At 66.2% G+C, this 113,859-nt stretch carries 101 protein-coding genes, 2 tRNA genes and 1 pseudogene (2 of these 104 running past the window's edge); 61 read left to right on the top strand and 43 right to left on the bottom strand.

Going from position 1 to position 113,859, the window contains the following annotated elements; translation table 11 throughout:
- The 6 genes from ruvX to topA form a co-directional block, all read left to right on the top strand.
- On the top strand, positions 1–340 hold the 3' portion of the coding sequence (gene ruvX / locus IFE19_RS07970) for a Holliday junction resolvase RuvX (RefSeq protein ID WP_207827069.1). It extends 125 nt beyond the left edge of the window; 340 of the gene's 465 nt are visible here — the last part of the coding sequence; its start codon lies beyond the left edge, outside the window; the stop codon is at positions 338–340.
- 40 nt (positions 341–380) lie between these two features.
- Positions 381–1,364 carry an aspartate carbamoyltransferase catalytic subunit gene (locus IFE19_RS07965; RefSeq protein ID WP_207827067.1) on the top strand — a complete coding sequence of 328 codons (984 nt, stop codon included), beginning with the start codon at positions 381–383 and terminating at the stop codon, positions 1,362–1,364.
- Positions 1,361–2,659 (top strand): dihydroorotase, encoded by a 1,299-nt coding sequence (gene pyrC, locus IFE19_RS07960; protein WP_207827064.1) that lies wholly within the window; start codon positions 1,361–1,363, stop codon positions 2,657–2,659. Before IFE19_RS07965 ends, pyrC begins: the two co-directional genes overlap by 4 nt.
- Before the next feature lie 16 nt (positions 2,660–2,675).
- Positions 2,676–3,311, top strand: coding sequence for a glycerol-3-phosphate 1-O-acyltransferase PlsY (plsY, locus tag IFE19_RS07955; RefSeq protein ID WP_207827063.1), 636 nt, complete (start codon positions 2,676–2,678; stop codon positions 3,309–3,311).
- Positions 3,308–4,393: a DNA-processing protein DprA gene (gene dprA / locus IFE19_RS07950; protein ID WP_207827061.1), complete on the top strand. Its 1,086-nt coding sequence runs from the start codon at positions 3,308–3,310 to the stop codon at positions 4,391–4,393. The genes plsY and dprA overlap by 4 nt, the downstream gene beginning before the upstream one ends.
- Positions 4,394–4,758: 365 nt before the next feature.
- Entirely contained in the window at positions 4,759–7,419 is a 2,661-nt protein-coding gene (gene topA / locus IFE19_RS07945; protein WP_207827060.1) for a type I DNA topoisomerase, read from the top strand.
- Positions 7,420–7,463: 44 nt separating this feature from the next.
- Here the strand turns inward: topA and IFE19_RS07940 are convergent, their stop codons facing one another.
- Positions 7,464–7,814 (bottom strand): hypothetical protein, encoded by a 351-nt coding sequence (locus IFE19_RS07940; RefSeq protein ID WP_225910452.1) that lies wholly within the window; start codon positions 7,812–7,814, stop codon positions 7,464–7,466.
- Between the two features lie 221 nt (positions 7,815–8,035).
- Between IFE19_RS07940 and IFE19_RS07935 the strand changes: the two genes are divergently transcribed.
- The 4 genes from IFE19_RS07935 to IFE19_RS07920 all read left to right on the top strand — a co-directional run bounded on the left by IFE19_RS07935 (position 8,036) and on the right by IFE19_RS07920 (position 12,712).
- Positions 8,036–9,592, top strand: coding sequence for a DEAD/DEAH box helicase (locus IFE19_RS07935; RefSeq protein ID WP_207827058.1), 1,557 nt, complete (start codon positions 8,036–8,038; stop codon positions 9,590–9,592).
- 92 nt (positions 9,593–9,684) lie between these two features.
- Positions 9,685–10,743, top strand: a complete 1,059-nt coding sequence (locus IFE19_RS07930; protein WP_207827057.1) for a GGDEF domain-containing protein — start codon at positions 9,685–9,687, stop codon at positions 10,741–10,743.
- A gap of 41 nt (positions 10,744–10,784) precedes the next feature.
- Positions 10,785–11,564, top strand: a complete 780-nt coding sequence (locus tag IFE19_RS07925) for a lysophospholipid acyltransferase family protein (RefSeq protein ID WP_207827056.1) — start codon at positions 10,785–10,787, stop codon at positions 11,562–11,564.
- 80 nt (positions 11,565–11,644) lie between these two features.
- Positions 11,645–12,712 carry a PA0069 family radical SAM protein gene (locus tag IFE19_RS07920; protein WP_207827055.1) on the top strand — a complete coding sequence of 356 codons (1,068 nt, stop codon included), beginning with the start codon at positions 11,645–11,647 and terminating at the stop codon, positions 12,710–12,712.
- Here the strand turns inward: IFE19_RS07920 and IFE19_RS07915 are convergent.
- Both IFE19_RS07915 and IFE19_RS07910 read right to left on the bottom strand, forming a co-directional pair.
- The gene (locus IFE19_RS07915; RefSeq protein WP_207827053.1) at positions 12,709–13,872 is read right to left on the bottom strand and encodes a M24 family metallopeptidase; all 1,164 of its coding nucleotides are present in this window, start codon (positions 13,870–13,872) and stop codon (positions 12,709–12,711) included. The two genes, IFE19_RS07920 and IFE19_RS07915, sit on opposite strands and share 4 nt — an antisense overlap.
- Before the next feature lie 14 nt (positions 13,873–13,886).
- Positions 13,887–15,131, bottom strand: a complete 1,245-nt coding sequence (locus tag IFE19_RS07910) for a class I SAM-dependent RNA methyltransferase (protein WP_207827051.1) — start codon at positions 15,129–15,131, stop codon at positions 13,887–13,889.
- Between the two features lie 156 nt (positions 15,132–15,287).
- On the opposite strand from IFE19_RS07910, the gene IFE19_RS07905 reads away from it, so the two are divergent.
- The gene (locus IFE19_RS07905) at positions 15,288–15,959 is read left to right on the top strand and encodes a glycine zipper 2TM domain-containing protein (protein ID WP_207827049.1); all 672 of its coding nucleotides are present in this window, start codon (positions 15,288–15,290) and stop codon (positions 15,957–15,959) included.
- A gap of 72 nt (positions 15,960–16,031) precedes the next feature.
- Here IFE19_RS07905 and IFE19_RS07900 read toward each other — a convergent pair whose 3' ends face one another.
- From IFE19_RS07900 to IFE19_RS07880, 5 genes are all read right to left on the bottom strand, one after another.
- Positions 16,032–16,766 (bottom strand): TlyA family RNA methyltransferase, encoded by a 735-nt coding sequence (locus tag IFE19_RS07900; protein WP_207827047.1) that lies wholly within the window; start codon positions 16,764–16,766, stop codon positions 16,032–16,034.
- On the bottom strand, positions 16,763–19,510 hold the full coding sequence (locus tag IFE19_RS07895; RefSeq protein WP_207827046.1) for a valine--tRNA ligase: 2,748 nt from the start codon (positions 19,508–19,510) through the stop codon (positions 16,763–16,765). The genes IFE19_RS07900 and IFE19_RS07895 overlap by 4 nt, the downstream gene beginning before the upstream one ends.
- 130 nt (positions 19,511–19,640) lie before the next feature.
- Complete coding sequence (locus IFE19_RS07890; RefSeq protein ID WP_207827043.1) at positions 19,641–20,204, bottom strand: DUF2497 domain-containing protein; 564 nt, start codon at positions 20,202–20,204, stop codon at positions 19,641–19,643.
- A gap of 163 nt (positions 20,205–20,367) precedes the next feature.
- Positions 20,368–21,849: a TolC family outer membrane protein gene (locus IFE19_RS07885; protein ID WP_207827042.1), complete on the bottom strand. Its 1,482-nt coding sequence runs from the start codon at positions 21,847–21,849 to the stop codon at positions 20,368–20,370.
- 136 nt (positions 21,850–21,985) lie between these two features.
- Positions 21,986–22,615 (bottom strand): protein-L-isoaspartate O-methyltransferase family protein, encoded by a 630-nt coding sequence (locus IFE19_RS07880; protein ID WP_207827040.1) that lies wholly within the window; start codon positions 22,613–22,615, stop codon positions 21,986–21,988.
- 134 nt (positions 22,616–22,749) lie between these two features.
- Here IFE19_RS07880 and IFE19_RS07875 point away from each other — a divergent pair.
- Positions 22,750–22,823, top strand: a tRNA-Cys gene (locus IFE19_RS07875).
- A 48-nt stretch (positions 22,824–22,871) separates the two neighbouring features.
- On the opposite strand, the gene IFE19_RS07870 is transcribed toward IFE19_RS07875, so the two are convergent.
- Positions 22,872–23,693, bottom strand: coding sequence for a TrmH family RNA methyltransferase (locus IFE19_RS07870; protein WP_207827038.1), 822 nt, complete (start codon positions 23,691–23,693; stop codon positions 22,872–22,874).
- 110 nt (positions 23,694–23,803) lie between these two features.
- Here IFE19_RS07870 and IFE19_RS07865 point away from each other — a divergent pair.
- The 3 genes from IFE19_RS07865 (at position 23,804) to IFE19_RS07855 (ending at position 25,662) form a co-directional block, all read left to right on the top strand.
- Positions 23,804–23,878, top strand: a tRNA-Asn gene (locus IFE19_RS07865).
- A 233-nt stretch (positions 23,879–24,111) separates the two neighbouring features.
- Positions 24,112–24,372, top strand: a complete 261-nt coding sequence (locus IFE19_RS07860) for a helix-turn-helix transcriptional regulator (protein WP_207827037.1) — start codon at positions 24,112–24,114, stop codon at positions 24,370–24,372.
- Between the two features lie 93 nt (positions 24,373–24,465).
- Positions 24,466–25,662, top strand: a complete 1,197-nt coding sequence (locus IFE19_RS07855; protein WP_207827034.1) for a DUF6880 family protein — start codon at positions 24,466–24,468, stop codon at positions 25,660–25,662.
- 9 nt (positions 25,663–25,671) lie between these two features.
- On the opposite strand, the gene IFE19_RS07850 is transcribed toward IFE19_RS07855, so the two are convergent.
- From IFE19_RS07850 to IFE19_RS07840, 3 genes are all read right to left on the bottom strand, one after another.
- Positions 25,672–26,241 (bottom strand): alpha-ketoglutarate-dependent dioxygenase AlkB, encoded by a 570-nt coding sequence (locus IFE19_RS07850; RefSeq protein ID WP_207827032.1) that lies wholly within the window; start codon positions 26,239–26,241, stop codon positions 25,672–25,674.
- Positions 26,242–26,246: 5 nt separating this feature from the next.
- Complete coding sequence (gene dinB, locus IFE19_RS07845; RefSeq protein ID WP_207827030.1) at positions 26,247–27,323, bottom strand: DNA polymerase IV; 1,077 nt, start codon at positions 27,321–27,323, stop codon at positions 26,247–26,249.
- Between the two features lie 86 nt (positions 27,324–27,409).
- Complete coding sequence (locus IFE19_RS07840; RefSeq protein ID WP_207827028.1) at positions 27,410–29,305, bottom strand: hypothetical protein; 1,896 nt, start codon at positions 29,303–29,305, stop codon at positions 27,410–27,412.
- 305 nt (positions 29,306–29,610) lie between these two features.
- On the opposite strand from IFE19_RS07840, the gene IFE19_RS07835 reads away from it, so the two are divergent.
- From IFE19_RS07835 to IFE19_RS07825, 3 genes are read left to right on the top strand one after another with little or no spacing between them, the layout of a single operon-like run.
- Positions 29,611–30,258 carry an ImuA family protein gene (locus tag IFE19_RS07835; protein ID WP_207827026.1) on the top strand — a complete coding sequence of 216 codons (648 nt, stop codon included), beginning with the start codon at positions 29,611–29,613 and terminating at the stop codon, positions 30,256–30,258.
- Positions 30,149–31,708, top strand: coding sequence for a Y-family DNA polymerase (locus IFE19_RS07830; protein WP_225910451.1), 1,560 nt, complete (start codon positions 30,149–30,151; stop codon positions 31,706–31,708). The genes IFE19_RS07835 and IFE19_RS07830 overlap by 110 nt, the downstream gene beginning before the upstream one ends.
- Entirely contained in the window at positions 31,705–35,094 is a 3,390-nt protein-coding gene (locus IFE19_RS07825) for an error-prone DNA polymerase (RefSeq protein WP_207827024.1), read from the top strand. Before IFE19_RS07830 ends, IFE19_RS07825 begins: the two co-directional genes overlap by 4 nt.
- Before the next feature lie 232 nt (positions 35,095–35,326).
- On the opposite strand, the gene IFE19_RS07820 is transcribed toward IFE19_RS07825, so the two are convergent.
- Together IFE19_RS07820 and IFE19_RS07815 are read right to left on the bottom strand one after the other, a co-directional pair.
- Entirely contained in the window at positions 35,327–35,995 is a 669-nt protein-coding gene (locus tag IFE19_RS07820) for an RES family NAD+ phosphorylase (RefSeq protein ID WP_207827022.1), read from the bottom strand.
- Entirely contained in the window at positions 35,995–36,519 is a 525-nt protein-coding gene (locus IFE19_RS07815) for an antitoxin Xre-like helix-turn-helix domain-containing protein (RefSeq protein WP_207827019.1), read from the bottom strand. Before IFE19_RS07815 ends, IFE19_RS07820 begins: the two co-directional genes overlap by 1 nt.
- Before the next feature lie 517 nt (positions 36,520–37,036).
- Between IFE19_RS07815 and IFE19_RS07810 the strand changes: the two genes are divergently transcribed.
- Both IFE19_RS07810 and IFE19_RS07805 read left to right on the top strand, forming a co-directional pair.
- The gene (locus tag IFE19_RS07810) at positions 37,037–37,609 is read left to right on the top strand and encodes an SOS response-associated peptidase family protein (RefSeq protein WP_207827017.1); all 573 of its coding nucleotides are present in this window, start codon (positions 37,037–37,039) and stop codon (positions 37,607–37,609) included.
- Entirely contained in the window at positions 37,606–37,770 is a 165-nt protein-coding gene (locus IFE19_RS07805; RefSeq protein ID WP_207827016.1) for a hypothetical protein, read from the top strand. Before IFE19_RS07810 ends, IFE19_RS07805 begins: the two co-directional genes overlap by 4 nt.
- Before the next feature lie 276 nt (positions 37,771–38,046).
- On the opposite strand, the pseudogene IFE19_RS17600 reads toward IFE19_RS07805, so the two are convergent.
- Positions 38,047–38,157, bottom strand: a pseudogene (locus IFE19_RS17600) (hypothetical protein); the annotation flags it as partial.
- A gap of 647 nt (positions 38,158–38,804) precedes the next feature.
- Between IFE19_RS17600 and IFE19_RS07800 the strand changes: the two are divergent.
- Together IFE19_RS07800 and IFE19_RS07795 are read left to right on the top strand one after the other, a co-directional pair.
- Positions 38,805–41,792 (top strand): ATP-binding protein, encoded by a 2,988-nt coding sequence (locus IFE19_RS07800; RefSeq protein ID WP_207827014.1) that lies wholly within the window; start codon positions 38,805–38,807, stop codon positions 41,790–41,792.
- Positions 41,779–43,698, top strand: coding sequence for a response regulator receiver domain (locus IFE19_RS07795; RefSeq protein ID WP_207827013.1), 1,920 nt, complete (start codon positions 41,779–41,781; stop codon positions 43,696–43,698). Before IFE19_RS07800 ends, IFE19_RS07795 begins: the two co-directional genes overlap by 14 nt.
- Before the next feature lie 99 nt (positions 43,699–43,797).
- Here IFE19_RS07795 and IFE19_RS07790 read toward each other — a convergent pair whose 3' ends face one another.
- A complete protein-coding gene (locus tag IFE19_RS07790) occupies positions 43,798–44,034 on the bottom strand; it encodes a helix-turn-helix transcriptional regulator (protein WP_207827011.1) in 237 nt (78 codons plus the stop codon).
- A gap of 487 nt (positions 44,035–44,521) precedes the next feature.
- On the opposite strand from IFE19_RS07790, the gene IFE19_RS07785 reads away from it, so the two are divergent.
- From IFE19_RS07785 to IFE19_RS07770, 4 genes are all read left to right on the top strand, one after another.
- Positions 44,522–45,013, top strand: coding sequence for an RNA polymerase sigma factor (locus tag IFE19_RS07785; protein ID WP_207827008.1), 492 nt, complete (start codon positions 44,522–44,524; stop codon positions 45,011–45,013).
- Between the two features lie 10 nt (positions 45,014–45,023).
- On the top strand, positions 45,024–45,998 hold the full coding sequence (locus tag IFE19_RS07780; protein WP_207827006.1) for a FecR family protein: 975 nt from the start codon (positions 45,024–45,026) through the stop codon (positions 45,996–45,998).
- Positions 45,999–46,131: 133 nt separating this feature from the next.
- Positions 46,132–49,035, top strand: coding sequence for a TonB-dependent receptor (locus IFE19_RS07775; protein ID WP_207827005.1), 2,904 nt, complete (start codon positions 46,132–46,134; stop codon positions 49,033–49,035).
- Positions 49,036–49,041: 6 nt separating this feature from the next.
- Positions 49,042–51,417 carry a S9 family peptidase gene (locus IFE19_RS07770; protein WP_207827003.1) on the top strand — a complete coding sequence of 792 codons (2,376 nt, stop codon included), beginning with the start codon at positions 49,042–49,044 and terminating at the stop codon, positions 51,415–51,417.
- Here the strand turns inward: IFE19_RS07770 and IFE19_RS07765 are convergent.
- From IFE19_RS07765 to IFE19_RS07755, 5 genes are all read right to left on the bottom strand, one after another.
- Positions 51,362–53,074, bottom strand: a complete 1,713-nt coding sequence (locus IFE19_RS07765) for an asparagine synthase-related protein (protein WP_207827001.1) — start codon at positions 53,072–53,074, stop codon at positions 51,362–51,364. The two genes, IFE19_RS07770 and IFE19_RS07765, sit on opposite strands and share 56 nt — an antisense overlap.
- A gap of 2 nt (positions 53,075–53,076) precedes the next feature.
- Positions 53,077–53,739 carry a lasso peptide biosynthesis B2 protein gene (locus IFE19_RS07760; RefSeq protein ID WP_207826999.1) on the bottom strand — a complete coding sequence of 221 codons (663 nt, stop codon included), beginning with the start codon at positions 53,737–53,739 and terminating at the stop codon, positions 53,077–53,079.
- Between the two features lie 84 nt (positions 53,740–53,823).
- Positions 53,824–53,949, bottom strand: a complete 126-nt coding sequence (locus IFE19_RS17850; RefSeq protein ID WP_263972822.1) for a hypothetical protein — start codon at positions 53,947–53,949, stop codon at positions 53,824–53,826.
- 98 nt (positions 53,950–54,047) lie between these two features.
- The gene (locus tag IFE19_RS17845; RefSeq protein WP_263972821.1) at positions 54,048–54,176 is read right to left on the bottom strand and encodes a hypothetical protein; all 129 of its coding nucleotides are present in this window, start codon (positions 54,174–54,176) and stop codon (positions 54,048–54,050) included.
- Positions 54,177–54,246: 70 nt separating this feature from the next.
- The gene (locus IFE19_RS07755) at positions 54,247–54,813 is read right to left on the bottom strand and encodes a GntR family transcriptional regulator (RefSeq protein ID WP_207826997.1); all 567 of its coding nucleotides are present in this window, start codon (positions 54,811–54,813) and stop codon (positions 54,247–54,249) included.
- A 379-nt stretch (positions 54,814–55,192) separates the two neighbouring features.
- Here IFE19_RS07755 and IFE19_RS07750 point away from each other — a divergent pair, with 379 nt between their 5' ends.
- The 18 genes from IFE19_RS07750 to IFE19_RS07665 all read left to right on the top strand — a co-directional run bounded on the left by IFE19_RS07750 (position 55,193) and on the right by IFE19_RS07665 (position 71,355).
- A complete protein-coding gene (locus tag IFE19_RS07750; RefSeq protein WP_207826994.1) occupies positions 55,193–55,585 on the top strand; it encodes an XRE family transcriptional regulator in 393 nt (130 codons plus the stop codon).
- Positions 55,586–55,685: 100 nt separating this feature from the next.
- A complete protein-coding gene (locus IFE19_RS07745) occupies positions 55,686–55,952 on the top strand; it encodes a helix-turn-helix domain-containing protein (RefSeq protein WP_207826992.1) in 267 nt (88 codons plus the stop codon).
- A 79-nt stretch (positions 55,953–56,031) separates the two neighbouring features.
- Positions 56,032–56,652: a lytic transglycosylase domain-containing protein gene (locus IFE19_RS07740; RefSeq protein ID WP_207826990.1), complete on the top strand. Its 621-nt coding sequence runs from the start codon at positions 56,032–56,034 to the stop codon at positions 56,650–56,652.
- Entirely contained in the window at positions 56,649–56,951 is a 303-nt protein-coding gene (locus tag IFE19_RS07735; RefSeq protein WP_207826989.1) for a TrbC/VirB2 family protein, read from the top strand. The genes IFE19_RS07740 and IFE19_RS07735 overlap by 4 nt, the downstream gene beginning before the upstream one ends.
- Positions 56,951–57,121, top strand: coding sequence for a hypothetical protein (locus IFE19_RS07730; protein ID WP_207826987.1), 171 nt, complete (start codon positions 56,951–56,953; stop codon positions 57,119–57,121). Before IFE19_RS07735 ends, IFE19_RS07730 begins: the two co-directional genes overlap by 1 nt.
- The gene (locus tag IFE19_RS07725) at positions 57,114–57,449 is read left to right on the top strand and encodes a type IV secretion system protein VirB3 (protein ID WP_207826986.1); all 336 of its coding nucleotides are present in this window, start codon (positions 57,114–57,116) and stop codon (positions 57,447–57,449) included. The genes IFE19_RS07730 and IFE19_RS07725 overlap by 8 nt, the downstream gene beginning before the upstream one ends.
- The gene (locus IFE19_RS07720) at positions 57,442–59,817 is read left to right on the top strand and encodes a VirB4 family type IV secretion/conjugal transfer ATPase (protein ID WP_207826984.1); all 2,376 of its coding nucleotides are present in this window, start codon (positions 57,442–57,444) and stop codon (positions 59,815–59,817) included. The genes IFE19_RS07725 and IFE19_RS07720 overlap by 8 nt, the downstream gene beginning before the upstream one ends.
- On the top strand, positions 59,814–60,542 hold the full coding sequence (locus IFE19_RS07715) for a type IV secretion system protein (protein ID WP_207826982.1): 729 nt from the start codon (positions 59,814–59,816) through the stop codon (positions 60,540–60,542). The genes IFE19_RS07720 and IFE19_RS07715 overlap by 4 nt, the downstream gene beginning before the upstream one ends.
- 149 nt (positions 60,543–60,691) lie before the next feature.
- The gene (locus IFE19_RS07710) at positions 60,692–61,612 is read left to right on the top strand and encodes a type IV secretion system protein (protein ID WP_207826980.1); all 921 of its coding nucleotides are present in this window, start codon (positions 60,692–60,694) and stop codon (positions 61,610–61,612) included.
- Positions 61,613–61,615: 3 nt separating this feature from the next.
- A complete protein-coding gene (locus tag IFE19_RS07705) occupies positions 61,616–61,825 on the top strand; it encodes a hypothetical protein (RefSeq protein WP_207826978.1) in 210 nt (69 codons plus the stop codon).
- Positions 61,822–62,505, top strand: coding sequence for a virB8 family protein (locus tag IFE19_RS07700; protein WP_207826976.1), 684 nt, complete (start codon positions 61,822–61,824; stop codon positions 62,503–62,505). Before IFE19_RS07705 ends, IFE19_RS07700 begins: the two co-directional genes overlap by 4 nt.
- Positions 62,502–63,308, top strand: coding sequence for a TrbG/VirB9 family P-type conjugative transfer protein (locus tag IFE19_RS07695; protein WP_207826975.1), 807 nt, complete (start codon positions 62,502–62,504; stop codon positions 63,306–63,308). Before IFE19_RS07700 ends, IFE19_RS07695 begins: the two co-directional genes overlap by 4 nt.
- Entirely contained in the window at positions 63,305–64,444 is a 1,140-nt protein-coding gene (gene virB10, locus IFE19_RS07690; protein WP_207826973.1) for a type IV secretion system protein VirB10, read from the top strand. The genes IFE19_RS07695 and virB10 overlap by 4 nt, the downstream gene beginning before the upstream one ends.
- Positions 64,444–65,451: a P-type DNA transfer ATPase VirB11 gene (virB11, locus tag IFE19_RS07685; protein ID WP_207826971.1), complete on the top strand. Its 1,008-nt coding sequence runs from the start codon at positions 64,444–64,446 to the stop codon at positions 65,449–65,451. Before virB10 ends, virB11 begins: the two co-directional genes overlap by 1 nt.
- On the top strand, positions 65,417–67,267 hold the full coding sequence (locus IFE19_RS07680) for a type IV secretory system conjugative DNA transfer family protein (protein ID WP_207826969.1): 1,851 nt from the start codon (positions 65,417–65,419) through the stop codon (positions 67,265–67,267). Before virB11 ends, IFE19_RS07680 begins: the two co-directional genes overlap by 35 nt.
- Positions 67,264–67,857: an LPD7 domain-containing protein gene (locus IFE19_RS07675; RefSeq protein WP_207826967.1), complete on the top strand. Its 594-nt coding sequence runs from the start codon at positions 67,264–67,266 to the stop codon at positions 67,855–67,857. The genes IFE19_RS07680 and IFE19_RS07675 overlap by 4 nt, the downstream gene beginning before the upstream one ends.
- A 541-nt stretch (positions 67,858–68,398) precedes the next feature.
- On the top strand, positions 68,399–70,285 hold the full coding sequence (locus IFE19_RS07670; RefSeq protein WP_207826965.1) for an AAA family ATPase: 1,887 nt from the start codon (positions 68,399–68,401) through the stop codon (positions 70,283–70,285).
- A complete protein-coding gene (locus IFE19_RS07665) occupies positions 70,282–71,355 on the top strand; it encodes a 5-methylcytosine restriction system specificity protein McrC (protein ID WP_207826963.1) in 1,074 nt (357 codons plus the stop codon). The genes IFE19_RS07670 and IFE19_RS07665 overlap by 4 nt, the downstream gene beginning before the upstream one ends.
- Before the next feature lie 1,050 nt (positions 71,356–72,405).
- Here IFE19_RS07665 and IFE19_RS07660 read toward each other — a convergent pair.
- A complete protein-coding gene (locus tag IFE19_RS07660; protein WP_207826961.1) occupies positions 72,406–73,425 on the bottom strand; it encodes an IS110 family RNA-guided transposase in 1,020 nt (339 codons plus the stop codon).
- A gap of 264 nt (positions 73,426–73,689) precedes the next feature.
- Between IFE19_RS07660 and IFE19_RS07655 the strand changes: the two genes are divergently transcribed.
- The 5 genes from IFE19_RS07655 to IFE19_RS07635 are packed head-to-tail and all read left to right on the top strand — an operon-like array spanning position 73,690 to position 80,014.
- A complete protein-coding gene (locus IFE19_RS07655) occupies positions 73,690–75,000 on the top strand; it encodes a metallophosphoesterase (RefSeq protein ID WP_207826959.1) in 1,311 nt (436 codons plus the stop codon).
- 2 nt (positions 75,001–75,002) lie between these two features.
- Entirely contained in the window at positions 75,003–76,094 is a 1,092-nt protein-coding gene (locus IFE19_RS07650; protein ID WP_207826958.1) for a GTPase-associated system all-helical protein GASH, read from the top strand.
- A 4-nt stretch (positions 76,095–76,098) separates the two neighbouring features.
- The gene (locus IFE19_RS07645; protein WP_207826956.1) at positions 76,099–77,130 is read left to right on the top strand and encodes a TRAFAC clade GTPase domain-containing protein; all 1,032 of its coding nucleotides are present in this window, start codon (positions 76,099–76,101) and stop codon (positions 77,128–77,130) included.
- Entirely contained in the window at positions 77,127–77,999 is an 873-nt protein-coding gene (locus IFE19_RS07640) for a TRAFAC clade GTPase domain-containing protein (RefSeq protein ID WP_207826954.1), read from the top strand. The genes IFE19_RS07645 and IFE19_RS07640 overlap by 4 nt, the downstream gene beginning before the upstream one ends.
- Entirely contained in the window at positions 77,996–80,014 is a 2,019-nt protein-coding gene (locus IFE19_RS07635) for a GAP1-N1 domain-containing protein (protein WP_207826952.1), read from the top strand. The genes IFE19_RS07640 and IFE19_RS07635 overlap by 4 nt, the downstream gene beginning before the upstream one ends.
- Positions 80,015–80,313: 299 nt before the next feature.
- Here IFE19_RS07635 and IFE19_RS07630 read toward each other — a convergent pair whose 3' ends face one another.
- The 4 genes from IFE19_RS07630 to IFE19_RS07615 all read right to left on the bottom strand — a co-directional run bounded on the left by IFE19_RS07630 (position 80,314) and on the right by IFE19_RS07615 (position 83,313).
- Complete coding sequence (locus IFE19_RS07630; protein WP_207826950.1) at positions 80,314–81,297, bottom strand: relaxase/mobilization nuclease domain-containing protein; 984 nt, start codon at positions 81,295–81,297, stop codon at positions 80,314–80,316.
- Complete coding sequence (gene mobC, locus IFE19_RS07625) at positions 81,294–81,815, bottom strand: plasmid mobilization relaxosome protein MobC (RefSeq protein ID WP_207826948.1); 522 nt, start codon at positions 81,813–81,815, stop codon at positions 81,294–81,296. The genes IFE19_RS07630 and mobC overlap by 4 nt, the downstream gene beginning before the upstream one ends.
- Positions 81,816–82,074: 259 nt before the next feature.
- On the bottom strand, positions 82,075–82,950 hold the full coding sequence (locus IFE19_RS07620; RefSeq protein ID WP_207826947.1) for an ArdC family protein: 876 nt from the start codon (positions 82,948–82,950) through the stop codon (positions 82,075–82,077).
- 69 nt (positions 82,951–83,019) lie between these two features.
- On the bottom strand, positions 83,020–83,313 hold the full coding sequence (locus tag IFE19_RS07615) for a DUF736 domain-containing protein (RefSeq protein WP_207826945.1): 294 nt from the start codon (positions 83,311–83,313) through the stop codon (positions 83,020–83,022).
- Positions 83,314–83,899: 586 nt separating this feature from the next.
- Here IFE19_RS07615 and IFE19_RS07610 point away from each other — a divergent pair.
- Entirely contained in the window at positions 83,900–84,817 is a 918-nt protein-coding gene (locus IFE19_RS07610) for a HEPN domain-containing protein (protein ID WP_207826942.1), read from the top strand.
- Positions 84,818–88,195, top strand: a complete 3,378-nt coding sequence (locus tag IFE19_RS07605; protein WP_207826940.1) for a DEAD/DEAH box helicase — start codon at positions 84,818–84,820, stop codon at positions 88,193–88,195. It begins immediately after the preceding gene.
- On the opposite strand, the gene IFE19_RS07600 is transcribed toward IFE19_RS07605, so the two are convergent.
- Genes IFE19_RS07600 through IFE19_RS07590 form a run of 3 tightly spaced genes read right to left on the bottom strand, consistent with a single transcriptional unit; the run spans position 88,192 to position 91,632 of the window.
- Positions 88,192–89,187: a plasmid partitioning protein RepB C-terminal domain-containing protein gene (locus IFE19_RS07600; RefSeq protein ID WP_207826938.1), complete on the bottom strand. Its 996-nt coding sequence runs from the start codon at positions 89,185–89,187 to the stop codon at positions 88,192–88,194. The two genes, IFE19_RS07605 and IFE19_RS07600, sit on opposite strands and share 4 nt — an antisense overlap.
- Before the next feature lies 1 nt (position 89,188).
- The gene (locus IFE19_RS07595) at positions 89,189–90,067 is read right to left on the bottom strand and encodes a plasmid partitioning protein RepB C-terminal domain-containing protein (RefSeq protein WP_207826936.1); all 879 of its coding nucleotides are present in this window, start codon (positions 90,065–90,067) and stop codon (positions 89,189–89,191) included.
- Entirely contained in the window at positions 90,064–91,632 is a 1,569-nt protein-coding gene (locus IFE19_RS07590; protein WP_207826934.1) for a recombinase family protein, read from the bottom strand. The genes IFE19_RS07595 and IFE19_RS07590 overlap by 4 nt, the downstream gene beginning before the upstream one ends.
- A gap of 78 nt (positions 91,633–91,710) precedes the next feature.
- Between IFE19_RS07590 and IFE19_RS07585 the strand changes: the two genes are divergently transcribed.
- A complete protein-coding gene (locus IFE19_RS07585) occupies positions 91,711–92,091 on the top strand; it encodes a hypothetical protein (RefSeq protein WP_207826932.1) in 381 nt (126 codons plus the stop codon).
- A gap of 83 nt (positions 92,092–92,174) precedes the next feature.
- On the opposite strand, the gene IFE19_RS07580 is transcribed toward IFE19_RS07585, so the two are convergent.
- The 5 genes from IFE19_RS07580 to IFE19_RS07560 all read right to left on the bottom strand — a co-directional run bounded on the left by IFE19_RS07580 (position 92,175) and on the right by IFE19_RS07560 (position 96,613).
- On the bottom strand, positions 92,175–92,450 hold the full coding sequence (locus tag IFE19_RS07580) for a hypothetical protein (protein ID WP_207826930.1): 276 nt from the start codon (positions 92,448–92,450) through the stop codon (positions 92,175–92,177).
- Positions 92,447–92,902 carry a very short patch repair endonuclease gene (locus tag IFE19_RS07575; protein WP_207826928.1) on the bottom strand — a complete coding sequence of 152 codons (456 nt, stop codon included), beginning with the start codon at positions 92,900–92,902 and terminating at the stop codon, positions 92,447–92,449. The genes IFE19_RS07580 and IFE19_RS07575 overlap by 4 nt, the downstream gene beginning before the upstream one ends.
- A gap of 2 nt (positions 92,903–92,904) precedes the next feature.
- Positions 92,905–93,891, bottom strand: a complete 987-nt coding sequence (locus IFE19_RS07570) for an HNH endonuclease (RefSeq protein ID WP_207826927.1) — start codon at positions 93,889–93,891, stop codon at positions 92,905–92,907.
- Positions 93,892–93,895: 4 nt separating this feature from the next.
- Positions 93,896–94,945, bottom strand: coding sequence for a DNA cytosine methyltransferase (locus IFE19_RS07565; RefSeq protein WP_207826925.1), 1,050 nt, complete (start codon positions 94,943–94,945; stop codon positions 93,896–93,898).
- 234 nt (positions 94,946–95,179) lie between these two features.
- Positions 95,180–96,613: an integrase arm-type DNA-binding domain-containing protein gene (locus tag IFE19_RS07560; protein ID WP_207826923.1), complete on the bottom strand. Its 1,434-nt coding sequence runs from the start codon at positions 96,611–96,613 to the stop codon at positions 95,180–95,182.
- A gap of 446 nt (positions 96,614–97,059) precedes the next feature.
- Between IFE19_RS07560 and IFE19_RS07555 the strand changes: the two genes are divergently transcribed.
- The 3 genes from IFE19_RS07555 to IFE19_RS07545 all read left to right on the top strand — a co-directional run bounded on the left by IFE19_RS07555 (position 97,060) and on the right by IFE19_RS07545 (position 98,339).
- Positions 97,060–97,338 carry a hypothetical protein gene (locus IFE19_RS07555; RefSeq protein ID WP_207826920.1) on the top strand — a complete coding sequence of 93 codons (279 nt, stop codon included), beginning with the start codon at positions 97,060–97,062 and terminating at the stop codon, positions 97,336–97,338.
- Positions 97,335–97,775, top strand: coding sequence for a Spy/CpxP family protein refolding chaperone (locus IFE19_RS07550; protein WP_207826918.1), 441 nt, complete (start codon positions 97,335–97,337; stop codon positions 97,773–97,775). Before IFE19_RS07555 ends, IFE19_RS07550 begins: the two co-directional genes overlap by 4 nt.
- Positions 97,776–97,847: 72 nt before the next feature.
- Positions 97,848–98,339 carry an RNA polymerase sigma factor gene (locus IFE19_RS07545; RefSeq protein WP_207826916.1) on the top strand — a complete coding sequence of 164 codons (492 nt, stop codon included), beginning with the start codon at positions 97,848–97,850 and terminating at the stop codon, positions 98,337–98,339.
- A 34-nt stretch (positions 98,340–98,373) separates the two neighbouring features.
- Here the strand turns inward: IFE19_RS07545 and IFE19_RS07540 are convergent, their stop codons facing one another.
- The 4 genes from IFE19_RS07540 to IFE19_RS07525 form a co-directional block, all read right to left on the bottom strand.
- Complete coding sequence (locus IFE19_RS07540) at positions 98,374–101,595, bottom strand: efflux RND transporter permease subunit (protein ID WP_207826914.1); 3,222 nt, start codon at positions 101,593–101,595, stop codon at positions 98,374–98,376.
- Positions 101,596–101,607: 12 nt separating this feature from the next.
- The gene (locus IFE19_RS07535; protein ID WP_207826912.1) at positions 101,608–102,768 is read right to left on the bottom strand and encodes an efflux RND transporter periplasmic adaptor subunit; all 1,161 of its coding nucleotides are present in this window, start codon (positions 102,766–102,768) and stop codon (positions 101,608–101,610) included.
- Positions 102,768–104,021 carry a TolC family protein gene (locus IFE19_RS07530; RefSeq protein ID WP_207826910.1) on the bottom strand — a complete coding sequence of 418 codons (1,254 nt, stop codon included), beginning with the start codon at positions 104,019–104,021 and terminating at the stop codon, positions 102,768–102,770. Before IFE19_RS07530 ends, IFE19_RS07535 begins: the two co-directional genes overlap by 1 nt.
- Before the next feature lie 638 nt (positions 104,022–104,659).
- Positions 104,660–105,502, bottom strand: a complete 843-nt coding sequence (locus IFE19_RS07525) for a hypothetical protein (RefSeq protein WP_225910449.1) — start codon at positions 105,500–105,502, stop codon at positions 104,660–104,662.
- Between IFE19_RS07525 and IFE19_RS07520 the strand changes: the two genes are divergently transcribed.
- A complete protein-coding gene (locus IFE19_RS07520) occupies positions 105,480–106,085 on the top strand; it encodes an LOG family protein (protein ID WP_207826908.1) in 606 nt (201 codons plus the stop codon). The genes IFE19_RS07525 and IFE19_RS07520 overlap by 23 nt on opposite strands.
- Before the next feature lie 117 nt (positions 106,086–106,202).
- A complete protein-coding gene (locus IFE19_RS07515) occupies positions 106,203–106,496 on the top strand; it encodes a CC_3452 family protein (protein ID WP_207826906.1) in 294 nt (97 codons plus the stop codon).
- A gap of 78 nt (positions 106,497–106,574) precedes the next feature.
- Here the strand turns inward: IFE19_RS07515 and gltX are convergent, their stop codons facing one another.
- The 4 genes from gltX to IFE19_RS07495 all read right to left on the bottom strand — a co-directional run bounded on the left by gltX (position 106,575) and on the right by IFE19_RS07495 (position 109,643).
- Positions 106,575–107,909, bottom strand: coding sequence for a glutamate--tRNA ligase (gene gltX, locus IFE19_RS07510; RefSeq protein WP_207826905.1), 1,335 nt, complete (start codon positions 107,907–107,909; stop codon positions 106,575–106,577).
- Positions 107,910–108,100: 191 nt separating this feature from the next.
- Positions 108,101–108,469: a DUF4377 domain-containing protein gene (locus IFE19_RS07505; RefSeq protein WP_207826902.1), complete on the bottom strand. Its 369-nt coding sequence runs from the start codon at positions 108,467–108,469 to the stop codon at positions 108,101–108,103.
- A gap of 126 nt (positions 108,470–108,595) precedes the next feature.
- Positions 108,596–108,991 (bottom strand): RNA polymerase-binding protein DksA, encoded by a 396-nt coding sequence (dksA, locus tag IFE19_RS07500; protein WP_207826901.1) that lies wholly within the window; start codon positions 108,989–108,991, stop codon positions 108,596–108,598.
- A 226-nt stretch (positions 108,992–109,217) separates the two neighbouring features.
- Positions 109,218–109,643 (bottom strand): flagellar assembly protein FliX, encoded by a 426-nt coding sequence (locus IFE19_RS07495; RefSeq protein WP_207826900.1) that lies wholly within the window; start codon positions 109,641–109,643, stop codon positions 109,218–109,220.
- A 181-nt stretch (positions 109,644–109,824) separates the two neighbouring features.
- Between IFE19_RS07495 and IFE19_RS07490 the strand changes: the two genes are divergently transcribed.
- Genes IFE19_RS07490 through IFE19_RS07475 form a run of 4 tightly spaced genes read left to right on the top strand, consistent with a single transcriptional unit; the run spans position 109,825 to position 113,321 of the window.
- On the top strand, positions 109,825–110,943 hold the full coding sequence (locus tag IFE19_RS07490) for a flagellar basal body P-ring protein FlgI (protein ID WP_207826899.1): 1,119 nt from the start codon (positions 109,825–109,827) through the stop codon (positions 110,941–110,943).
- Positions 110,943–111,242 (top strand): rod-binding protein, encoded by a 300-nt coding sequence (locus IFE19_RS07485; protein ID WP_207826898.1) that lies wholly within the window; start codon positions 110,943–110,945, stop codon positions 111,240–111,242. The genes IFE19_RS07490 and IFE19_RS07485 overlap by 1 nt, the downstream gene beginning before the upstream one ends.
- Positions 111,239–111,679 carry a flagellar basal-body protein FlbY gene (locus IFE19_RS07480; RefSeq protein ID WP_207826897.1) on the top strand — a complete coding sequence of 147 codons (441 nt, stop codon included), beginning with the start codon at positions 111,239–111,241 and terminating at the stop codon, positions 111,677–111,679. Before IFE19_RS07485 ends, IFE19_RS07480 begins: the two co-directional genes overlap by 4 nt.
- Positions 111,680–111,734: 55 nt before the next feature.
- The gene (locus IFE19_RS07475; protein ID WP_207826896.1) at positions 111,735–113,321 is read left to right on the top strand and encodes a sensor domain-containing phosphodiesterase; all 1,587 of its coding nucleotides are present in this window, start codon (positions 111,735–111,737) and stop codon (positions 113,319–113,321) included.
- Between the two features lie 118 nt (positions 113,322–113,439).
- Here the strand turns inward: IFE19_RS07475 and IFE19_RS07470 are convergent, their stop codons facing one another.
- Positions 113,440–113,859, bottom strand: the end of a protein-coding gene (locus IFE19_RS07470; protein WP_225910448.1) for an ABC-F family ATP-binding cassette domain-containing protein. It continues 1,164 nt past the right edge of the window; only the last 420 of its 1,584 coding nucleotides appear in the window; the start codon falls outside the window, past its right edge; it ends in the stop codon at positions 113,440–113,442.

Below are 113,859 nucleotides of genomic sequence, written 5' to 3'. Positions count from 1 at the left end.
TCCGCTGCAGCTGATCCGCAAGGTGAAGTTCAGTCAGGATGCCGCGCAACTGATCAAGCTGATGAACGGCCGCAACGTCTCGGCCCTGGTCATCGGCCTGCCGCTGAACATGGACGGGACCGAAGGCCCGCGCGCCCAGTCCTGCCGCGCCTTCGCCCGCAATCTGGAGCGCCTGCGTCCCGTCAACGTCGCCTTCCAGGACGAACGCCTGTCCACCACGGCGGTCGAGCGCTTCCTGATCGAAGAACTGGACCTAAGCCGCAAACGCCGCGCCGACGTGGTGGACCGCACCGCCGCCGCCTGGATCTTGCAGGGCGCGCTGGACCGTCTGCGCGACTGACCTTCCCCTCGCGGAGAGTCGGGCTTATAGCGGCGTCTCGATGACCCATGCCGCTTCCGTCACCGAAACCATCGAGGAACGGCTGCTGCCGTTCCCCCGCGATCACTTCCTCGCCGCTGGCGATCTGAACCCGCCCGCCGCCCTGGCGCTGCTGGATCTCGCCGACGCCTTCGTCGACTTCAACCGACAGTCGGCCAAGGGCATCGACCTGATGCGCGGTCAGACGGTCGTGAACCTCTTCTTCGAGAATTCGACCCGCACCAGCTCCTCGTTCGAGATCGCCGCCAAGCGCCTGGGCGCCGATGTCGTGACCATGCCGGTCTCGGCCTCCTCGGTCGCCAAGGGCGAGACCCTGATCGACACGGCGGTGACGCTGAACGCCATGAAGCCCGAGATTCTGGTGGTGCGCCATTCGTCGTCGGGCGCCGTGGACCTGCTCTCGCAGAAGGTCGGCTGCGCGGTCGTCAATGCCGGCGACGGCCGCCACGAACACCCCACGCAAGCCCTGTTGGACCTGCTGAGCCTGCGCCGCGCCTTCGGCGACGTCGGCGGACTGACGGTGGCCATCTGCGGCGACATCGCCCACAGCCGGGTGGCCCGCTCCAACGTCGCCCTGCTGTCGATGATGGGGGCGCGCGTCCGTCTGGTCGGTCCGCCGACCCTGGTGCCGGGCGACGCCGACCGCTGGGGCTGCGAGGTCTTCCACGACATGAAGGAAGGTCTGGCCGGCTGCGACGTCGTCATGATGCTGCGCCTGCAACTGGAGCGCATGACCGGCGCCCTGATCCCCTCGACCCGCGAGTATTTCCGCTTCTGGGGTCTGGACCGCGAAAAACTGGCCTGGGCCGCGCCCAACGCCAAGGTCATGCACCCCGGCCCGATGAACCGGGGCGTGGAAATCGACTCCGACGTGGCCGACGACCTGAGCGTCTCCCTGATCCAGGATCAGGTAGAGATGGGCGTCGCCGCTCGCATGGCCGTTCTGGCCGCCCTCGCCCACCGCCGCGCGGGAGCCGCCGCATGACCGTTGCTCCCAATACGCTCGCTATTGTCAACGCCCGTCTGCTGGACCCGGCCACCGACTATGACGGCCCCGGCGCTGTCCTGATCCAGGACGGCCGCATCGTCGAGGTCGTCCACGGCCAAGCCACCCAGCGCCCCGAAGGCGTCACCGTCATCGACGCCCAGGGCCGCTGCCTCGCGCCCGGCCTGATCGACATCCGTGTCAAGACCGGCGAGCCGGGCAATGAACCCAAGGAAACGCTAAAGTCCGCCAGCCTGTCGGCGGCGGCGGGCGGCGTCACCACCATCGTGGTCCAGCCCGACACCGACCCGGCCATCGACGACCCCGCCCTGATCGACCACATCCAGCGGCGCGGAGCGGCGCTCGACCTGGTCAACGTCCGCGCTGCGGGCGCCGCCACTCAAGGCCGCGACGGCCAGCGCATGGCCGAGATCGGTCTGATGCACGAAGCGGGCGCCCTCTATTTCACCGACGGCGACCGGGTCATCGTCAACACCCGCACCCTGCAACGGGTGATGAGCTACGCCGCCGCCTTCAACGCCCTGATCGCCTGCCGCCCGGCCGAGCCCTGGCTGTCGGAGGGCGCGGTCGCCACCTCAGGCGAACTGGCGACGCGCCTCGGCCTGTCCGGCGCCCCCGCCATCGCCGAGCGCATCCAGCTGGAACGCGACCTGGCCCTGGTCGAACAGACCGGCGCCCGCTTCCTGGTCGACCAGATCTCGACCGAAGGCGCGCTGCAGACCCTGGCCCGCGCCCGCGCGCGCGGCCTTGAGGTCTCGGCCTCGGTGTCGATCAACCACCTCTGCTTCAACGAGATCGACATTGGCGACTACCGGACCTTCTACCGGCTGGACCCGCCCTTGCGCGCCGAGAGCGACCGTCAGGCCCTGGTCGAGGCCGTTCGCGACGGCCTGATCGACGCCATCACCTCGGCCCACTGCCCTGAACCCGCCGAGAACAAGCGTCGCCCCTTCGCCGAGGCCGCGCCCGGCGCCGTAGGTCTGGAGACCCTGCTGCCCGCCGCCCTGATGCTGCACCACGAGCACGGACTGGACCTGTTGGACGTGCTGCGCCCGCTGACCCAGGGGCCTGCCGGTCTGCTGGGTCTGGACGCCGGGGTCCTGGCCCAGGGCGCGCCGGCCGACCTATTCCTGTTCGACGCAGGCGCTCCGGTTGTGGTCGATGCGGCCACGCTTCGCTCCAAATCGAAGAATTCGCCCTTCGACGGGCGTCGTCTGCAAGGCAAGGTCTTGCTCACCGTCGTCGGTGGACGCATCGTCCACGACGCACGCTAAACGGGAGCGAATCACTTTGCAGGATCTGGCGGGGCCGGCGCTCCTTACGCTCGGGCTTGTGGCTATTGGCGGATACCTGCTCGGTTCAATTCCGTTCGGGGTCATCCTGACCCGCGCCGCGGGCGCCGGGGACGTGCGAAACATTGGCTCCGGCAATATCGGCGCGACCAACGTCCTGCGCACAGGCCGCAAGGATTTGGCCATCGCCACCCTGATCCTCGATGCGGGCAAGGGCGCAGTCGCCCTGCTGATCGCGCGGCACCTGTTCGGCGAAGCCGCAGGCGCCATTGCTGGCGGCGCGGCCTTCATGGGTCATCTGTTTCCCGTCTGGCTGGGCTTCAAGGGCGGCAAGGGGGTCGCGACCTTCTTCGGCCTGATCCTGGCCGCCTGCTGGCCTCTGGGCCTGATGGCGGCGGCGACCTGGCTGATCGTGGCCTTCGCCCTGCGCTATTCCTCGCTGGCGGCCCTGGTCGCGGCGGCGCTGACGCCGCTCTACGCCCTGCTGCCTCTGCCCACACTGGGCCTTCCCGCCCCCGCAGCCATCCTGATCCTGGCCGTCTTCACCGCCGTGCTGATCTATATCCGCCACCATGAGAACATCGCCCGGCTGCTGAAGGGCGCCGAGCCCAAGATCGGGGCCAAGAAGGCTTGACCCCCTTGTCCGAAGCCGAGCGTTTCGCCCGGCTTCGGCTGGCCCGCACCGACCGCGTCGGTCCCGTGGCCTTTTCCCAACTGTTGCAACGCTTCGGCTCGGCCGTCCGCGCGGTCGAGGCCCTGCCTGACCTGATCCAGCGTAGCGGCCGCGAAGGCTACGCCCTGCCCTCGATTGATCGCGTCGAGGCCGAGCTGGCGGCGGGCGAGCGCGTCAGCGCGCGGCTGATCCTGCTGGGCGACGCCGACTATCCGCCCCTGCTGGCCGCCGTCGATCCGCCCCCGCCCCTGCTGTGGACGCGCGGCGATATCGCCCTGCTTTCTCAGCCCTGCATCGGCGTCGTCGGCGCCCGCATCGCCTCTGCAGGGGGCCAGCGCATCGCGCGCGGCCTGTCGCAGCAACTGGGCGAGGCCGGCCACGTCGTCGTCTCCGGTCTGGCGCGCGGCATCGACGCCGCCGCTCACCTGGGCGCGCTTCCAACCGGCACGGTGGCGGTTCTCGGCGGCGGCGTGAACGACATCTATCCGTCCGAAAACGCCGACCTCTATCGCCAGATCGTCGAACAGGGCTGCATCGTCTCGGAAAGCCCTGTCGGCGCCCGCGCCCAGGCCCGTGACTTTCCGCGCCGCAACCGCATCATCTCCGGCCTGTCGCGCGGCGTCATCGTGGTCGAGGCCGAGATTCGCTCTGGCTCCCTCATCACCGCCCGCCTGGCCAACGAACAGGGCCGCGACGTCTTCGCCGTGCCGGGCTCGCCGCTGGACCCGCGCTCAAAAGGCCCCAACGAACTACTGCGTCAGGGCGCTATCCTGTGCGAGGGGTTGGAGGACATCGAGCGCGCCTTCACTACCCTGCGAACCCTCAGCGAGCCGCCAAGCGATTCGCCCTTCCAGGATGCGCCAGATGATCTGGACGACGCGCTGGTCGAACAGGTCGCCGCACTTCTGTCGCCCGTGGCGACCCCGCGCGACGAACTGGCGCGGGCGCTGGATCTGCCGATCGGCATTGTCGCCGCCGCCCTTTTGGAACTCAGTCTGAGCGGTCGAGCGACGCTTCTGCCCGGCGGGCTTGCTTCCGCCTGATCCAGCTACTTCACGCCCCCGGACGCCATCGCCGAGGCGGCTTCGAGCGCTCCTGCCAAGGCTTCGTCGCCATCCCATCGCGCCATCCGGGCCAACTCCAGCGCCATGGCCGTGACATACTCACGTACAGGATAATCGGTGAGATCCGGCGCAGGACGCCCGGTCCTCGAAACATCTTGCTGCAGCGGCACCCCAACGCCCTGGCTCGACATCGTCTCGCTCCTGATTGCAGTTGTGATTAATGCACAACTTTTAGTAGCGTATCAAGCCGCATAACGCCCTCAGGTAGTTCGCGGAAATCCATGAGATTGACTTCCCGCGCGACGCCAACCACGTTCGCGCCCCGATTTCCCGAACAGAGCGCCATGAATCTCGTCATCGTCGAGAGCCCCGCCAAGGCCAAGACCATCAATAAATACCTGGGCTCCGGCTACGAGGTGCTGGCTTCCTACGGCCATATCCGCGACCTGCCGTCGAAGGATGGCTCGGTCCTGCCCGACGAAGATTTCGCCATGCAGTGGGAAGTCGACGCCAAGGCCTCCAAGCGCCTGTCCGAGATCGCCGAGGCGGCCAAGCGCGCCGACCGCGTCATCCTCGCGACCGACCCCGACCGCGAGGGAGAGGCGATCAGCTGGCACGTTCTGGAAGTCCTGAACAAGAAGAAGGCGCTGAAGGACACCGAGGTCCAACGCGTCACCTTCAACGCCATCACCAAGGCCGCCGTCTTGGAGGCCATGGCCAATCCGCGTCAGTTGGATATGGAGCTGGTCGAGGCTTATCTGGCCCGTCGCGCGCTGGATTATCTGGTGGGCTTCAACCTCTCGCCCGTCCTGTGGCGCAAGCTGCCCGGCGCCCGTTCGGCGGGCCGGGTGCAGTCGGTCGCCCTGCGCATCGTCGTCGATCGCGAGATGGAGATCGAGAAGTTCAAGGCTCAGGAATACTGGTCGGTCGAGGCTGATCTGGTGGCCGACAGCCCGCCCTTCACCACCCGTCTGGTCAAGCACGCCGGCAAGCGCATCCAGCGCCTGGACATCCCTACCCAGGACATGGCCTTCGCCGCCCGCGACGCCATCAAGGCCGGCGACTTCACCATCAAGTCGGTCGAGAAGAAGCCGGCCAAGCGCTCGCCCGCTCCGCCCTTCACCACCTCGACCCTGCAGCAGGAAGCCTCGCGCAAGCTGGGCTTCACCGCCCAGCGCACCATGCAGGCGGCGCAGAAGCTGTATGAGGGTGTCGACGACACCGGCGGCCTGATCACCTACATGCGTACCGACGGCCTGTTCGTCAGCCCCGAAGGCATCGCCCAGGCGCGCGAGGTCATCGCCGACCGCTTCGGCCCCGCCTACGTCCCGGCCGAGCCGCGCTACTACAAGACCAAGGCCAAGAACGCTCAGGAAGCGCACGAAGCCATCCGCCCGACCAACATCGCGCGCCACCCCGACAGCTTGCGCCTCGAAGGCGACCTGCAACGCCTCTACGAACTGATCTGGAAGCGCATGGTCGCCTCGCAGATGGAGAGCGCGCGTCTGGACCGCACCACGGTCGAGATCGAGACCCCCGACGGCCAGACCGGCCTTCGCGCCACGGGTCAGGTCGTCGCCTTCGACGGCTTCATCGCCGCCTATGAAGAAGGCCGCGACGAGAAGCAGAAGGGGGCCGAGGATGACGAGGACGAAGGCGGCCGCCTGCCCGCGCTGAAGGAAGGCGCCAAGGCCAAGGTCGAGGCCGTGCGCACCGACCAGCACTTCACCGAGCCGCCGCCGCGCTTCTCGGAAGCTACCCTGGTCAAGAAGCTGGAAGAGCTGGGCATCGGCCGCCCCTCAACCTACGCCTCGATCCTGACGACCCTGCGCGACCGCGAATACGTCCGCATGGACAAGAACCGCTTCTATCCGGAAGACAAGGGACGGCTGGTCACGGCCTTCCTGGAGCAGTTCTTCACCCGCTGGGTCGAATACGACTTCACCGCCGCGCTGGAGACCCAGCTGGACGAGGTTTCGGCTGGCGAGCTGGACTGGAAGGCGCTGCTGCGCAGCTTCTGGACCGATTTTCATGCCGCGACCCAAGCTGCGGGCGAGCTTCGCACCACGGCCATCCTGGATCACCTGAACGACGCCCTCGGCGCGCACATCTTCCCGGACAAGGGCGATGGTTCGGACCCGCGCGAATGTCCCCTGTGCCATCAAGGCCAGCTCAGCCTGAAGACCAGCCGCTTCGGCGCCTTCATCGGCTGCTCGCGCTATCCCGACTGCAAATACACCCGCCCCGTGGCCTCGCCTGACGGCGCCGAAGGGGGCGCGGACGGCGGCGATCGGGAGCTGGGCGTCGATCCGGCGACCGGTCAGCCGGTGCAGCTGAAGATCGGTCGTTTCGGCCCCTATGTCGAAACCACCCCGCCGGGCGAGGAAAAGCCCAAGCGCTCGTCCCTGCCCAAGGGTTGGAGCCCCGCGTCCCTGACGCTGGAACAGGCCCTGCGCCTGCTGGCTCTGCCGCGCGAAGTCGGTCCTCACCCCGAGGACGGCAAGATGATCACGGCGGGTCTGGGTCGTTACGGCCCGTTCGTCCTGCACGCCGGCACCTACGCCAACGTCTCGGACATCGACGAGGTCTTCGAAGTCGGCATCAACCGCGCCGTCGCCCTGCTGGCTGAAAAGCGCGCCGGCCGTCCCGGTCGCGGTTCGGCCACGGCCCCGCTCAAGGAACTGGGCGCCCACCCGGACGACGAGGCCCCGATTCAGGTCATGGCCGGTCGCTTCGGCCCCTATGTCAAATGGGGCAAGGTCAACGCCACCCTGCCCAAGGGGGTGACGCCCGAGGATCTGACGCTGGAAGCCGCCCTGCCCCTGCTGGCCGCCAAGGCCGGCGCGGCGCCGAAGAAGAAGGCGGCTGCGGCCAAGAAGCCCGCGGCGAAGAAGGCTCCGGCCAAGACCGCCGCCGAGAAGAAGCCCGCGGCGGCGAAAAAGCCCGCTGCCAAGAAGCCGACGACAAAGAAGACCGCCCCCAAGAAGGCGGCTGAAGCCGACTAGATCCAGACGACGCTTCCCGGTTCGCCCAGCGAACCGGGAAGTCTCTAGCGTCCGGCCACCAGTTCGTTGCGCACCCGGCGCCCTAACGGATCGCGTCCCGGCCAGGTCTGACCGACGTTAGCCTCGACCAGCGCCGTGCAGAACCGCGACAACAGCATGCGGGGCCTAATACCGTTCAGACAGACCCGCTCGCCCTCGATCACCCAACGCGCCGTCAGGCGACGTCCGTCCGAGAAGGCGGCGCGATAGCTGCCATCACGGTCAAACCAGTGCTTAACCCACGCGCCATCGGGATAGTGGGAGATGACGGTGTTGCCGAAAGCGTTTTCCATCTCCGCCCGCGCCGGTAGCGCAGCCGCGCAGCAGGCGGCCAAGGCGAAAGCCAGCGTCTTCAAGCGCATGCACAACCCTTCCCTTCCCCATGGCGACATTACAGACCTGTAAGCCTTTGCCAACCGCCCGGTTCCCGAACGGAAATACTTGACTGAGGCGTAGGGGTTTCCATATACCGCCGCAGGCTCGGGATAGGACTGGCGATGCGCGCCGCCCACTCGCCCACGAGGGGCGGTTCCGTAAGCCGAAGACGTTACGACGTTTCCTCCGTCCTCAAGGTTCCATGACAGAATTCACCAAGCTGGGCCTCTCGGCCACGACCCTGCAAGCGGTCGCCGATACGGGCTACACCGAAGCCACCCCCATTCAGGCCTCCGCCATCCCGGTGGCCCTGGCCGGCCGCGACGTCCTGGGCATCGCCCAGACCGGCACCGGCAAGACCGCCGCCTTCACCCTGCCGATGATCGACCGCCTCGGCTCGGGCCGCGCCCGCGCCCGCATGCCGCGCGCCTTGGTCTTGGCCCCGACGCGCGAACTGGCCGACCAGGTCGCCGAAAACTTCGCCAAATACGCCAAGGGCACCAGGCTGAGCTGGGCCCTGCTGATCGGCGGCGTGTCGATGGGCGACCAGGTGGCCCTGCTGAACAAGGGCGTAGACGTCCTGATCGCCACGCCGGGCCGTCTGCTGGACCTGTTCGAACGCGGCAAGATCCTGCTGACCGGCGTCGAGATGATGGTCATCGACGAAGCCGACCGCATGCTCGACATGGGCTTCATCCCCGACATCGAGCGCATCTTCAAGCTGACGCCGCCGCGTCGCCAGACCCTGTTCTTCTCGGCCACCATGCCGCCCGAGATCACGCGCCTGACCACGCAATTCCTCAAGGATCCGACCCGGATCGAGGCCTCGCGTCCAGCCATGACCGCCGACACCATCACCCAGTATCTGGTCCGCATCCCGACCAGCGACCCCAAGGCCAAGCGCACCGCCCTGCGCGCCCTGATCGAACGGTCCGAAGTCAAGAACGGCATCGTCTTCTGCAACCGCAAGTCTGAAGTCGACATCGTCGCCAAGTCGCTGAAGACGCACGGCTTCGACGCCGCGCCGATCCACGGCGACCTGGATCAGTCCCTGCGGATGAAGACCCTGGCGGACTTCCGTTCCGGCGACCTGAAGATTCTGGTGGCTTCGGACGTCGCCGCGCGCGGCCTGGACATCCCCGACGTCAGCCACGTCTTCAACTACGACGTCTCGCACCACGCCGACGACTACGTCCACCGCATCGGCCGCACCGGTCGCGCGGGCCGTAAGGGCGAAGCCTTCATGATCGTCACCCCTTCCGACGACAAGTCGCTGGATAAGGTGCTGAAGCTGATCAAGATGGCGCCGGAAGAGCTGACGCTGGACGGCATCGACTTCGCCGCCATCAAGGACCGACCGCGCAGCGATGACTCCAGGGGGCGTGGCCGCAACCGCAGCGACCGCCCGCGTCCGATCCCCAAGAGCGACAACGTCGCCTCGATGGAGCCCATCGCCCGCGCCGCGCCCAAGGCTGACGCCCCCGCGGACGAGGCTCCGCGTCGTTCACGCAGCCGTCGCTCGACCAAGCCGGAAACCGCCGTCGAAACCGTCGTCGCCGAAACGCCTGAAACCGTCGTTGAAATCGAGACCGCTCCGGTCAAGCCCGCCGCTCAGCGTCGCGACCGCAATCGCGATCAGGCGCCGCGCGACACCCGCACGTCCGAGTCGCAGAAGGATCAGCCCCTGCGCGCAGCCAGCGGTGGCTTCGGCGACGACATTCCGGCCTTCCTGCGTCGTCCTGTCGTCTTCCAAGACTAAGAGACAAGGCTTCCCGACCGTCAATTTAACCGGTCATTACGGATCGCTGTTCTAGTGTTCGCTCACTAAGAACTAGGGGCGCGAGAATCAGAATGACGGCGCAGGTCGAAACCGCCCTTCGGGGTCCGGAGGCATATGCGCTTGCGCGCCGCGTGGTTGACGCCATGCAGGAAGCCTCCGTCTGGCCGACTCCTCTGAATTTCGAGCTCTGGCTGCACTACGTCAGCGATCCCGAAGGCCCCCTCGGGCGCGAGCTTCATCGCCTGTTGACCGGCGACGCCCCCTTCACCGACGCCACCGCTGAGATGCTGGCGGCCGAATTCCTGCCACGCGGCCGCCTGTCCGAGGAAATCCGCGACGTCGGCGCCGTGCTGAATCGCGAACTCGCCGCCGTCGCCGAAGCCATCGACAACGCCCGCAAGACCCAGTCGGCCTATGGCGAAACCCTGAGCTCCGCCTCGGCCAGGATGCAGGACGCCGAACGCCCGACAGACCTGACGGAAATCGTCAGCACCCTGTCCACGGCCACACGCAAGGTGCAGCGCCACACCTCGGCTCTGGAAAAGCGCCTGGAATCCTCGAACCGCGAAGTCGTCCGCCTGCGCGAACACCTGGAACAGGTGCGCCGCGACGCCATGACCGACGCCCTGACTAATCTGGCCAACCGCAAGACCTTCGACGAACAGTTGGCCCGACTCTGCGAAGAAGCCGAAACCGAGGGCAAGGGCCTGACCCTGGCCGTCGTTGATATCGACCACTTCAAGCGCTTCAACGACACTTGGGGCCATCAGACCGGCGATCAGGTGCTGCGCTACGTCGCCAGCGTCCTGGGCCGCATCTCGCGCGCGCCGCGCGTCGCCGCCCGTTACGGCGGCGAGGAGTTCGCGGTCATCTTCCCTGGCGAAACGCCGGGCACGGTCGAAGCCGCCCTGAACGCCATTCGTGAAGAGATCGGCTCACGCTCGCTGCGTCGTCGTTCCACCAACGACGACCTTGGAGCCGTCACCATTTCGGTCGGCTTCGCAGAGCGCCGCCCTGGCGAAACCGCTCTCGGCGTCCTGGAGCGCGCTGACGAAGCCCTCTACGCCTCCAAGCGCAGCGGTCGCAATCGGGTCACCAACGCCGAAGCCCTGGCCCAGGCCGCAGCCTAGACCATTGCCCAACCGCCCCCTCTCCGTGCCATAACCACGGCATGAGAAGCTTGGCGTTCAACATCGTCTACTGGATTCTGTCGATCGGCTACGGGCTGACGGCCGCCTTCGCGGCTCTAGCCCCCGGCCGCCGCGCGACGACATGGGTCATTCGCCGCTATGTGCGCCGCATGGTGCAGGCCATGGCCCTCTTCGCCGGTATTCGACTGCAGGTGCGCGGCAAGAATCATCTGCCCTCCGGCGCCTTCATCGTCGCTTCCAAGCATCAGAGCTGGGGCGACGGTTTCGCCACCTACGACCAGTTCGACGACCTGGCCTTCGTCACCGGCGACCATCTTGAGAAGTTCCCGTTGCTTGGCACGGTCCTGCGCAAACTCGGCGCCATTGTCGTGAACAGCTGCGGCGGCCATACGGCTCGCGCCGCGCTCAAGGAACGCGCCGCCGACGCCCATCGCGAAGGCCGCAAGATCCTGATCTATCCTGAAGGGCATCTGGCCAAGATCGGTGAGAAGTACCGCTATCGCTCGGGCGTCTGGCACATGTACCGCGACTTCGACATGCCGGTCGTGCCCCTGGCCACCAATCTCGGTCTGTTCTGGCCCCAGGAAGAATCACGCAAGACGCCGGGCGTCGCCACGCTGGAGTTCCTGGCCCCCATCCCGACCGGCCTGCCCAAGGACGAGTTCCTCGCTCGTCTGGAAGCCGCCATCGAAGGCAGGACCGCAGAGCTGATCGCCGAGGCTACAGGGCGTCCCGTTACGGCGGCCGTCCAGGTCCCCACACCCAGCGAAGTCGCTCTCGCCGCTGCAACACCAGCCTGAACCGGCTCGCTCCAGCTGCGATCGGTTTCGGCCGCCTATTTTGTTCTTGATTTGTTCCAGCTTGCTGTCATCCTCCCCTTATGAAGACGGCGATGAAAGGACGCGGCGCACGCTCCAACGACTCGGGCCGGTATGAAGCCGACCGGCGCGAGGAATTCGACGACGGCTGGACGGATCAGGACGAAGCGGCCGCGCCGCTGCGCACCACCCTCTCGCCGGAACACGCGCGCACCATCATCGCCAGGAATACGAGTCCCGACGTCGGCTTCGATCGCTCCATCAACCCTTACAAGGGCTGCGAACATGGCTGCATCTACTGCTACGCCCGTCCGTCCCATGCCTGGATGGGCCTATCCCCGGGTCTGGATTTCGAGAGCCGGATCTTCTTCAAACCCGAAGCGGCGCGTCTGCTGGAACAGGAACTCGCCAAGCCCCGATACGTCTGCAAACGTATCCACATAGGCGGCAATACCGACCCCTATCAGCCGGTCGAGCGCGAGACCCGGTCCACGCGCTCGATTCTGCAGGTCATGCAGCGGTTCCGTCAGCCGTTCAGCATCATCACCAAGTCGGTGCTGATCGCCCGCGACGCCGACATTCTGGGTCCCATGGGGCGCGACGGGCTGGCCTCGGCCTTCGTCTCCATCACGACGCTCGACCGTGGTCTGGCCCGGGCGATGGAGCCGCGCGCCTCGACGCCCGCCAAGCGGCTGGAGGCCATCAGTCGCCTGGCCGACACCGGCGTGCCCGTCGGCGTCGGCTTCGCCCCCGTCATCCCCGGCCTCAACGACCACGAGATGGAAGCCATCCTCGAAGCGGCCCAGAAGGCGGGCGCCACCTCGGCCATGTATGTGACCCTGCGCCTGCCGCTAGAAATCAAGGACCTGTTCCGTGAATGGCTGGCCGACGCCCGGCCGGAACGCGCCGCCCGTGTCATGTCCCTGATCCGCCAGACGCGTGGCGGCAAGGACTATGACCCCGACTGGGCCCAGCGCATGAAGGGCACCGGGCCCGTCGCCGAACTGATCGCTGCGCGTTTCAAGGCGGCGATCAAACGCTATGGGCTGGATGCGCCGCGCGTGCCGCTGGATGTCACCCAGTTCCGTGTTCCCGCCGACATGCGGCCGCAGCTGGAGTTGTTCGGTTAGACGCCGAACGGATCATCCAGGCTGTGCGACGGCCGTGTGAACCAGACCGGCCCCTCCTCCGTCGTGTAGAAATGATCCTCCAGCCGGACGCCGAACTTGCCCGGGATCACCAGCATGGGCTCGTTCGAGAAGCACATCCCGGCCTGCAGGACCGTGCGGTCGCCGCGCACCAGATTGGGCGCTTCATGGATATCCAGACCAATGCCATGACCAGTGCGATGCGGCAGCCCGGGCAGGCGATAGTCAGGTCCATAGCCCTGCGCCGTCAGATAGTCCCGCGCGGCGGCGTCCACGCTCTCGCAGGTCGCGCCCAGTTGCGCGGTCTCGAAGGCCAGGGCCTGCGCCTGCTTTTCGTGATCCCAGACGCGACGGAACTCGGCTGTCGGTTCACCAAACACATAGGTCCGCGTGATGTCCGAGTGATAGCCGTCGACTAGGGTTCCGGTATCGATCAGCACTACGTCGTCGGCCTTCAGCGCTCGATCGCCTTCACCGCCATGCGGCAGGCAGGTGTCGTCCCCGAAGGACACCAGACAGAACCAGGAGCCGCCTTCGCCGCCGAGCTTGCGATGTTCGGCGTCGATGAACCGCTTGACCTCGGAGGTCAGGACACCAGGCTGAAGCCAGTCGCGCGTCCGGCGCTGAACTTCCAGGGTGATGGCCTTGGCGCGCCGCAGCAGGGCGATCTCCGCAGGCGACTTGATGCTGCGCAGACCGACGGTCAGCGGTCCGCCGTCCACCAGGCGATCCTGCCCCAGCGTTCGCGCCAGACCCAACCAGGTGAAGGTCGCGACCAATTCATCCACCGCCAGCCTTCCGCCGTGCGGCAGTCGATCCGCCGCCAAGGCGTAGGGGCTCTCTTCCTCCTCCCAGGTCAGGATGTCGCCGGACACGGCGCCGGCCATCGAAGTCAGCCCTCCGACCTTGTCCAGCTCGAACCGCGGACAGACATAGTCCACGCGTCCGTCTGCGTGGATCAGGGCGCCGGTCAGACGCTCGGACGCATGCCAGTCCAGCCCTGTGAAGTAGCGCAACGACGTCGTGGAGCCGAGCAGAAGCGCCGCCACGCCCTGGGTCTGCAGTCGTCCCGCCAGGTTTTCAATTCGCTGCCGACGCTCGGCGGCGTCGATCGGGCTGGCCTGAGGCGCGATGAAGGACATGGAGGCTCCGAATTCTAACGGCGGAAGACGCCGACCAGTTCGACGTGGGTGGACCACAGGAACTGGTCGATGGGCGTGACCTTCTCCAGCCGGAAACCGGCGTCGATCAGGACGCGGGCGTCACGCGCGAAAGTCTGGGGATTGCACGACACGCCAACCACCACGGACGCCTTGGTCCCCGGAAGCTGCGGCGTTTGCTCCAGAGCTCCCGCACGGGGGGGATCCAGCACAATGGCCTCACAGCCCTTCAGATCATAGGGCGACAGGGGGCGCCGGAACAGGTCCCGCGCCTGGGCCTCGATGGTCTTCAAGCCTTGCACCTTGGCCGCGCCGGCCTTCAGCGCCGCGATCGCGGCCGCCGACGAATCCGCCGCCACGACGCTGGCTACCTCGGCCAGGGGGAAGGTGAAGGTTCCTGCGCCGCAGAACAGGTCCGCGACCTTCTTGGCCCCCCTCACCGCTTCCACCGCCCGACTGACCATGGCCGCCTCGGCCGCCGGCGCGGCCTGCAGGAAGGAGGCCGGCGGCAAGGGCACGCTGGCCCGGCCAAAGGTGATGCGCGGCTGGCGCGCCATCACCAGGGTGTCGCCGTCCAGACTAAGCCGCGCCAGGTCCGCCTCGGCCGCCGCCGCGATGGCGCGCGCCGTCACGTCCGCCGTCAGGCCGCCCGACTTCTTCTCGACCCCGGTCACGTCGACGTCCAGCCCGGTGTCGGTCAGGGTGACATGCAGGGTCGGCGCCGACTTCGGATGCCCCAGCAAGGGCGCCGCCACCTTGGCCAGCAGCGGCAGGGCCGCCGTCAGCGCTGGATCGGACACCGGGCAGTCAGTCAGCTCGACCAGCCGCCACGACCGCCGCGCCTTGAACCCCAACAGGACGCGACCGTCGGGCCCGCTGCGTGCATGCAGCGCCAGACGACGGCGGCTGGCCTGCGGCACGGCGACCGTCGCCTCGACCTCGGTCTCGATGCCTTCGCGCGCCAGGGTCTGGATCACCACCTCGCGCTTCCACGCCAGATAGGGTTCGTCCGCCCAGTGCTGCAGCGGTGCGACACCGCATTCGGCATAGGTCTCGGAATGGATCGGACGACGATCCGGGCTGGCTTCGATCAGGTCGAACGCCTCGACTCGCCCGTCCTTCACCTCGCCGGAGATCACCTCGCCTGGCAGAGCGCCCGGCACGAAGACGAAGCCCTTGGGCGTTTCGGCGATCCCGTCGCCCTGGTGGCCCATGCGGGCGATGGTCAGCGTTTGCGTCATGGCGCGGCTTCTACCCGGTCCCGAGCGAAATCTGAAACCTGAACGAAGATGAACGGGTCGATCAAAAGCCGTTCAGCTTCGCCCCCCTATTTCTGGATGCAACAGACAGCGCAGCGAAGCCGTTCAGCTTCGGGATCTGTCACAGGAACACGAACGATGATCGCTCATCTGTCCAAGAAGGCCTCCGCCGCCGCTGTCGCCGCCCTCGCCGTGGCCGGTTCGCTCATGGTTCCGGGCGTCGTCAGCGCCCAGACCTATGGCTACGGCTATCCGCCCGCCTACAACAACTACGGTTCGCAGGGTCGCTACAACGACCCCTGCGTCGGCGACCAGCGGAGCCGGGCCACGACCGGCGGCGTGCTCGGCGCCACCATCGGCGCCGTGGCCGGATCGCAGTTGGCGGCGCGCGGCCGCCGCACCGAAGGCAGCGTCCTGGGCGGGGTGCTCGGCGCGGCCATCGGCGCCGGCGTGGGCAACAGCTCCGCCAACTGCGACAGCCGTTACCGCTCGAACTCCAGCTATGGCTACAACCAGTCCTATGGCGGAACCTATGTCCCGCCAGCCTATGGTTACGATAACTCCGGTTACGATCGTCGCTACGACGACGGCTATGGCCGCGACTATCGCGAGTACAACGACGGTTATGATCGTGGCTACGCCCAGCCCGTCGACCCCGGCTTCAGCCCCCAGTCGCAAGGCTATGGCTACCGCAGTCAGGACGACTGCCGTCTGGCCGAAAGCCGTATCCGTCTTCCCGATGGTCGCAGCGAGACGCGTTACGTGCGCACCTGCCCCGACCAGAACGGCCGCTATCGCGTCGTGGATTAAGTTTCAGCCCCCCTGTCGATCCACGACGTGAAGAGGGCCGCCGGTTATCCGGCGGCCCTCTATATTTTGGCGCTAGGCCCGACGAGCCCACATCAGGAACTCGACGTTGCCGTCCCCGCCGGCGATCGGGCTTTCCGCCGTTTCTTGCACGGACCAGCCGACGCTTTCCAGCCAGACCCGGACGCCCTCGACCGCCGCCGCATGGGCTTCGGGATCCTTGACCACGCCCTTCTTGCCGGCGTCCTTGGGGCCAGCCCCCTCGAACTGCGGCTTGACCAGGGTGATCAGATCCGCGTCCGGCGCCGCCAGTTCAAGCGCGGCGGGCAGCACTTTCGACAGACCGATGAAGCTGGCGTCGCAAACGACCAGCGACGGCGCCTCGGGGATGATCTCGGGCGTCAGCTCGCGCGCATCCGTCCGCTCCAGATTGACCACGCGCGGTTCGGCCGCGACCTTGGGGTGCATCTGGCCGAAGCCGACATCCACGGCGAAGACCCGCGCCGCGCCGCGATCCAGACAGACCTCGGTGAAGCCGCCCGTGGATGCCCCCACGTCCAGCACCGTTCGCCCATCGACCGTCACCGGCCACAGGTCCAGCGCCCGTTCCAGCTTCAGCGCGCCCCGCCCGACCCAGCGGTGGGCGGCGGCGTAGCCGATCTCGGCGTCCTCATTGACCGTCTGCGACGCGGCCTTGGCGGGCGCGCCGTCCACGGTGACGCCGCCCGCCTCGACAGCGGCCTTGGCCTTGGCCCGGCTTTCGGCCAGGCCGCGCGTGACCAGCAGTTGGTCCAGACGGACCGTCCTCACGCCCCGGCCATCGCGTCCAGACGGGCCAGGGCGGCCTGCAGCTTGACCTTGCCCTCTTCGGCCTCGGCCAGCTTGGCGCGCTGCTCGTCCACCACTTCAGGCGCGGCGCGCGACACGAAGTTGGGGTTGCCCAGCTTCTTGTTCACGTGGCCGATGTCGCTCTCGAAGACCGCGATCTCCTTCTCCAGACGCGCGCGCTCGGCGGTCAGGTCGATAATTCCAGCCAACGACAGAGCCGCCGTGGTCCCGCCCGAGACGAAGGTCACGGCCCCGGCGGGCGCGGCCTCGGCCACTGCGATCTCTGACACACGACCCAGGGTCAACAGCAGATCGCGATGACGCGCGATGCGCTCGGCGGTCACGGCGTCGGGCGCCACGAAGGCCAGCGGCGGCTTGGCCGACGGCGGGACGTTCATCTCGGCTCGCAGGGCCCGGATTTCACCGACCAGATCGACCAGCCAGCCGATCTCGGCCTCGGCCGAGGCGTCGATGAAGGCGTCCGGCAGGACCGGCCATTCGGCGCCGATCAGCAGGCTTTCACGTGCCGGGCCTTCCTTGCCCAGCTCGGCCCACAGCTCTTCGGTGATGTAGGGCATGACCGGGTGCAGCAGCTTCAGCGTCTGGTCGATGGTCCAGGCCGTCATGGCCCGCGTCTCGGCCTTGGCGGCCTCATCGGCGCCGTTGAACACCGGCTTGGCCAGTTCCAGATACCAGTCGCAGAAGACGTTCCAGACGAAGCGGTACAGGGCCCCCGCCGCGTCATCGAAGCGACCGCCCTCGATGGCGTCCGAGACCTGGCGCTCGGCCTTGGTCAGCTCGCCGCGGATCCAGCGGTTGATGGTCTGCTGCACGCCTGCAGGATCAAAGCCCTCGACGCGCTTGGCCTCGTTCATCTGGCTGAAGCGCGCGGCGTTCCACAGCTTGGTGCCAAAATTGCGATAGCCTTCAATGCGCTGCTTCGACAACTTGATGTCGCGCGTGCCCGACAGAATGGCCATGGTGAAGCGCAGCGGATCGGCGCCCAGCTCGTCGATGATGCCCAGGGGGTCGATGACGTTGCCCTTGGACTTCGACATCTTCTGGCCCTTCTCGTCGCGGACCAGACCATTGATGATGACGCGCCTGAACGGGACCTCGCCCATGAAGTGCTGGCCCATCATCATCATCCGGGCGACCCAGAAGAAGATGATGTCCGCCGCCGTCACCAGATCGCTGGTCGGATAGAAGCGCTGCAGATCCTCGGTCTTCTCGGGCCAGCCCATGGTCGAGAAGGGCCACAGGGCCGAGCTGAACCAGGTGTCCAGAACGTCCTCGTCCTGCGTCAGCACGACCTCGGAATCATAGTCGGCCAGCGCCTGTTCACGGGCGTCTTCTTCCGTCTCGGCGACATAGATCTCGCCGTTCGGGCCGTACCAGGCCGGAATGCGATGGCCCCACCAGAGCTGGCGGCTGATGCACCAGGGCTCGATGTTGCGCAGCCATTCGAAGTAGATCTTCTCGTACGACTTAGGCTCGAAGACAGTCGCACCGTCCTCGACCGCCTTCAGCGCCGGTTGTGCCAGGGTGTGGGCGTCAACGTACCACTGGTCCGTCAGCCACGGCTCGATGACCACGCCCGAGCGGTCGCCATGCGGGACGACGTGCTTGGTCTTCTCGATCTCACGCAGCCAGTTCTCTTCCTCGGCGCGGGCGACGATGGCCTTGCGCGCGGCGAAGCGGTCCAGACCGACCAGTTCGGCGGGGATTTCCGGCACGTCCTCATTGGTAATGCGCGCAAAGGCGTCCATCACGTTCAGCGCGGCCAGACCGGCGCGCTTGCCCACGCCGAAGTCATTGAAGTCATGCGCCGGGGTGATCTTCACCGCGCCCGAACCCTTGGTCGGATCGGCGTAGTCGTCGGCAACGATGGGGATGCGACGCCCGGTGATGGGCAGGATCACTTCCTTGCCGACTAGGCCCTTGTAACGCTCATCCTCGGGGTGCACCGCCACGCCGGTATCGCCCAGCATGGTTTCAGGGCGCGTCGTGGCCACGACGATGAAGCCGCGCGTCTCGAACTCGGTCGCCTTGCCGTCCTCGTCGAAGGCGACCGGATGCTCATAGGTGACGCCGTCGGCCAGCGGATAGGCGAAGTGCCAGTAGTGGCCGTCCTGCTCGCGCTGTTCGACTTCCAGATCGGAAATGGCGGTTTGGAAATGCGGGTCCCAGTTCACCAGACGCTTGTCGCGATAGATCAGGCCGTCCTGATGCAGCTTGACGAAGACCTTGCGAACGGCGGCGTTCAGCCCCTCGTCCAGAGTGAAGCGTTCGCGCGACCAGTCGCAGGACGAACCCAGGCGGCGCAGCTGGCGAACGATGGTGCCGCCCGATTCCGCCTTCCATTCCCAGACCTTCTCGATGAAGGCGTCGCGGCCCATGTCGCGGCGGCCGATGTTGCCGGCGGCGGCCAGCTGGCGCTCGACCACCATCTGGGTGGCGATGCCGGCGTGGTCGGTGCCGGGCAACCACAGCACGGCCTTGCCCTTCATCCGGTGATAGCGGGCCAGAATGTCCTGCAGCGTATTGTTCAGCGCGTGGCCGATATGCAGCGAGCCCGTCACGTTCGGCGGCGGAATGACGATCGAATAGGCGTCCGCTGCCCCATCGGTGGGCTTGGCAGCGCGCGGCGCGAACAGGCCGCTCTCTTCCCACTGGGCGTAGAGGCGCGGTTCGGCGGCCTGGGGTTCGAAAGTCTTCTCGAGCATTTTATTCTCTTTAGGTCCCGACCGCTCCGCACGCGGTGCGTCGCTGCACGAGGGGTGGGTTTCTGAAAAAGCGAAAGGGCGACCCCGCCGGAGCCGCCCTCAGTGACTTAGTGTCTGGTGAAGCGAAGGGCTAGCCGGCGTTGCGGGCGATGCGTTCTACTTCCTTGCGTACCTGGGCCTCGACGATGCCTGGCAGGTTGGCGTCCAGCCAGTCCTTCAGCATCGGACGCAGCATGGCCTGGACCATGGCCTCGACCGTATTGCCGCTGACAAAGGGCATATCCTGAGGCGCGGCGATCGGCGTTTCCGGCTTCTGGAAGGTGGCGGCCAGACCGGCGAAGGCCGAGGCGGCGCTGGCTGCCGCGCTTTCGCCGACCAGGGAATCATAGACCGCCGCAGCGACCGGCTCCGGCGCGGGCTCGGCCGCGGGGAAAGGCGCCACGTCGGCGACGTCCAAATCGCCGATCGACTCAGCGGCCGGCGCTTCATAGGGCTCGGTCAGTTCCAGAACCTCATCCTCGACCGGCGCGGGTTCCGCAGCTTCGAATACAGGCTCGGGCTCCGGCGCGGCTTCGACAACCGGCTCCGGCGCAGCGGCGGCGGTTTCGGCCGGCGCGTCATCTTCAGAGATGATCCGGCGAATCGACGCCAGAATCTCTTCCATCGTCGGTTCCTGGGCGGTCTGGTCGGTCATGGCAGAACCTTGAGGGCTGAACCTGTAGGGACCGCCGACAGGCGCCGGGCGGCGCGCGACGATCAGGGCCGGACAAACAGACTCGCCCTCCCCTTGTCTCTGTCGTCGCACCAACGCCCGTCGGAATCAACGGACGTTTTTCGCCTGTCAGGCTAATCCCGGCTCAATTGCCCGGCGCAGTGCGGACGATTTCGTTCTTCAGCTGGGTGTCGATGGGCGCGTCCTCAACGTCGGCCGCCGGAACAATGCTCGGCGAAGCGACGCGATCCAGGGCCTCGACGGCGCCGTCCCACGGCAGACCGCCGCGGCTACGCACCGCATTATAGTTGGCCTCAGCGTCATAGGCGTCGATCGACGGATCCAGATTCGGTCCGCCCAGACGACCCATGGCCGCCAGAAGCTGGGCCTGGGCCACGTATTGATTGCGATGGGCGCTGGCCAGGGTGACCTGGGCCGAGCGCAGTTCCAGTTCCTGGTTCAGCACGTCCAGGGTGGTGCGCAGGCCGACCTGGGCCTCCTGACGCACGCCCTCCGCGGCGACCGAGGCCGCGCGCACAGCTTCCTGACCAGCCTGCAGGGTCGACTTCGCGGCGACGGTCTGGGCATAGGCCGAGCTGACGCTCTGAAGCACCGTGCGACGCTCGCCCTCGACACCGATCTGGGCGGCGTTGGCGCGCTCCAGCGCCTGGGCGACACGCGAACGATTCAGGCCGCCGGTGAACAGCGGCACGGAAACGGTGGCGCCGGCGGTGAAGGCCGTGCGGTCCGTCAGATCAAAGCCTGACAGGTCGTTCGCCGTACCGCCGTATGAGGCAGACAGCCGCGCCGACGGCCGATACTCGGCGCGCGCCGCCGCCACATTGGCTTCGGCGGCCTGCAGAGCATAGATCGCGGCCTGAACCCCCGGATTCTCGACCAGAGCGACATCAAGAGCGGCGTCAAAATCAGTCGGCAGGCCCGGCAGCACCGGCAAGGCCGCCATATCGGCAGGCGCCTGGCCGACGACGGCGGCATAGGCGGCGCGCGACACCGACAACTGGGCCTGGGCATTGGCCAGATCAGCGTCCGACTGGGCCAGACGAGCTTCCGACTGGGCTACGTCGGTGCGGGTGATCTCGCCCACTTCGAAGCGGGCGTTGGATTCGTCCAGCTGGCGACGCAGGACGGTGATGTTCTCCTGACGGATGCGCAGGATCTCCATGTCCCGCACCACGTCAGCATAGGCCTGGATGACCGAAGTCATCACCTGCTGCTCGACTTCACGCAGATTTTCGCGACCGGCGCGGACATTGGCCTCGGCGGCGTCGATGCCGCGCGCGGTGCGGCCGGCCGTCCAGATGTTCTGCGACAGGCTGATGCTGGCGGTGGCGCCATCGCTCTCGACCACACCCAGAGCGTCGGTGTCCACGCGGCTGTAATCCACGCCGGCCGATGCGCTCACAGTCGGACGCAAGCCCGAACGCGCCTGGACGATCGTCTCGTCCAGAGCGCGCTGGTTGGCGCGTTGGGCCAGAAGGGTCGGATTGGTCCGATAGGCGAGCCCGATGGCTTCCTGCAGGGTCTCTGCACCGGCAGGAGCGGCCCCCGCCCCCATAGCCAGAGCAATCAGAGCGACCGAAGCGAGCGCGCGCGAGCGTTTCAACATGAACCTGTTCCTGCCTGACGCCCCCGATGGCGCGCCTGAAGTGCCTTCAACGGCGTAGTTGGAGGCAAGCCTCACCTTACGCCAGTTAAGTTTTTTTCACGCTAACGACAATCGGGTCCGTCGCTTGCCCAAGGCCTCAAAGGGCGAAGGCAGGCTCGGGAATCAGCTCAGCCAGAACCGGAGGCGCGCAATCAAACAGTTCGCGACGCGAGACGCCGTCACGACCACGAACATAGAGAACCGCCTTGCCCACCGGACCGGCGCGCTCGACCACGGCCAGACGACCGCCGGGGCGCAGGGCGGCGATCCACGATTCGGGACGCACCGGCACGGCCGCCTCGCTGACGATCAGATCATAGCCCTCGCCCTGCGGCTGGCTCAGCGGCGCCACCACGGTTGAAACGCCTTCGTCGGCCAGGGCTGCGCCCGTGATGTCGAACACTGCGGCGTCCGAATCCTGCGCCGTCACCGTCAGGCCCATGCGCGCCAGAACGGCTGCGGCGTAGGGACCGGCCAGGACCAGGGCCTTTTCACCGGCGCGGGCATCCAGCGCCTGCATCAGCTTGCCCAGATCGCGCGGCAACATCAGGCGACGCTCGCCCGCGACTTCCGGTTCGATGTCGGCGTAGGCGGAGAAGGCGCGGTCTGCCGCGCAGAAGCGCTCGCGTTCCACAGCGCCGAAAGCCGCCTGCAGGTCGCGATCCGTGACGTCGTTCACCCGGACTTGCGAGTCCAGCATGACCTTGCGTGCAGCGGCGAAATCCATGGTTCCGAAGTCCTTCAGGTCGGCGTAAGCGAATAAATCTGCGGCGCTTATAGGTCCGTGCGTTGCAGCCGACAATCCGATCTGATAGCTGACGCCCCTCGCGATGGTTCGGGGCTCGGTTTCGAGACCCAGATGGCCTGATGGCGGAGTGGTGACGCAGAGGACTGCAAATCCTTGCACCCGGGTTCGATTCCCGGTCAGGCCTCCATCGCGAGCTAACCCTACAATCTCCGTACTTCCCGCTCCGGGGGCGCTTCTAGGCCCCCCAAGGCGTCTCTGCGGCCCTTGTCAGATGGTGCAGCGCCACTGCGCTGGTTGTCGCCACATTCAGGGAATCAAACCCGCCCGACATGCGAATCGCCAGAGGTCTACAGCGCGCGATGACCTCGGCCGGCAGCCCCGGCCCCTCGGATCCCAGCAGAATCGCCGTGCGCGGCGCCGGTTTGAGCTGCGCCAGGGTCTCGGCCGCCGACGGTGTCAGGGCCAGAACCTCGAAATCGCGCGCCTGCAGCGCCTCGACCATGGCCGCCGCCGTCACGCCCTCGACAAAGGGGGTCCGCAGCGCCGCCCCCACCGAGACCCGGATCGCCTTGCGATAGAAGGGATCACAGCAGGTCGTGTCGAGCAGCAGCCCCGCCGCCCCGAACGCCGCCGCATTGCGGAACAGGCCGCCCATATTGTCATGATTGCCGATGCCGCAGGCGCCGACCAGCACGGCCCGATCAGGCATCCCCTCCAGGAAGTCCTCCAGAGCCGGCGCCCCAGGCTTGCGGCCCAGCGCCAGAATACCCCGGTGCAGATGGAAACCCGCGATCCCGTCCAGAACGTCCTGCGGTGCAGTATAGACCGGCACATCCTCCGGCAGACATTCCAGGATGTCGCGCAGCGCCTCCAGCCGTTTCTCCGCGATCAACACCGCGACCGGTTCACAACGCGACGCCGCCGAGACCAGCACCCGCAACACCACCTCGCCCTCGGCTACAAACAGACCCTGACGACCAGTCAGGTCGCGCTCCTTCACGTCGCGAAAGGCGCAAATGCGAGGATCGACGGCATCGAGAACACGGATCAGATTCATGCCGAACCTCTTAGCCCAGACCGTTGAATAAATTTCGGCGTTTTCTGCACTTTATCCGTTGCATGAATCAAAAAGGCGCTGCTATACGGCGGCCTCCCCCGAGGGGATGTTCCGCGGTAGCTCAGTGGTAGAGCAGCCGACTGTTAATCGGCTGGTCGTAGGTTCGAATCCTACCCGCGGAGCCACTCGGGGGATTGAAATCCCTAAACAATCTGACGACGAGACCGGAGCGCTCCGTTCTAGCTTGGCCGTTTAGAACGGCGTTTAGAACGGTACTTTTGGACGAAATCGTTCCAGGTTCCCGTTCGCTTCACATTGTCTTGAGCGCGAAGCCCAACCGCGTCGCTACGGTGATGAAGTAGCGGGGCTGATCTCCGGCGCTTCCAAGGCATGATCGATCTCTTTTCAGGGAGGCATCATGGGACAGTTTCCGGTGAAGCGGTTTCTGCGCACGCCTGAGGCGGGGCGTTATCTCGGACTATCCGGCCGCACGCTCGAAAAGCATCGCACCTACGGCACAGGCCCCGTCTATCGGAAGCTTGGCGGCAGGGTCGTCTATGATATGGAAGACCTTGCCGCGTGGGCTGATCGCGGCCTCCATCGATCGACCAGCGAATCCCACCTGGGTCCTCACCCCGCAGCTCCGCGTGGAGAAGGCGCGCCTCCCGCCCGACACTGAGAGACTCCTGGATAGCAAGGGGGACGACGAATCGTCCTTGGCGCCCGTGCTATAGCTGCCCCTTGGACGACCCCGCTCCTCCCAAAGGACGTCATGGCGCGACAACCCAGGATCTCGACCAGGCTTTCCGCAGCCAACCTCGTCCATCTCGGGGCGCCCCGCCTGGCGGACCTGCTGATCGAGGCCGGCGCCGGGAACGCCAATCTCAAGCGCCGTCTTCGTCTAGAACTGGCGGCCGAGGCCGGTCCCGACCTCCTCGCCCTTGAGATCGACAAGCGCATCACCGCCGTCTTCGTCGCCCGCACACGTGTATCCTGGCGCAAGCGCGGCGAACTGATCGACGACCTGAACACGCACCGCGACATGATCGTGGAGCGCCTGGCGCCCGAGGCTCCCGGCGAGGCGCTCGCCGTTCTCATTCGCTGGTTCGACCTCTATCCTGGCCTGGCCGCCCGCGTGAAGGACACCAAGGGGGAACTGCCCGCCGCCTTCGAGGCCGCCGCGCCGGACCTCTTCGCTCTCGCCGAGACCGTCGACGATCAGGCGTTGCGCGACCTGATCGATGCTCTGCGCCGCCGTCCGCAGGATTACGCGCGCTGGGTCTTCGCCGCCGGCGAGGCCCTCGGCCCGCTCACGGCGCGACGGCTGCTGGACAACCTGGACCCTTCAGCCAGGAAGACCCCGGCGGGCCGCAACCTCCTGCGTCGCCTGGCGGACCGGGCCGGGGATCTCGACCTCTGGCTTTCCCTCGTCACGCCCGAGCAGGCCGGCTCGCCAGACATCGCCGCCGATATCGCCCGCCGTCTCCTCGCCGCGGGACGCGTTGCGGAAGCCCGCGCCGCCCTTGAAGGCGCCCTAAACCTTTCGCCGCTCAATCGTCGCTGGACCTTCGGCCACAACCCGACGGACGGCGCCCCGCGCCTGACCCCTGCCTGGGAAGCCGCCTGCATCGACGTGCTCGACGCCGAAGGACACCGCCAAGAGGCCCAGGATCTGCGCTGGAGCCTGTTCGAGCGCGACCTGTCGGCGCCCGTTCTTCGGGATTACCTCTCACGACTGCCCGACTTCGATGATGTCGAGGCCCTGGACCTGGCGTTCGCACACGCCTCGACCCATCCGGACTTCGAGGCGGCCATGCGGTTGCTGATGGACTGGCCCGCCCACAGGGAGGCGGCCGCGCTCGTCCTGGCGCGTCCCCGTGAAGCCCGGCAGCCCCGGCCACAGTCGGGTGACTGGAAGTCACGCCTGGCCCAGCGCTATCCCGAAGCCGCCGAAATCCTCACAAATTAGGTTCGCTTTTCAGGATAGCGTTCTGAAAGTAATGGAGTAGCGCAGGGCTGTCATCGGCGAGATCGAATGCTGCCAATCCCGCCGCGCCTCGCCGGAAAGCCGATAGACCGAGCCCGGATCCAGCGTCGCGCCGGCGCGACGCCACTGGGCCGTCCCCTTGCGGCGAAAGCGCATGACGCAGGGCGCGATAAAGGAGACGCCGATGATCTCCCCATAGACCGGCCGGTCGCGATGCCAGCCGATCCCCGCACCAGGCGCATATTCGTTGACGAGGGCTTGGACGAAAGGCCCGTCATCAAGACCCAGCCGTCCGGCCAGACGTCGTAACAGATGCTGCAGGAAGTCCGGCCAGGGCTCGGTCGTCTCCAGCTCGCGCCGCTCCGGATTATAGCGGCGCCCGAAGGCGGCGATCCGCCGGAAGCCCTGGTAGCCCATGTGCTCATAGGGCCTGAAGTTCAGCCGCTGCAGTTGCTCTACCACCGCCGCCTGCTCAGGTGCCGACAGGGTATCCGGCCAGTAGTCGAAGCCGAACGGAACGACGGGCCCGGGGGCTTGACCGAACAGGTCGGCCTGGAACATCGCCGTCACAACGCCAGCTCGCCCGGAGCCGCCTTAGGCGAGGCCTTCTCCAGATTGGACAAGGTCACGCCGACAAGCCGCACGCCTCTTGTCGGCGGATAGAGGGATCGCACCAGAAGGCGCGCGATCTCACGCAACCGCGCTTTCGAGGTGACCGGCTCCTTGAAGGACCGGCTCCGGGTCGATTGCTGGAAGTCCGCCCATTTGACCTTCACCGTGACGGTCCGGCCGAGCGACCCGGCCTTTTCGCACCAGGCCCAGACATCGTCCGCCATCTCGTCCAGCCCGGCCTCGATCGCCGCGGGATCGACCAGGTCGCCGGCGAAGGTTGTTTCCGACCCGCTGGACTTGCGTTCGCGGTTCGGATTGACGGGACGATGATCCTCTCCCCGCGCTACGCCATAATACCAGGCGCCCGACTTGCCGAAATGATGCTGAAGGAAGGCCAGGGACTGACGCTTGAGGTCCGCGCCGGTCTCTATGCCTAGCCTGTTCATTTTTGCCGCCGTAACCGGCCCGACGCCATGAAAGCGTTTGACCGGCAGAGCCTCCACGAAGGCTTCTCCCCGCCCCGGCGCAACCACGAACTGGCCGTTGGGTTTGCGCTGGTCCGAAGCCAGCTTGGCCAGAAACTTGTTGTAGGACACGCCGGCAGACGCCGTCAGGCCGGTCTCCCGGAGAATTCTTGACCGGATCTCCTCGGCCGTCGCGGACGCTGTCGGCAGTCCCCGGATGTTGGCCGTGACGTCGAGATAGGCTTCATCCAGGGAGAGCGGTTCCATCAGGTGCGTATAGTCGGCGAAGATGACGTGGATCTGCGCGGAAACGGCCCGATAAACCTCGAAGCGCGGCGGCGTGAAGATCAGCTCGGGGCATTTGCGCAAGGCCGTGCTCGAAGGCATGGCCGAGCGTACCCCGAAACGACGTGCCTCATAGCTGGCGGCGGCGACCACGCCGCGCGAGGCGGCATGGCCGACGGCGACGGGCCGACCACGCAGCGCGGGGTCGTCCCTCTGCTCCACCGAGGCGAAAAAGGCGTCCATGTCCACATGGATGATCTTGCGGGGCGCAGCTACGTCCATGGACCACGCCTAGCAGTTTGAGAACAAAATAGGAACATTTCTGTCTGTTCATATGAACGCATTCCGCCGGAAACGCCCTTACGGCGTCATGCGGCCTCGTCCCAGACGCGGTTCAAGACCTGGGCCGCCAACGCCGCCTTATCCTGCGGGAGAAAGCGCCCGTAGTGGGCAGCGACCGTGGCCGGCGTATCCTGAATGGCGTAGCTGGCCTGTTCGTAGGAGCCGGTCTGCTTCAGCACATGTGTGGCCAAGACGTCCCTCACATTGTGCGGTCCATGAGGAAGCAAGCCTCGAATGGCGCCCTTCTGCGTGTACGGGTTGTAGATCCCGTAGCGCTGAATCACCTGTCGCCAGGCATCGTAGAAGGTGTTCTGATTATAGGCGGCGTTGCGGCTGGAGACCTTGACGGTCTTCACGAAGAAGGTGCCGGGATCGCGGGACCCATTCAGCAGGGCCGATCGATGGCGGCCCACATAGGCGTCGATCCAACGGTACAGTCCTCCCAGGTCCGGAAGGAGAAGCCGGAACGGACGTTTGGAAAAATAGGCCGAACCTGAGTTCTTAAAGGCGACGCATGGGATAAAGACCTCCCAGCCCCCTTCCCTATCGCTCCAGCGCAGCTCGCCGCATCGCCTGCTCTCCAGCTCCCTTTCCGGCGTCGCCGGGCTTCCGCGGGGACGCAGCAGGAGTTGCCGGAGATTCTTCTGCCTGACGCCGAGGTGCAACCCCAGTCGCAGCATGAGGAATGAGCGGACGGCTTCGGCCGCCGCCCGAGGGTAGCGTCTCTCATCAGGCATCCGGCGTAGAACTTCTTCAGTGATCTTGCGGTACTCGCCAACGGGACTCGTCGCCTCCAGAATGGGCAGGATCGGTTCAAAGGGGTCCCGATGCACCCGAGCGACGCGTTCGATCTCCTTGGCTCTGGCCAGGGCGTGGCGATGCACCCGCTCGCAGGCTTCATCCCAATGTCCGCTGATACGGTCGATTTCCTCCTGCGTAATGATGCCGGGAACCGGGCGCAGCCGCCCCGCCAACCACGGGTTCTGCCTGATCCACCCCGTCTCACTACGCGAGAAGGCGGCGCCGAGCAGAAGCATCTCGCTTTCCCAACCGGTGAAGAAGCCGCGGCGGCGCTCGCGCCATTGGACATACCAGTCCCAGACGGACGGCACGACGAGAAGCCCGAAGGTCAGGTCCTCCTTGGCCACGCCCAGGCCACTGACTTCATCGTCAGGCAGAGCGGCCAGGGCGCCGAACAGAAGCGCCAGATGCTCCTCGCGTTGCGCTGCCGTTTCCGGCCCCCACACGCCCGAGCGCTGATAACCGATATCGGTGAGGGTCGCAGACTTGAACCGCAGCAGGGCGTCCATCTCTTCCCTCAAATGCGTCGGCGCAGCCAAGTCTTCCGGGCCGCTTCCGTTAAAACGGAGCGCGAACCGATGTTTCGACACGGTCGAGTGATAGCGATGATAGGCCGTGCCGCCCGACAGAATGGTCGCGCGTACCCAGTCCAGGATTTCCTCCTGTTCCCGGGCTGACCTCTCATCGAAATCATCCGGCAGATGCCAGGCGAGACGCCGCGATTCCGAATAGGGCGTCTCGGGCGGAACAAGCCCCCTCAGGGCGCGTCGGCGCTGAAGCCGCGACCGCAGATATCCGGTCTCCAGCCGATAGCGATGCTCGATGATGTCGAGAACCTTTAGGCTCGCGGGCGTCTGTGGGACCTTCAGGCCGCGCCGCCAGGCGGCGAGCGTGGTCCGATCCGTCAGCCCGCCGGCGGCCACGATAGCCCGATGCAGTCGATGGGAGTTCTCGCCGTGCCGACGGATCTGGAGATCCAGGGCGGCATGGAAGTCCCTGGGGTCTTCATGGACTTCCCACAAGCTGACGGGATGGGTGACGATGGGCAGCGGCGGCCTGCCCCTTTTTCTCTGAACGGACGCATCAACTGACGAACCGTCTACAAACTTTGGATCGAGCACAAAAACTCCACTGGAAACATCGTCTTCGGACGACGGTTGAGAGACGTTTCAGAAGAGGCTTCACCCTAAACGTCGATGCGATCATGCGTCCGGACGTGGCGACGGCGGACCTTGGCGACAGCCCCGCTTGACTCCCCCCGGGATGCCGGGCGCATATAGAACAAATGAAGAACATATGTTCGCGATCTGACGCGCTGACCACGCTGAAGACCCGTCTTGAGGCCTTGGAGAGATCCGGCGGACGTTGGGTCAGCGCGGCTGCGCGTAATGCGGGCCACGATGCCTTCGCACCCTTAGCCACAGGCGTGATCCACGACCTCTACGCTGCCGCCCCTGCCGACGCCGTAACGGTCAACGCCTTCGGTCTGGGAATGGCGCTGCGGGCAGCGGCTGGGCGGCCCATCGTCTGGGGACTGCATGAGATGATGGCCCAGGAGGCGGGACGGCCGCATGGGCCGGGCCTGCATGAGATGGGCTTGTCGCCGCGCGACCTGTTGCTAGTGCGGACGCGCGACGTGCAGACCCTGTTGGCCGTCGGCGAAGAAGCCCTGCGCAGTCCCGCTGTGGGCGCCGTGCTGTTGAGCGCCTGGGGCGAGGCCAAGGCCTTCAGCCTGACGGCCAGCCGACGACTGGCTCTGGCGGCCGAGAGCGGCGGCGGGACGCTGTTTCTGGTCCGTGCTGCGGCCGAACCCTGCCCCAGCGCAGCCGAGACCCGCTGGTCGGTGACGTCCTGCGCTTCGGAACCTCTGGAAGGCGGAGCGCCGGGGCGGCCGTCTTTTTCCGCGACCCTGCTGCGGCGGCGCGGCGGCGGGGCGACCGGAACCTGGATCATGGAGTGGGATCGTGAACAGCGAACCTTCCGCCCGCCCGCGCCGCTATCTGGCGGTCTGGTTCCCCTGGCTGCCCAGCGACCGGCTGCGGCGTCAGGAACAGCGAGCCGACGCGCCGCCTGAGGATACGCCGCCCGTCGTCCTGGCCGAGAAGGTCAAGGGCGCGCTGCGGCTGGCGGCCGTCGATCCGGCGGCGGCGCGGGCGGGACTGACTCCCGGCCTGGCCCTGGCCGATGCACGGGCGCGAACCCCCGCCCTGCGCGTCGTCGCCCATCGACCGGACCTCGACGACGCCCTGCTGGGGCGGGTGCTGGAGGATTTCGGCCGCTTCACCCCGATGATCGCGCTGGACCCGCCGCATGGCCTGATGCTGGACGTGACCGGCTGCGCCCACCTGCTCGGTGGCGAAGCGGACCTGATGCGGACGGTCCAAGCGCGGGCGGAACGCGCCGGACTCAAAATCCGGTGCGCCCTGGCCGGCACGCCCCAGGTCGCGCGCGCCCTAGCCCGCTTCGGCCCCGGCGGCCGGTTCGAACCCGGCCAGGACCGCGCCGCCGCGCGCCGCCTGCCGGTCGCCGCCCTGGAGCTTTCGGACAAGGAAGACGAGGCCCTGCGCCGTCTGGGCCTGAAGCGGCTGGGCGATCTGGACGACCGGCCTCGCGCGCCCCTGGCAGCCCGCTTCGGCGCCGACTTCCCGACCCGGCTGGCGCGGGTTCTGGGCGACGAGGACGTGCGCATCACCCCGCATCGTCCGGCCGCCCCCGTGATCATCGACCGCGTCTTCTTCGAGCCGATCTCGGCGCCCGAGGACGTGGAGCGGGTTCTGTCCGACCTGCTGATCGAGACCATGGACCGGCTGGATCAGACGGGCCGGGGCGGTCGCGCCTTCGAGGCCAGCTTCTATCGGGTGGACGGCGAGATGCGCCGCATCGTCGTTCGCACCGGCCGCCCGACCCGCGACGCCCCCGCGACCCTGCGGTTGTTCCGCGAGCGGATGGCGGCCCTGGCCGCCCCGCTGGACCCCGGCTTCGGCTTCGACCAGATGCGGATGTCCGTACCCTGGACCCAGGCTTTGGCGCCGACCCAGCAGGGACTGGAACGCGAGATGCCCGGCGAGGAGGCCTTCAGCCGTCTGGTCGATCGGCTGACCGCGCGTCTGGGGCCGGAGGCCGTGCTGCGCTTCGAGCCCTTCGCCTCGCACATTCCTGAACGTGCGGCGCGACTGGTCCCGGCCGCCGCCCTTCATGGCGACGAGACCTGGCCCGACCTCGATCCCGACGATCCGCCCCTGCGCCCCCTGCAGATGTTCGACCCGCCCCAGCCGGTCGAAACCCTGGCCGAGGTCCCCGACGGCTATCCGCTGAAGTTCCGCTGGCGCCGCGTCCTGCACGAGGTGACGCGCGCCGAAGGGCCCGAGCGGATCAGCGGCGAATGGTGGCGCGCCCCGAACCAGCGCACCCGCGACTATTACCGGGTCGAGGACCGGGACGGCCGTCGCTTCTGGCTGTTCCGCCAAGGCCTCTATGGCGAGACGCTCGAGCCGCGCTGGTTCATCCACGGCCTGTTCGCATGAGGAGGCTCGACCCGTGCGGCGCCTACGCCGAGCTGGCGACGGCCAGCAACTTCTCCTTCCTGCGCGGCGCCTCGCACCCCAAGGACCTGGTGCTGACGGCGATCCTGCGCGGCCACGCCGGGCTGGGGCTGGCCGACCGCAACACCGTGGCGGGCGTGGTGCGCGCCTGGAGCGCGCTGAAGGAGATTCGCATCGAGGGTCTGGCCCCGCCGGACAGGGTGCGCGACGGCGGCAGTCCCGGCGAGATCGCCTTCATCGAGAACCCGCTGAACGACCCGGTCCTCTCCGAAGAGGTGAAGCGTCGTGCGGCGGGCTTCCGCCTGCTGACCGGGGCGCAGCTGGTCTTCAACGAAGGAACGCCCGACGTCATCGCCTATCCGGAGACGCGGGCGGGTTGGGGCCGACTGACGCGCTTGCTGACCCTAGGCAACCGCCGGGCGAAGAAGGGCGAGTGCGAGATCGGCCTGCGCGACCTGCTGGCCGATCCCGAAGGCCTGCTGCTGATACTTGTCCCGCCGGACCGGCTGACCGGGCTGGAAGCGATTCTGGCCCGCATGAAAGAAGCGGCGCCGGGCGCAGTCTGGCTGGGCGCCGCCCTGCACAGGCGCGGCGACGACCGGCGCCGGCTGGCGCGGCTCAAGGCCATGGCCGAGCGGGTGGAGGTTCCCCTGCTGGCGCTCAACGATGTCCTCTACGCCGCCCCCGATGACCGCGACCTGCAGGACGTCCTGACCTGTATCCGCGAGGGCGTGACCATCGAAACCGCCGGCCGCCGGCTGGAGGCCAACGCCGAACGCTGGCTGAAGCCCGTGGACGAAATGGCCCGTTTGTTCCGGGATGCGCCCGAAGCCATAGGCGAGACGACCGCCTTCCTGTCGCGCGCGACCTTCGACCTGTCCGAACTCAGCTATCAATACCCGGAAGAGCCCGTCCCGCCCGATTGGACGCCGCAGGCCTGGCTGGAAGAACTTACAGGGCGTCACGCCGCCATGCGTTACCCCGACGGCGTTCCCGACAAGGTGCAGGCCTTGCTGGACAAGGAACTGGCCTTTATCGCCCGCAAGGATATCGCCCCCTATTTCCTCACTATCTTCGACATCGTCCGCGTGGCGCGCAACAAGCGCATCCTGTGTCAGGGGCGCGGCTCGGCCGCGAACTCGGCGGTCTGCTATGTCCTGGGCATCACCTCGGTGGACCCGATGGAGTCCGACCTGCTGTTCGAACGCTTCCTGTCCGAGGATCGAAACGAGCCGCCCGACATCGACGTGGATTTCGAGCACGAGCGGCGCGAAGAGATCATCCAGCATATCTACGAACGCTATGGCCGCCATCGCGCCGGCATCGCCGCCACCGTCATCCACTTCCGCCCCCGCAGCGCCATCCGCGAGGTGGGGAAGGTTCTGGGTCTGACCGAAGACGTCACCGCTCGTCTGGCCTCCAGCCACTGGGGCAGTTGGGGGACCGAGATCGGCGATCGCCACGTCGTTCAGGCGGGACTGGACGCCGCCAACCCGATGATCGCCCGCGCGGTCGAGATGGCGTCCCGCCTGCTGAACTTCCCCCGCCACCTCAGCCAGCATGTCGGGGGCTTCGTCCTGACCCAGGACCGGCTGGACGAGATGGTCCCCATCGGCAACGCCGCCATGGCGGACCGCACCTTCATCGAATGGGACAAGGACGACATCGACGCCCTGCGCCTGATGAAGGTCGATGTGCTGGCGCTCGGCATGCTGACCTGCATCCGCAAGGCGTTCGACCTGATCCGCGCGCATGAGAAGGAGGATTGGGAACTGCACACCCTCCCGCGCGAGGACCCGGCCGTTTACGACATGCTGTGCCGGGGCCAGTCCATCGGAGTCTTCCAAGTCGAGAGCCGGGCCCAGATTAACATGCTGCCTCGGCTGAGGCCCCGTTGCCTCTACGACCTCGTCATCCAGGTCGCCATCGTCCGCCCCGGCCCGATCCAGGGCGACATGGTTCACCCCTATCTGCGTCGCCGCAACGGTGTGGAGGAGGTCGTCTATTCCTCGCCCTCCCCAGATCACGGCCCGCCCGACGAACTGGAACAGGTGCTGCACAAGACCCTCGGCGTGCCCCTGTTCCAGGAACAGGCGATGAAGCTGGCTATCGTCGCCGCCGAGTTCAGCGACGGCGAGGCCAACGGCCTGCGCAAGGCCATGGGTACTTTTCGGGGCGACGGCAGCCTGCACACCTATGAAACCCGGATGGTCGGGCGGATGGTCGGGCGCGGCTATGACCCGGCCTTCGCCCAGCGCTGCTTCGAGCAGATCAAGGGTTTCGGCTCCTACGGCTTTCCCGAAAGTCACGCCGCCAGCTTCGCCCGGCTGGTCTATGTCTCTTCCTGGATCAAGCATCGCCACCCGGCGGCCTTCGCCTGCGCCCTGTTGAACAGCCAGCCCATGGGCTTCTACGCCCCCGCCCAGATCGTGCGCGAGGCGCAGGAGGTCGGCGGAGTCGAGGTGCGCCCTATCGACGTCTCGCACAGCGACTGGGACAACAGCCTGGAGGGGCCGGCGAACGCGCCCGCCCTGCGTCTGGGCCTGCGCCAGATCGACGGCTTCAGGGAGGATTGGGCCACGGCCCTGTCGGCGGCGCGGGCCGCGGCGCCCTTCGCCGATATCGAAACCCTGGCTCGGCGCGCCGAACTGCCCGCCGCCGCCATGCGCAAACTGGCCGACGCCGACGCCTTCCGTTCCCTGGGACAGGATCGGCGCGAGGCCCTGTGGGCGGTGCGCCGCCTGCCCGACGACGACCCCCTGCCCCTGTTCGCCGCCGCCGAGGCGCGCGAACGCGGCGCCCGCGAACTGGGCGCGGAGCCCGACGCCCATCTGCCTCTGATGCCGCTGGGCGAGCACGTCGCCGCCGACTATCAGACCGCCCGCCTGTCGTTGAAGGCCCACCCCATGGCCATCCTGCGCCCCGTCTTCGCCGCTGACCGCGTGCTGACCTGCGCCCAGACCGAGGCGAAGCGCGGCGGCTCCCTGGTGCGGGTCGCGGGCGTGGTCCTGGTGCGTCAACGACCGGGCAAGGGCAACGCTGTCTTCGTCACCCTGGAGGACGAGACCGGCATCACCAACGTGGTCCTCTGGGCGCGGATGCTCGACCAGTACCGGCGCGAGGTCATGAGCGCCCGCCTGATGCAGGTCGAAGGCCTGGTCGAGAAGAGCCCCGAAGGCGTCATCCATGTCGTCGCCCGCCGCGTCATCGACCGCAGCGCCGAACTGTCCCGCCTGTCAGAAGACCATGAGACCGACATCCAGCTCGCCCGCGCCGATGTCATCGCCAACCCGCAACCGCCGCGACACCCGCCGCACCGGCATCCGCGTGACGTCCGCATCCTGCCGGGGTCGCGGGACTTCCATTGAGTGATATAGCACGTAGAGGCGGGTACAGACTTTGGACTGGGCACAAAAACTCCACTGGAAACATCGCCCTGCAGGCGACCGGTGGAGAGACGTATGTGCGAGCCTCAAGCCCTAAATGGTCAGGCTGAGTTCTGACGGAACAGCAGCCCCTCAGTCGCCGTCGCCGTGCATTCGCGGCGCGACGCCATGCGCGAAGCGCGTGCGGCTCCGACCAACGGCGGCCTTGCCGTTATTATGCGCTCAGCTTGTGAACCTCGATCCGGTGAGACGCCGCCTCGACGCTGATCTCGAAATGCTCCGCCTGCACGACTTCGGTGACGCCGACAGGCCGATAGGCGACGATGTTGCATCCGCCGCGATGGCGCAGGCTGTCGTAAAGAAGCCCAGACGCCTGGGACGCCCGCACGCCTTCGCCGAACGCCTGCGCGGCCCCATAGCTGTTTGAGGCGTAGGCGTCGGGCAAGGCGGCCTGTCGGCCACGAATGTCGTGATAGTCGCCGATCAAGACGGCGGTATAGTTGCGATAGGTCCGCCGCATTCCTTTCACCGATCGCGCCACGGATTCGCGGCGCAGATGATGGCCGACCTCGGCGGCTGCAGTGACGATCGACGCCGCCGCATACCAGGCGCCGAGGTCCGGACCATTGAATCGCATGCCGCCCGGCGCGACGTGGAGGAAAGACGCCATTACGACGCTGGCGTTGGCTCGGCCATACACCCACTGATCGCGCGGCAGGCGGTCGATCCGTTCAGCGACCAAGCGGTCATTGGTCCAGCCCGACAGCTCCATCACCGCCGCGGCGTCGGCTGCTGTCGCCACGGTGTCGAACAGGCCGATCGGCGGAAAGCGCGATGGCACCAGCCGGTGGGCCGGACGGGGCGCAGCGACGAGCTTCTCCATCAGCTGAAGACGATCTCGCTGTCGTCATAGGCGTCAAACGCCGCATCAAGGGCGTTGGGGGCCATGTAGGCTCCGCCCCGCGCGGCGTCGAGGAAGCGACGCACCGTCATCAAGCCATCCTGGGTCCCGTTGGTCACGAAGTTGATGGGCGGATGCCCGCCGAACACCGCCGCATCGTGCGTTCGGAGCAGCCAATGGACGCCGTCATGCTCATCGGCGAACAGGACGCCCAGGGCCTGATGGATGCCCAGCAGCGCCGAAATGCGCGTCAGCACATCGACGTCGAGCGTGATGTCGCCATGTTCGCGGGCCTGTTTGCACCAGCTCTGATAGGTCGAGCGCGACGGATAACCGAGGATCAGGCGGCGCTGTTCCTCGTTCAGGCCCCAGAGATCGGCAATGGCGGTGAATGTGCGAAGCGCGGGCGCGCTCAGACGGCGCCGGTTCGCCGGAGCGAAGCGCGCCACATCGATGCGCGGCAGTTCCACTTGCGGATCGCGACCGGAAACGATGCCTATCGCCATGACCATCTCCTAACAAATCTGGACATAGTCCATATCCGGTCGATTATCAACCGCTGAGCCTCGGGTCACGCGCCGTTCACGACGACGAGCCGCCAAGGCCGGTACGCTCATCACGCAGGATGACAGCGACGCTCTTGCGTCCCGCGCCCAGCTCTGGCGGAAAGCTTGGCCGCGGCCGACATCGACAACCGTTCGCTGGAGATCGGTGCCGCCGCGGCTGATCTTCAGGGCTAGATGGCCGCTACTCCTGCAAGGTCGGCGGTGGCACATCGCGCCATGTCCTCAGGGCCCCAGCGCGAGCACGACCTGGCCCTGGTCGGCAGGCCGATGTCAGGCGAGGCCCCCTTCTGTCGATCGCGGCCGCCGCCACTGTGAAAGCGGGCTGGACTGATCTTAGCGGCACAGGCTCCTGCTGGAGCTACCCCTACGAAGGGATGGGCCGCGCAATCGCGAGGCCGAAAAGCGCTCCACGGGCGCCGGACTCCACAACTGACTGAGGCCGTGAGAGGATTCGCCCATGTGCAACAACTACCGCCTGCACATCCCCGCCAATCAACTCGCTGCGCCGTTCCGCGACGCGGGGCGGACGCTCGTCTTTCCGGGCGGTCTGCCCAACCTGGAGCCAGCGGATTACAGCATCGGCGACGCCGCCCCCGTAGTCACCCAAGGCCCCGATGGCGCGCAATTGCTTATGACGCGCTGGGCATGGAAAAGCCCGACGGGCAAGCCGGTCTTCAATTTCCGGTCCGACGGCCGGTCTTTCGGCGACTCGATCCGCTGCCTGATCCCTGCCGACGGTTTTTACGAGTTCACCGAGCCAAAGGTGCAGGGAAAGAAAACGAAATGGCTCTTCACCATGGCAGGCCATCCGTGGTTCTGGATCGCCGGTGTCATCAAGAACGGAGCCTTCGCCATGTTGACGACTGCGCCAGGCCCGGACGTAGCGCCCTACCATGACCGCCAAATCGTCCTGCTGCCGCCCAGCGCCGGTGCCCGTTGGCTGAACCTGAGCGCCCCAGAGGATTTTATCCTCCAGCCCTGCCCTGCCGGGACGCTGGTCGTACAGAAAGTCTGGCCAGAAACCACATGACAGAAGCCGATCTCGACAGGGCCGCCCGTTTCGAAGCCGAAGCCAGGGAACTCCATCGCCGTTCCCGTGCGGCGGCCACCCTGCCGGGATCGATCTTGCTGCGTTTCCGGGCGCTGTGGAAGGAAGAGGCGGCCAGACTGCTGAGACGGCGCAACCGCTAAGCCGCAGGTTGGCCAGCGGAAGCCCGATCGTGGAATCTTTTCTGCACAGCAGTTCGCCCTCAGGACGTCATGCAACCCTCCCGCCGGGGGCGCGGGGCGTCGAGGGTATGCGCCGGCTATATCAGAGAGCCACTGGCCAGGTTGCGCCCAGATCGGCCGAGTCGCTTTTCCCGCCGGACAAACATGAGAAGGCTCAGCTGGGTCGCAGCGACAGCAGCCTCCGGCGCCAGCGTCGCCCCGTCGTCGGCACCGAGGGCCGATGACTGTTCGGCCACGTCAGTGCGGGGCTTGCTCCCATTTGGCGATGACGCCGGCGGCTACGGCGTTGCCAACCACGTTGGTGGCGCTGCGGCCCATGCCGAGGAACTGGTCGACGCCCAGGACAGTGATTGAGGTTGGGCGCGCCAGCCCGGCTAGTCCGCCTCGCAACTTGTAGAAGAGACGACAGGTTCGGACCGCGCACAAAAACTCCACTCGAAACATCGCAGTGGAGAGACGAATTGGCGCGACTTGGCCCCTAAATGCTAGCGGCAGGATGTCAGAGACGGTCCTAAATTTTTCTCCGCGCCAAAGGTCCGAATGCCCCGACACCGAAGTTGGTCTTCAGATCGGCGTTGGACTTACGGCTCGCAGACTGCGAAGAATTCTGCGAGGCAGTTGACCTAAGGCGGGCGCAGGGCGCTGGCAGGCGCGATCAACCGGGCCATTTCTCCAGATCATTGGACATGACGACGATAAGCAGCTCGTGTCTGGGCCGCATGGGTCGCGAATTCGCGTGCGGTTAGTTTCTTGGATAGCCCGAGATGAAGGGCAAGAGTATCGCCGACCGCCTAGCCAGCGCACCTGGACCTGGATGTTCGGATCGAGAGTTGCAGACGCAAACGACAGAAAATCTTCGGTTGCATTTGACGCCTCCCAAGGCAACGATGCATCGGCAAAGAATGGGCGGGTAGCCGGAAGTGAAAAATCAAGGTGTTCGATCGAACATCGATGATACGCTTTGCCGTGACTGAATCCCGGTATGAATCGGCCTCATGATCAATCAGATTTCCTTCCAGACCGCCGCCCGAACGGTCGATCACCTTGGACGCGAACAGATCGCTGATGCGCCGACCGCTGTGTCGGAGCTCTGGAAGAATGCATTCGACGCCTACGCTCGCAACGTCGAGCTGAACATCCACGACGACGGTAGCGGGGTGGCGACGATCCTTGACGACGGCCACGGCATGAACCGCGACGAGTTCATCCGCCGCTGGCTAGTAGTCGGCACCGAATCCAAGGCGACCTCCGGCGATACGCCTGCTAGCGATCGCAACGGCCTGCCGATCCGCCCCAAACAGGGCCAAAAGGGCATCGGCCGGTTGTCCTGCGCAAACCTGGCCCCGGTGCTGCTGTTGCTGTCAAAGCGGCGCGGTCAACCCTGTGTCGGCGCCCTGGTGGATTGGCGCCTGTTCGAGAATCCTTTTCTGACGCTGGCCGACATCCGCGTCCCGGTTATCGAGATCGACGATCCTGTCGAGATCCTACGGAGTCTCCCCGCCCTCGTGTCGCAGCTGCTGGAGAATCTGTCGGGCGGAACGGATCCCGTCCGAGCGGCACGGGTCTCGGCCGCCTGGGCTTCATTCGATGCCCTCTACGAGGCTGAGCGGGAGGCCGGTTCGGCCGGGCGGACCACGGCACCCTCGGAGGCCATTCGTGCGGGCCTGAGCAACCTTTGGCTAGACGAGAGGCATTTGGAGCGCTGGAGCGTGTGGTCGGACGGCGACGCCCAGGGCACGGCCCTAATCCTGGCTGGCGTTGGCTATGATCTTACCGCCCTGTGCCTGGATCGGAAGACCGCAGACCAGTCCGCTGTGGCTGCCATTGATCGATTCCACGAGACGCTCGCCGGTTTCGTGGACCCCTACGTTGATCCGACGCGTCCAGAGCTCAACGCAGTCGATCCGCACTTCCGCTACGCCGTCCGCACCATCCCGCTCGTGGGAGAACACTGGGTTCTGGGTTCGGATCGACAGCTTTCGCGCTTCCAGCTCGAGCAGTTGGAACACCATATCGAAGGCCAAATTGACGCGGCTGGCGTCTTCCGCGGCCGCGTGAAGGCTTTCGGCAGGTGGCTTGAGGAGGAGGTCGAGATTCGGCCGGCCAGCGACATCGGCATACCCGATCGTGCCGACACCTTCGTCGGGCCGTTTGACCTTTTCATCGCCTCAATGGAGTTCTCGAAACGGAACACGACGCAGACTGCCGACGAGTTCAGGCTATATGATGATCTGGCGGAGCGATACGCGGGGTTTCTAATGTACCGCGACGGTCTTCGAGTCCTGCCGTTCGGTCGTCCCGACAACGACTTTTTCGAGATCGAATCCCGGCGTACCCGACACGCTGGCCGAGAGTTCTGGAATCACCGGCAGATGTTCGGCCGCATCGCCCTCAGCCGGCGGCGAAATCCGAACCTGCGGGACAAGGCAGGCCGGGAAGGGCTGCTCGACAACCGCGCGGCCAAGGCGCTCAAGGGCATCGTCAGTAACATCCTGATGGTGTCGGCGCGTCGCTTCTTCGGCACCGCTTCCGACCTGCGCAAAGAGCTGCTTCCCGACATCCAGGACGCGAACGCCAAGGCGAGGGCCGTCGTGGATCGCGAGAAGATGATGAAGCGCCTGCGCCTGCAATTCCGCACAACTCTGCGCGCCAATCGCGACCGCCTTCCGGCACTCGCGGCCGAGGTGACGGCCCAGGCGGGTGTTCTGTCCGTTAGCAACGAAAGTACGGCGATCGCTGCCCAGGCCGCCGTCGAAAGGCTCCAGCAGCAGCTGATGCAGTATCAACTTCCGGAGGTGCCAAAACCCCTGGGAGCTCTGGAGGACGAGTACAATGATTACCGCCGGGAGATCGGCGAAGTTCAGCGAGGGATCGCCGATCTCGCCGCGGGCGTCGACGCAGCGCTTGAAGCCGCCGTGCTCGCGGAGCCCGAGGTCGTGTTGGCTGAGCAAAGGCGGCGCGCGGTCAACAGGTTCGCGGCCCGAGTGGAGACCTGGCGCGCCGAGATCGACACCCGCCAAAAAGGCGAGTTTAACCGGCTCCGGCAGCTGCTACAGAGCCGGAAGGAGGCCTTTGACCAGGCAGCCGAGGCCATCGAACTGAGGCTGAAGAGCGGCGCTATAGGCCTACTGGAGGCCTCGCGGCTTCTGGCCGAGGTCCAGCAGCGGATGGACAGGGAAAGCGCCGACATTTTCGTTCCCTATATCGGAGCGCTCGAAAGCCTAGGCGAGAGCATTGACCTTCAGAGCTTGGCGTCCGCCGGCATGGAGGAGATCTCAGAGTTGCGCGCGGATCTCGAACGTCTCAACGGCCTTGCCCAGCTGGGCATAGCCGTTGAGATTGTCGGTCACGAGCTTGAAAGCTACGATGAAATGATCGTCTCAGGCCTGAACGCGCTTCCGCCGGACATTCGCGTCTCACAGGCCGCCGGAAACATCGCCTTCGGACACGAGGGCCTCGCCGATCAACTGCGCTTCCTGTCGCCGCTCCGCCTTGCCGGTGAACGCGTTCACGAGTGGATCACGGGCGAATATTTCGTCGACTACCTCTCAAACTTCTTCAAACTGCCACTGGCTAAGAACCGTATTCAGCTGGACGCGACGGACGGCTTCCGCGCTTTTCGCGTCTACGACCAGAAGTCGCGATTGTTGCCCGTATTCATCAACCTGTTGAATAACAGCGTCTACTGGTTGAGCGCGTCTGAAATCGACGATCGCCGCATCCTTCTCAGCACCGCGGACAATCAGGTCATCGTCTCGGACAACGGCCCCGGCGTGACCGAGGAGGACATAAGCAGCCTTTTTAGCCTGTTCTTCACCCGACGCGTTCGGGGAGGTCGCGGTGTGGGTCTCTATCTAAGCCGCGCCAATCTGGCCGGTGGCGGACATCGCATCCGCTATGCCTCGAAAGAGGACGATCACCCGTTGACCGGCGCCAACTTCATTATCGAGTTTCGCGGGGGCGAGTTCCATGAAGGCAGCTGATTACGAAACCTTCGTGCGGGAGGTTTTCCTTGACCCGATCCGATCCGTCCTGATCGTCGATGACGACTACCCAACGATGGAAGAGTTGATCGCAAAGCCGCCCCTTCCCACGGTCGAAGCGGTCACGGCGGATGGCAGCATTGGTGGAGAACCGGTACCAGTTGCGTCCGGCCCTACCCAGCCTGCGTCGAGTGTAAGGACCTCGACCGCGAACGCGCAAACGAGTGGCAAGCGCTGGGAGCAACGCCGCACAGAGGTCAGAGGGGTGATCCGGGGTTTTCACAAAGCCAGCCCTCCGATGATCGTCGACATTCACGATGGGGCGAATGTCGATGAGGACGGCGAACAGCAGACGATAGGACACCTGCATCAGAGCGACCTGCTTGTGCTCGACTTCGAGCTGGACCGAGCCGCCCGACACGATGGCACGCGGGCGATCGAGATCCTGCGGACCATTCTTAACAATAAGCAGTTTAATCTCGTTGCGCTGCACACTCAGGAAAATCTGGACAAGGTGTTCCGCGATGTCCTTGCAGGCGTGCTCGGACCCGTCGATGGGTTTCTGTCGGAAGCGGAGCGTAAAGAGTTCCGGGCCTGGACGGATGCGGGAGAGGATGAAGGCATCGATCGCACTCTGGGTTTGGTCGAGACTGTGCTCCGCGAACACTATGAGCACTATCGTCTGAACAACGGCTGGAAAGACGACGCAGCAGCGCCGAGCCGCGATGCATTTGAGCAGTTCTGCAATCAGCACGGCCTGAGAAACAAAGCCCTCAGAGACATCGTCTTTCGGCGGGCGCTTGAGCTTCGCCAAGGTCTTCTTAGCGACATCCTGGCACCAAGCACTCCGAGCAATCTAGCCTGGTCGGCCGCCGAGCCCCGATGGATCCGCTGTGACGAAGGCTTCATCGCCTTCACGGCGAAGGGGGTCGGATCCGAGCTAATCAACGAAGTATTGCGGGCTCTGGTCAGCTCCAAGCCTACACCGTCCCAGCTCTTCTGGGCCAAGCTCAGGGCTTCGATTAACAAGGCCGGCTTTGCTGCGGAGAGCAAGGCTATGGAGAGCCACTACGCCCTAGCTCAATGGTACCGTCGACTCTTCGACAAAGAGGGAGCCGAGCGGGACTTCATGGTGTCGGAATCGGTTTCCCGCCATGCTGAAATGCTGATCTCGGAAGTCCTACCTGAAGTTCGCGAGTTCGCGGGACGACTGGTTGGCGCGGATGCCGACGGCGACGCCGTGCAGCTGTGCCACGACTATTTCGGCGTGGACCTTTCGGACAAGGCAAAACGTGACCGCGCTTCCAGCGAGCATAACGTTTTCGTCTCAACCAAACCCTGGGAGGGCCATCACCTGGCCACGGGCCACGTGTTCCGGGCCGACGGCCATTACTGGGTATGTCTGTCCCCGATGTGCGATCTGGTTCCCGGTCGGGGGCGATATTCGATTGTAGGTGACGCCCTGCCCTTCATGGCGGTCCGGCTCGACGACGGCGACGGTGACAAGCCTTCGACGGAGATCATGTCCGGCCGTGTCGCGATGGCCAGGATCGACGGCAAGCTAAAGTGGCTGCGGATCGGCAAGGCCAGTGAATCCTCCAACCCGGAATGGTTCACCCTTTACGCCGCGAACGAAGGCAGGTTCAGAAACGGCTCCTTCAACCTCTATAGGATCAAGACGCCCAAGATCGCCGCAGAAGACACCGGAGCCGAGAGAGTGGACGAGGCTGACATAGGCAAGTCCGCGGGCGCCGTACCTCAGGCAAGCGTCCTCTCCGTCCCAGTCATCGAAGTCGTCGAGGCGGAGATGATAACCCAGCTAAGATATGAGTATGCGCTGAGCATGATGCACAAGCTAGGCGGCTCGCTCACCCGGGTGGGCTTGGACTTCCTGCCGCGCGCGTGAAGAGTTGATCGCACCGACAGAGGCCCCTTCCGTCCACTTCGTTTCACACGCGGAAACGAATTGCATGCGGCGGCTCAGGCGAAGATCCGTAGAGAGCAGCTATTCCGGATCGATCAGTCCTGTCCTGACGGCGACGGCGACCGCTTCGATCCGAGTCCTGACGCGAAGTTTGGCGCAGACCTTTTCGAGGTAACTGTCCACCGTGCGCGGAGACAGCCCCACGATCGCTCCAACATCGGAAGAACTTTTCCCACGACTGACCCATATCAGGCATTCGGATTCACGCGGGCTCAGGCCCGGCGTATCAAAATAATCATCATTCGGACGGACGCTCATCTTCACCTCCCCGAGTACGTCAGTCCCGTAACGCGCGACTCATCTGAACCGCAACGACAGTGAATTGCGGGTCGCCCGCCAGGTTTTTGCGGAGATCAGACTGCCCACGTGCAGGACTTGCGGCGTCCGCAGGCCGATCGTAGACGCATGGATGTCGGGCGCCGTGAGATAGGCGTGCAGCGGGAGCCGGGGTCCGTCTTCAAGGCGGAGGCGGTGCCGCAGGCCGAAGCAGCGGGCCTCGCGAACGCAGAGGATTCCAACGCCCGACCCCTCCCGCTTGCGCCCCGATTCAGTTTGATTCATGCTGATGCCGCCGACGCCTGCGTCGGTAGGGGCTTGGAATCCCCTGTGCGACACCCGACTTCGACCCGCCGCCCTGCGTGCGGGTTCTGCGGCCTTTTGCGGGGCTCCGAGCACGCGCGCGTGTTCGACGCTGCTCGTCCACGTCCCGGATTCCGAGGCTCTCGTTCTGAGGCCGGAGAGGCACGTGACCGAAGCGGAGCATATAGGAGCAGACGCCGCCGATGACGGATTGAGCCGTCTTTATCGGCGCTACGCGGCTTGGCTCAACCGACGCCTGCGGGCGCGTATCGGCTCCGATGCGGCCGAAGACGTCGTGCAGGAGACCTATCTCCGGATCGCCCCCCATGCTGCGGACGACATCCGGCACCCCAAGGCCTTCCTTCTCACGGTGGCCATGAATCTGGTGCGCGACGAGCATCGCCGTGAGGTCCGACGCAGCCGTGCGCTGGAGCGGCATCGTCCTGCCGAGTCGGAGAACGCGCCGCAGATCGACCAGATCATGCTGAGCGACGTCATCGCCGCCATGCCGCAACTCTATCGCGATGTCTTCGTGTTGAGCCGCTTTAGCGGTATGACTTATCCGGAGATCGCCCGGACCCTCGGCATCAGCGTCAAGACGGTGGAATGGCGGATGTCCAGGGCGCTCGAGTACTGCGCTTCCCGGTTGGACCTCTAGGCGAAGATTGATGACGATCGAAGCTGCCGAAAGCAGGCGCAAGCAAGCCGCGGACTGGTTCGCGCGGCTCAATCAGCGCCGGGTCACGGCCGACGACGTGAAGGCGTTCAGCGCCTGGCGTCGGGATCCCGAGAATGCGGCCGCCTATGCCGGTATCGAAGCGCTGTGGGACACCGCCGGAAATCTGGCCGGCGCGCCGAACATGGCCGCGCTGGTCGAAGACGCCCGGACACGCGCAGCCGGTCAGCCGCGTCGCGAGCGCCTCGTCGGGGTTCTCAAACCGCTGGGTGCGGCCGGCGCCGCCCTGGTCGTGGCGGCGGGGCTCGGCTGGGTCTGGTTTCTCCAGCAGCCCGTCACCTACGCAACCGAGGTGGGCGAGCAACGGGTCGTGGTTCTCGACGACGGCTCCCGGATCACTCTGGACACGGCGTCGAGCATCCGTGTCCGCTACACCGGAGAGCGCCGGTCCGTTTCTCTGACTGAAGGGCAAGCTCTGTTCGACGTTGAAGGCGATCCGGCGCGGCCGTTCGTCGTGACGGCCGGCGATGCGGAGGTCACCGCCCTGGGCACCCGTTTCGACGTACGCCGCCTGACGGACGGCGCGCGCGTGGTCCTCATCGAGGGACGTGTGGCGGTGCGGGACGCCGCAACGCCTGAACGGACGTGGTCGCTGAACCCGGGCCAGCAGGTGGTCACCTCGGCCCCGCAACCGGTCGTGGCGAGCGTCAGCATCCCCGTAGCGACCAGTTGGACGACCGGTCGGCTGATCTTCGAGGATACGCCCGTCGCCGTCGCCGTCGCAGAGGTCAACCGTTACACACGCAACCCGATCGAGATCCGCGACGGCGGCGTCGCCGCCAACCGCGTCAGCGGCGCGTTCGACGCCGGAGACGTCGACGGCTTCGTCGCGGCGCTGACGGATCTCTATCCGCTCGAAGTCCGGCGCGCCCCGGACGGCCGTATCGTCCTCGCCGGCGCTCCGTAGAAAAAATTTCCTCGCCGGTTAGGGTGTGCTCCGCAACGCACCGTCTCTTCCCCACTCCGCAGTCAGGCGGATAAGACATCGGGGGAGTTCGATGAGACCGGAATTCACTTCAGCCGCCCTGGCGGCGCTCATAATGGCGGCGACGCCTGCGACGGCGCAGGTCGAAGCGATGCGTCGTTTCGACATCGCGCCGGGTCCGCTCGAACGGACCCTTCCGGCCTTCGCCAGACAGAGCGGGCAGCAGATCCTCTACCCCAGCGCCCTCGTGGCCGGGCGGAGCTCCACGGCCGTGGCGGGCGAGTTCACGCCGGAAGCCGCGCTGGGTCTGCTCCTGCGCGACACGGGCCTGACCTATAGGCGCAGCCGGCCGAACGTCTACGTCCTCGTCGATCCGAGCGCCCGTGCGGATGCCGAGACGGAGGTGACGGAGCTGGATGAGGTCGTCGTCACCGGCAGCTATCTTCGCGGCGCCGACAGCCCGTCTCCGGTGATCATGATGACGCAGGACGATGTCGCGCGGAGCGGACGGGCCACGGTGGCGGACGCCTTGGCCGCCCTGCCCCAGAACTTCACCGGAAGCGCGTTCGAGGGTTCGGCCGGAACCGGCGCCGACCGCTCGGGGCGCAATCTCGGCTATGCGACCGGCGTCAATCTGCGCGGCCTGGGCGCCGACGCCACCCTGGTCCTGGTCAACGGCCGCCGGATCGCCGGGACAGGCAGCGCGGGCGATTTCGCCGACGTGTCCAACCTGCCGTCCAGCGTCGTCCAGCGGGCGGACGTTCTGCTCGACGGCGCCTCGGCTCTCTACGGAGCCGACGCCGTAGGCGGCGTGGTCAACATCATCCTGAAGTCCCGCTTCGACGGCGCGGAGAGCCGACTGCGGGTAGGCGGCACGAGCGACGGCGGCGCCGAGGAGGTTCTCTTCTCCCATACCGACGGCTTCAACTGGTCGAGCGGCAGTCTGGTGGCGTCCTACGAGGTCCACGACCGCGGCGAACTGCGGGCGGAGGACCGTCGCGCCACCCGCAGCGCCGACCTTCGTCCGCTGGGCGGATCGGACCACCGGCTGTTCCACGCCGCGCCCGGCAACATCATGTACTTCGACCCCGTCACCGGGTCCTTCGACCCGGTCTACGCCATCCCCAGAGGTCAGAACGGCGTAGGTCTGGCGCCGGGCGATTTCCTCGCCGGTGAGGTCAATCTCACCAATCAGAACGAAGGCCAGTGGATGCTGCCGCACCAGCGTCGCCAGAGCGTGTTCGCGGCGGCGCGCCAGAACCTGCCCGGCGGGTTCAGCCTGGACGGTGATCTCCGCTACACCGAGCGGGACTACGTTCTGGCGACCCCGGCCGACATCGGCACGATCGTCGTGACGCCGGCCAACCCCTATTTCGCCTCCCCGACCGGAGAGACGATGCAGGAGATCGCCTATTCCTACATCCGGGATCTCGGGCCCGGCCGGTCGGACGGCCGAACCCGCAGTCTGGGCGGCGCCGCAGGTCTTGAGGGTCGGGTTCTCGGATGGAATCTCGCCGCTTATGTGAGCGGGGCGCGCGAGATCAGCGGCCGGACCCTGTCCAACCGTGTCCAGACCACCTACCTGGCGGAAGCCTTGGGAAGAACGCCGGACAATCCGGCGACGCCCTTCAGCACCGCCGTGGACGGCTTCTTCAACCCCTACGGCGATCCGGCCGCAAACAGCGCCGCCGTCCTGGCCTTTATCGGTTCAGGCTACACCCGGGTCGAGAACGTCAGCACGGTCGGATCCTTCAACTTCAAGATCGACGGCACGATCCTGGATCTGCCCGGCGGACCGCTGCGGACGGCTGCAGGCGTCGACGTCAGGCGCGAACGCTTCGAGACCGAAGGCGAAAACTTCACGTCCGGTCAGACGCCTCGACTGACGGCCCCGACCATATACGAGCGGGATGTCTCGGCCGCCTTCGTCGAGCTCCGTGCGCCGATCGTCGGCGCGGACAACCCCCGCCCCGGCATCGAGCGACTGGAACTGTCCCTGGCGGCCCGCATCGAAGATCACCAAGGCGTCGGCCGGACCACCAATCCTAAGGTCGGCCTTCTCTACAGCCCGACCTCGGACCTTCTGCTGCGCGCCAGCTACGGCACGTCCTTCCGCGCGCCGTCGCTGCGGGAACTCTACACCACCTATCAGCTCGGTCCGGCGTTTCTGAACCGAAACGGCGCCAATGTGCTCTCGGTGATCCGGTACGGCGGGAATCCCGATCTGGATCCGGAAACGGCGGAATCGACGACCGCGGGCTTCGTCTGGACGCCGGCCGCGGCCGACGGCTTCAGGTTGGAGGCCGGCTGGTTCCGGACGCGCTTCGACGACCGCATCGGCAACCCGGTGTCGGAGAACGTCGCCAACGCTCTCAACGACCCCACCCTTGCGCCCTTCGTGCGGTTCGTGAACCCGGTTTCGAACGCCGAGGACAGGGCCCTGGTCCAATCGCTTCTGGATCACCCCGGAAACTTCAACCCCAACGTCTTCCCTGCAACGTCCTACGGCGCCGTTATCGACAATCGTTTCGTCAACGCCTCGCGCCTTGAGGTCGAGGGCGTCGACATCTCAGCGCGCTACGCCTTCGATCTGGGGCCGGGCGAGGCCTCCGTCGACGGCTCGATCACACGGCTGCTGCGATACGATCGGGAGCTGACCGAGACCTCGCCGACGGAAGCTCTGGTCGGAACGCCGAACTTTCCGGCGCGATGGCGGGGCCGGATCGGCGGCCGGTGGACGAGCGGTCCGGTGACCTTGGGCCTCAACGCCAACCATGTGAGCGGCGGTCGCGATCCGGTCGGCGGGCGCAGCATAGACGACTGGACCACCTTCGACGGTCAGATCCGCTACGACTTCGCCGAGGGCTGGGGCGAAGGGGTCTCGGTCACCCTGGACGTCATCAATCTGGCGAACAGCGAGCCGCCCTTCTACGATTCTCCTTCGGGCTACGGTTACGACGCCGCCAACACCGACATCTTCGGTCGCCGCATCTCCCTCCAGCTCGTCAAGCGCTGGTAGGCCGCCATGCGATCAATGCTGCTCGGCGCGGTCTGCGCCCTCTCCGTCATGGCCGGAGCCGGTCCCGTGCGGGCCGATCCCCTCACCCTCGACACCCTTCTGGGCCTCGAGACCTTCGGTCGGATCGCCGTGGATCCGACCGGCAGGGTCGGCGTGTTCGAAGAACGGCGCGCCCGGAACGATCTTCCGCGCTTCGACCTCCAGGCGGAAGGCGCGCTCTGGTACGCCAGGCTCCACCGCATCGACCTGGGGTCGTCCGGGAGGAGCCGCCCCCTCCTGCCGCAGGCGGACGACGCGGGGTATCGGATGGGCCCCTTCTCCCCGGGGGGAAGCCGTCTCGTAGTCTACCGGCTGCAAGGGCTTTCGCTGCGGCTCGGACTGGTTGAGCTCGATACCGGCGCGGTGACCTGGACCGACGTATCGCCGGAAAGCGGAGCCTGGGGACGTGCCGTCGAATGGCTGTCGGATGATGCGCTCCTCGTCCTGGGCATGCCGGACGGCGGACTTCCGCCGCGCCTGGAGCAGATGAACGCCCTGCAACAGCAGGCTCCAGGTCTCTGGGCGCGGGCCGCCTCCGGACAAGCGGCGTACGTCACGTCCGGCTCGGATGTCCCGCCCCCGCCGCCGCCCGCGCGTCGTCTGTGGCGGATCGACGCCCGCACCGGCGCAGCGGAGTCGCTTTCAGAAGGGCCGTTCCTTGATTTCGAGGTCTCGCCGGACCGGAAGCATGCAGCGCTCCTCCAGGACGGTCCGATCCTGCCGCCTCCGGACGCCGACACGGCGACCGAATTGCGCCGGGCGAGGACGTTGAGGCTGGTGAACCTGGAGACCGGAGCGGCGATCGATCCGTCCGCTGCGGTTGACATCTCGACAAGCCTGCTGTCCTGGGCGCCCTCGTCCGAAGCCCTGCTCGTCGCCGCCCTGGGCGACCGCCCTACCCTGTTTGCGGTCGCGCCCGGCGGGACCGCACGGCAAGTGACGCCCAAGGGGGTGTCGCTGGATACGGCCGTTGACGTGTACGGCAGTCCGACGGTCCAGGCGGGCTGGTCGGGTGGCGCGCCGGTCGTCCTCGGCAGCCTCAACGGGACGCCGGGATGGTTCCTGCAGGGCCCGGACGGCGCCGTTCCGCTCGAAGGCGTGCGCCGTCAGGCGCGTCTCACGGCGCAGGGCCGCTCATCGCTGTTGTTCGCCGACGGCGGCCGCATCCTCCGGGTCGGGCCCGACCGCCTCGCCCGCGACGTCGGCGCCGCGGCGACCGCCGTCCGTCCGGACGGGCCTTTCGGCCAGCGCAGCCGGTTTGATCCGTTGAAGAGCGGAGAGGCGGTCGTCGCACGTGACGGAGACCGCCTATGCCGGATACGGGCGGATGATCCGCAGGCGGAGGCATGCCTGCACGCCGCCCCGGGGGCCGCCGTCGGATGGGCGAGCGGCGCCGTTCTGGAACGGGGTGCTGAAGGACGGGGCCTCAACACCCTGACCCTGCGCACCGCCGACGGAACGCGGATCGTAATCCGCCTCAATCCCGAACTCGACGCCGTCGAACGGATCCTCCCCCGGGAGGTCCGCGGGGCTTCGGGCGCAAGAGGTTGGCTCTATCTTCCGCAGAGGACCGGGGCGGCCCCGCCGCCCGTGGTGGTCATCCCATATCCGGGAAAGACCTACGCTTCGCCGCCGGCCGCCATGATCCCGGAATCCGTCAATCTGGTTCAGAACGGCGCGCTTCTCGTCGCGGCCGGCTATGCCGTCCTCTATCCCGATCTCCCGGAGACGCCGGAGCCGGCCGACGGCCTGGCGGACCGCCTTCTCGCGGTTGTCGACGCAGCAGCCGACGAAGGTCTGGTCGATCCGCTCCGCATCGGCTTATGGGGACACAGCTTCGGGGCCTGGACCGTCGCGATGAGCGCGAGCCAGTCATCCCGGTTCGGCGCGATCGTAGCGCACAACGGCATTTATCAGCTGGCCTCCGCAATCGGCGACACCTCGTCGTCCGACCGGATAGCCGGTGCGAACGACTACACTAACTCGGGCAACGCGAGATGGCTGGAGACGGGTCAGGCGCGAATGCTGCGCGCCTACTGGAGAGATCCCGAGCGCTACAGACGCAACAGTCCTTTCGAAGCGGCCGACCGGATCAACGCGCCCGTCCTGTTGGTCCACGGGGAACTGGATACGGCCCCGGATCAAGCCGGACAGATGTATGCGGCCCTGCGTCGTCTTCACCGACCGGCCGCCCTCACCCTGTTGTTCGGCGAGGCGCACGGTATTCACGGCCCCGGGAACGCCCGTGTCTACTACGAGCAGGTGCTGACCTGGTTCGATCGCCACCTCAGGCCCGACGGCGACGCAGACGCTCCGTCCAACACCGCAGCCAGGCTTCCGTAAGGGCTAGACCGAGCACCTTCTGGAAGCCTCCTCGCCACAGAAGGGTTTCGCGGACGAGAAGCTCGTCGAGGCCGGGCCTTATCAGTCCGGCCTCGGCGAGCGCGCCTCCGAGCAGATAATCGCGCAGGAAATCCAACCGGGCCGAAACGGCCTCGCCGTAGAAGACGCCCAGTTCGCCCTTCGACCGGCGTGCGATCAGCGAGGACGGCAGGACATCGGAGAAGGCTGCGCGGACCGCGGCGCGGTCGCGGCCGCCGCGGGTGAGCTCGACGCTGGACCACGCCAGTCCCGCCTCCATCACCGGCTGGCTCAGCAGCGGATTGAAGCAGGGACCGCGCCGGCTCCGCCCTGCCAGTCCTTGGAAGGTCTGGCAGAAGGCCAGGACCGATATCTGCAACGCCTTGGCGGGCGGAACGCCGCGCAGATCGGTCAGCCAGGGATGGTCCCAGCCGGCGCGGCTCCTACGGTGATCGCGCCAGGCGCTCCACCAGGCATGCGGCCAGACCGAGCGACGCGTCCACCGCGCGGTCCGGTGGATGACGGACGCCCGGGCGCGCAGCCCGCGTTCCCGTATCTCATCCAGAGCGATCAGAGGCGTCGGCATCTGGAAGAAGACGGCGTCGCCGCCTTGGCCGGTCAGGGAGCCCCAGGCTCCTGAAGCGTCGATGCGGTCGGCGATATCGTCATTGTAGGTGAGGTCGAGGTCGTTGACGGCAGGCCGGAACCCTTCCGCCGTCCGGGCCAGCCTCGCTTCATCGATCAGAAGGGCGTTGCGCCTGACTTCGGTGAGGCTGAAGCCGAGCCGGTCGCCGACGGCTCGAGCGTAGGTCCGTTCATCCCCCTCGGGTTGGTCGACATAGTGGTTGACCCAGGCGGTCACGCGGCGGCGCTGCCCGTCGGACAGGGCCGCCGCTACGATGGCCGAATCCAGTCCGCCGGAGAGCTCAGCCACCCAGGAGCGGTCTCCGGCCATCGCGCGGACCGCCCGCTCGACTGTTTCGCGCAGTGGCGGCGGCGTTGCTCGCCCCGCCCGATAGGCCCCGGCCGGGGTCCAGATCTGTTTCGAGCGCGCCCCGCCCGCCTCCATCGTGCGCAGTTCGCCGGCCGCGATCGGATTGACGCCGCGGAGGGCGGGACTGTGAAAAAACTCACCGGGACGTTCGACCAGCGCGGCGACGCCTTCCGGGTCGATGTCGAGATCGTCTGGAAGGAGGGGATCTAGAACGGGATCGGCCGCGGTGGCGATCACCGTCACGCCGGCCTTACGCCAGACCATCGCCTCCAGGGCGCCGGACGGGTCACGCAGGATGGAGACGCCGTCCGCCGCTCTGCGGATCAGGACATATCTTCCCCAAACCGAACCGATGAGCATGTTCGCCCGAACGACGTTCAGAACCCCGCAACCCAGGCTGCAACGTGCATCCATCGACAGAGGCCGCCCCTCCGTGTCGAAGACGTCCCCGATGAGCAGGCCGTGACCGTCGAAAGCAGGCGTGATGGCCAGCCGGCCTTCCGTGGGAGCATAGGCTCTGATGAAGGGATGATCGGCCCTGCAGGACCACCCCGCCCGGGCCAGGCGACCTCGGAGCGGCGCCGTAAGATCCGCGAGCGCCGCAGGGTGATCCGCAACAAGGATGACAGCAGCCTCCGCGCTCATCGTCAAATCACCAGTATCGGCCGGTAGATCGTCAGGGTCTCCGGAGCCTGGCTGACGCAGACATCTCCGTTCTGCAGCCAACAGTGCGCCAGAAAGGGCCAGGTTCGGACGCCGAAAACCCAATCGGCGTCGAGGTCGGCGGCGTTCAGGAATCGCAAAAGGAGCTCCGCCTGCAGCAGGCAGGCGCCCGTCCACGGCGCCAGCGGCAGAATGCGGTTGAAGATCTCCACCCGCGCGGCGACTGCCGCCGGGTCGTTCCGACGACCGCGACGCCCCTGCATCCGCCGGGCGAGACCCGCGAGGGTCGGGCGGCGGCGTACGGCGTCGAGCCAGATCAGGGTGAAAGTCGCCAGATCGCCGATGGTCGGACGCACTGTGGTCGGCAGAGCCGACGGCGTCTTGGGAAGCCCAGGCGGAACCTTTCGAGCCGGCGCCGGGGCGTGTTCGGGCTGAAGCAGTTCCTCGGACGCCATCCTCAGGAGCGTCTCCATCGGGCCGCGGATGACAGCGCCCGATATTTCGAGCGGACCGCACTCGGGCAGACAGAGGTAGTCATCCGCGGCCAGGTCGAGGAGAATGAGGTCGCGTCCGGTTCGAACCGCATGAATGTCCGGAGCAAGCCGAGCCTGACGGTCGATGGAGGCTAGGCGGGGGCGTGCAGGCATCGTCATCTCCTCCGATCGGGGCGGGCCGCGTCATCCCTTCGAACACAGGGGATCGGGCCGCCGAATGCGGCGGCCCTTCCGTCCTCATTCGGACGGCATGTCCCACTTGCGCGGAGAGTTCAGTTCGAAGAACTCCCCGTCATGGCCGGCGCGCGTCAGGCGACGCGCCCGGCCCAGCCGCAGCAGGCGGGTTGCGGTCGGGATCGACATGATCCGTCTCCTCTTCCGTCGGCATCGACCTCTGATCTTGGACGTCCGGGCGAGGCCGTTGACCGGGCGTTCCTTGGGGCCGTCGAGCGGCCTCCACGTCACTCGCCCGGGGGGATGTCGTATTCCTTGGGCGAGTTCAGTTCGAGGTAGGTCGCGTCGTTGACCGCGCGGGTGAGCCGGCGGGCGGCGCCCAGGCGGACGAGGCGTGAGTTGGGTCGGGCAGTCATGGTCGTCTCCATTTCCGAAGGTCGACAGGAACATCGACGACGCACCATCAGCGCCGGAACCGGAATCGATTCAAACTCTATTCGTCGTATATTCGGGCGGCGCCGGGTCCATGCGCCTCAGACGCGCGGCCAGCTCGACGGATGCGAGACGCCATCGATCATAATAGGCCTCGACGCCATTCTCGTCCGAAGCAGGTGAAGAGAGGTCTCTCGGACCATGCAGCCGCCTCAAGGGATCGAGCTGTCGGCGGACGCGGAGGTGGCTTTCCACGAGCGGAAGGTTGGCGCAGCCTTCCATGAGACTGAGCATCCAGGCCTCGATCACCCTGTCGGATGCGGGACCAGGCAGCGGGACCGCAGATGTTTTCGCCGCCAGAAGGATATGGACCTCCTCCAGGTCGAGAAGACCGATGATGTCCTCCTGGGGCGTGCTGCGCGTGAAATAGCCGAAGCCGCGACGGTCCTCGATCAGGCCTTCTCCACACAGCCGCGACAGGGCTTCACGCACCGGCGAAGCGCTCAGCTTGAGCGCAGCCGCGATATCCGCGACCGGCAGGTGTCGTCCGGGCGCCAGCCCCTGGTCGAGCGCCGCGCGGAGGCTTCCCAGCGCCGTTCCGAACGGGTCGCGCGTTCTCATGGCCCGCCGCGTCCATGAGGCATTCTCCGCCGGACGTCCGACAACATTCCGCGACTGCCCCGCAGGTCTGCGGTCGTAGGATTAAGGCAGGCCCGCTTCGGGCCGTGAAGCCTATACTGTCGTCCGCAAGTTATTTGCGCCATGGCCGTAGTTTTTATGACGTTGATCTTTATGGACTTTCATTTGACGCAAGCCTGGGGCATTTTTCAACCTGCAGGAGCGTCAGGAACCGGACGATTCTTAAGCCCATCATCAAGGGGATGACCGGGAGATGGAGACAGAGCAGCATCCGTCGCCGAATGCAGTCCTTTCCGCGAGCCTGCGACTGATCCGTTCACACCGGCGCCTGCGCGCCGCCGACGTGGCTCAAGGCATGAACATGGCGCTCCGGTCCTACGAGCATTTCGAAGCCGGGGCGGGCCGCATCAATCTCGAGCGTATCCACCGCTTCGCCGACGTCACCGACAGCGACCCTCACGCGATCATCTCGGCGCTCTCGCTGGGTTCTCCCGCCTTCGCCGTGCGGTCCGCCGACAACAAGCTGGCGACCATCCTCATGGTCGTGCTGCAGGAATTCGACGAGGAGGTCGGCGATGCCATGGCCGAGCTGGATGGGCGGACGATCATCAACGTCTTCACGCGGGCTTTGAAGGACCTCGCAGGCCTTGCCGTCACCCGGGACGCCCACGCCGAAGCCTGGCTTGAAGAGCGTCGGCGCCGCCTCGTGACCCCCGGATCGGATGATCCGTCCGCCGACGACGAAGGCGGATGATCGCCGCTCAGGTCTCACCGCCGTAGGTCTGCGGTCGTCCACCTCCGGTCGCCTCCGTACGGCCTTGCGTCTTCAGGGCCGGGCCGGCTCGATTCCGCGCATGACGCTGATCACACCCACGAACAGTCAGACACCGGGCGACCGCTTGGCTCGTCTTTCGTCGCGTCAGGCCGAATGCCTCGACCTGGCCGCAGCGGGGCTGACGTCTGCGGCCATCGCCGCGCGTCTTGGCCTTTCCTCCCGCACCGTCGACGAGCATCTCACGGGCGCATGCCGGGTGCTCGGCGTGCGCACCCGGATCCAGGCGGTCGCTCTGCTCGCGCTCGGAGAACGCCGGGCGCGGGAGAAGCGCAGCTTCCTACCGTAGATCTCCCCCGGTGAGCCCGCGGGTCGCGGGAACGCCCCGGCTGAGATGAGATCGAGAGGTCTTCAGCGGAGCGATCCCCATGCTCGATCTCGCGATCGTCCTCAGCCTGGCTCAGGCCTGCGCCCCCGCTGCGGCCCCGGAGACGCTTGCGGCCATCGCCTATGTCGAAAGCCGTTTCGATCCCTTGGCCATCGGGGTGAACCGCGGCCCGCGTCCGTCGCGGCGGCCGCAGGACCGGGGGGACGCCGCGCGGATCGCCCGCGATCTTCTGGCGCGCGGCGCCGACCTTGATCTCGGCATCGGCCAGATCAACAGCGGCAACCTCGCCTGGTTGGGTCTCAGCATCGAGGACGTCTTCGACCCGTGCCGCAACCTGGCCGCCTCGGCCGAGGTCCTTCGGGCCGGCTACCGCCCCGCCGGCGACCGCCCCGACCAACGGCAGGCGGCGTTGCGGGCCGCTCTGTCCCGATACAACACCGGCCATCCCGAACGGGGTTTCCGCAACGGCTACGTCGGCCGCGTGGAGGCCGCCGCCGTCCGCCTCTCCCTCGCCCTCCCAGCGCCTGACGCGACGGTCCGGACGCAGCCCGTCCCGATCACCGCCGAGGTCCCGCCCCCGCACTGGGACGTCTTCGCCCGGGCGCGCGGCGCCCCTGTCGCCGCCTTCAATGCCTCGCCCTTACGGAGTTCCCTGTCATGAACCGACCTCTCTCACGACTGCGCCGCCGTGCGGCGGCCGCGACGATCGCCGGAGCCGCGAGCCTTGCGGGCGCCGGACCGGCCTTCGCCTCCGCCAACGTCGAAGGCCTGCTCCAGAACGTGGTGGACATGCTGACCGGCAACACCGCCCGGCTCCTCGCCGTCCTGGCGGTGGTGATCGTGGGCGTGCTGTGGATGTTCGGTCTGTTCGACCTGCGCCGGGCCGCCATCGTCGTGCTGGGCATCGTGGTGGTCTTCGGCGCGGCCGAGATCGTCAACCTCATCACCGGGGGCGGCTGATGTCGGCCGCCTGGATCGTCCTGCCCGCCGCCGCCTGCGCGGGCCTGGCCGTCATGATGTGGCGGCGGTTGATCGGTCCGGGGCGCTTCGCCCGGTGGGCCGGCGGGCTCGGGCTGGGCACGCTTCTCGTCGTCGCGGCGAACAACGCCCTCGGAGGCGGTCATGGCTGAAGAACGGCTGATCGAGGACCCGCTCTTCCTGGCCTGCACCCGGCCAGCCATGATCATGGGCGTGCCCATGGAGGCCATGGGCGTCAACGTCATCCTTTCAGGCGTCGTCTTTCTGGTCGGCGGCAGCCTTCTGAACCTGCTCATCGCGCCGGCGCTGCATCTGGTGTTCCGCGCCGTCTGCAGGACGGATCACAACGCCTTCCGTCTGCTGTTCGCCTATGTCGACACCAAGGGCCGGGCGCGCAACGGCGCGACCTGGGGCGGGTCTTCGCCGACGCCTCTGCCGCCGGCTCGCCGCGCCTCGGCCCGAGATCTGCGTCATGGCTGAAGGCTCCGTCTCCCTGCGGCTGATGAAGCGCGAACCGGACGTCCGTGCGGCGCTGCCCTATGCCCGCCATGCCGCCGATGGGATCGTGGTCCTGGACAGCGGCGCCCTGATGCTCAGCCTGAAGCTGGACGGCGCGCCCTTCGAGACGGTCGACGCCCGCGACCTCAACGACCGGCACATCAAGCTCAATCAGGCCTGGCGCAACCTGGCCGATGATCGGCTGGCCGTCTGGCACCACGTCGTCCGTCGTCGGATCCGAACCGTCCCGGCGACGGGGCACGTCTCGGACTTCGCACGCGAGCTGTCGGCCGCCTATGACGCCCGGCTGTCCACGCAGCGCCTGTTCGTCAACGAGCTCTACGTCACCCTTGTGCTTCATCCGGGACGTGAGGCGGGGGACCGCGCCGGCGCCCTGATGCGGCGTCTGCGCGCCGCGCGGCGGGGCGGGACCGAAGTCGACGCCGCCTCGCTGAAACGCCTGGAGGACGCGGGCCGCGACCTGATGCAGTTCCTCGCCCCGTACGCTCCTCGGCGCCTCGGCCTCTATGAGCATAGGGGTCTATGGTTCTCCGAACCGCTTGAGATGATCCGGCTGATCCTGACGGGCCGCGCCGAGCGGGTTCCGCTGACCTGCGGCCAGCTCGGCGACGCCGCCTATACGACGCGCATCATCTTCGGCCGCGAGACCCTGGAGCTGCGCGATGCCGCCGACACGCGGTTCGCGGGCGTCCTGGCGGTCAAGGAGTATCCGTCCGTCACGCGACCGGGTCTGTGGGACGGACTGCTCGACGCCCCCTTCCCCTTCGTGGCCGCCCAGTCCTTCGCCTTTCTGTCCAAGCCCGCAGCCCGCGCCGTCATGGAGCGCAAACAGAACCAGATGGTCTCATCACGGGACCGGGCGGCCTCCCAGATCGACGGGCTGACCGCGGCCCTGGACGATCTGATCAGCAACCGCTTCGTCATGGGCGAACATCACGCCTCGGTTCTGGTCCACGGCGACGATCAGCCGGCCCTGGTCGATCATCTGGCGAAGGCGCGCAGCATCCTGGCCGACAGCGGTCTGGTGGTCGCCCGCGAGGATCTCGGGCTGGAGGCGGCCTTCTGGGCCCAGTTTCCCGGCAACTTCAGCAGGCGCACACGCCCCGCCGTCGTCACCTCGCGCAATTTCGCGGCGCTCGCGCCCTTCCACGCCCCTCCGGTCGGACGTCCATCGGGCCATCACTGGGGCGACGCCCTGGCGGTGCTGAAGACCACGGCCGCTTCGCCCTATCACCTGAACCTTCACGTCGGCGACCTGGGGCACACCTTCATCTGCGGCCCGTCCGGCTCGGGCAAGACCGTGGTTCAGAACTTCATCCTGGCTCAGTTCGAACGGTTCGGCGTCCAGCAGATCTTCATCGACAAGGATCGCGGCGCCGAGATCTTCGTGCGCGCCTCGGGCGGCGTCTACCTGGCCCTGAAGGCCGGCGAGCCGACCGGCTTCGCCCCGTTCAAAGCCTTGGAGCCGTCTCCTGCCAACCGCGCCTTCCTCTCCCGGCTCGTACGCGCCCTGGTGGAGCGTCCGGACGACCCGCTGACCGTGACGCAGGCGCGCGCCATCGACGACGGCGTACGTGCGCTCGAGGCCCTGCCCGAGGCTCAGCGGTCTCTATCGGCGCTGAGGAGCTTGTTGGGCCAGGCCGACGCCGGCGGGATCGGGGCCCGGCTCGAACGCTGGGTCAGGGGCGGACCGCTCGGTTGGGTGCTCGACAATCCCGAGGACGCCGTCTACCTGGACGCCCGCCTGATCGGTTTCGACATCACGACCATCCTCGACGACCCCGAGGTCCGCGCGCCGGTGATGCTCTATCTGCTGCACCGGATCGGCGCACGAGCGGACGGCCGCCGCCTGGTGCTGGACATCGACGAGTTCTGGAAGGCGCTGGGCGATCCGGCCTTCACCGATCTGATCCGGGACGGCCTGAAGACCTGGCGCAAGCAGAACGCGATGATGGTGTTCGGCACCCAGTCGCCGTCGGATGCGCTCGCCTCGCCGATCGCCCCGGCCATCCTCGAGCAGTGCGCGACCCGCATCTTCCTGCCCAACGCCCACGGCCGGGCACGCGACTATGTCGACGGCTTGGGCCTGAGCGAGACCGAGTTCCGCCTGATCCGGGATGAACTGACCCCGGAGTCCCACCGCTTTCTGGTCAAGCAGGGGCATGCCGGCGTCGTGGTCGAACTCGATCTCACCGGCATGGACGACGCCCTGGCGGTCCTGTCCGGCCGCGCCGAGACCGTCGCCCTTCTCGACCGTCTCCGGGCGGAGCACGGCGACGCCTATGCGCAATGGCGCGACGCCTTCCATGAGCAGAGGAGACTTCCATGATCCGCCGCATCCTCGGCGCGGTTTCGGCCGCCGCCGCCCTCCTGAGCGTCGCGGACGGCGCCCGAGCACAGCAGATCGTCCACGATCCGACCTCCTACGCCCAACTGGTGCGCGAGGCGCGGACCGCCCTCGACCAGCTCGAGCAGCTGCGCGAACAGGTGCGCCAGGGCCGGCAGCTGTTCGAGAGCTTGAACGACCTGTCCGACGTCAACCGGGTGGCCTCAGAGCTGGGCTTTCCCGAGGTGCGCAATCCGCTTCCCGACCTGCGGGCGCTGCGGAGCGCCGCCGAAGGTGATCTGTCGGCGCTCGGCGCCCTTGCCGAACGGGCCGACGCCATCCGCGCCGGAACCCGTGTCTACGCACCCCCGCCCGGAAACGTCCCGGAGACCGAACGCTACTATCGTGACGCCCTGGAGCGGGCCGGGGCGCGCACCGCCCGCGACCTCGCCCTCGGCGAGGCTCTTGGGGAGGCGGCCGACCGGCGGCTGAAAGGGCTGGAAGCCCTGCGCCGCGCGCTCGACACCGCGCCCAACGCCCGGGCGGTGATGGACCTGGAGGCGCGTCTAGCGGCCGAACAGGCGCTGATCCAGAACGAACAGGTCCGGCTTCAGGGACTGGCTCTGACACAGGCCGCCGAGGCGCGGCTCGAGGAACAGCGCGCCCGCGAGCGCGCCGCCGCGGCCAGGGACGCCCGGCTGGCGACTTACAGGGAGACCATCCGGTGAAGGCCGCCCCGTACCTCACGGCCCCGGTTCCCGCCGCCTGTCCGGACACCGACGGCCCCGTCGACCGCTTCGTCCCCCGGGGTCCGGTCGAGGCCGAGCGCCTGAACCGCGAAGCCCTCTACCGGCAGCTCCGCTGAGGAGATCCCGCCATGAGCCTGCGCGTCTTCGAGCCCAGCTATCTCTTCATCGACGAGCGGCTGAACACCTTCCTCGGCGATAGACTGTCGTCCGTGATAGCCGCGGTCGAAGGCCCGCTGCGCGTCGCCCTGGTTCTCTATGTGCTGCTCTACGGCTACGCCATACTGCGCGGGGCCATCAGCGAACCGGTCATGGATTTCGCGATCCGCTCCATCAAGCTGGCGCTTCTCTATGCGCTGGCGACCACGGCGGCCTATTCCGGCTTCGTCACCCAGCCGTTATTCGTGGACCTGCCGAACGCCCTGACCCAGGCGATCAGCGGCTCAGCCGCGCCCAATGTAGGAGCGGCCTTCGATCAATTCCTGGCCTATGCGGGTTATCTCAGCGAGACCATCGCCCGGGAGGGCTCGGCCTTCGACCCCGCGCCCTACATCGTCGCGGCGGCCGTGCTGGTCATCGGGGCTCTCGCCTGCGCCCTGGGATTCGGCGTCGTCATGGTCGCCAAGCTGGCCCTGGCGCTGCTCGTGGCGCTCGGGCCGATCTTCATCGCCGCGGCCCTGTTCGACGCCACCCGCCGCTATTTCTTCGGCTGGCTCAGCCAGGCGGTGAACTACCTTGTCCTATTCGCCCTCATGATCACCATCTTTCAGCTGGTGCTGGCCCTGGTGCGCGATCAGTGGAGCGCCATCGAAGGCCATGACCCGATGGTGGGCGGGCTGATCTTCATCGCCTTGTGCCTGCTCGGCGCGATCTTCTTTCTCCAGACCCCGGCCATCGCCGCAGGGGTGGCGGGCGGCGCAAGCGCCGGCCTCGCCGACTTCGCCAACGCCGCAGCTCTCGGTTCCGGCCGTGCCGGCCGCGCCTCCGGTCCCGTCGAGGCGGGCCGGGCGCCGCCGCGCGGCGGCGGCTCCATCCGACCTCAAGGACGCTGATCCATGCGCATTCCGCTTCTTCTCATCGCCCTCCTCCTGCCCGCCGCCGGCTGCGCCGCGATCAAGGCCGACCCTTTGCCGGTCTGCGACGGCCGGGCCCGACGGCCGGCCAATCCGCACGGATCGGCGCTTCTGCCGCCCTCCCCTACGTCGGTCGATACGCAGGCGGAGACCTTGCCGTCCGCCGGCGGCGCGTCGGGAGGCTGCGCATGACCGGCGTCCCCTCCGACGAGCTGAAGCGCTATTTCGCGGAGGCGAAGCGCTGGGACCAGGATCGGTTGGCCTCTGCTGTCCGCTCCCGACGTCTGGCCTGGACCGCAGCCGCGGCATCCGCCGCCCTGGCCGGCGCCGCCGTCCTCGCCGTGGCGGGACTGACGCCCCTGAAGACGGTCGAGCCCTTCGTCATCCGCGTCGATCAGACGACCGGCGCGGTCGATCTGGCCCGGAGCCTGTCGCAGGAGACCGGCCCGGTCCGATATGAGGAAGCTGTCAGCAAGTACTTTCTGGCGCAGTACGTCCGCGCCCGCGAGGGCTATCTCGACGCCGCCGCGGAAGAGAATTTCCGGCTGGTCTCCATTCTGTCCGGGCCGACGGAACAGCGGCGCTGGGCCGACCTGTTCCGAGGAACCAACCCCGCGAGCCCGCAGAACCTCTACGGCCCTCAGGCTGAGGCCTCTGTGTCGATCCGGGCCGTCGGCTTCATCAATCCCGAAGTGGCCAACGTCCGCTACCGTCGGACGGTCCGCCGCGCGCAGCAGGTCGAGGAGAGCGATTGGATCGCGACCATCGGCTTTTCCTACACGCGGGCGCCGATGACCGAGGCCGACCGGCTGCGCAATCCCCTGGGCTTCCAGGTTCTCTCCTACCGTTCCGATCCGGAGGTGATCCGATGAGACCGCCCGCCGCCCTGCTCGGCGCATGCCTTCTCGCCCTGGCCGCGCCCGCCGTCGCCCAGGACGCCCGCATCCGCGACCTGGTCTATGCGCCCGACGTCGTCCACCGCATCGACGGCGCCTTCCGCACCGCGACCCAGATCATCTTTTCGCCGGACGAAACCATCCGCCATGCCGCTGTCGGCGACAGCGTCGCCTGGGAGGTGGCGGCGGAGGGTTCCGTCCTGTTCCTGAAGCCCCGCGAACGACACGCGCCGACGAACCTGCTGGTGGTCACGGAACGCGCGGGCGGCGAACTCCGCCACTACGCCTTCGCGCTCGACGCGCGGGCGACGGCCGCCGCCGTCCATCAGGTCCGCTTCCATTATCCGGCCGACGAGCGCGCCGTCGCCGAAGCAGCTCTGGCTGAGGCCGCCCGGACGGCCGAGAACCGCCTGATCGGGCTGGAACTGTCCCAAGGCGCGATCGAAGGGCCCCGCAACTTCGCCTGGTCCGCCCAGGGCGACGCCGCCCTGCAGCCCAGCGAGGTGAGCGACAACGGCCGCTTCACCGTTCTGCGCTTTCCCGGCAGCCAGGCCGTTCCGGCCATCTTCGAGACCGACGGCGGGACCGAGCGGCTTGTTCCCTATGACGTGCGGGGCGAATTCGTGGTCATCCACAGCGTGGTGCGCGGTCTGCGTCTGAGGCGCGGCCGGGCGGTCCTCTGCCTCTTTAACGAAGCCTTCGACGACCGGGCGGGCGCAACGGGCACAGGAACAGCGTCCCCGCGGGTCGAGCGCGTCCGCAAGAGAGGCGGGTCATGAACGGCCCCGACGATCCGATCGCCCCCCACGGCGACGCCGACGCTTCGGGGCCCCCGACGCGCGCAAAGAAGCGGCCTGCGGGCGACCGGACCATCTCGCCGGTGGCAGGTCGGCTGGGAGGTCCGAGAGGCCGATGGATCATCCTGGCCGCCCTGGCGGCAGGTTGCGGCGTCCTCCTCTTCGCCGGCTGGGACCGGGGCGACCGCCCGCCCCCCGAACGCGCAGACGAACCGGCCCGCCAGTTCGTGCCGTTCGAACCCGCCCGGCGCCGCGCCGAGCCGCCCCTGCTGAGCACGCCGGACCCGTCCGCCCCGTCATTGACCGGCGAACCACTGGTCCCCGCGATCGACGGCGCCGCCTCGGCATCCCCGGAGGCCGATCCGTCGCTCGACGAGCAGCGCCGTGCTCTGGCGGAAAGCGCCCGGCGGGCGCCGGTCCTCGCCTACAGCCGCTCCGGCGCCGCGCCGCGCTCGGACCCTGCACAGGGTTGGGCGCCCGCATCTTCCGAGCCGACCGCACCGACCGACCTGGATCGGTTGCGTCAGGCTGGCCCCATCGACAGGGTCCGGGCGGATCGCCTGTCCGACCGTCGCTTCCTCATCACCGCCGGATCGAGCGTTCCATGCGTGCTGCAGACGGCGATGGACAGCGTGACGCCCGGCTTCGTCAGCTGCATCACGCCCCAAGACGTCTGGTCCGACGACGGTTCCGTGGTGCTGATGGAGCGCGGCACCCGGGTTCTGGGGGAATACCGCTCGGGCCTTCAGCGGGGACGCGGCCGGCTGTTCGTGCTCTGGACCCGCGCCGTCACCCCGGACGGGGTGACCGTGACTTTGGCCTCGCCGGCCGCCGATGCGCTCGGCCGAGGCGGCTTCGACGGCCGCATCGAGACCCATTTCTGGGAGCGCTTCGGCGGCGCCCTGCTGCTCAGCATCGTCGGCGGAGCGACCTCAGCCGCAGTCGATCTCGGCGCCGACCGGTCCGGCGTCCGCGTCACCTCCGACGCCGCTTCGACGGCCCTTGAGGACTCCGTCGGCATCCCGCCCACCCTGAGGAAGGAACAGGGCGGCGAGGTCTCCATCTTCGTGGCCCGGGATCTCGACTTCGCCTCGGTCTACCGCCTGAGGGCGCGGTGATGGGCGACACGGCCGTCCTTGATCACTACCTCGCGCCGCTCCAGCCGCTGCTGGCTCCGGACGACGTGACCGAGCTGGTCGTCAACCGCCCCGGAGAGGTCGGGGTGGAGCGCGCAGGGCGTTGGGTCTGGCATGAGATCCCGACGCTGTCCGAGGCTTGGCTGCGGACCCTGGCCGTGGCGGCGGCCGCCTACACCCGTCAGGACATCGGCGACGACCGTCCGATCTGCTCCACCGTTCTGCCGGACGAGGCCCGCTGCCAGATCGTCCTGCCGCCCGTGGCCCCGCAGGGCACGGTGTCGCTCACCATCCGCAAGCCCTCAAAGCGTCAGCTGACGCTTGAGGACTTCAGGGCCGGAGGGCTGTTCGACCGGACGGCCGCGGCGTGCGGCAGCCGGGTCGATGAGACCGATGCCGAGCTGATGCGCCTGCGCGACCGGAGCGACTGGCCCGCCTTCTTCCGCCTGGCTGTAGAAGCCCGCCGCAACATCCTGGTGTCCGGAGCCACCGGCTCGGGAAAGACCACCTTCGCCAAGGGACTGATCGCGCTGATCCCGCCCGAAGAGCGGCTTCTGACCATCGAGGATGCGCGCGAACTCGTCGCCCCTCATCGCAACATCGTCCACATGACCTATTCCAAGGACGGACAGGGCTCGGCACAGGTCGGGCCCAAGGCCCTGCTGGAAAGCGCGCTGCGGATGCGGCCGGACCGCATTCTGCTCCAGGAGCTCCGCGACGGCACGGCCTTCTTCTACCTGCGCAACGTCAATTCCGGCCACCCGGGCTCGATCACCACGGTCCATGCCGATTCCGCCGCTCTCGCCTTCGAGCAGCTGACCCTGCTTGTGCGGGAATCCGACGGCGGGCGCGATCTGCCCCGCGACGACATCCGCGCTCTGCTGCACCTCCTGGTCGATGTGGTGGTGCAGATGAAGAAGACAGGGGGCTGTTTCCGCATGACCGAGGTCTGGCATGACCCGCTCCGCAAGCGCCGCGTCGGGTCCTGACGCCGCACGGTGGGTCGTCGGTCTCCTGGCCGCCTTCCTGCTCATGGCGATCGGCGGCGGAACCATAGCCCTGATCGGTCTGGGCCGATTCACGCCGGATCTGGATCCCCTGAGGGCGCCTGCCTGGTTCCTGTACTACCGCCATGATCCCGATGTCCGCCGCTGGCTGATGATCGGCGGCGCCTCCACCGGCCTGTCCGTCCTGCCCGCGGTAGCCGTTCTCGCCCTATCCCGCCGCCGTCCTCTTCACGGCGCGGCCCGATGGGCCACGGCGGCCGAACAGCGCGCGGCGGGCCTGCGCGCCCGCGAGGGGATCATCCTCGGTCGCGTTCCGGGCGGCGGTTTCCTGATCGCCGAAGGTCCGGAGCATGTGATGCTCCATGCACCGACCCGCACGGGAAAGGGGGTCGGGATCGTGATCCCCAATCTCCTGGCCTGGCCCCATTCGGTCGTGGTGCTCGACATCAAACGCGAGAACTTCACGGCCACGGCCGGCTACCGCGCCGAACACGGTCAGCGTATCCTCATGTTCGATCCTCTGGCGTCGGCCGGCCGCACCGTCCGGTTCAATCCGCTCGGACACATCGACCGCTCGGACGCCAACGCCGTGCTCGACGAGCTTCAGCGGATGGCGGTCATGCTGTTTCCGGGCCATGACCACGCCGATCCCTTCTGGTCGGAGGCCGCCCGCATAGGCTTCATCGGCGTCGGCGCCTATGTGGCGGCGAGCCCGCCCCTGCCCTTCACCCTGGGCGGGATCTTCCGTCAGCTGACCGCCGACGACCCGCGCACCCGTTTTCCCAAGGTCGTGGAAGCCCGACGCCGCTCCGGCGCGCCTCTGCCCCCCGCCTGCGTCTCCGCCCTCAACGATTTCTGCGCATCGAGCGAGAACACCTTCGCCTCGATCCGCCAGACCATCACGACCCGCATGGGGCTATGGCTGAACCCGAGGGTGGATGCGGCGACGGCCGACAGCGACTTCGACCTCCGGGACCTGAGACAGGGACGCATGTCGCTCTATCTCGGCGCCACGCCCGACAACCTGCTTCGCGTCGCGCCCCTCTACAGCCTGCTGTTTCAGCAGCTGGTCGACCTCAACAGTCGCGCTCTGCCGGGTCCCGACGACAGGCCCGTTCTCGTGCTGCTCGACGAATTCGCCCGGCTCGGTCCGGCTCCGGTCCTGGCCCATGCCTTCTCCTGGGTCGCGGGCTACGGCATTCGGCTGCTGCCGGTGATCCAGAGCCCGGCCCAGCTGAGAGCGATCTACGGCGTCGATATGGCTGAAGACATCTTCGCCAACTGCGGCATTGAAGTGGTCTTTGCGCCCAAGGAGCTGAAGACGGCTCAGGACCTCAGCGAACGCCTGGGCGCCTACACCTATGCCGCCCTCAGCCGCAGCCGCCCCCGGGGGCTAGGCGCCGGTCGAAGGATGATCACCGTCTCGGACCAGCGGCGCCCCCTGATGCTGCCTCAGGAGCTCATGCGCCTGCCCGCCTCCACCCTCCTAGTCCTCAAGGCGGGTCTCCCCGCCGTTCGGGGCCGGAAGATCGCCTACTACCGCGAGGCGGTCTTCCGTCGCCGCCTGCGTCCGCCGCCGGACGTCCCTCAGCTCCCACAATGTCCTCCCGGTCCCCCCGTACCGCCGCCGCCGACGTCGGAAGAGGACGTGGACGCGGATCTGGACGCGATCGTCCGGGCTTTCGCCGAGGAGGGGCTGCCGCCGCCGGCTCACGGCTCTTCGGAACGGGAGGTCCGCGACTGGCTCGACCGCGTCATGGACGCGTCTCAGCCCCCACGGATGGAGCATGAACCATGACCGGACCGCAGCAAGCCCGCCAACTTGCAGACGACGCGTCCGCCAACCGGATCGGTCCCGAGCGCGCGCGCGTCGGGGAAGCCAAGGCCCGTTCGACCGTAAAGGGCGACGTGCCTCAGCCGATCTTGGACCGCTATCTGATCGAACGGGACCTGCGCGGACGCGCCGAACGCTTCTACCGAGACCACCGCACGCCCGACCCCGCCTTCACCGACACCGGTCGAAGGCTGAGCGCCGGCCAGGCCTATCCCGACACGATCGCCGACATGCTCAAGGTCGCCCGGCACCGCGGCTGGACGCGGCTGAAGGTCGAGGGCGACGAAGCCTTCCGCCGCGAGGTCTGGATCCAGGCCCGCGCTCAGGGCCTGGACGTAAGCGGCTACCGTCCCAGGGATCGTGACCGCCAGGCCGCCGGCCTGCCTCCGGATCGTGGTACGCGACTCATGAGAGCCGCCGCCGTGGTTCGAGCTCTGATCCCCGATATCGACGCTCAACGACGTCTTATCGACCATGCCGCCCGCCTTGCAGGTCTACGGGAGCAAGTGCTCCGGCGCGACCCTCCCCCTCGGGCGTCGGATCGCTTCCGATAATGCATCGACCAGCACGAGCCTCCATCGCCGGCGCATGCTCCGTGCATTCCGCCGAAACGACGAACCGACGGTCGCCCAATCGTGAGGTCCGCGCCGGAACGGCCTATTCTCTATCCTCTGCCGATTCGTTCGGGCGCTTCTCAGATCAGACGGACCTTTCGCACTCATGGCCCGATACAATCCTCATCACGACGTCGAGCCGATCTATGCGATCGTCGAGACCTGGCGGGACCGCTCGCTGATCGGCGACCAAGCGCTGCTGACCGATGAGACGGGGGTCTGGTCGTCGCAGAACATCGACCGGGTGTCTTCGGCCTTCAAAGGCAATCCCGACGCAGGTTCCGACACCTTCCTGGTGAAGCTGGAAAGGCAACTCGCCGCTCTGGACGACGCGGCCAAGCAGCTCGCCGCCGACATGCTCTATGTCATGCTTCTTTTCCCTTCGAATATAGGAGCGAGGAAGAAGCGCGAGAATCTGGACGTCATCCTGAGCTGGCGCTCGAGCCCCGCCGCCCTGAACACGGCCCTGCTCGAAGACGGCGTGCTCGGCGGCGTCGGCTCCGCCGGGATGGGCTACAACCAGAACCGGCCCTTCGAGTTCGGCTACTTCCTCGATCTGATGACGGCTCTCAAATCGACGACGCCGGACGAACGTCGCGAGATCCTCAGCGAACCCTGGGCCTTCTCCCGTTTTCTGACCCGGGTTAACGCTCCCGGAAAGCAGCTGGCCCACATCCTCGAGCACCTCTTGTTTCCTGATACGTTCGAACGCATCTCGAGCGGTACGGACAAGGGGCGGGTGCTGATCGGTCTGACCGACGAGCCGCCTGCGAAGATCAAGGCTATGGACCGGGCGGATCGGGATCGGAGTCTGTCGGCGCTGCGCCGGCGGATCACGGAAGAGCGCGGCCCCCGCTTCGATTTCTACGATGAAGAATTCAGCAGCAGATGGCGTGATGCCGGCAAGGCCGCGCCGCAACCGTCCGCCCCCGAAGATGCAGCGGTCTGGGCGGAGGTCACGTCGCTTGAACACGGCCACGGCGGACCCGGTTGGGAGCTGGGGTCATGGCTGTGGAGTCCCACGACGTCGACGGACGGCGCAGACCGTTATTCGGTCATGCGCGGGCCCGCTCCGGGCGATACCGTCTATCACCTGGTCGCCGGTCTTCCCGGCCGCCCGCCGCGACAACGCTGGCTCTGGGGCCGCTCGGTCGTCGCCAAGCCTTTTGAAACCGTCAGCGAGCGCCCGAGCGCGCCGGGATCATGGGGCGACGCTGAGGCCTACTACAAGATCGCCCTGGAGGGCTGTGAACCCCTGAGCACGCCGATCCCGATGGACGAGATCGAAACGCGCCACCGGGACGACATCCTGGAAGATCTGAACGAGCGCCCGAAACACTATCCCTACGCCAGATACGGCGCAGACTTCCGCGGCAGCCAGGGGATCTACCTCTCGAAACTCTCCCATCGCCTGGCATCCGCCCTGGCGTCGCCGTTCGACGATCCTGAAGCCGATGCAGCGCCTGCCGATGCGGGTGATCGTCGACCCTACACCAGCGCCGACGCCGCTGAAGAAGCCTTCATCCCCAAGTCGGAAATCGATGAGATTCTCGAGCTTTGGGAAGCGAAGCTCAACATCATCCTTCAGGGCGCGCCGGGTGTCGGCAAGTCGTTCATGGCGAAGCGGCTGGCCTACGCCCTCATCGGCGAAGCGGATCCGGATCGGGTCGAGACCGTCCAGTTCCACCAGTCCTACGCCTATGAGGATTTCGTCCAGGGCTATCGTCCGACGCCGGACCGAGGCTTCGCGCTGCGCGACGGCGTGTTTCTGCGCGTATGCGACGCCGCCCGCAAAGATCGGAGCCGCCGCCACGTCCTGATCATCGACGAGATCAACCGCGGCAATCTGTCGAAGATCTTCGGCGAACTCATGCTGCTGATCGAGCCCGACAAACGGGGGGTCGAATGGGCCGCGCGGCTTGCCTACGCGGACACGGCCGCTGAGTGTTTCCACATCCCCGACAACCTCTTCATCATCGGCATGATGAACACAGCCGACCGGTCGCTCTCGATGGTCGACTACGCGCTGCGCCGCCGCTTCGCCTTCGTGCCGCTCAGACCCCAGTACCGATCCGACCGCTTCACGGCGCACCTGCGCGGCAAGGGTGTTCCGGACGAGATCATAGAGCGCATCGTCGCCCGGATGTGCGCGCTGAACGACGAGATCGCCGCAGACGTCAGAAACCTGGGTCCGGGCTTCGAAATCGGCCACAGCTTCTTCGTGCCGGGCCGCGGTGACGTGTTCGGGGAGGCCTGGTACGAACGGATCGTGAAGACCGAGATCGCGCCTCTGCTGGCGGAGTACTGGTTCGACGACAGCGACAAGGAAGCCGAGGCCCGCCACAGACTGCTCGCGCCGGCGCCGTGACCATTCCGATCCGGAACCTCTATTATCTCTTCTGCTACGCCTGGGAGCGCTATCCCGAGAACGGCGCGGTCGAGGTCGGCATCGAGGACTGCCCCGACCTACCCAATCTGTTCGCGCAAGTGCTCGTGAACGGACTGAATCGCCTGCTGCGTCGAGGCCTCGATCGTCAATACCTGTCAGCGGAAGACGAGCTGCGCGCGCCCCGGGGGCGACTGCTGCTGGACGAGACCCTCAAATCCGGCAGCTTGGACAGGGGCGCCGTCGTCTGCCGCTTCGACGAGCTCAGCGTCGACGTGCTGCACAACCAACTGCTCAAGGCCACGGTGCGTCTCCTGCGGTGCGACGCCCTGGTCCTCCCCCATCTGTCCGCCGCCCTGAGCGCCGTCGAGAAGCGTCTGAGCTGGGTCAGCGACATCCGGGTCACCACGGACCTGTTCAGCCGGGTTCAGCTCTCCAGAAACACCGGTCAGTATGGAGAACTCCTCCGCCTTTGCGAGTTCGTCTGGCGTGCGGCGATGCCGCAGGAGGGCGGCGACGGATCCCGCTTCGGGGACATCATCCGGGACGAGATCAGGATGTCCGCGATCTTCGAATTGTTCGTCCAGAATTTCTTCCGTCTCCACGCCGTCGGATACACCGCCGGGCCCGAGAACATGCGCTGGAACGTCGATCGCAACGGTTCGGGCGATCACTCTCTCATCCCGATCATGCGCACCGATCTGACCCTTCGATCAGACACCAGGATTCTAGTGATGGACGCGAAGTTCTATGCGGAACCATTCCGGTGGTCTCACGGTGCGCCGAAAATCAATTCGTCGCACCTCTACCAATTGTACGCCTACCTCAAGCACGCCGGACGCGGGACGACAGACAAACCCGTCGCCGGCGCCCTCGTCTACGCCTCCCCACGCGGGCGTTCGATCCAGAGATATCAGATTGACGACCATGACGTGACGGTAGCGACCATCGATCTCTCACAGCCCTGGCCCGCCGTTCATGCGGACATGCTGGACGTTCTGCACCCGAGCAGCGCCGCAACGTCGGACCGCCAGCCCACAGTCCCGGCCTGAGAAAGCGACATCGTCACGGCATTTCCGGTTTGCGCGTCGCCAAACGCGGCGGGCAGCGCACGTTCGACGTTAGGATCGACATATCGCACGTTCCCGGTCGAACCGCTCCCACAGTAGTGTAGTCCCGCTGCGGATCATGGCGCAGTTGATCTCCTCCTGTTCCGACGTCCAGCAGATCGCCGTGACGCGGCTATAGCTCTGCCCTACCCGCTCGCAACTGATCGTTCGGTTTGCCGCGAGCCGCCGGAGCTCCGCCGTCGCGGAAGCGGCTGATGCGGCGGGACAGGGATGGCCAGGGGAGCACGTTTCGTCTGTTTCCCGGGCGGCGACGGCGTGTAGCCGAACGCGCGTGCCGTCCTCGCAGCGAAGGGTGTCGCCGTCGTTTACATAGGCAACATCACAGATGAAGCGGTCGACGGGATTCGGCGCCGCCCTGGCCTCCAGCATCCGCTCGAAGTTCTGAACCAGAGGCTGCGGTTCGTCGTCCGAGGGCCAGTAGAAGACAATCGCAAACGCTGCGGCCGCAAGACCCGCGACGACCGCCGAGAACCGAATTGGACGGCCGGCGCGACGCTTCTTATGAACGTTATGGACGTGGATCCTGCCACGATGAGGGCGAAAGCGATTCATAATCGCAGGCTACCTCTTCCTCGTTGAGAGAGAGTTGACCACGTCCAGCCGGGTGACTGCTTAATGATCAGCCCGTCCTCGGTCCGTTCGACGAGCAGCATGCGGCCCTCGAGAGCTTCCACCGCTCAGCGGATTTAGCTTCCAAGTAGCGCCATGTGTGGACGGCTCCCCGTTGGCAAGGGTTGATCTGACGTTCTGCTGAGCCTGGTCGGTGCGGCCATGTGTTCGACCTGTTGGTGCGGTATGCATGACCGCTGGCCATAATGCCTTCCGCGAAGCCGGGTCCCGACCAAAAGCACGCGCTCGAGGCGCTCTGGCGCAAGTGGGTTTTCCCGCCTTCCGGTATCGACCGGCTGTCGCATTACATCCTGTCCGCCCTTCCCAAGTTCGTTGGCCTCGGCGCTGAGCCTCGACCTGTCTCTATGCCGCCAGCGGCTCCCTGTAGCGCTCACCCGAAGTCATGATCGCCCAGACCATTCGCGCGGTCTTGTTGGCGAGAGCGACGGCCGCGACCTTAGGCGTTCGCCGAGCGAGCAACTGGACCAGCCACGGCCGGCGCGTGCCGTTCCTCACGGCGTAGCGCACGACCGCCAAGGCGCCGACGACCAGCATCTGTCGCAGATATCGGTCGCCCTGCTTGGTGATCCCGCCCAGCCGCTCCTTGCCGCCGCTGGAATTCTGTTTCGGAACGAGGCCGATCCACGCCGCGAGATTGCGACCGGTCTTGAAGGCCCTTGGATCGGCGATCGTGCCGACCAGAGCGCTGGCCAGCAGCGGGCCCACCCCGGGGATCTCCATCAGCCGCCCGACCTCGGTCGATCGGGCGTTGGTCCGGATCAGTCGATCGGTCTCTAGAGCCTGCTCGTTCACCAGCCGCAGCTGCGGGGCGAGCATGGCGAGGCACCCCCTCGCCTCAACTGGAACGCGCTCGTCAGCAGGGTCGTGGACCACCTCGATCAGCGAGTGCAATCCCTGCCTGCCGACGGCGGCGGCCATGCCGAACTCCGCCATGTGGCTGCGGATTGCGTTGGAGATCTGGATGCGTTGCCGGATCAGGATCGACCGGGTCCGGTGCAACACCATCACGCTCTGCTGTTCCGGCGACTTCACCGGCACGAAGCGCATGGTCGGCCGGGTGACCGCCTCGCAGATCGCTTCTGCGTCGGCCATGTCGTTCTTCTGGCGCTTCACATAGGGCTTCACATAGCTCGGCGGCATCAGCCGCACGTCGTGGCCCAGGCCAATCAGTTCGCGGGCCCAGTGATGCGCCGTTCCGCAAGCTTCGATCCCGACCAGACAGGGGGACAGCTTTTCGAAGAACTTCAGCAGCCGCGCTCGCGTCAGCTTCTGTCGAATGACGACGCCGCCCTCAGCATCGACGCCGTGCACCTGAAACACCGACTTCGCGATGTCCAAACCAATCGTGGCTACCTGTCCCATGGCTCTCCTCCAGCTCTGCCGGAGGCCTAACGCCGCCGGTGGGTTGGAGAGCCGTCCACAGCATCAAGAGCGGTCATGTAAGCGGCAGCTCAAAGCGGACATTTATTCGCGAGAAGCAGGGGCTGCCGCCATCACTGGAAAAACACGCAATCACGCGCGAATGCCCTAGAGTTGCGCTCGACTTGGACACGAATCTCTTTTGATGAAATATCAGCAGATTAGCTGAGAGGCGAGAATCGCCCCGGCGGGGTCGGGGAAATCGCGGTGCTCATCCTTCATATCTCGGACATTCACTTCCAGGCGCCGGAATGCCTCGATCAAGATACCGATCCGCATTTTCCCGTGCGGACACGGATGATGCGCGACCTGACCCAGCAAATTGAAAAACAGGGCCCCGTTGGCGCAATCCTGATCGGCGGCGATGTCGCCTACAAGGCTCATCCGGATGAGTACAAGACGGCATGGGTCTGGATCCAGCAGCTCGCCGTGATCTCACACTGTCCCATGGAGCGCATCTTCGTCGTGCCGGGCAATCACGACGTTGATCGAGGGATTATCCGCTCAGGCGTGTCGATCCAGAACGTTCAGCACGCCATCGGTTCAGAACCGTTGAACGGGCGCGAATGGAAATTGCGTCAACAGTTGCGGGATGAGGAAGCGGGGCAGAACCTTCTCAAGCCGCATGCCGCTTACAATGACTTTGCCGCGCCGCTGGGCTGCCAGATCTGGCCGAAGAAGCCGTTCTGGCATCAGGACGTTGATCTGGGCGGGGGCGTGAACTTGCGCCTCTACGGATTGACGTCGACACTATTGTCAGGTCGCGGCGGCGAGGACGATGTGCTCGGTTCATTGTATCTGAGCGGCATCCAGACGGTGCTCGATCCTGCGCCGAACACGGCCAACCTAGTTCTCATGCATCACCCCCTCGATTGGCTTGAGGACGGTGAGGAGGTCGACGACGTCCTCACGACGCGCGCCGCATTTCATCTGTTCGGTCACAAGCACAAGCAGCGGGCGGTTCTGGAATCCAACTACGTTCGGCTTGGTGCGGGCGCTGTGAACCCGTCGCGCTCGGAGAAGCCGTATGAGCCCGGCTATAATCTGATTAATCTGGCCGTCGAAGGAACTGGGGCCGACCGCCTAATCCGGGTAGAGTTGCACCAGCGGCGCTGGCAGACCAATCCCGAGAAGTTTGTCGCGATCGAAACCCAAGCTGGGGATACGGTGTTCCGCTCGACCATTGCGGTCCCCGAGGAACCGCCCCTACCAAAAATCGATGGCGGTTTTGCGGGCGCGCCGGCCGCCCCGGGCCAGGCACCGCCGGCGCCCGAAAGCGACACTGACTCATACGACGCGGAGGCTGCCATGGGCGAGGAGCATACGCGTGATCTGCTCTACCGGTTCTGGCGCCTCTCCAGCAGCCAGCGCCGTGAGATCGTACAGGCTCTCGGCCTTCTTGAGGATGGTGAAATGAAGCTGCCCGAGCCTCAACGATACGGACAAGCGCTGATCCGAGCCGGCCAGCAAGGTTTGATGGATAAGGTGGCGGCTGAAGTCGCCAAGCGGGAGAACTGACGATGGCCAAGTATCCGCTGATTAGCAGCGACTTCGCGGGATGGTACGCCCAGGAGTTCATGGACGAGACCTCCACGCGGGACCAGCGTTGGAAAACCCTCTGCGACCTCTTGGCGAACCCGACGGCTCCGCTCGTCGAGGTTCTGGTGCGCCTCGCGTTTGCGACGAAGGCGCCGGCCAGCGGCCACAAGAACGCAGACCTGGACGCCGCGTACCAAAGGGTGGTTCAGGCTTTCAAAGACCACGATCCGGCGTTTGATCCCGCCAAATCAGCTCGAGATTTTCAGGTGGTCTGCGCTGCGGTGCTGGTAAAACTGTTCAGCAACCGTCCTGCGGCAGCGCTGGCGGTCACGACCACGGCGTTCGCCGGGGCCCGCAAGCCCAACTTGCCTATGGATCTGGTCAATCTCGCCGGGCGCGCGCTCATCGCCCTGTCCGCGAAGCAACACGAACGCGTCGATCTGGCGACCTTGCTGATTGAAGCGCCGAGCGTGGACTTCGAAATGGAAGAGGCGACGGACGACGCCGACACCGCCGCGCACAGGGATGATCTCGGCGCGCTAAAGGACGCGGTTGACGAAGCTTTGGGCGAGTTGATCAAGCGGCAGAATGCGACGACCACAGCGCTGCTTCGGCGCATCGCGCTCAGCGATGAGGAGTTGCAGATGCTCTGGTGGCTGATGGGCGGGCGAAGCCGGGAGCTTCAGCAAGCCTTTGGTGACATCGAGGCGGTCAAACAACCGCTCATCCTGGGACGTGAGCTGGGTCGGATGACGACCGTTTCGCCGGGGCCGGTTTCGGTTGGCGCAATGCTGGCGCAAGCGGGTCTATCGGCAAACGCGCTCAAGCTGGCTGATGTCGTCAATTCAGTGGGCATCGACTGGGCCAGAGCCGCCTCGGATCGTTCGGCCATTTCACCTGCGACGACGCCGATCCATTTTGCGTTGGAGAAACGATCGGAAGTGGATTCGACGGACGCCTGGCAAGCCGGCTGGGAAGCGCTCACCGGGCTCTCGGCGACGGGTAAAATGACCGCCCTGGACCTGGCCGAGCAGTTCTACCGCGAGCATCTGTTCCTCTATGTGAACGATTAAGGCCATGACATCGGACACGCCAACCTGCTCGAACCACGACTGCCGCGTAGCGGAAGACGGAAAGTGCGTTGAAGGCTACGAGCTACCGGAGTGTCCGCACTACGGCAAGCTTTCGGTCGATGCGATCCCGGAGCCCCAGCACGTGGAGGTCGCTCCGCCTGTGCCGGAAACGGTGCTGATCGCGCTGGACGCCGGCACGCCGCTTGACCGCACGCAGGCGGCGCGCCTGCAGCAGAGGTTCCTGTCCCTTTCCGTGGGGGTGGTCGGTCCGCATGACTCCGGCAAAACCAGCCTGATCGCCGGCCTCTATGATCAGTTGCAGGAAGGGCCTGTCGGCGCCTACGCGTTTGCAGGGTCGTCAACTCTGGTGGGCTTCGAGATGGTTTGCCATCACGCGCGCAGTGAATCTCAGCGCGAGGAGCCCTTCACCGACCGCACGATCCGCGGGGCGGCTGCGAGTTTTTTTCATCTCGACTTCAGCGGCTCCTCCAGCGCAGAGATCCTTTCGCTGTTCATCGGCGACCGATCGGGGGAGGACTATCTCACGGTCACCGATGATCTCGCCAACGCTGACGGCTTGTTCGAGCTTCGCCGGGCCAATGTCGTCACTGTGCTGGTCGATGGCGCGCATCTGATCGATTCCGAGCAGCGCCATGAGGTCAAGGCGATCACGCCGCAGATCGTGGACGCTCTGATTGAGGCGGCGGTTCTGGGCTCCCGCCAACGCCTGGTGCTGGTTCTGACCAAGAAGGACATGGTGCTCGCGTCCGCGAACGCGGAGCGCGCCATGTCGGAATTCGAGGGGATCGTGACTAGCATTCGGAACCGCCATGACGCCAAGCTTGAAGCGGTGGAGTCCTTTGTCATTGCGGCGTCGCCAAAGGCGCTGAAAGATGTACAGCGCGGCGAAGGCCTTTCCGAACTGCTCGCGAGCTGGCTTCGGGTGAGCGCGGCACCGGCAAGCCTCCCCTCGCCGTCGCTGCATCTGAAGCGGCAGATCGATCAGTTCACCGCATCGGAGGATACGCAGTCGTGAGCGGCGTCGTGTCACAGGTTTCGATCATCGGTCTGCCGGGATCAGGCAAGACCACGCTGCTGGCCGCGCTTTGGCACCTCGTTCGAGAAGAGGGCGCGGTCACGGCGCTGTCGTTCGATCGGTTGAGCCGGGGCAATTACGAACATCTGAACGCCCTGGCCAAGCGGTGGCGGGCAGGCAAAATCCAACAACGGACCCAGCAGACCGGAATGAAGACGGTCGAGATGCGTCTGAAGGACAGCGACGACGCATCGGTGGATGTGGCCTTTCCCGACATCCCTGGCGAAGAGTTCAGCCGGATGTGGGAGGCGCGGGAAATCGAAGAGGAGATGACGGAGACGCTGCGTCGCCCCGCTCTGGTCCTTCTCGTGAATGGCGACACCATCCAGTACCCGGCTTGGGTCGTCGAGCGCATGGCCATCGCCCAGGCGGCGGGGCTTGGCACACCCGCCGTCAAGCCCGAACCGGTTGACTGGTCGCCCGAGTTGGCGCCGACACAGGTGCAGGTCGTCGAACTTCTCCAGATGCTGATGTCCGACCAACTCGGCATCGGCCCTCGTCGCCTCGCGATCCTGATCTCGGCATGGGACAAGGTCGCCGCCGAGGAGCTTGAGCCCGAAGCGTTTCTGAAGGCGCGAATGCCCTTGGTCGATCAGTATCTGAGGAGCGGAAGAGACCGCTGGATGTGGCGAGTTTGGGGCGTGAGCGCGCAGGGCGGTGTCTATGAGGACGCTGACAAGGGCGAGCATTTCCAGGAGACCGAGACCATCCGTGAGTTGGAGCGCCCGTCTGACCGAATACGTCTCGTCGATGGCGACACGCAAAGCAGCGATATTACCAAGCCAATTCACTGGTTGATCCGGGAATGACGGGTGCGGTTCTGCACCAGACGCTGCATGGCTACAGCGACGGGCATCGCCTGATCTCGTCGTCGCTTTCGCTCGCCGGTCAAGATGCCCGTACGATGCAGGTGATGAGCGACCTCTCCGGACCTGGCGTGAAACCCGGAGTCGACGGCTACCTCACGGGCTATCCGCTTGAGGGGGTCGGAAAGTACGTCCTGGCCCGGACCTGGGCTGCGCCGGAAATGCCGCGACCGGGCTGCGTGTGGACGCATTCCCTGCTGATCGACAACGCCGACCTCGCGGCGATGACGTCGACTAACACCTTGCGGCAGAGCTTCCGCCGCCCGGACGCTGGCGCGCTTCGATCGTATGCGTCGCCGATCGAACTCGACGTCAAGGGTGCGCCACTTCGGATCGATGTCGATGAGCGCGTTCGCCTGATTTTAAACGCCCTCTATACGGTGCCGGATCGAGGGATCGCCGCGGACGCCGCTGAGCCCTCGCATGACGAGACGCTCGTGCTTGCGATCTGGATGCAGCAGTGGCCGCGCCTGCGACGCGCATTCAGCTTTTGCACCTTGTCCGGCGTGGAGCGCAGTCTGCGAAGCGGACCGCTCGACCTCCAACTGGCCGCTGGCCCTCAGCGCTCGTCCCGCACACGCTTCCCGCAGTCCGCTTTTCCGGACGAGGTCGGAGCCGACCCCGCTTTAGAGCCTCTACTTGCTGATCTCGTAGATCCAACCGCGTCCGATCTGCGCGAGTTTTTACGACGGGTCGGGGGCGACGTCGAAGGCGGTCGACGCGCGATGATCTCTCTGTGCAGGCTCTACGACTCTGCCTTCACGCACCAGGAGCCCGATCTGAGCGGCGCGGTGAAGGCGCTCGAACGACTGGACGAGGAGGGCCGGCCGCAAGCTCGATCGGTGCGCGCGTTAATCGCGCGCGAAGCGATGCGACACCCGGAAAGGGTGGATGATGATGTCTTCATGTTCCTAGTCAGTGCCTATGAGCAGGGTGTGTTGCCGACCGCCGACGCTATGGATGCACAACTGGGCGCCGCTTTGTGGCGGCGTTCCCCGACCAGGTTCGCCGCCGCGCTGTCGGAGGTTGGCGCACTGAGCGCCGCCGCCGATGCTGGATTGCGGCTCCTGACGTCCGAAGATGTGATCGAAGGTCTTCGCGAGCACGTCGAACTGGCCCCGATGATCGTTGAGCGGCGTCCCGACCTTCTGGAGACATCGGCGTTCTGGCGCATCGACGGGGGCGACGACCTTGTGTCTCTCGTGACGCCAGAGACCGCGTCAAAGGTGGCGACCGCCTTGATCGCCTCAGGTCGCCTTCAGCCGGCCCAGGCGATCATCGCGTTGGCTGACGCCAATGGCTTGGCGGATGTCTTGAATGCGTCGAACGAGGCGGACGACGTGAGCCGTCATTGGGTGACTGCGCTTGGCCGTAACCCGGCGAAGGCGGAGGCACTGCTAAGAACCGGCCGTCTTCAGCACCTGTGGATCGTAGTTTCGCTCGCGCGAAGCATGGACCCTGACCAGATCAGTGACTTTCAAGGACAGGACGCTTGGCTGGCTGCGATCAATAGCACATCGGGCAGCGTGCCGGATCAAGACAAGGACTATCTCGCTGCGTTCGCCATGTCCCGGGCGCTGGGGCGGCGTTCCGGCGCACCTGCGCAACTGATGCAATACGCCTATGCGCGGCTATACAGGGCGCTGGAGAAACGTCGATTGTCCTATGAAGCCGAGCGGCTTGTCCTGTGGCGTTTGGACTGGGGAAATTGGTTTGGATGGGAGCCGCATGAACGGCTTCGGCAGACCGTCGTAGACCGTTTTATCAGCGGCCCTCTTAATCCGGCGACGTTCGCGCGTCTCGCCGACGAGGGGGCCATTGTTTTGAACCTATTCGACGAGGCTGCGCGAACCAATCGCGGACGGCGCTATCTGGCCGACGTGAGAAAATCCCTCAAGAACGACGACGAAAAGGGCATGAAAGCTCGCGCAGACTACATCGCCACGAAAATTAAATGAGCAACGCTTTATGGGACGAGCGTGGCACATCCCAACGACATTGATAAGCGGCCCCTCCGAACCGCCGGGAGACCAAGCGTCACCGTGATCCCCAAGAAGATGGGATTGCTATCGCAGATTTCACCCCCCCCCCCGCCTCGATCGCTGAGATCAAATCGTGAACGTAAGTCAATTCTAGCGCGAACCGCGGACCTGTTTCGCGCCCCTTGGGTCAGGTCCGGTCAGCCGTCTTCGCACAGCGTCGACTGTCGTCAGAGAACGGACATCATGAACCGCCGCTCTGAGTCAAACAGCGTCACTCAGCGATTCCCACGATCGGGCTGCCGTTCAATCGTTCTCAGCGAGCTCTCGTCACCCCGGCGTTCTTTTGCCCGACCTCGGACGTGCTTCATCAAGGCGAAGCTCAGACTCCGATCCTCAGGCCTATCCGAGCGCGACAGGGCGACGGCTTCGGCGGCAAGCGCCCGGCATATCAGCCCCTGCCTCCTCTGCCGGCTGGATTCCCATGGAGCAGCTTTTCTGCTTCTCGCAGCATTCTCCTGATCGGCGACGACCAAGGCGAGCGGCGCTGGTGGCCCCGCCCCCCGCTGCCGCATCTTCCGCACTTTCATACGCTCGCACTTGTGCAAGACGCCACGCGCACGACGCGGACTGGCCTCCGCCTCCACACCGCGGTCGCGCAGAGCCTGAGCGAAGCGCTGGCGCCAAACCTCCAGGTCCGCCATTCTTGGATTGAGCCGACTGCCGTCCGACCCCAATGCCCTCACCGTCAGATGCACGTGCGGATGACCGCCTTCATCATGAAGGGCGAACACGTAGGGGAAACGATCACCGAACGCCTCAGCTGCGAAAGCTCGCGCCGCATCGTGCACCCGCATCACATCCGTACCTCTCGGCATACTCAGAACGATGGACCGTGACAGTGGCCGATCCCTCCGACCGCCCGGCTCAAGCGCTGCCTCCAGAGTCCATGCGGCAGCCAGCGCCTTTATTTCCGCACGCTCTTCAAACCGCTCTCCATCCGGTCCTTCCAGCTTCAGTTTTCCGTTGCGGCTGATGTAGTCAAGGTGGCTGCGCAGATGGCCGCCGTCCTTGGTTCTGCCGGTTATCTTGACCATCACTTCGGGCGCTCGCCGAATAATCCGAGCGAGCTGCGCATAGGCCGCCGCATCACCCGCTCGCCCCGGCGGACGCAGCACCGGCTGAGTGATGCGCGCCCGACGCACGTCGATGGGCGGACGCAGCGCCTCTTCGAACCCGAGCGGTCGGCGCAGGTCGCTCACGGTTCGGTCGACCAGTAGGCCAGATTGCCCGCGAAGGCTTGTTCCAGCCCGCTCAGATGTCCTCGGATCTCGGCAGCGAAGGCGGCGAGTTGCGTGATCTCCAAGTTGAGTACGGCCCCTTCCATGACAGCCGTGTTCAACGCCCGGGTGATCTGATTGACGTTGACTCCGATGCGGTGGAGCTCGCGCCGAATGTTGATCAGCGCCATCGCTTCCGGCGGCGTCAGCTGCAGGCGCCCATGTAGCCGGCGACGGATAAGCATGACCGCCCACTGTGTCCGCAATACTCCCGCGCGGCCTGCCTCCGCCTCCAGCAAGCCCATGTCCGCGTCCGTCAGTCGAATGGTCAGCTTGGCCGACTTCGCGCCTGACGGGCCCGGCTGGGGCGCAGGCAAAGATGCTTGTGCGGCCGCCTCCATGATCGTCCGCAGGTAGCGTGACCGTCCGCCACGCGCGGCCGCCGCCGCGTCGAAGCGGCGGGCCAGGTCGGGCGGAAGGCGGAGGGTGATGCGGTCCATAGAGAAGCGGGTCTGTCAGACATTGCCGGCGCAAAGCCTATCCTGCCCTAGACCGCGAACCGCCTCGCCCCGCAGGCCTACGGAGGTTCCCCGCCCTCCCCTCGGCGGCCGCAATCGGCCGCTCGCCCGCCGCCCTGAAGGGCGCCCCAACCGAGGGCGACGACTTCCCGCATCTCATCGCCATCCGTCCCCATCCGAGCAAAGAAGAAGCCGCGCCCGGTCAGGACGCGGCTCAGGCTCAAAGCGACATGTCAGGCCATCAGGGACGCGCTTTATGCAGCCAGGCGACCGCCTTCTGGGCATGCGCCGCCGCCGAGAAGAGAAACCGCTTGTCGGCCTTCAGCACCTTGAGCCAGTGGCCGAGATAGGCGGCATGATCCTCGCGCGGTTCCAGTTCGAGCCCGAGATCGGCGCAGAGGAAGGCTGCGCCCAATTCGGCGACCAGTTCCTCGCGGGCGTAGGCCTGGGTCGAGCGGCTGAAGTCGCGGGCCAGTCGTGACCCGTGGCCGGTCCAATGAACGCACTCATGACCCAGCGTGGCGTAGTAGGCGCCCGCGTCGCGGAAAGTCTCGAACGGCGGCATCTGCACATGATCCGACGCCGGGACGTAATAGGCGGCCGACCCGCCGTGGCGGATTTCGGCGGCCAGTCCGGCGAAGAAGCGTTCGACCGCCTCCAGCCGTTCGTCGGGATTGACCGGCTCAGGTGACATCGGACGATAGCCGTCCGGCAGGTCGTCGATCTGTTCGACGTTGAAGACGGTGTAGGCCTTCAGGAACGGGATGCGCTGTTCGACCTCATCGCCCGCGTCATCGGTTTCGGTGCGGACGATCTGGTTGGCGTAGACCACGGTGGAGCTCTTCTCGCCCTTGCGGACATGGGCGCCCAGCGCCAGCGCCTGACGGAAGGTCATCCAGGTGGGCGAGGCGAACCCTCGGCTGAAGGCCTCCGACCACAGCAGCAGGATGTTGATGCCGCTATAGGGCGTGCGGTCGTGGCGGAGCGGACGGGTGACCGGATGGCCTCCGGTCCAGGGCTGGGTCCACGGCCGAACGCCGGCCTCCAGCTGGTCGATGATCTGGTTGGTGATCCGGGCGTAGATGTCCGGACGAGCGGGATCGGCGGGGCGCGTCATGGCGGCCTCCTCAAGGTTGGATTGTTCGGATGAAGGGCGCCGGCGCGCCGGGCGCGCCGCCGCTTCGGTTCAGCGGGACCAAATCAGGCTGTGCCCGCCCTCGACCTCGACCAGCGAGGCGTAGATCGGCGCCGGAAAGCTGGGATCGTCCAGTTTGACCGAGAGGTATTCCCGGTTCTCGCGGGAGGTCTTCTTCCAGGCGGCGCCGAACTCGGTCTGGCCTGCGAAGATGCGGTAGTCCGGGGCCTTGTCGTCCGACTTCTCGTTAGGGCGCAGGGTCGCGCTCCTGACGTTGAGGGTCGGGGTCTTGATCGACCCGGTGTAGCCGTCGCCCTGGGCGGTGAAGGTTCCGATGGCGGCCATGTCAGTCTCTCCTTGCTGTCGAGCCACGCCTGTCGCGGCCTCAATGGCGATCGGGAGACCGGAGGCCGGTCGGCGCGCAGGGCGAGCGCAGGCGAGCCCCCGCAGCGAAGCGGAGGACCGGAAGCGAGAGTCTCTTGTCGCGCGAGGAGGCCGTCAGGCCGGGGAAGAAAGTCGAGCGCGCGGTTGCGCTCAGCCGACCGGCTTCCGGTCAGATCCGCCTTTTCGAGAGGCCGCGCCGTGGCGCGCGCAATCAGGGGAAAGACCCACAGACCGTCGGAGCATCACGGACGCAGGCGACATGCCCCCAAAGATCACGACCCTCTCTGACGCTTGGAGCCCCAGACCGAAGCCAATGTCGAAAGAGGAAAAGGTGCGGGCGTTGGAACCTCTGTGTGGAGGCCCGGGACTTTCAGGCGGCGCCGCGACGATTCTCCGGCGAACCGGCCCTACGGCGAACAGACGACGCCCTATGGAACCGGCGCCCGCATCGGCCAGCGTAGCGATGATGGGCGCGACAGCCTAGGTATACGCTAATCGGGGCGTTTCGACTCTTGCATGTCGGCTCCGCATTTCGGAGACTCCGGGCATGAAACGTCCGCTGAGGAAATTGCCGCTCGCGAAACAGCGTGAACTCGACGCCGCCGTCGAGATCATTCAGGACGGCTTCGCCAAGGCCATCTCCACGCGGCGCGCCGACCGGCTGAAGAACGGCCGCATCCTCAAGATCATCCTGTTCGGCAGCTATGCGCGCGGCGACTGGGTCCACGATCCGGTCGGGCGGTATTTCTCGGACTTCGACCTTCTTGTCGTCGTGGACCACGAGGACCTGACCGACTTCGAGTTCTGGGAAGATGTGGAGAAGCGACTGCTGGCCGAACTGTCGGTGGGCGCCATGCGCACGCCCGTCAGCCTGATCGTCCATAGCCTGGACGACGTGAACTGGAAGCTGGAGCACGGGCGCGGCTTCTTCATCGACATCGCCCGCGACGGCGTGGTCCTGAAGGACACGCCCGGCGCGACCTTTTCCGAGCCGCAGCCCCTGCCCCCGGCAACAGCTCTGGAAGAGGCCTCGGGATACTTCGAGGAATGGCAGGAGGATGCCGAAGAGTTCTTCTTTCTGGCCGACGCTGCGCGCAAGCGAGGCTTTACGAAAAAGGCCGCCTTCCTTCTGCATCAGACGACCGAAACCATCTATCAGGGCCTCTTGCAGGTCCTGACCTTCTACTCCCCCAAGAGCCACAACCTCATCCGCCTCCGCAACATGACGGAGCCGCTGGAGCCGAAGCTCCGCGACGTCTGGCCCCACGACACCAAGTTCCAGAAGCGCTGCTTCGAACTCCTCCGCGCGGCCTACGTCAAAGCCCGCTACTCACGCCACTACCGCATCACCGACGAAGAATTGGCCTTCCTCACTGAACGCATTGAGGTGCTGCGCGAAGTGGTGCGCGAGGCCTGCGAGGCTCGGATCGAAGAACTTCGCGCTGCTGTGACCACCGGCGACTGAGTGAAATGGCGCACCGCGCGCCCGACGTCCGGGGGGAAAGTTTCTTTGCGGCCATACCTGAGTTCCACCATCGCTGATCTAGAGCAGCTTTTCGAAAACGGATCAGCCGATCCTCGCCAGCTGCAGGCCCTGGCCAAGGAGCTTGATCACCGCACGACCAATCGTGCGCGTATCCTGGCCGGCAAAGTGCGGTCCGCACTCGACAGCTTGGAGGCGCCTCCGCGGGAAACTGTAGCGGCAACGCCTGCACCGTCCGAACCCGTCGTACCGTCGATCCAGCTGGAACAGGAGCATCCCACCAAGTCGACACCCCAATCGGCTAAATCCATCACCAACGACGCCGTCGATATCCTTCAGGCGTGGACGGCCCTGGAGGTGCTGTCGCCCCAGGCCTATGTGAGGCCTGAGGCCTTGGCTGGAGACGATCGGCGCAACATCGCTCAGTTGGACCGCGGTTTGCCGTGGGAGCGGGGCGACAAGGCCAAACCCGGCACGCGCGTCTACTATCAGATCGTGCTCGGCGCCATCGACATGCCGAAGGCGGTGGAGCGGCTGACACGGGTCTTCAGCGACTCCCGTGCGGAGCGTCCCTCGGCACGGGGCAAAGCTCCGCTGGCCATCCTGATCGTCGATCAGCGGGGGCGCCCCATCGAGGACGATCCCGTCGCCATAGCCAGCTTCGGCTGGGGCCTGCCCCAGGCGCTGGCAGGGCGGGTCAGTTCGCTAGCGAACTGGGCTGACGCAGAGCCCGCGTTGATCGAACGGGTCGAGAAGATCGTACGGCGACAAGACAAGTCGAGCGATCCCATACCCGTCACCTCGGAAATGCTGACGCGGGCCTATCGAGACCTGGTCGCTGCGCTCGATGTTCCGACCGACCTGGTCAGCCCGCCAGCGTTCGCCGTCCGCAGCTATGTGGGTTTCAAGAGCGCCGAAACGCCCTCCCCTCTACTGATCAACAGCTTCTTCCTGCGCGACCTCGACACTGCTCGAACTCTGGTTCGGACCGGCAGAGCGCCGCGGGCCCTGCAACAATACCTGGGGCTGATCGCGCCCACCGGGCAAAGAGATCTCCTAGACAGCCGAGCGGCGCTCAGCGGCGCAGTCGCGCCCCACCTTCATCCGCCGGTGCGTTGGCCGGGTCGGGGACGCCATCCACTGGTCCTGCTGCAGCAGGCGGCGGTCAATCTAGCCCGGCAAGAAACACGGGACGGCGGCATCGTCGGCGTCAACGGCCCGCCAGGAACCGGCAAAACCACTCTGCTACGCGACCTCGTCGCCGCTGTCGTCACCGACCGTGCGCGAGAGATGGTCGCGTTCGATGATCCCGAGGACGCGTTCACCTCGTCGAACCAGCGCCTCAAGGCCGGCAACAATTGGCTTCACCTCTACTCACTGGCGTCAAGCCTACGCGGCCATGAGCTGCTTGTCGCTTCGTCCAACAACAAGGCTGTCGAAAACATTAGTGCCGAACTGCCCGCCTCCAGCGCCATCGCCGATGACGAGCCTGGTTTGAGATACTGGAAGACCACGTCGGACGCTTTGCTCCAAAGAGACAGCTGGGGCTTGATCGCCGCCGTACTCGGCAACGCCGCCAACCGTTATCGTTTCCGGCAGACCTTCTGGTGGGACAAGGATGTCGGCCTCTCCACCTATCTCGATGCCGCCCGAGGATCGAAGCCGGTGGTGGAAGAAGAGGGTGACGGGGTAAACGCCCCCGTCATGGAGCGTCCGCCGCGCGTCGTCACGGCCGAGAACGCGCCGACCAGCCGCAGCGAGGCGCTTCAGCGCTGGGAGGAAGCTAGACGACGCTTTTCTACTGCCTTGCAGGAGAGCGAGGCGAATCTTGCCGAGCTCGAAACAGTGCGACGCCGGTGGGCGACCCTGCCGCGCTTGTTAGAAGCCGTCGAGAAGCTGCACCAAGCCTCCACGCTTCGGCCGGGATTTTGGAGCCGTCTTTTCAGGCTTAGTAAGTGGCGGGCGTGGCGCTCGGCCCTGGAAGAAGCTCGAGCGGAACTGGAAGCGCCGCTGACGGCGACGACGGAGGGCAAGACGCTGCCGACGCCGTTGCTGAACAAGCTGTCGCAGTGGTGCAGACTCGGAGACCCACCGAGCCGAGAAGGCCAACAGATTCTTGACGCGCTATCAACAATCGTGGCGGCTGTAGTGGTTCGTCGCGAGGAGATTGGCTCCAGCTTCGTAGATCGTGCCTTCTTCGATCAAGCCCATGAGGATCGTCACACGAGCACACCTTGGCTGAACCCCGTGACCCAGCGCAGTCGCGACCAGGTGTTCGTCGCCGCCCTAGACCTTCATAAGGCCTTCATCGACGCCGCGGCCCGTCCGGTTCGCCACAATGTCGGCGCCTTGATGAATGTGTTCGCGGGAACCGCCCTAACCACACCGGACAAGCGCGCCCTGCTTCCACACCTCTGGTCCACCCTGTTCCTGATCACCCCCGTGATCTCGACGACCTTCGCGTCGATGGACCGCATGTTCGAGGGTCTGCCACCCGACAGTCTGGGGTGGCTTCTCGTTGATGAAGCTGGTCAGGCCACGCCCCAATCGGCCGTGGGAGGCCTGATCCGCAGCCGGCGGGCCGTTGTCGTCGGCGACCCCATACAAATTCCACCGGTCGTCACTCTACCCGATACGCTGACCGATGCGATCCAACGTCATTTCGGCGTTGATCCTGATCGCTTCAATGCGCCAGCGGCATCGACACAAACCCTGGCAGACGCCGCAACGCCCTACATGGCGGAGTTCACGGCAGGCGCTGGTACGCGGACAGTCGGCGTTCCCCTGCTCGTCCACCGAAGGTGCGCTGACCCGATGTTCAGCATCGCAAATGCCGTCGCTTACGGCAGATTGATGGTGCAGGCTAAGCGGCCCGGCCAATCGCCCATCGGCGATGTCCTGGGCCCTTCCCGGTGGATCGACGTCGAGGGCGGCGCTACGGACAAATGGTCGCCCGAGGAGGGCGAGGCTACGATGGCGCTCCTCATGGAGCTTCGGAGCCGGGGCGTCGATCCGGCTCTTTATGTCGTGTCTCCCTTCGTCGCTGTGAAAGACGGCCTACGTCGGGCGATCCTAGAAAGTCGAGTCCTCGAAGGTTGGGTCGCCGATCCCAAGGAGTGGGTCAAAGAACGCGTCGGCACTGTCCATACAGTTCAAGGGCGCGAGGCCGAGGCGGTGATCTTCGTACTGGGCGCCCCGCTAGCCCAGCAACGGGGCGCTCGCGGCTGGGCCGGCGGACAGCCCAATCTGCTCAACGTAGCCATCACCCGCGCTCAAGAGCGGCTGTATGTCATAGGAAACCGGACAGCCTGGAAAGATGCTGGCGTCTTTGGAGAACTAGCGCGTCGACTTCAACACTAAACCTGATTAGAATCTTCCTCCTCTGGCCAAGACTTCTGCCATGAAGAAATCGCACGGACACCTTCGCCGTCGTCGGACGCCTCCGCGTCGTCATCGCTTCCCTCTTCGACCGCCTCATCCAACGAAGCCACACTGATGATTGCCCGAAATCCCGACAGAATCTCCGGATGGCGTCCGGCAAGCCATTGTTCGATCGCCGGATTGGCGGTCAGCCGCGACAGGTAACCCGACGCGATAACCAGCTGCAGGACATCATCGCCGTAGGAGGATTCCAGCGCTTTGAAGTCCGCGGTGAGCGAAGCCATCTCCCGCTCCATCCGCGCCATCTGCTCCGGAGTCATACCGCCGATTTTTTTAGGTTTATCGGGCCGAACCAGATCCGACTGTCGGGTTGCGGCCAGCAGGGCTCGGGCGTAGGAGCCGGTGAAGTTTCCGGCCGAGATCATCAGCTCCGCCGCCTCAATCTGGCGAACCGCCCGCATCTTGCGAAGCATGGTGAAGGTCGATGGGTTCACCGAGCGGTCCTTCAGCATTTCGACCACCTCGGGGCATATTCCACACAGCATGTCGCGCTTTCTCTGAATCGCCTTCACGTCCACATCCAGCGCCCGCGCCAGCTTCTCTTCCGGCACGCCCCGCTCCAGCGCACGGACGATCATGTAATGCTCCTGAATGGTCGCCAGCCGATTGACCCGGCGGTTGTAGGTGAAGGCTTCGTCATCGTCGGAGATCAGGCAGCGGACGTCCCGCTCGCCGAGTTCCTTCAGGATCGACAGACGGACATGGCCGTCGAGCAGCATCCAAGGCCCCTGCCCTCGCGGCCTGGCGACCACCAGCGGTTCGATCACCCCGACTTCGGCGACGGATCGAGCGATGCGACGGTATTTGACCGAGCGCAGGATGCTGTCCTCCAACCGCCGCATGGGCAGGATCTCATCCATCGGCAGGACCTTGAGGTTCTGCTCGAAGGCCGCTTTGACGCGTCTTTCCATCTCAGTTCTCCGCACGGCCGAGCCGCTGAGCCAGCGGTCTGGGAAGGGTGTGCATGGCTTCAGCGCGCAGCAGCGTCACGAAATGTTCGTCGTCCAGCAGCTGTTTCAGGCCGTTGACGACGAACAGCAGGCGGCTCTGTGCCAGGGCGGCCTTTTTCACCAGAAGCTTCTGACGGTCGGTTTCGCGACGGTAGGCCCGAACCAATGCATCGGCTGTCACCGGCCGGTTGGGTCGCGGCCCCCTTGTCCCGCTCAGACCGGCCTTGCCGCTGGTGCGGCGTTGCTCGATGATCCGCCGGATGGCGAGCACCTGGTTTCCCGGCAGGGCCTTCTGCTCATAGGCGTCGGCCAAGGCCGCCTGCACCTCCCCGTCCCCGGCCTTGGCGATCTCCACGGCGACCGAAGGCGGAATAAGCCCGCGCTCGACAGCGGCGACCAGCCGCTCCTCGCCGTTGTCCAGGAGGAAGCAGATGGCCCAGACCCATTCGGGACTGGAGTCGGTTTTGGCGGCGATCTCCTGGGTGGAATAGCCCCGGGTCTTCAAGGCGCCGATCTCGCGCACGAGCTCCAGGGGCCGGTGCTGGCGGCGGGCGAGGTTTTCCACCAAGCTCATGACATAGCAGTCCTCCGGCGAGGCCTCGGCGATCACCGCCGGGATTTCAGCCTGACCCAGGGCGATGAAGGCCTCCAGCCGTCCCTGGCCGCAGATGAGGTCATAGCCGCCGTCCTCGCGCGGGCTCACCGTAATCGGCTTCTTGAGCCCCAAGTTGGCGATGCTGTCGACGAGCTCCTCGAAGATACGCCGGTTGCGCACGCGCGGATTGAGGATGGTGATGGCCGCGACCGGCACGGAACGGATTTCGGGAAGGACGGGATTCATGCGGCGCTCCTCAGGGCGGTACGGCCGGTGAGTTCGAAGAAACGGTCGAGATCGTCGAACCGGTAGGCGTCCAGCGACACCGCATTCGCCTCCGCCAGCCGAACCCGGTCGAGCGCTCCCAGATCGATCCAGGGAAGAAGATAGTAGTCCCGGACGGCGGCGTTGGCGCCGTCCATCCGCACCGCGATGGTGATGTCCGGCTTGAGACCAGCGTCGAGCCTGATCTTCCATCGCAGGTCGCCTGCAGTCGTACGGGTGGATCGCACGATCGCCAGGGAGGCGGTGAACTCCTCATTGATGGTGAGCAGGTCGGTGACGGGATCGACCCTGACGGCGCCGCCCAGGCGCTCGATCTCTGCGACTGTTCCCGACACCACCTCCGGATGGAGGGTCCGCAGGAAGCGATTGGTCTCCAGAAAGCGGTAGTCGCGCGACGGAGACCAGCCGACCAGCTCATAGGCCCGCATCAGACTTCCGAACCTCTGTCGATAGGTCGAACTGGACGGCATATCCTCCAGCTCGTCGATGATGAGACCGGACAGACATCCCCGACGCTCGAGCAGTTCGGTCAGCCGCTCCAGCATCTCAGTGTCGGTATAGCGACGGCAACGCTCGGCGATGATGCGCTGCGCCGCTGCGAAGAAATCCGGATCGACGATGCCCTCGAACGCACCGTCAGCCCGCACCCACATGTCCGGCGCATTGACCACCCGCTTGTTCTTCAGTTTGAAGGACACGCGGTTGTAGACATTGTTGCCGATGTATTTCTCATTGGTCAGAATCTGGTGGACCACGCCGCGAGTCCACGAACGGCCCAGGTCAGTCACCAAGCCTTCGCCGTTCAACAGGGCCGCGATCTCACGTTCGGAGCGGCGGTTCAGCACGAACATCCGATAGATGCGTTGGACGACGTCGATCTCGTCGGCAGGTCCCGGCGTCAGAACCACGCGGTCGGTCTGCAGGCTTTTGTGCTCCCCCCGAGTAAGCGTCGCCTTGGGCCGCCGCTGCTCATCCACCAGCTGTCGCCGCAGGCCGTATCCCGCCGGCCCGCCCTGGCGGTATCCAAGGCCGATCAGACGGCACTGGCCGGTGAATACCTTGACCGAGAGCTCGCGGCTGTACTCGCCGGCCATCGCCCGCTTCATGCTCTTGATGATGGTGGCGCTGAGGCTGCCGTCGTTCTCGAACTGCTCAGCGCAGTAGTGGATGCTGATGCCCGCCTCGCGACACAGGAACTCGTAGTAGGCGCTCTCGTCGGCGTCCTGGAACCGGCCCCAGCGGCTGACGTCGTAGACCAGCACGACCTCGAAGTCGGTCCGCCCCGTCTGAACGTCGGCGATCAGACGCTTGAGCGCGTCGCGGCCGTCCAGTCTCAGGCCGCTCTTGCCGTTGTCTGCATAGGTCTCGACGATTTCGAAACCGCGCTGGGCGGCGTATCGGGCGATGATCTCCGCCTGATTTTCGGTCGAGTATTTCTGATGCTCGGTGGACATCCGCACATACTGGGCGGCCCGGATCGAGCGCGCGGGTTCAGGGCCGACGGTGCTGATTGTTGCTTTGTTCATTCAGGGTCACACGCCTTCTCGGGCGTCTCGGTCCTCGTCAGTTGGCTTCGCAGTCAAGCTAGCGATGAGGAGCCCTGAATGTCGTCTACACAGAACGACCGAAAACTTCGGTCGAATAACGGAAGAAGTATTCTTCCGCCCCCCGCCTCCGATCATGTCGACCGGTTCGCCGAGGCCGTCGCCGGCGCGCTCCGGCGGGAGTTCGGAGCCGTCCCCGGATCGGTTAAACAAGTGGTCCGGATCACCGGCGCGAACGAACGCGCCGTCCGCAACTGGTTCGAAGCTCGCAATGCGCCCAGCGGCGAAAACCTTGTCATCCTGATGGGGCGATCGGACGAGGTTCTGGAGACCATCCTGCAACTCGCCGGTCGCCAGGAGCTGGTGACGGCCCGCAGGCTGTCCGGTGCACGCGACAAGCTGCACGAGATGCTCAAGCTGATCGAGGACCTTCAGTCATGACGACCGCTGTCCCCACTTCCAGGTCGGCGCATCGACGGCATACCGCCTGCCCGACCTCGCGCTCCAAGCCTGCCCGCTACCTCCTAAGCTCTGCCGCGCACCTTATCCTTGGGGGCAAGAATGTGCAGGCGGTCGCTGTCGGACGGCAACCAAGCCAAGAAGGTCGCATCGGGAAAGCCCGGCGCGCGGCAGGTCAGCTCCACGGGATCATCGCGGATGATCTCCATCCCGTTCTCTTCCGCCGCCTTCTTAAGCAAACGCTCGAGGTCCGCCGGAGCCTCCATCATCGCCATTTCGGACAATGGAAAGCGCGCACTTGCAAAGGGGTACTCGCCTTCCGGCAACCGAGGCGTGGTCATTGCGTCGTCTCCTTGTGCGGAACTCTATCCGAAGCCGGCCTTGCCGCGAAGACGGCTTCGCGCAGCGCCGTTTCGACGAGCGCTTCATCCTTGAGCCCGCATTCCCACAGCACGAGCACCCTCCAGCCCTGCGCCTCAAGAGCGGCTGCCTGGCGGGCGTCCCGTTCAACATTCGCGGCGAACTTGGCCTCCCAGAAATCGAGCCGCGTGGACGGCATGCTTGCTCGTGGACATCCCGGATGCCGATGCCAGAAACAGCCATGGACGAAGACCGCCAGCCGATGTTTGGGAAAGACGAGATCCGGCCTTCCGGGCAGATCCTTGCGATGGAGCCGGAAACGCAGCCCGATGCGGTGTGCGGTGCGACGCACGCGCAGCTCAGGACCGGTGTCCTTGCCCCTAACCCTCGCCATATTGGCGCTGCGCCGCACAGGGTCGAGCTTATCGACCATCGTCAGTCCGTCCGTGCGGGATCCGGCGCGACAAGTTTTCCGGCGTGAACCTGATCGTGGTGGACGTTGCACAGCGTCACCAGATTATCGACCGTATTGGCTCCGCCGTCCTTGTGATGCGTCACATGGTGCAGCTCGAGGAATTTGCGCGGATCCTCCGGCCGCAACTGAGCCCGCGTCCAACCGCAGTGACGGCAGGCGAAGCCGTCGCGCTCGAGGACGGCGACGCGCACGTCGTCCGGAATACGTCGATCATGTTCGGGGGCCTGTTTATCCTCGTCCAGGACATAGCTCCCCACCGGCAGATCCGGACGCCCCTGCATCCGAGTGAAGATCGGCCACCCATCCTCGGTGCGGAGTTCACGGACGCGGCGGGCCCATTCACTCTTGTCGCCGGCCAGGTAGCGCAGCTCCTCCAGCGTCACCGGCGCGCCGACATTGGCCCGCAGATAGGCCAGGATCTTCGCCTTTACGCCCCACTTCTCCTTGCGGATGGTGTTGAGCAGGTTCCAGCGATGCGCGGCGTCACGATCCTGTTCGGCGCGCGCGAGGAAGTAGTGGTCGGGTCGGATCGCATCCAGTTCGACCCCCAACGCCGCCGTCAGTTCTTGCGCCGCCTCAGGGTTCTCCTCGGCGAGCTCCCTCAGTGTCATGCCGGTATAGATCCACCAGCCGAATTGGACGCGAAGCTCGCGGACGCGGCGGGCCCATTCCCCGATGCCGGACACGACGAGAAGTTCATCCCCGTCGATCAGCGTCATCGGATAGCGCCGGAGATAGCCGATGATCCGCTCCCGCGCGGAAGTCTTCGCCTCGGGCAGCAGGCTGACGCCCAAGGCGCGCAGTTCGTGAAAGACCGGGACCAGACTGCGCACCTGATCACGCAGGTCCGCGCCCTCAAGGCGCGCAGCGAAGGCGTCCAACATCTCCTTAAGCCGCGCGACTTCGTTCGAACGGTCCATCGGCAGAAGGGAAAGCGGATCGCTCAAGGGGTCAGGCGCTCATTGCCAAAGGATTGAGCATACGCATCACCATCCGGCCGAGCGCGGCCGCCAGGTCGGGCGGCACGGCATTGCCGATCTGGCGCGCGATCTGCGTCTTGTTGCCGACAAACCGGAAATCATCAGGAAAGCCCATCAGACGCGCCGCTTCGCGATGCGTGATCGGCCGGTCTTGATCCGGATGAAGGTAGCGGCCCTTCTCGGGCTTGAAGAACTCGGTGCGGATGGTGACCGACGGGCGATCCCACCAGAGACGGCCGAACAAATCCGTTCCCCCCGAGGTCTTGCGGATCCAGCAGGCCGGCGTCAGTTCCGGCGCGATGCGCTGCAGGTCGAAGCGGTTGCCGCCGGGCGGCACCACCTTATAGCGGGCGATGCTGCGGGCGGTCGGGGTCCGTCCGAAATGAAGATCCATGGGGGCGCCGACGCCGATCTCGGTGCCGATCGGCTTAGGGAGGTCGCCGATGGCCTGGCGGACGGTGCGCCAGGGTGGAAGATTGAGCCCCTTGTTCGGCTCCGCATGGGTCGGGCGCGGGGGGAAGTCCGGCTCGGCGATCCGGCGCCAACCGACGACGATGGTCCGGCGGCGCGTCTGCGGTGCGCCGTAGTCGGCGGCATTGACGATGGCAGCCTTGGTCTCGAACCCGAATTCCAGCGCCTTGGATTTGATCGCATCCAGCTCCGGCGACCGGAATAGTTCGGCGACGTTCTCCATAATGAAGACCCGCGCATTCGAACGATTGGCGATCTCGAGATAGGGCTCCCAAAGCGCTCGACGGCTATCCCCGTCCCGCTTCTTGTTCAGGAGGCTGAACCCCTGACAGGGCGGACCGCCGATGACGACGTCGGCTTCAGGCACCTCAGCCGTCTCCAGCCAGTCTTCGATGTTGGCGCAATAGGCTTCCCCGGGGAAGTTCGCCTTGTGGGTGCCGATGGCCGCTGCATCGTTGTCGAGCGCCAGGATCGACTCGATGCCTTCTCGAGCGAAGCCGAGCGACATGCCGCCCGCACCGGAAAACAGATCGATCAAACGGTAAGACATAAACTCCATCCTGCCTAGGAAATCGATTCGACGCACGGCCGCCGTCCGATCGGCGATAGGACCTCGGCATAATGATGATCAGCGGGCCAGGGTCTCCTAACACTCCCGATCTCATCGACGAAGGCGCGATCCCAGCCGCGCCTCATCCGCATCGCTTGATCTGCCTGGACGATACGTCAGTTTCGGTCGCCGCACGCCTCGAGCTGCAGGCCCGAGATGATGTCCTGCGATAGCCTAGGCGTAGCGTCGACTTCTGCGTGACGGGGCGTCGAGCAGAGCTCCAGGCAGTTCGTGCACCGCCATCCGCGCTGCCTGCACTTCGAGTCTGCGCAGCGCGGATCTCGGCCCCGCCCTCAGCCGGGCCGTATCCGGATGCTCGTCCAACAGCTCCTGCAGCATCATCCGGCTCGTGCTGTTCAACCAACGACTGAGCTCGGCGCTGGGCCGCCTGCCTCGCCCCACGGCGGATCCGACGATGAACTGCGACAGCTTCTCCTGCTGGGCCCGCAGGTGGTCGCGCATCAGCTTGGATCGCGTGATGTAGCCGGCGTTCACGCCCGGCAGCGAGTGGTTCATCAGCAGGTGCATGTCGATCTCGGACACTTCCGCCGCCTGCCCGATGGTCCGATAGGTCTGGCGCAGGTCGTTTCCATAGTGGCTTAGGACCTCGCGCTTTTCCTTGTGTTCGGTCATGTGACCGCACGCCGCGTCGCTCGGGAACAACCACTCCCGGCCGCTCTGCGGATAGATGACGGGACCGAGCCGACGCAGGCGGAAAATGGATTCCAGCATCGCCCGTGACAGCGGCACATCGAACGCCTTGTCCGGTCCGCCTTTCGGAAGACGGATGTGCATGACGCGGCGGCGCAGATCGAGGTCCTCCACCCTGACGTTCTTCAGCGCCTCCGGCCGGGAGCCGGATAGCAGCGTCAGCAGTTGAAACTCCCGTCGTATGGGATTGGGGATCAGGGCGGCCTGCTCGAACCAACCCGGCAGATCGGCCGCGCCCATGGCGGTGTTCCTGCGCCGATCCGGGTTCCAATCGACGCCGATCGCCGGATTCTCAGCCGGAAGCTGACGGCAGGTCTTGCGGGCGTGATTGTAGACGGCCCGGAAGCTGCGCGCGGCGCCGTTGGCGATGGCGGGACCGTGGTTCCTGGTGATGTGGTCGTGGCGGTCGGCCAGCAGGCGGGGCATTTCTCCGATGACCGACAAGGGCTGATCGAGCCAGTCGGCGAAGAGCCGCTCCATGTGGTCCGTATAGTTGCGGAAGGTGCCGTGAGCACGGCCCTTGCGCTCAAGGTGGGACGCTTTGAAGCGTTCCCAGGCCTCCCGCAGCGTCGGCACGCCGGCGTCCTGAAGAACGGGGATCGGATCGACGCGCGGAGGCCGCGGATCTTCGCCGGCGGCGATCCGAGCCAGCAGTCCCTTGGCTCGTGACCGCGCCTCCCGAGCGGAAATCTCGCCGACCTCGGCGACCTTCATTCGGATGGTGGTGCGCTTCTTTTCGACCCTCAGATCCGACTGGATCATGAAGCTTTTCGTGCGGCTGCCGATGAGGACGAAGAAGCCGGGCGTTTCGGTGTCGCGGACGCGGTACTGGCCTTCGCGGGCGTAGGCCAGGCCGATCAGATTGCGGTCCGTCAGGTTGAGTTTGGGGTCGCTCATCTGCTGACTCCAGGGGCGTTAGAACGGCGTTTTCAGACCCGTTTAGAACGGTATTAGAACGGTGAACTCTTCCCCGGACGTCAACTTGGGATGACCGCTCCGCACTACGCGACGGTGCGAGGTGGTTCGAAATTAGTCAATACAGTCAATTGCTTGTGTCGTGCTCCAGCGTGCAAACGGCGGTGATCGGAAGCTAGGAGAACGGTCGCTGTTAATCGGCTGGTCGTAGGTTCGAATCCTACCCGCGGAGCCACTCGGGGGGTTAGTCTAGGTTTTACTGGGCTGAGCATCCGGTCGACATAGACCATCCCTGCATATCTCAGACCTGCTTCTGGCGCCGATCATGACCATCGGTGTCCGTTCGACAGTTTCCGCTCGTCATACTCCTCTCCGTGAGGGAAGGCTGGCGGCGATGCGTATGATCAAACAAGAGACGCAGGCGAGCTATGGCTGATGATATGGAACACCTGATCCGGACAAGGCTGTCCGATGAGCCGCAACTGGATGATCTGGAAGACGCGGTCTGGAGTCTGGTCGACCGGCGCAAGACTGAGGCTCACATGGGCCGCATCCAGGGCGCGGCCATGGCGCTGGCCCTGGTCGTCGGCCTGACCAACGGAAGCCTGATGCTGCTCGCGCCGAAACCGCAGCCGTCCGAAATGCGGATCTTCTCTGTCGCTGCCTCGGGCCTGTCGCCGCTCGCCGGCATGGATGCTCGTCGATGAGCTCTGGCTGGAAGTCCGTCATTTTCACCGCCCTCATGGCGGCTGTTGTCAGCGGCGCTGTGACCTGGACAAGCGCTGTATGGATCATGCGGGAACGCCAACCCGCCAACCTGCACGCCATTGTTCATCAGAAGCTGGATCTGACCGCGCAACAGGACCACGCGCTTGACGCCATTGAGGCCCGCTTCGCGGCGCGACGTCCGGCGCTGGAAGCGGAGGTCCGCAAGGCCAATCGGGAACTCGCCGCCGCCATCGCCGCCAGCAAGGGCGACACGCCCGAGGTTCAGGCGGCCGTTGATCATTTCCATGTCGCCATGGGCGACTTGCAAAAGGCCACGATCGCCCACGTCTTTGAAATGCGCGCCGTCCTGACGCCGGCCCAGGCCCGGATCTTCGACGAGGCCGTGGTCGACGCCCTCAGTCAGGACGCCGGCTAGGCCCACGTGACTTCCCAGCCAAGCCTTGAAACGCAAGCCGCGAACGGAGATCAGGCGGCCTTCACCGCCCTGATGACCGCGACCAAGGCTGATCTGCATCGCTTCGTGGGTCGCTATGTCGGCGCCGCCGACGACGCCCAGGACCTTCTGCAGGAAACCTACGCAGCCGCCTGGTTCGCCATGAAGCGCTACGACCCCGCGCGGCCGTTTGATGTCTGGCTGCGCGCAATTGCGTTGAACAAGTGCCGAGACTGGAGCCGGCGTCGGGCCGTGCGTCGCGTGGTCCGGGGAATCATGGGTCTGGATGCCCCTGAAGCCCTGACTGTAGACGACGACACGCCATTGATGGAATCGACTCTGGATGATCGCCGGCGCGCCCAGGCCCTTCAGCACGCCCTGGCCGAACTACCGGACGCACTGAAGGCACCGCTTCTGCTGGCCGCCCTGAAAGGACGATCCCATGCCCAGGTCGCCGATCTTTTAGGCATCACCCCCAAGGCCGTCGAAACCCGCATCGCGCGAGCCCGCAAGAAGCTAGCGGAAAAACTACCGTCTTCGACCTGACCGGCGACGGGGCAGCCCCGCCGCCGGCGCATCATCAACCTTCGCCGCCCTCAATACGATTACGCCTGACCGTCAGGGCTGCAAACGTAGGCAGCACCAAGAGCGTCAGGGCGGTGGCGGTCAGAAGGCCGCCGATGACCACGGTCGCCAACGGCTTCTGCACCTCGGCGCCCGCCCCGGTGGCGATGGCCATGGGGATGAAGCCGACAATGGCCACCAGGGCCGTCGTCAGCACCGCGCGCAGACGGCTGAAGGCGCCGAACAGGGCGGCGTCTCGCGGGGCCTGACCCGCCTGAAGCCGCTCACGGATGGCCTGCATCAGCACCAAGCCGTTCAGGGTCGCGACGCCCGACACGGCGATGAAGCCAACCGCCGCCGAGACCGAGAAGGGCATCCCCCGCAGCAACAGCGACAGCGCCCCGCCGACCAGCGCCAGAGGCACGCAGGCGAACACCAGCCCCGCCTCCGCGAATGATCCTAACGCCATGAACAGCAGGATGCCGATCAGGACGAAGACCACGGGGATGACCAGACCCAGACGCTGCTCGGCCCGCTTCAGGTTCTCGAACTGGCCGCCCCATTTGAGCGAATAGCCTGCGGGCAGGCTGACCTGCTGATCGACCTGTTTCTGGGCGTCAGCGACGAAGCCGCCCAGATCGCGGCCGCGCACATTGGCCTGAACCACCATGCGGCGGCTGCCGTCATTGCGGCTGATCTGGTTCTGGCCTTCCGCCACCTGAATACGGGCGACTGAGGACAGGGGCACCGTCATCCCCGTCGCCGTCGTGACCGGCAGGGCGTTCAGGGCGGCGGGATCGTTGCGTTCCGCGTCCGACAGGCGGACCACCACGTCGAAGCGGCGGTCGCCCTCGAAGATCTGACCGGCCTCGGCGCCGCCGATCGCCGCCGAGACGGCTTCGGACACGTCCGCCGCCGACAGGCCGTAGTTGGCGGCGGCGAAGCGGTCGACGCTGACCGTCAGGGTCGGCAGGCCGGACGCCTGCTCCACCCGCACGTCGGCCGAACCCGGCGTGTCGCGCAGGGCGCCAGCCACCTGATCGGCCGTCTTCTGAAGCTGGGCGAAGTCGTCGCCATAGACCATGACCGCCAGATCGGTCCGGACGCCCGAGATCAGCTCGTTGAAGCGCAGCTCAATCGGCTGGCTGAACTCGAAGGCGTTGCCCAACTGGGTCGAGGCGGCCTTCTCGATGCGGGCGATCAGCTCCTCCTTCGGCAGGCGCGGATCGGGCCATTCCTTGTGCTTCTTCAGCACGATGACGGCGTCCGAGATGTTCGGCGGCATGGGGTCCACCGCCGCCTCGGCCGTACCGGTGCGCGAGAAGACGGTCTTCACCTCCGGCTGGGCCTTGATGGCGCGCTCCAGCGCCATCTGCATGGCGAGCGACTGCTCCAGCGAGGCTGAGGGCACGCGCAACGCCTGCATGGCGATGTCGCCTTCGTCCAGCGTCGGGATGAACTCGCGCCCCAACAGGGTGAAGGCCAGGGCGCCGATCAGCAGGGCGCCGAAGGCCGAGGCCAGCACCGTCTTCGGATGCGAGACGGCGGCGCGAATGGCCGGTTCGATCCAGCGACGCGCGTGGCGCAGCAGGAAGGTCTCGTGCTCCTCCGCCTCGCCGTTCTCGTCGACGTGGACGGTCTTGGGTTCTTTCACCAGCAGGGCGGCCATCGCCGGGACGAAGGTGAAGGAGAAGATGAAGGCGCCGACCAGGGCCAGCATGACCGTGGCGCCCATGGGAATGAAGGTCTTGCCCTCGACTCCTTCCAGCATCAACAGGGGGGTAAAGACCAGCAGGATGATCAGCTGGCCGAAGGCGGCGGGCTTGACCATCTGGCGCGCGGCCGAGGCGGCGACGCCCAGCCGTTCGTTGCGGGTCAGGGCGCGGCCCAGATCGGCGCGCTTCTGGCCCAGACGCAGCAGGGTGTTCTCGACCACCACCACGGCGCCGTCGACCAGCAGGCCGAAGTCCAGCGCCCCCAGACTCATCAGGTTTCCGCTGATGCCGAAACGGTTCATGCCGATGACCGCGAACAGGAAGCTGATCGGGATCATCAGGGCCGTGATCGTCGCCGCGCGGATGTTCCCCAGCAGCAGGAACAGCACGACGATAACCAGCAGCGCCCCTTCGGTCAGGTTCTTGGCCACGGTCTTGATGGTGGAGTTGACCAGGGCGCTGCGGTTCAGCACCGGCTCGGCCACGATGTCGGGCGGCAGGCTGGCGCTGATCTGTTCCAGCCGTTCGGCGGCGGCCTGGGCCACGGTGCGGCTGTTTTCGCCCGCCAGCATCAGGGCGGTGCCAATGACCGCTTCATGACCGTCGCGGCTGGCCCCGCCCAGACGCGGCGCCTGGCCGATCTCGACCGTCGCCACATCGGCGACCCGGACCACCAGACCATTGCGGTTGACCACGGGCGCCTGGGCCAGATCCTCGACCGTCTGGGCCAGGGCGTCGGTACGCACGGTCAGGGCCTCGCCCGCACGCTGGATATAGCCAGCGCCCGCTTGCGTGTTGGCGCGGTCCAGCGCCTGGATCAGGTCGTTCAGGCTGAGGCCATAGCCAGCCAGTCGCGCCGGATCGGGGCGGACGGCGTATTCCTTCACATAGCCGCCGTTGACGTCGACGCCCGCCAGACCGGGCGCGGTCCGCATCCGGGGCGCGATGATCCAGTCCTGCACGGTGCGCAGATAGGTGGCCCGCGCCTGCGGCGTGTCCAGCCGCTCGCCCTCGGGCGTCAGATAGGCGCCGTCGGGTTGCCAGCCGGGACGGCCCGCCCGTGCGGTCTTTGCGTCGAAGGGCTTGAGGTCGACGGTCCACATCAGGACTTCGCCCAGGCCGGTGGTGATCGGGGCCAGCGCCGGTTCGACGCCCTCAGGCAGGTTTTCGCGCGCCTGCGCCATTCGTTCGGCCACCTGCTGACGGGCGAAGTAGATGTCGGTGGCGTCGGTGAAGATGACCGTCACCTGACTGAAGCCGTTGCGGGTCAGGGAACGGGTGCTCTGTATCCCCGGAATGCCCGCCATCGCCGTTTCCAGCGGGTAGGTGACCTGACGCTCCATCTGTTCGGGAGCCAGGGCCGGGGCCACGGTGTTGATCTGCACCTGGCGGTTGGTGATGTCCGGCACGGCGTCGATCGGCAGCCTGGTCAGCTGGAACAGGCCCCAGGCCGCGACCAGCGTCGTGGCCAGGACGATGAACCAGCGGAAGCGGACGGACGCCTCAATGATGATTTTGAACATGATCGCCCTCCCCTAGTGACCGTGCTCGGCTTCGCCCTTGGCCAGTTCGGCCTTGAGCAGGAAGGCGTTGGTCGAAGCGACGCGCTCGGTCCCGGTCAGACCGCGAAGGATCTCGGTTCGCCCCCCCGCCTGTCGCCCCGTGAGGACGGGTTGAGCGCGGAAACCTCCGTCAACCTGAACAAAGACCACGGCCCCTCCATCCACGGTCTGCACCGCCTCGGACGGCACAAAGAAGCCGCCTAGCGATTCGCCAGTGATGATGACTCCCGCCACCGCCGCGCCGGCCGGCGGCAAGCCGCCGCCTGCAGTTCGCGCCCGGATGACTGTCGCCCCGCTTTCTCGACCGGCGCCGGCCGCCACGCCCGTCACTACGGCCTCGAACTCGCCCTGGGGGCCGTTGACCCGCAAAGTCGCCCCCACACCCACGCTTGAGGCCAGCGCGGCCGGCGCATTGAACACCACCTCGACCCGCGATGGATTGGTGACCTCGGCCACGACGCCGCCCTGGGGCATGAACCCGCCGGGCCCGGTCTGGACTGAGCTGACCACGCCCGCGATCGGACTGACGACGTTGAAACGTCCCGAGGCGCTGGGTGAACCCGCCGCCGCCGCCCGTGCGCGAGCAGCACGCGCCACCGCTTGCGCGCTTGCGGCCTGGGCATGGGACACCTCGGCTTCGCGACGCGCCACTACGCCGAGGTCGGCCAGATCCTCATCCCGGTCATGCGCTTGTTCCGCCGCGATGGCGGCGGCCTGGGCGGCGTCGACCTCGGCGCTTAGGCTGGCCGCCTCGCCGCTGACCATCACCGCCAGGGCCTGACCCGCGCGCACGGACTGCCCCGGCGCGACCAGCACCCGTTCCACCCGACCGCCGACGGCCGCTGAAACAGCAGCGCGAGCATCGACCATGGGCTCCACCCGGCCGGACAGGCGGATTTCGCTGCCCCCGCCGCGGGCGACGGCGACGACCTCGACGCCTGCCGCACGCTGTTGCGCCGGCGTCAATTCAATGACGCCTTCGGGGGCCGCATGCGCAAGGGTTTCGCCCTCGTCGAGGACAGGCGCCTCCGAAGCGGACGGGGAAAGCGTCAGATACAGCCCGCCTGCTCCGAGCAGGCCGAGGACTGCGGCGCCGGCGATCAGGGCCTTCCTGTTGGATGACAGCTTGAGCATCAGTGTTTTCCTTCAAAGGGAGCGCGGCCTTCCAGGCGCGCCAGGTCGATCTCGGCGCGAACCCTCGCCAGGCGAGCGTCCACGGCCGCAGACCGCGCGTTGATCAGGGCAGCGCGTCCGGCGCGCAGCTCCAGTTGCGAAATACGGCCGGCCTCAGCGCCGATGCGCGACAAGCGATAGGCCTCTTCGGCGGAGGTCACGCCCGCATCGGCCGCCGCGACGCGACTGCCAGATGAGCCCAGCCTGGCCACAGCCGCCGATCGATCCGCGCTCGCCTGCTGACGGGCCTGGCTCACCCGCGCTTCCGCCGCGCGAAACTCGGCGCGGGCGGCGTCGATGTTTCCCCGGTTCCGGTCGAACAAGGGCAGAGGCAGACTGACGCCGAAGGTCAGGGCCGTCTGATCCTCCACGCCGAACCGCGTCATTCCGAGGCTGGCTGTCACATCGGGACGGCTGTTGATGCGTTCCACGGCGACGCGTCGCCCGGCCACAATGGCTTCGGCCTCGGCCACACGCACAGCCGGGGAAAGCCGATCCTCTCCTGCAAGCCCGGCAGCGGACGCATCCAGCAGACTTGTCTCGATCGACGTGGCCGGGTCAGGCAACATGGCGATCGCATTCAATCGCGCCAGGGCGGCTGCGCGTTCCGCTTCAGCTTCGTCCAGAGCCGCCCGCGCCGCCGCAGCCTCGCTTTCGGCCTGGATGCCGCGCAGAAGGGGCTCTCGCCCCTCCTCTACCAGGGCCAGGGCCGCACGTGCATCAGCCAAGGCCAGGGACAAGGCCTCTTCTGACAGCAGCGCCCGACGCTGGGCCGCTTCCGCCTCTGCGTAGACAAGGGCCAGCCGCGCCGCCGTGTCGGTCAGCGTCAGGTCACGCCGCAGGATGGCGGCGTCCGACTCCGCACGGGCAACGTTCACGCGAGCGGACCTGCGCCCCCACAGCTCCAACCCCTGCGTGAGCGACAGACTGAGATCACCGCCGTCGAAACCGGCGTACGGCCCCGATCCGGCGACGTTCTCAATATCAACGGACAGTGCCGGATTCGGCCGGGCGCGCGCCTGCCGGACCCGCGCTTCGGCGGCTTCGCCCAGGGCTTCGGCTTCGACAACGGACGGTGTCTGCCCGATCCGTTCCAGCAAGACAGCATACGATGGCGCCGGGTCGGCCCAGGCAGGGCCGGCGAACAGGGCCGCCGCAGCGGCCAGCGCCCAACCGGCCGCGAGACGCGGCGGTAGGCGATATGAAGAGAGCATGATTCAACTTCCCAGATGATCTGACAACGAAGCGCACGCTTCAGGCGTGCGGGGATCGCGTCAGGCTCTGGGAGGCCGTATCAAGCCTTCGGGCGCAAATGACGGGCTGCGGTCGTCCACGTCAGGCGTCTGAGAAACGGGAGCGAAAACCATCGCAGAAGAAACCTGCAACTCGGACGGCTCTTTCAGACCATGATGGCAATGACTGTGGCCGCCAGCGCCATGCATGGCGTCGCCGCCGCTCTTGTGAGTTTCGCCCTTGTCAGCCGATGCCGAAACATGGGCCGGGTCCATTTCGACTGCACAGGCGACAGCGTTCATCGCCGGGCTGACGAACGAACAGCGCAAAGAGCATCGCGACCAGCGCGAGCCCCCATCGCGATGTCGCATGGCGTCGTTCCATGCGTGCTTTCTAGCATCCGGCATATCAAACTCAACGCATGGTCTGTTCGCGCCGAGAGACAAATGGACACAGCCGCTACTGATCGCGGCTCGAGCTGTCACAGAAAAAAGGCCCGGTGCATGTGCGCCGGGCCGAAAGTCGTTCGGTGATGGTGGGTGTCCTCGAAGAAAATGAAGACATGACCTTGTTCAACCGGTTTGGTTAATCAAACGTAAATTGTCCTGAAGTGGCACAATCAGGCATCAGGGAACCAGCTGGTCTGGCGTGCAGCCGAAGACAAGGCCCGCGTCATTCGCCAGCCTTCGCCAACGCGCTCGACCCGATCCAGGCTCTCCCTGTTCGCTGGCCCCGGATACGCAAAGGCCACGCCGTTCACCGTCACCGTCACAGGGCGGTCGGCGGTGCTCGGCAAGGCCATGATCCAACGCCCGCCGTCATCCACGCTGACTGACGCCTCCGGCCCGCCCTCCAGGGCGATCTGAACCTGCGTCCCTGTGGCGGCGCGCCCGCTCGCCACCAGTCCGCGCCCGTCGCCGTCGATCGAGTCCAGCGCAGGTCCGGCCGAAAGACGACGACTGGCGCCGCCCTCCATCAAAAGCGCCGCCAATCTCCCCTCGTCCGCCACCAGCAACCGTTCACGTCCCGGCGTCGAATCCTGGCCAATCTGCACCTCGGGAATCAGGACCATGGCCGTTTCCAACGCGGCGATCCTCAGTTCGAATCGTCCGGCGACGTCCGCCGCTGCGGCATAGGCCGTATCTGGGCCGCCTCGCAGCACCACCCGGGCCCCCGGGGACGCTTCCCCCCTGACCACCAGACCTTCGCGCTGCTGTTCAACAGCGCGAATACGCGGCGCGGCCGTCCAGCCGCCTTCTTCGCTGGCTGCTTCGCCGCTCGGGCGTTCAACCGCAGCCTTGCAACCCGCAAGCGAAAGCACGATCGCCATTCCTGCGACAACAATCCGACGTTTCATCCTGACCCGCGTAGCGATATGCCTGTTCTCCTCAGATAGCGCGGCCGACGCCGCCCTGTCTTCCTTCCTGTATCGAGGCCCCATGTCTTTGCCGCCCGCCACCATCGCCCCCTTCGACGGCCGTTCGGTCTGCCTGTTCTGCGGTTCGTCCGACGGGGCTGATCCGCAGTACGTCCAGGCCGCCAGCGCCTTCGGCAAGGCGACGGCCGAGGCCGGATGGCGCCTGGTCTATGGCGGCGGCGGCGTGGGCCTGATGGGCGCCTCGGCCCGCGCGGCGCACGAAGCTGGCGGCCGGGTCGTCGGCATCATGCCTGCCTTTTTGCGCAGTCGTGAACGTCTGTTCGACGACGTGGAGACCGTGGTCGTCACCTCGATGCACGAACGCAAGCAGCTGATGTACGATCAATCTGACGTCTTCGTCGTGGCGCCGGGCGGCATCGGCACCCTGGAAGAAGCCATCGAACTGCTGTCGTGGAAGCGCCTGGACCTGCACGCCAAGCCGGTCATCTTCCTGAACCTGAACGGTTTCTGGGAAAACTATTTCGCCCTGATCCGTCACAGCGTGAGCGAAGGCATGACGCCTGCCAGTTTCCTCGACGCCTACATCAGCGTCGACACTGTCGAAGAAGCCGTCATCGCCATGAAAAAGGCTGACGATACGCCGCACTTGAAACATGATCATCGGTAAGTAAACGTGGGTCAGTAAACGCCGATCCGTTACCTCGAAACCGCATTGACAGTTTCCAAAGAAAACGGACTATGGCGTCACAAGGGCGTGCGCCCTACCCATTTCGGAGACTTGCCTATGCGTGCTCTTCTCGCCGCCGCCCTTCTGTTTGCGGCCACCCCTGCCTTCGCCGACGCCCCGGCCACCAGCCTGACCCTGGCCGACGCGGCCAAGGCGCCGGCCGGCCGCGTCATCGTCGATGGCGCCGCCTGGCGCTGCGAAGGCGCGTCCTGCACCGCCTCGGGCGGAACCAACCAGCCCGCCGCCCGCGCCTGCCGCCGTGTGGTCGCCAAGCTCGGCCCGGTCACGGCCTTCAGCTACAAGGGCGAAGCCCTGGATGCACAGGCCCTGGCGACCTGCAACGCCGGCTGATCCAGCCACAGGTCTGAAACGAAAAAGGCCGCCTTCGTGAGAAGGCGGCCTTTCTTGTATCCACATCAGTTCGAAGGCTCAGCCCGCCTCGCCCTTCAGGCGACGCACGATGGCTTCGCGCCCGATCAGGGGCGCCATGGCCGCCATGTCCGGTCCGTGCGCCTGTCCGGTCAGGGCCAGACGCAGCGGCATGAACAGGCCCTTGCCCTTGGCGCCGGTCTTGTCCTTCACCGCCGCCGTCCACGCCGACCAGGCGCCCGCGTCGATGACCTCGGGCAGGACTTCCAAGGCAGCGGCGGCGAAGGCGGCGTCCTCGATCACCGGCGTCACCGGACCCGTGACGATCCTGGCCATATCGGCCACGTCGGCGAACTTGTTCAGATTGCCCCGCACCGTGTCCCAGAACACCTCGCCCAGATCAGCGCCCAGCGCCGCCAGACGCGGCTGCGCCTCGGCATAGGTCATCCCATGCAGAGCCTGGGCGTTCAGACGGTCCAGGTCGGCGGTGTCGTAGCGCGCCGGCGAACGGCCCATCTTGGAAAAGGCGAAGGCCTGGCCCAGGGCCTCGACCGACGGCGCGACCTCCAGATTGTCCGAGGTGCCGATCTTGCCCAGGTGGCTGGTGATGGCGATCGGCTCATAGCCCTGGTCGCGCATGTCGCTGATCGACAGCGAGCCCAGACGCTTGGACAGGGCCGCGCCGTCTGCCCCGACCAGCAGCGGCATGTGAGCAAAGCCCGGCACCTTGGCGTTCAGGGCCTCAAAGATCTCGATCTGCGCCCCGGTGTTGGTGACGTGGTCCTCGCCCCGGATGATGTGGGTGATGTCCATGTCGATGTCATCGACGACCGACGGCAGGGTATAGAGGAACAGGCCGTCCTCGCGGATCAGCACCGGGTCCGACATCGAGGCGGTGTCCACCTCGGCGTGACCACGCGCCAGATCCTCCCAGGCGACGCGCTTGCCTTCCAGCTTGAAGCGCCAGTGCGGGCGGCGGCCCTCGGCCTCATAGGCGGCCTTCTCGGCCTCGGTCAGCAGCAGGGCGGCGCGGTCATAGATGGGCGGTAGGCCCCGCGACAGCTGCACCTTGCGGCGGCGATCCAGTTCCTCGGAAGTCTCGTAACAGGCGTAGAGACGGCCCGACGCCTTCAGGCGCGCGGCGGCCTCCTCATAACGGTCGAACCGCTTGGACTGGTTGTAACGCTCGTCCCAGGCCAGACCCAGCCAGGTCAGGTCGGTCTCGATTCCGTCTTCATACTCTTGCGTCGAGCGCGCCAGGTCGGTGTCGTCGATGCGCAGAACGAACGCGCCGCCCTGCCCCTTGGCGAACAGCCAGTTCACCAGAGCGGTGCGGACATTGCCGACGTGCAGCTTACCCGTGGGCGACGGGGCGAAACGAACCTTGACGGACATGAGGATCCTGCGAGCCTGAAAGCGAAGGCGGCCGGGCGGCCCGCCGCGAACCTTGGCGATCCGGGCAGAGCGTCCAGTCTTTGAAAACGCCGAAAAGGCGTCCCACCCCGCAGGATGCGACGCCGTTCCGACAGGGGTCTAGGTCGATCACGTCTCGATCGAAGTCAAGAGACGCCCGCGCCTAATCCCAATCAGCGCTTGGGCTTCTGGTCCAGAATCTCGATCAACGACCAATGCACGGACGAGGCGTCGGCCGGCGGGTTGGCCACGGGCGTGCCGCGAACGCGCAGGCGGTACTCCACGCCCGGCTGATGCTGGAAGCCCTCATAGCCGAAGTAGTGCAGCGTCCAGGGCTGATCCTCGGCTTCGCGCACCTGCAGACAGGTCGTGCGCGCCACCCCAGCGGTGCAGGGCTGGACGTCAGCCGCCACGAAGACGGTCTTCTCGACCACCTGACCGACCACAGGCTTCGCCGGCTCCAGATTCGGCGCGGGCGTTTGAGCGCAGGCGCCCAGGGCCAACAGGCTGACAGCCGACAGGGAGACGAGAAAACGGGTCATGAAGAATCCTTGGTAGAGTTAGCGGATCGACAGCAAAATCATGCCGACCCGCCCCATATTGCATCGCAACATGGCTCAACTTGGGGCATTTCCCGAATTTTTCGTCACCTTGCCGGCGACGGCCGCTCAGTCGTCGCGATGAACCCGTTCGCGGCGCTCGTGCCGCTCCTGGGCCTCGACCGACAGGGTCGCCGTCGGGCGGGCTTCCAGCCGCCCCAGACCGATCGGCTCGCCTGTGTCCTCGCAATAGCCGTAGGAACCGTCCTCGATCCGGCGCAAGGCGTCGTCGATCTTGGAGATCAGCTTGCGCTGACGGTCGCGGGTCCGAAGTTCCAGCGCCCGGTCGGATTCCGACGAGGCCCGGTCCACCAGATCCGGATGGTTCTCGGTTTCGGCTTTCAGATTAACGACAGTGCCCTTGGATTCGCGGAGGATGTCATCCTTCCACGCCAGAAGCTTGGCCTTGAAATAGGCCAGCTGCCGCTCGTTCATAAACGGCTCGTCGTCGGTGGGCCGGTACATGACCGATTCCCCTTCGATCACAGACGCTAATGCGTTCATCGCACTCACGCTCATCTTGTCTGCGCCCCCCTGCGGCGCATGGGCCGTATAGGCAAGGCGGAGAGTCGCGGCAATGGCGTTCGCGAGTCCGTGATCTGGCAAAGCTTCATTAACGCCCGGCCACTGTGGCAAATTGTCCGCACATGACCGTCGAAACCGCTATTTCAACTGCATTTTTCGCAACTTCCTAAGCGCGCGCCTGCGCCGCTTCCGCCTTGGCCATCTCGACGGCCGCGCGCAGATCGATCTGATCCAGCACGCCCTTCAGACCAGGGTCGGCGTCATCGGGCCGCTCTTCGCGCAGGCTTCGGGCCAGTCGTTCCAGCGCCGGAGCGCCGTCCTGACCGTTCAGCATGGCCAGCTTCAGCTCGTCGAGCCGATCCAGCAACCCGCCGCCCCGGCGAATAGCCCGACGCCGTCGTTCGGTCGCGTCCTCGACCCCCTGAAGCGCCATCAGGGCCGAGACCCCCGCCACACTGGACGCCGAGCTTGTCGCGGCGGCCGAAGCCGCCCCTGTCGCTCCGCCGCTGGCCGGCAGGCTGAAGCCTCCCGTCGCCTTGGCGGGCCGAGAGCCTTGCGTCGATGTTGCGCCCGAGGGGCCAGTGACCTTCATGATCCATGCTCCCGATCTGCCTGAACCATCGGCCAGGACCGTCACCGCTTGGTTAACGCCCCGGCAGAATCTGCCGCCGACGCCACCAGACGCCTACAGTGCCCATTGAAATTAAACGGTATTTCCAGCGGCACAAACTTCGCATGGTTAATCGCGAACGCCTCAACAGGACGTCTGTCGTATGCAGAAGTTGCTCACCGCCCTCCTCGCCTCCGCTTCCGCCGCCCTGATTCTGGCGGCGACGCCGAACGCGGCCGAGGCTCAGTCGCGGATCAAGGACATCGTCTCGATCGAGGGTGTCCGCACCAACCAGCTGGTCGGCTACGGCCTGGTGGTCGGTCTGAACGGCACCGGCGACTCGCTCCGCAACTCGCCCTTCACCCGCCAGTCACTGGAAGGGATGATGGAGCGCCAAGGCGTCAATATCCGCGGCGCCAACCTGAACACCAAGAACGTCGCGGCGGTCATGATCACCGCCGACCTGCCTCCCTTCGCCACCCCTGGGTCGCGCCTGGATGTCGCCGTCTCGGCCATGGGTGACGCCAAGAGCCTGCTGGGCGGCACCCTGCTGGTCACGGCCCTGCAAGGCGCCGATGGCGAGATTTACGCGGTGGCGCAAGGGTCCGTTCAGACCGGCGCCGTCTCGGCCTCGGGTGGTTCAGGCTCCTCAGTCACGCGTGGCGTCCCCACCGCCGGCCGCATCGCCTCGGGCGGCGTGGTCGAACGCGAGACCGGCTTCGACCTGTCGGCCATGCCCATCGTGCGTCTGACTCTGCGCAACCCCGACTTCACCACGGCCCAGCGTGTCGCCGCCGCCATCAACCAGTCCTATCCCAACAGCGCCATGGCCGAAAACGGCACCGTGGTCGCCATCCGCGCGCCCCGGACCATGGGCATGGCCGGTTTCGTCAGCCAGGTCGAAAACCTGCCCGTTCGCGTCGATGCTCCGGCCAAGGTCATCATCGACGAGGTCAACGGCGTCATCGTCATGGGCGAAGCTGTCCGTGTCTCCACCGTCGCCATCGCCCAGGGCAACCTGACCGTATCGGTTCAGGAAAACCCGATGGTCAGCCAGCCCGAGCCCTTCAGCCGCGGGGGGCAGACCGTCGTCGTGCCGCAGTCGAACGTCTCGGTTGAAGAAGAAACCGGCCGCCAGATGCGCATCGTCAACGGCGGGGCCTCGCTCTCGACCCTGGTCAACGGCCTGAACGCCCTTGGCGTCAGCCCGCGCGACATGATCAGCATTCTGCAGGCCATCAAGGCGGCCGGCGCCCTGCAAGCCGACATCGAGGTGATGTGATGGAAGCCCTGCCCAACGGATTTTTGCACCCCGCCGACATCACGGCCCATCGTAGTCAGTCCCCGCAACAAATGCGTGAAACCGCCGAATCCTTCGAAGCCAGCTTCCTGTCGCAGATGCTCAAGCCCATGTTCGAAGGCCTGCAGACCGATGGCCCGTTTGGCGGAGGTGAAGGCGAGGCGACCTGGCGCAGCTTCCTGATCGACGCCATGGCCAAGCAGACCGTCAAGGCGGGCGGCATCGGCCTGGCGGACACCGTCATGTCCGAGATGCTCAAGATGCAGGAACAGCCCGCGTGACCACCGACGTCGAAACCTCCGCCCTTCGGGCGCGACAACTGATCAACCTCACCCAGACCCTGACCGAACGCCTCGCCGCCGAACGTGACGCCTTCCGCGCCCATCGCGCTCAGGATGTCGCCGCCAGCATGAACGAGACCCAGGAACTGGCCAATCTGTACCGTCGAGAATCGGCTCAGGCCAAGGCCGCGCCCGCCTTCCTGTCAGTCATCCCCACCGCCGACCGCGACGCCCTGATCGCCGCGACCGAAGCCTTCGAGGCCGTCCTGGCCGAACACGCCTCGACCGTCGACGCCGCCCGTCAGGTCTCCGAGGGCCTGGTCCGCACCATCGCCGCCGAGGTCGCCGGCGCCCGCGCCCAGGGCGTCGGTTACGGCGCTTCCGGTCGGGCCACCGAGGGTGACGGCCGCGCCGTGGCCCTGAACCGCAAGGCCTGACGAAAAGCAGCGTCGGTCTGCGTTTTCTTAACGGCCCGCCGTGCATGGTCTGCCCATGAATTTGAAATCGCGCCTTCTTGGTCTGGCCTTCGCCGCCGCCGACGCCTTGGTCGAGGTGGATGAGAAAGCGCAAGTCACCTTTGCGCTGGGCGCGGGACCAGTCACTGGCCAGTCGACTGCGGCGTGGATCGGGCATCCCTTCGCCGACCTGCTTTCCTATTCCAGCCGCGCGATTGTCCTCGAAGCCCTTGGTGATCTGGTCGGCGGGGAACGCAGCCGGCGCCTGGAAGTTCTTGCCGACTGCGGCGACGGTCGCGTCCGTCGCGCCCTGTTCCGCGCCTTCATCCTCCCGGACCTTGCGCCGGCGGTTTCCTGCGCCCTGACCTGGCAAGGCGAACCTTTTACGCTTGAAGCTGCAACCGACCAGTCTCTGGCGGACGCCGAGGGCTTCCTGGCCCTGGCCCGCGAAGGCCTGAACGGCAAGACCGGGGCCGCTCTGCAACGTCTGGCCATGGCCTTCATCGAGGTGCAGGGTCTCAACGCCGCCAACGACGCGACCAACGAACGTGTGGCCGCCCGTATCGGCGCGCGCCTGCAGCAGGCTTCCCACGACGGCGCCAGCGCGGGTCAACTGACCGCCAACCGCTATGCCCTGATCAGGCAGACCGACGACGGCCGCGATCTCGAGGCCGAAGTGCGCGAGGCCGGTCTGGCCGAGGGCCTGACCCTGACCTCGCGCGCCAGCCATGTCGCGGTCGGTTCCGACGCCCTGTGCGCCCTGCGCGCCATGCGTTTCGCCATCGAGGGGTGCCTGAAGGACAATGCGGCCCAGCCCGAACTCAGCTTCGCCGATTCCCTGTCGCGCACTCTGAAGGACGCTGACCGCTTCCGTGGCATTGTCCGTGACAAGGAGTTCGCGCTTTTTTATCAGCCCATCGTCGATCTGAAGACGCGGGCCGTGCATCATTTCGAGGCCCTGGCCCGCTTCGGCCAGTCGGGCGGCCCCGCCTCCGCCATCCGCATGGCCGAGGAACTGGCCCTGATCGAAAGCTTCGACCTGGCCGTGGCCGAGAAGATCGTCCACCGGCTGCGCCAGCCAGGATCCGGCCTGCTGAAGATCGCGATCAACGTCTCCGGCGCCTCCCTGGCCAATGACGCCTATGTCGCAGCCCTGCTACGCATGACCGCCTCCGAACCCGACAATCGCAAGCGCCTCATCGTCGAGGTCACCGAAACCGCCGCCCTGGCCGACATCGCCGCCGCCAACCGTCGCCTGGGCGCCCTGCGCGACGCCGGGATCAAGGTCTGCATCGACGATTTCGGCGCGGGTTCGGCCGCCTTCGACTACCTGCGCGGCCTCTCGGTCGATGCGGTCAAGATCGACGGCGCCTTCGTGCGCGGCATCGACAGCGACGCCCGCACCCGCACGCTGATCGGCCATCTGGTAGAGCTGTGCGGCTCCCTGGGCATGACCACGATCGCAGAGATGATCGAAACCGAAGACGCCGCGCGCGCCGTCCAGGATCTCGGCGTCGACTATGGCCAAGGCTGGCTTTTCGGCCGTGCCGAGGCCGAACCCGTCACCACCGGACCCGTCGCCGCACGCGCCCGCCGTCAGGGCGTGGTCGAAGCCTGGGGCTGAAGCTGAAGTCCACGCTTGCGGACCTCAACGTCGGTGATTTTCCGGGATCGGGGCTCTGAAAGCGATTTTGCTCGCCCGACCCGCAAGCCGGACCAGCATGCGGGCGCCCCTTGAAAGCTCAGCCCCTTGCCGGCGTCAGCCGCACCTCCCGATCGACCCCCACATTGTCCATGAAGTCTCGATCATGGGTAACGATTGCAAGCGCGCCGTCGTAGACCGCCAGCGCCGTCTCGATCGCCACGATCGAGTCCAGATCCAGATGGTTTGTCGGCTCATCCAGGATCAGCAACTGTGGCGGTCGCGTCCCCGTCATCACACAGGCCAACGCCGCCCTCAGCCGCTCGCCGCCTGACAGGGTTCCGACCGTCCGGTGCGCCGCCGCGTTGCGGAACAGGAACCGCGCCAGCGCCGCATGGGCGTCGTTCAGCGTCCCCTCGGGGTTTAGCCGCCGCCAGGCCTCGATCAGGGTCTCCTCCGGCTTCAGGATCGCCGCGGCCTGATCCAGCAGCGCCGCCGTCACAGGTCGTTCGATCCGCCC

It is taken from the genome of Brevundimonas pondensis, from assembly GCF_017487345.1.
In the GTDB taxonomy this organism is placed as follows: domain Bacteria; phylum Pseudomonadota; class Alphaproteobacteria; order Caulobacterales; family Caulobacteraceae; genus Brevundimonas; species Brevundimonas pondensis.
The sequence above is the reverse complement of the archived record's forward strand: the minus strand, read 5'-3'. Positions and strand labels throughout refer to the sequence as shown.

Coding starts and splice junctions, on each gene's coding strand:
- IFE19_RS07965 (WP_207827067.1), top strand. CDS start 381: ATGACCCATGCCGCTTCCGTCACCGAAACCATCGAGGAACGGCTGCTG.
- pyrC (WP_207827064.1), top strand. CDS start 1,361: ATGACCGTTGCTCCCAATACGCTCGCTATTGTCAACGCCCGTCTGCTG.
- topA (WP_207827060.1), top strand. CDS start 4,759: ATGAATCTCGTCATCGTCGAGAGCCCCGCCAAGGCCAAGACCATCAAT.
- IFE19_RS07935 (WP_207827058.1), top strand. CDS start 8,036: ATGACAGAATTCACCAAGCTGGGCCTCTCGGCCACGACCCTGCAAGCG.
- IFE19_RS07930 (WP_207827057.1), top strand. CDS start 9,685: ATGACGGCGCAGGTCGAAACCGCCCTTCGGGGTCCGGAGGCATATGCG.
- IFE19_RS07925 (WP_207827056.1), top strand. CDS start 10,785: ATGAGAAGCTTGGCGTTCAACATCGTCTACTGGATTCTGTCGATCGGC.
- IFE19_RS07920 (WP_207827055.1), top strand. CDS start 11,645: ATGAAGACGGCGATGAAAGGACGCGGCGCACGCTCCAACGACTCGGGC.
- IFE19_RS07915 (WP_207827053.1), bottom strand. CDS start 13,872: ATGTCCTTCATCGCGCCTCAGGCCAGCCCGATCGACGCCGCCGAGCGT.
- IFE19_RS07910 (WP_207827051.1), bottom strand. CDS start 15,131: ATGACGCAAACGCTGACCATCGCCCGCATGGGCCACCAGGGCGACGGG.
- IFE19_RS07905 (WP_207827049.1), top strand. CDS start 15,288: ATGATCGCTCATCTGTCCAAGAAGGCCTCCGCCGCCGCTGTCGCCGCC.
- IFE19_RS07895 (WP_207827046.1), bottom strand. CDS start 19,510: ATGCTCGAGAAGACTTTCGAACCCCAGGCCGCCGAACCGCGCCTCTAC.
- IFE19_RS07890 (WP_207827043.1), bottom strand. CDS start 20,204: ATGACCGACCAGACCGCCCAGGAACCGACGATGGAAGAGATTCTGGCG.
- IFE19_RS07885 (WP_207827042.1), bottom strand. CDS start 21,849: ATGTTGAAACGCTCGCGCGCGCTCGCTTCGGTCGCTCTGATTGCTCTG.
- IFE19_RS07880 (WP_207827040.1), bottom strand. CDS start 22,615: ATGGATTTCGCCGCTGCACGCAAGGTCATGCTGGACTCGCAAGTCCGG.
- IFE19_RS07870 (WP_207827038.1), bottom strand. CDS start 23,693: ATGAATCTGATCCGTGTTCTCGATGCCGTCGATCCTCGCATTTGCGCC.
- IFE19_RS07860 (WP_207827037.1), top strand. CDS start 24,112: ATGGGACAGTTTCCGGTGAAGCGGTTTCTGCGCACGCCTGAGGCGGGG.
- IFE19_RS07855 (WP_207827034.1), top strand. CDS start 24,466: ATGGCGCGACAACCCAGGATCTCGACCAGGCTTTCCGCAGCCAACCTC.
- IFE19_RS07850 (WP_207827032.1), bottom strand. CDS start 26,241: ATGTTCCAGGCCGACCTGTTCGGTCAAGCCCCCGGGCCCGTCGTTCCG.
- dinB (WP_207827030.1), bottom strand. CDS start 27,323: ATGGACGTAGCTGCGCCCCGCAAGATCATCCATGTGGACATGGACGCC.
- IFE19_RS07825 (WP_207827024.1), top strand. CDS start 31,705: ATGAGGAGGCTCGACCCGTGCGGCGCCTACGCCGAGCTGGCGACGGCC.
- IFE19_RS07820 (WP_207827022.1), bottom strand. CDS start 35,995: ATGGAGAAGCTCGTCGCTGCGCCCCGTCCGGCCCACCGGCTGGTGCCA.
- IFE19_RS07815 (WP_207827019.1), bottom strand. CDS start 36,519: ATGGCGATAGGCATCGTTTCCGGTCGCGATCCGCAAGTGGAACTGCCG.
- IFE19_RS07810 (WP_207827017.1), top strand. CDS start 37,037: ATGTGCAACAACTACCGCCTGCACATCCCCGCCAATCAACTCGCTGCG.
- IFE19_RS07805 (WP_207827016.1), top strand. CDS start 37,606: ATGACAGAAGCCGATCTCGACAGGGCCGCCCGTTTCGAAGCCGAAGCC.
- IFE19_RS07800 (WP_207827014.1), top strand. CDS start 38,805: ATGATCAATCAGATTTCCTTCCAGACCGCCGCCCGAACGGTCGATCAC.
- IFE19_RS07795 (WP_207827013.1), top strand. CDS start 41,779: ATGAAGGCAGCTGATTACGAAACCTTCGTGCGGGAGGTTTTCCTTGAC.
- IFE19_RS07790 (WP_207827011.1), bottom strand. CDS start 44,034: ATGAGCGTCCGTCCGAATGATGATTATTTTGATACGCCGGGCCTGAGC.
- IFE19_RS07780 (WP_207827006.1), top strand. CDS start 45,024: ATGACGATCGAAGCTGCCGAAAGCAGGCGCAAGCAAGCCGCGGACTGG.
- IFE19_RS07775 (WP_207827005.1), top strand. CDS start 46,132: ATGGCGGCGACGCCTGCGACGGCGCAGGTCGAAGCGATGCGTCGTTTC.
- IFE19_RS07770 (WP_207827003.1), top strand. CDS start 49,042: ATGCGATCAATGCTGCTCGGCGCGGTCTGCGCCCTCTCCGTCATGGCC.
- IFE19_RS07765 (WP_207827001.1), bottom strand. CDS start 53,074: ATGAGCGCGGAGGCTGCTGTCATCCTTGTTGCGGATCACCCTGCGGCG.
- IFE19_RS07760 (WP_207826999.1), bottom strand. CDS start 53,739: ATGCCTGCACGCCCCCGCCTAGCCTCCATCGACCGTCAGGCTCGGCTT.
- IFE19_RS17850 (WP_263972822.1), bottom strand. CDS start 53,949: ATGTCGATCCCGACCGCAACCCGCCTGCTGCGGCTGGGCCGGGCGCGT.
- IFE19_RS17845 (WP_263972821.1), bottom strand. CDS start 54,176: ATGACTGCCCGACCCAACTCACGCCTCGTCCGCCTGGGCGCCGCCCGC.
- IFE19_RS07755 (WP_207826997.1), bottom strand. CDS start 54,813: ATGAGAACGCGCGACCCGTTCGGAACGGCGCTGGGAAGCCTCCGCGCG.
- IFE19_RS07750 (WP_207826994.1), top strand. CDS start 55,193: ATGGCGCTCCGGTCCTACGAGCATTTCGAAGCCGGGGCGGGCCGCATC.
- IFE19_RS07745 (WP_207826992.1), top strand. CDS start 55,686: ATGACGCTGATCACACCCACGAACAGTCAGACACCGGGCGACCGCTTG.
- IFE19_RS07740 (WP_207826990.1), top strand. CDS start 56,032: ATGCTCGATCTCGCGATCGTCCTCAGCCTGGCTCAGGCCTGCGCCCCC.
- IFE19_RS07735 (WP_207826989.1), top strand. CDS start 56,649: ATGAACCGACCTCTCTCACGACTGCGCCGCCGTGCGGCGGCCGCGACG.
- IFE19_RS07730 (WP_207826987.1), top strand. CDS start 56,951: ATGTCGGCCGCCTGGATCGTCCTGCCCGCCGCCGCCTGCGCGGGCCTG.
- IFE19_RS07725 (WP_207826986.1), top strand. CDS start 57,114: ATGGCTGAAGAACGGCTGATCGAGGACCCGCTCTTCCTGGCCTGCACC.
- IFE19_RS07720 (WP_207826984.1), top strand. CDS start 57,442: ATGGCTGAAGGCTCCGTCTCCCTGCGGCTGATGAAGCGCGAACCGGAC.
- IFE19_RS07715 (WP_207826982.1), top strand. CDS start 59,814: ATGATCCGCCGCATCCTCGGCGCGGTTTCGGCCGCCGCCGCCCTCCTG.
- IFE19_RS07710 (WP_207826980.1), top strand. CDS start 60,692: ATGAGCCTGCGCGTCTTCGAGCCCAGCTATCTCTTCATCGACGAGCGG.
- IFE19_RS07705 (WP_207826978.1), top strand. CDS start 61,616: ATGCGCATTCCGCTTCTTCTCATCGCCCTCCTCCTGCCCGCCGCCGGC.
- IFE19_RS07700 (WP_207826976.1), top strand. CDS start 61,822: ATGACCGGCGTCCCCTCCGACGAGCTGAAGCGCTATTTCGCGGAGGCG.
- IFE19_RS07695 (WP_207826975.1), top strand. CDS start 62,502: ATGAGACCGCCCGCCGCCCTGCTCGGCGCATGCCTTCTCGCCCTGGCC.
- virB10 (WP_207826973.1), top strand. CDS start 63,305: ATGAACGGCCCCGACGATCCGATCGCCCCCCACGGCGACGCCGACGCT.
- virB11 (WP_207826971.1), top strand. CDS start 64,444: ATGGGCGACACGGCCGTCCTTGATCACTACCTCGCGCCGCTCCAGCCG.
- IFE19_RS07680 (WP_207826969.1), top strand. CDS start 65,417: ATGACCCGCTCCGCAAGCGCCGCGTCGGGTCCTGACGCCGCACGGTGG.
- IFE19_RS07675 (WP_207826967.1), top strand. CDS start 67,264: ATGACCGGACCGCAGCAAGCCCGCCAACTTGCAGACGACGCGTCCGCC.
- IFE19_RS07660 (WP_207826961.1), bottom strand. CDS start 73,425: ATGGGACAGGTAGCCACGATTGGTTTGGACATCGCGAAGTCGGTGTTT.
- IFE19_RS07650 (WP_207826958.1), top strand. CDS start 75,003: ATGGCCAAGTATCCGCTGATTAGCAGCGACTTCGCGGGATGGTACGCC.
- IFE19_RS07645 (WP_207826956.1), top strand. CDS start 76,099: ATGACATCGGACACGCCAACCTGCTCGAACCACGACTGCCGCGTAGCG.
- IFE19_RS07635 (WP_207826952.1), top strand. CDS start 77,996: ATGACGGGTGCGGTTCTGCACCAGACGCTGCATGGCTACAGCGACGGG.
- mobC (WP_207826948.1), bottom strand. CDS start 81,815: ATGGACCGCATCACCCTCCGCCTTCCGCCCGACCTGGCCCGCCGCTTC.
- IFE19_RS07620 (WP_207826947.1), bottom strand. CDS start 82,950: ATGACGCGCCCCGCCGATCCCGCTCGTCCGGACATCTACGCCCGGATC.
- IFE19_RS07615 (WP_207826945.1), bottom strand. CDS start 83,313: ATGGCCGCCATCGGAACCTTCACCGCCCAGGGCGACGGCTACACCGGG.
- IFE19_RS07610 (WP_207826942.1), top strand. CDS start 83,900: ATGAAACGTCCGCTGAGGAAATTGCCGCTCGCGAAACAGCGTGAACTC.
- IFE19_RS07600 (WP_207826938.1), bottom strand. CDS start 89,187: ATGGAAAGACGCGTCAAAGCGGCCTTCGAGCAGAACCTCAAGGTCCTG.
- IFE19_RS07595 (WP_207826936.1), bottom strand. CDS start 90,067: ATGAATCCCGTCCTTCCCGAAATCCGTTCCGTGCCGGTCGCGGCCATC.
- IFE19_RS07590 (WP_207826934.1), bottom strand. CDS start 91,632: ATGAACAAAGCAACAATCAGCACCGTCGGCCCTGAACCCGCGCGCTCG.
- IFE19_RS07585 (WP_207826932.1), top strand. CDS start 91,711: ATGTCGTCTACACAGAACGACCGAAAACTTCGGTCGAATAACGGAAGA.
- IFE19_RS07580 (WP_207826930.1), bottom strand. CDS start 92,450: ATGACCACGCCTCGGTTGCCGGAAGGCGAGTACCCCTTTGCAAGTGCG.
- IFE19_RS07575 (WP_207826928.1), bottom strand. CDS start 92,902: ATGGTCGATAAGCTCGACCCTGTGCGGCGCAGCGCCAATATGGCGAGG.
- IFE19_RS07565 (WP_207826925.1), bottom strand. CDS start 94,945: ATGTCTTACCGTTTGATCGATCTGTTTTCCGGTGCGGGCGGCATGTCG.
- IFE19_RS07560 (WP_207826923.1), bottom strand. CDS start 96,613: ATGAGCGACCCCAAACTCAACCTGACGGACCGCAATCTGATCGGCCTG.
- IFE19_RS07555 (WP_207826920.1), top strand. CDS start 97,060: ATGGCTGATGATATGGAACACCTGATCCGGACAAGGCTGTCCGATGAG.
- IFE19_RS07550 (WP_207826918.1), top strand. CDS start 97,335: ATGAGCTCTGGCTGGAAGTCCGTCATTTTCACCGCCCTCATGGCGGCT.
- IFE19_RS07545 (WP_207826916.1), top strand. CDS start 97,848: ATGACCGCGACCAAGGCTGATCTGCATCGCTTCGTGGGTCGCTATGTC.
- IFE19_RS07540 (WP_207826914.1), bottom strand. CDS start 101,595: ATGTTCAAAATCATCATTGAGGCGTCCGTCCGCTTCCGCTGGTTCATC.
- IFE19_RS07535 (WP_207826912.1), bottom strand. CDS start 102,768: ATGCTCAAGCTGTCATCCAACAGGAAGGCCCTGATCGCCGGCGCCGCA.
- IFE19_RS07530 (WP_207826910.1), bottom strand. CDS start 104,021: ATGCTCTCTTCATATCGCCTACCGCCGCGTCTCGCGGCCGGTTGGGCG.
- IFE19_RS07520 (WP_207826908.1), top strand. CDS start 105,480: ATGTCTTTGCCGCCCGCCACCATCGCCCCCTTCGACGGCCGTTCGGTC.
- IFE19_RS07525 (WP_225910449.1), bottom strand. CDS start 105,502: ATGGTGGCGGGCGGCAAAGACATGGGGCCTCGATACAGGAAGGAAGAC.
- IFE19_RS07515 (WP_207826906.1), top strand. CDS start 106,203: ATGCGTGCTCTTCTCGCCGCCGCCCTTCTGTTTGCGGCCACCCCTGCC.
- gltX (WP_207826905.1), bottom strand. CDS start 107,909: ATGTCCGTCAAGGTTCGTTTCGCCCCGTCGCCCACGGGTAAGCTGCAC.
- IFE19_RS07505 (WP_207826902.1), bottom strand. CDS start 108,469: ATGACCCGTTTTCTCGTCTCCCTGTCGGCTGTCAGCCTGTTGGCCCTG.
- dksA (WP_207826901.1), bottom strand. CDS start 108,991: ATGTACCGGCCCACCGACGACGAGCCGTTTATGAACGAGCGGCAGCTG.
- IFE19_RS07495 (WP_207826900.1), bottom strand. CDS start 109,643: ATGAAGGTCACTGGCCCCTCGGGCGCAACATCGACGCAAGGCTCTCGG.
- IFE19_RS07490 (WP_207826899.1), top strand. CDS start 109,825: ATGCAGAAGTTGCTCACCGCCCTCCTCGCCTCCGCTTCCGCCGCCCTG.
- IFE19_RS07485 (WP_207826898.1), top strand. CDS start 110,943: ATGGAAGCCCTGCCCAACGGATTTTTGCACCCCGCCGACATCACGGCC.
- IFE19_RS07475 (WP_207826896.1), top strand. CDS start 111,735: ATGAATTTGAAATCGCGCCTTCTTGGTCTGGCCTTCGCCGCCGCCGAC.